The following is a 115,343-nucleotide window of genomic DNA, read 5'->3' as shown; positions in this document are numbered from 1 at the left end:
TTGTCGGACGTCGCCCGCGTCTGGCATGCCAGCGTATAGCCAGCCTCGACTTCCCAGGGCTCCAGCGAAAAGTTCATGGCCATTTCGGACGAGCCTTCCACCACCTTGCAGCGGCAGGTGCAGCACATCCCGTTGGCGCACGACCAGGGCAATTCGTGGCCCGCCTTGTGTGCCGCATCCAGCACGCTCTGCTCCGGATCGGTGATCGCGAAGCGCTTGCGCACGCCATCATGAACAACCTCGACCGCAACGCCCTTTTCCGCTGCTTCGCGTGCGGCAGCAGAGGCTGGCCGCGCTTTCGGCGTCTCGCCGTCAAGCGTGAACCGCTCGAAGCGGATGCGCCCTTCCGGCATGCCGAGGTTCTTCAGCGTTTCAGCCACAGCGTCGATCATGGCGCCGGGCCCACACAGGAAAGCGAGGTCATGGCCGGCCGGATCGATCATGCCGCGCGAAGCGAACAGGCGGATGCGCTCACCGTCGATGCGCCCGTTGAGCGCCTCCACATCCTGGCTTTCGCGCGACAGGACATGGATCAGCGAGAACCGGCCCATGTAGCGGTCCTTGAGGTCTTCCACCTCTTCCAGGAACATGATCGATCCTGTCTCGCGATTGCCGTAGACCAGTGTGACCCGGCTTCCCGGCTCATGGCCGAGCACCGCCTTGGCGATGGACAGCATGGGCGTGATGCCGGAACCGGCCGCCACCAGCAGATAGTCGTGGTCGCCACCGATTTCCGGCGTGAACCGGCCTTCCGGCTCCATCACGCGGATGACATCACCGGCCGAAAGCTTTTCGGTCACGAAGCTGGAAAAGCGTCCGTCCTCGACACGGCGAATGCCGACGCGCAATTGCGCCTCGTCCGGCCCTGAGCAGATCGAATAGGACCGGCGCAATTCCTCGCCGTCGATGTCGGCTGACAGCGTCAGGTATTGCCCCGGCTTGAAGCCGAAACGCTCTTTCAGGTCGGCGGGAATGTCGAAGGCGATGGAAACGGCATCAGGGGTATCCCGGTCGATGCGCGCGACGGTCAGATCGTGAAAACGGGACATGCTCGCCTCCTCACAGGCATTTGAAATAGTCGAACGGTTCGCGGCAGGCCCGGCAGCGCCAATGCGCCTTGCAGGGCGTCGAACCGAATTCCGAGAGCCTTTCGGTGTCGGTGGATCCGCATTTCGGACATGCCACCTCTTCCTCGCCAAACAGCGCACGGATCGAGTTGGACGCTTTCTTGGGCGGCGCGATGCCATAGGCCCGCAGCTTCTCTCGCCCCTCGTCGCTGATCCAGTCGGTGGTCCAGGCCGGATGCAGCACGCGCTCGATGCGGACATCGAAGCCGGCATCGCGCAAGGCCGCTTCCACCGCCATCTCGATGGCAAGCGTCGCCGGACAGCCGGAATAGGTCGGCGTGACCTTCGCCACGGCAATCCCGTCACTGTCAAGTTCGACGGATCGCAGGATACCGAGATCGGCGACCGTCACGCAGGGCACTTCCGGGTCCGGAACCGAAGCCGCTGCCGCCCAGGCGCGCGCAGCCTCCCCGCTGTGCGCCGTGGTCACCATGCTGCGCCCGGATAGGTGCGCTGCATGTATTGCAGTTCCGCCAGCAGATGGCCCATTTCCTCGCCATGCAGGCCGGCGCGCCCGCCACGCGGGCCTTCGTCGCTCTCCGGCAGGGCCAGGCCCGCGGCCGCGAAGATCGGACCGATCGTCTGTTCGAAAGCGGTCCGCAGCGAAGACGGGTCCGGCGCCACGCCGGCCTCGGCCATCTCTTGCGTCACCGCATCGGACTGGAACAGCTCGCCCGTGTAGCGATGCAGGGCGTCCACGGCAGCCGCCATGCGCCTGGCGCTTTCCTCCGTGCCGTCGCCAAGGCGGATCACCCATTCGCCGGCATGGCGGATGTGGTAGGCCACTTCCTTGATCGCCTTTGCGGCAATGGCGCGGATGGTTTCGTCGCTGGAGGTCAGGCACTGGGTCCAGTAGGCCTCCATGAAGGCGGCGAAATAGAGCTGGCGCAGCATCGTGTGGGCAAAATCGCCGTTCGGGCGCTCCACCATCAGGCAGTTGGAATAGTCACGTTCAAGTCGCGTATAGGCCAGATCGTCTTCGCTGCGGCCATGGCCTTCCAGTTCCGCCGCATACTGATAGAGCGAGCGCGCCTGGCCGATGAGATCGAGCGCCATGTTCGGCATGGCAAGATCCTCCTCCAGCATCGGCGCATGGCCGCACCATTCCGAAACGCGGTGGCCCAGGATCAGGTGATCGTCGGCCAGACGCAGCACCAGCGTCAGCCGGGCATCGTTCTTCTCTGTCATGTCTGTTTTCCTCCGCTGGACCGTGACGGTCGTGCCGGTCACATGTGGCCCACGTCTTCGGGAATCTCGTAGAAGGTCGGGTGGCGATAGATTTTCGATGCCGTCGGCTCGAAATTCTCCTCCTTCTGCGCCGGGTCGGAGGCGGTGATCGCGCTGGACGGCACGACCCAGATCGAGGTGCCCTCGCCGCGCCGGGTGTAGACATCGCGCGCCGCCTGGAGCGCAAGTTCGGCGTCCGCGGCATGCAGCGAACCGCAATGCTTGTGAGACAGGCCGTTGCGCGGCCGGATGAAGACTTCCCAAAGCGGGGTTTCGTTCTTGCTCATCGTGTGTCCTCCAGACCTCATTCCGCCGCGATCTTCGCGGCCTGCGCGCGGGCGCGGCGCTTTTCGGCATGGGCCAGCGCGGCTTCGCGTACCCAGGCGCCGTCTTCCCAGGCCTTGCGCCGGGCCGCGATGCGGTCGCGGTTCATCGGGCCGTTGCCCTTCACCACGCGCCAGAACTCGTCCCAGTCGATCTTGCCGAAATCGTAGCCGCCCTTGCCGTCATTCTTTTCCGGGTTCCACCTGAGATCCGGATCGGGGAATTTCAGGCCGATGAACTCGCCTTGAGGGACGGTGGCATCGACGAATTTCTGCCGCAGCTCATCATTGGAAAAGCGCTTGATCTTCCATTTCATCGACTGGTCGCCATGCTGGCTGTCGCCGTCATGCGGACCGAACATCATGAGCGACGGCCACCACCAGCGGTTCAGCGCATCCTGCGCCATCTCCTTCTGCTCATCCGTGCCGCGCATCAGCGTCATCATGATCTCGTAGCCCTGGCGCTGATGGAAGCTTTCTTCCTTGCAAACCCGGATCATCGCGCGGGCATAGGGACCGTAGGAGCAGCGGCAAAGCGGAATCTGGTTCATGATCGCCGCGCCATCCACAAGCCAGCCGATCGCGCCGATATCGGCCCATGTCAGCGTCGGATAGTTGAAGATCGAAGAATATTTGGCCTTGCCGGAGAGAAGCTCCTCGGTCATCTGCTCACGGCTGACGCCCAGCGTTTCAGCCGCCGAATAGAGATAGAGGCCGTGGCCGCCTTCGTCCTGCACCTTGGCCAGAAGCGCGGCCTTGCGCTTGAGGCTTGGCGCCCGGGTGATCCAGTTGCCTTCCGGCAGCATGCCAACGATCTCGGAATGGGCGTGCTGGCCGATCTGGCGGACCAGCGTGCGGCGATATCCTTCCGGCATCGCATCGTTCGGCTCGATCTTCTCTTCCGCGTCGATACGTGCCTGGAATGCGGCCAGAAAGGCTTCGTCTTCTTCCGTTGCCGTATTCGCGCCGATAAGCCCTTGGCTGTACATGGCATTTCCTCCAGACTTGGCTGCCTGTTGTCTCCTCAGGAATTATATGTAACAAAAAATCGCGTCCATTTCAATTCGCCGTAACATAAAATCGGCACGGGAGGGAAAATGAGCCTGCTCACCACGAGGGAAACCGACGAAGCACTGGAAAAGATGTTCGCCCCGTTCATCCGCCGCATGGGCCTCAGGACCCTTGCGGTGGAAGAGCGTGGTGCCACCTTCCTGCTGCCGGGTGACATGGATTTCGTGCATGGCGGCGGCGTGGTCTGCGGTCAGGCGATCGCCTCGGCGGCCGACACCTGCGCCATCCTGGCGCTGACGGCGGTCAATGGCCGCTTCCGCATGGTCACCACGGTGGACCTGACGACCCATTTCATTCGCCCGCTGAAGCCGGTCGATGCCCATGTGCGCATTGCCATCGAATCCAATGGCAAACGCATGGCCTACCTGCGCGCGGAAATCGCGCCGGCCGGTTCCGACAAGCTGGCCGCCACCGCGACCGGCGCGTTCATGTATCTCGACTGACACCCGAAAGAAGGCAAGAACTTTTGATTGCCAAACGCTTGCGGCGTGTTTTCAAACCGGGCCCGCAAGTCCCTTTATCAATCTATCATTTCGGAAATGGGAGGCTGGATCCCGAACCGTTGGGCAAAGGAGACCGGATCGCGCTGCGGCGCAAGGCCTTGATCGTCGAGCCAGGCCTCGCTGGCAGGCACCAGAGGCGCATAAACCCGCCGCGCCACCAGGCGTGCCGGTTCGCCGGGCCAACCGTCCGGCAGGAGCACGCCGGGCAAGCCCGGGTCACGCAAGACGAGCCGCCGCCAGTCGTGAATCAGCAATGTCCGCGCGGCCATGGCATCCAGCGGCGCAAGCCGGTCCCCCGCGGCAAGCCGCTCTGCCAGCTGCGACCACAACGCCATGAAAGTACGATAGCGCCCGGCAAGATCCTCCAGCCCCCAGAACCCCGCAAATGTTTCCGGCAGGTCGGACCCCTTTCCCCGCACCGTCAGCCTGCCCTCCGCCAATGCCTTGTCGTTCAGTGGTCCCGGCTTGAGGAAAGCCTGCTGGCCGATCCGGACGAAGCCCTCGCCGACAAGAGCCTCGGCATCCGCCGCGGCAATGGGCGCCGGTGCGATGATGACGGTCCAGACACCATCCCATGCCGGCAGCCCCTCGGCATAAATACGCCGCGTCGCCTCGTCGAAGGCATGCCGGCCGGCCGTGGCAAGCTGGTAGAAACTCAGGCGCCCCTCACGTTCACGCGTCACCCAGCCATCGGCCGCCAGACGTGACATGGCCGTTCGTACAGCGCCGGATTCGATGCCCAGCCGCTCCATGACCGCCTGGATGTCCGAAAGCGCAGCCCGCCCGCCACGCGGCACCACCGCGTCCCCCAGGAAGGTGATGACCAGCGACCAGACCCGCAGCCGCGGCTCCGCATGAAACGCGCTGACACGCCGGTCGAATTCATCTGCGATCGCCGCCTTGATATCCATGGACCGCTTTTGCCACGGTCATGGCCGCTTGCAAAGCCTCAGGCAAGATCACGCACACCTGCGACCAGGATCCGCGTGGCCAGCCGCGCATAATCCTGGCGCGTGAAGGCGCGCCCGTCACGAAACCACATATAGGCCCAGTTGAGCATGCCGAACAGCGTCATCGTCACCGGCTTGAGCAGGTCGCCGCCTTCGAAGGCCTGCGGACTCACCGCCCGTATCGCGTCGGAGAAGATACGGACGAGGTGACGCTCCATGGCCTTGAGTTCCGCCTGTTGGGCATCAGGAAGAAAGCCCATGGTTTCAAGCTGCACCTTGTGCTTGGAATCTGCGTCGCGATAGCATTCGAGCAAGGCGGCAACGAGTACCTCAAGCCTCTTTTCGGGCGCAAGGTCCGGTTGGTCGGCCTCTTCCACCGCGTCGATCAGCTCCGCCAGGTGATTGGCGATGATATCGTAGAGCATCGCCTCCTTGGACGAATAATAGTGATAGAGCAGCGCCTTGGAGACCCCGCAGCGCCGCGCCACCTCGGCCATGGATGTGCGGTCATAGCCGTCTTCAGCGAAGACCTGCGAAGCCGTGCGCGAGATCGCCTCGCGTTTGTCATCGTGGTCCTTCGCACGCGTCCGGGCCATGCCTCAGCCGCCCTTGGGCCGGTTGTCCACCACACGCACCGCCTTGCCCTGGCTGCGCGCCACGCCTTCCGGCTCCGTCACGTTGACCCGTGCAGTCACCCCGATGACAGACTTGATGTGATGGGCGAGTTCCTTTGCCGATCCAGCCCGTGCCTCGTCGGCCGCCTGGGCAGGAACACACTCCACATGCACCGTCATCGAATCCATCCGCCCTTCCCGCGTCAGTTCGATCTGGAAATGCGGCGCCAGCCCGCTCACCTTGAGGATCTGCTCCTCGATCTGGGTCGGGAACACATTGACCCCGCGCAGGATGATCATGTCGTCCGACCGGCCGGTGATCTTCTCCATGCGCCGCATCGAGCGCGCCGTGCCCGGCAGCAGGCGTGTCAGGTCGCGCGTCCGGTAGCGGATGATGGGGAAGGCTTCCTTGGACAGAGACGTGAAGACCAGTTCGCCCTTCTCGCCGTCCGGCAGCACCTCGCCGGTCGCCGGGTCGATGATCTCGGGATAGAAATGGTCTTCCCAGATATGCAAACCGTCCTTGGTTTCCACGCATTCATTGGCCACGCCCGGTCCCATCACTTCCGACAGGCCGTAAATGTCCACCGCATGCATGTCGAAGGCCTGTTCGATCTCCTCGCGCATGGCGTTCGTCCACGGCTCCGCGCCGAAGATCCCGACCTGGAGCGGGCTCTTGCGAGGGTCCAGCCCGATGGCGCGATAGTGGTCGAGAATGGAGAGCATGTAGGACGGCGTGACCATGATGGTGGAGGCGCCGAAATCCTCGATCAGCGTCACCTGGCGCTCGGTCATGCCGCCCGACACCGGCACCACCGTGCAGCCGAGTCGTTCGGCGCCATAATGTGCGCCAAGTCCGCCGGTGAACAGGCCATAGCCATAGGCGACATGAACGACATCACCAGGCCGCGTGCCGGAAGCGCGGAGCGAGCGGGCCACCATGTCGGACCAGGTTTCGATGTCCTTTTTCGTGTACCCCACAACGGTCGGCTTGCCGGTCGTCCCGGAGGACGCGTGGACGCGCACCACCTTTTCGCGCGGGACGGCGAACATGCCGAACGGGTAATTGTCGCGAAGGTCCGTCTTGACCGTGAACGGAAACTTCGCAAGGTCCGACAATTGCTTCAGGTCGTGCGGATGGACGCCCGCCTTGTCGAATGCATCCGTGTAGAACGGGACATTTTCATAAGCATGGGCAAGCGACCACTTGAGACGCTGCAACTGCAGTGCCTGAATTTCATCGCGCGACGCGATCTCGATGGGGTCCAGATCCTCCTTGCGGGGCGTCAGATCCTTCATGTTGTCCTCCGGTTGGCCCTGCCGGCCTCATTCCTCGAAATGCTGTCCCTTGATCACGCGGCTGTTGCCGCGGAATTCGGCGATGACGCGCCCGTCCTGGTTGGTCACCGTCACGTCGTAAATGCCTGAACGGCCGAACCGAGTCAGTTCCTTGCAACGCGCGGTCAGCCGGTCGCCAAGCATGCCGGGCGCGACAAAGGTGATCGTGTTCGACTGCGCCACGACAATCTGGTTGTGGGAATTGCAGGCAAAGGCAAAGGCGCTGTCGGCCAGCGTGAAGATATAGCCGCCATGGCATATGTCGTGCCCGTTCGTGTGGTGCTTTTCCACCGTCATCGATGTGACCGCCGTTCCCGGCCCCACCGCGTCAAGGCTCATTCCGAGCCACTTGGACGCATCGTCATTGGCCCACATGGCCTCCGCGCTCTTGCGCGCGATCTCCTCTGGCGACAAAGCCATCGCACACGCTCCTCCCCTTGGCGCCGGCCTCTCCGACCCGGCATGGTTGAGACTTGCATAAACCGACCGGACGGTCAATAATACTTCCGAACCGGAGCGTCGTGTTTCGGCGGGAGGAATTTTGGTTGACAGGCCGGGTACCTGCGTGCGCGCGCCTGTGCATTGGCGAAGCGTGCCGCGCAAGACCAAGGCGGCGGCCAGCCAGGGCTGTTCTTCTTCCTGCTGCACTGGCGAACCGCCACAGCATGCCGACGACAGGCCAACACGAACCTTGAGGAAAAACGCCCCATGTCAGTCATGAAGCTCCATTCCTATGCCGCCGGGCAGTGGATCGCCCCGGCGGGCCGCATCAGCCAGTTGAAAAGCGCGGTGACCGGTGAAGTCGTGGCCGAACTGGGCGCCGGCGACGTGTCGATGGCGGCGATGGCAAACTACGCGCGCGAGGTTGGCGGACCGGCCCTGCGCGCCATGACGTTTCACGAGCGCGCCGCCATGCTCAAGCGTCTGGCGCAGCACCTGTCCGGCCGCAAGGACGAACTTTACGAACTTTCCTACGACACCGGCACCACCAAGATGGATGCCATGATCGACATCGACGGCGGCATCGGAACGCTTTTTGTCTATTCCTCGAAGGGCCGGCGTGAACTGCCCGACGATGTGCTTCTTGTCGATGGCGGCATCGAACAGTTCGGCAAGGCCGGCAGTTTCCTGGGCACCCATGTCTGCACCTCGCTGCAGGGCGTGGCTGTCCACATCAACGCCTTCAACTTCCCCGTCTGGGGCATGCTGGAAAAGCTCTCGCCCACATTGCTCGCTGGTGTGCCGGCCATCGTCAAGCCTGCATCCGCCACCGCGTGGCTGGCCGAGGCGGCTTTCCGCATGATGATCGAAAGCGGCATCCTGCCCGATGGCGCGGTGCAGTTCGTCGCCGGGTCCACGGGCGACCTGCTGGACCGGCTCACCTGCCAGGATGTCGTCTCCTTTACCGGGTCCGCGGCCACTGCGCAGTTGCTGCGCACCAACCCGCTCATCACCCGCAATTCCGTGCGCTTCATCGCCGAGCAGGATTCGCTCAACGCCACCATCCTCGGCCCCGACGCCGCGCCGGACACGCCGGAATTCGACACCTTCGTGCGCGAGGTCATCCGCGAGATGACCGCCAAGGCCGGCCAGAAATGCACCGCCATGCGCCGCATTCTCGTGCCGCAGGATCTCATGGAAACGGCCATCGGCACCATCACGGCAAAGCTCGAAAAGACCCTCGTCGGCAACCCCCGCGCCGAGGGCGTGCGCATGGGCGCACTTGCCAGCCTGGCCCAGCGGCAGGACGTCCTCGACAAGGCAGCCGTGATCGCCACGGAGGCGCGCCGCGTCTACGGCGATCCTGACACCTTCGTCCCCCACGATGCCGACCATGTGCAGGGTGCCTTCGTGCCGCCCATGCTGTTTGCCTGCGACGACCCGGACAGTGCATCGGCGGTGCATGGCACCGAAGCCTTCGGGCCGGTTTCCACCGTCATGCCCTATCGTGATCTGGATCATGCGCTGGCCATTGCCAATCGCGGCGAAGGCTCGCTTGTCGCCTCCGTCTTCACCCATGACCCGGCTGTCGCCCGCCAGGCCGTTCTGTCTTCGGGCGCCTATCATGGCCGGCTCTATTTCGCCGACCGTGACACCGGCAAGGAGGCCACCGGCCATGGCGCGCCCATGCCGCATCTCGTCCACGGAGGACCGGGCCGTGCCGGCGGTGGCGAGGAAATGGGCGGCATTCGCGGCGTCATGCATTACATGCAGCGCACTGCCGTTCAGGGCAGCCCGGACATCCTTTCCGGCATCACGCGGACCTTCATCAAGGGCGCGACCGCGAACGAAAAGGAAACCCATCCCTTCCGCATGCGTTTCGGCGATCTTGAAATCGGCCACCGCCTGAAGACGAAGGCGCGCACGGTCACGCTGGAGGATATCGAGCATTTCGCCGAATTCACCGGTGACACCTTCTATGCCCACATGGACGAGGAAGCCGCCGCCGCCAACCCGTTCTTCCCCGGGCGCGTGGCGCATGGCTACCTTATCCTGTCCTTTGCCGCCGGCCTGTTCGTCGATCCGGCGCCGGGGCCGGTTCTCGCCAATTACGGCCTCGACAACCTGCGCTTCATGAAGCCCGTTTCGCCTGGCGACAGCCTCTCCGTTTCCCTGACAGCGAAATCGAAGACCCGCCGCAACGACGAATATGGCGAAGTGCGCTGGGATGTGGAAGTCACCAATCAGGACAGCGAAACCGTTGCCACCTACGAACTTCTGACCATGAATGCCATGTGAAGCCGAACGGGCGCGGTCAGGCCGGCCGCGCCCGCCAGGTGGCTGTCAGCGCCAGGCATACAAGGCAGATCGCCAGCAAGGATGCCGCCCATGAGATCATGCTGCCACCATTGAAGAGGACCAGTGCCGAAACAATGGTCGAGGAACCGATCATGCTGGCAAACCCGTAAAGCGCGGTGGCAAAACCTGCCACCTCGCCATGCGGGTCCAGCACCATGGCCGCGGCGTTTGAATAAACGACCAGATAGCTGGTGGCATAAAGGATCAGCAGACCGGTGATCAGCACCGGCGTCATGATGCCGCTCAGGGCTGCGGCCAGGATCAGCCCTGAGGCAGCGACCAGGACGAGGTTTCCGGCGACTGCCGCCCTTGCCACGCCGAACTGGCGGATCACATGGCGGTTACCCACCTGGCCGATCACGATACCGATGCCGTGAAACGCGAAATAGGAGGCAAAGGCCAACCCGGTCAGCCCAAAACTCGTCTCGTAGATGCGCGGGGCCGAGGCGATGATCAGCAGCATCGACGTCATGGAGGCGATCGACACCCAGATGAAGCGGCGCGATTGCGGATGCCTGAGCAGGCGGAGGGTGTTGCGCCAGTAGCTTGCCGGCGAAAGCGCCTGTGCCTGCCGCGTCTTCAGTGTTTCCGGTACGCCCGTCATCATGGCGATGAGCAGCAGCGACCAGGCGACCAGCGCCGCGAAAATGGCCCGCCAGCCGAACAGCGCTGCCAGCCCTGAACCGATGAAGGGCGCTATGATCGGCCCGAGCGCGAAGAACATGGTCGCCAGTGCGAGGTTGCGCGCCAGTTCCTCGCCCGAATAAAGGTCGCGAATGAAGGCACGCGACATGACGATGGCCGCGGATGCGCCAAACCCTTGAAGCGCCCGCCCCGCAAGCAATGTCACGATATCGGGTGCGAAGACGCAGATCATGCTTCCGGCAAAGTAGAAGGCCAGCCCGCCACCCAGCATGGCCTTGCGGCCGAACCGGTCTGAGGCCGGGCCCCACAGCAATTGCCCGAAAGCGCTGGCGAACATGTAGATCGTCACCGTCCATTGCACCATGGCATAGGGTTCATCGAGCGCGCGCACCATTGCCGGAATGGCCGGGAGGGAAATATCGATCGAAAAGGCGCCGATAGACATCAGCAAGCCGCAATAAAGGGCAACGTAGCGGCCGAGGGCTTGACTCATGGCATGTCCGGCTTTTTCGAGAACGGATGAAGCGAAGGGCAATTCGCTATAGTTCATAATGGAAAAGCGGACAACGCCCCGTCCGCCCCTTCGCCAGGAACAGGCCTTCACGTGCCCGCCTGTTCCCGAAAGGCTTTCGGAGACATGCCCGTCGCCCGCGCGAAGACACGGCTGAAATAGGCCGGGTCAGCGTAACCCAGCTCATAGGCAATGGTTGCCACGGGCAGGTTGGTGAAAACGAGATTGCGCCGCGCCTCGCGCACCAGACGCGCCTCGATCGCCTTGGAAACCGGTTCACCGGTGGCGTCGCGCAGCACGCGGCTCAAATGCTGTGGCGTCACGTTCAACGCCGCCGCATAGTCTGCGACGGCCCAGTGATCCGTGAAATGGCTTTCCAGCAAGACATCGAAGCGGCGCAGCAGGCGCTCCGATGGTCCGCCATCGCCATCATGGCCCGTCAGCACGGCCGTGTCACCGGCACCGGTAATGTGACGGGCGACAAGCGTGAGCAATTGCAGCCCGAGCGCCCGCAGCATCTGCGCCCGTCCATAGGCCCGCCCGGCATGTTCGCTGAACAGCGCCTCCATGACCGCCTGCTCCGCCGGTCCGGCTTTGCCCGCATGGCTGTGCGTCAGCGCCGCGCTGACGCCTTCGGAAGGGATCAGCAATTCGTCCAGCATCTCCGCCGCGAAGGTCACGACCCAGCCTTCGGTGCCCGGCAGAAAGGAAAATCCGTGGACATCGCCAACAGCCACATTGATCAGCATCATCGGCTGAAGCGCGATGCTGCGTCCTTCGATGCGGGCCGCTCCGCCCCCTTCGGCAATCAGCAGCACCTGGTGCAATCGTGCATGGCGGTGGGGTGCAAACTCCCAGTCATTGAGCCGCGAACGCGACGAGATCGTCTCGCAATGCACCACATCGGGCAGATCGCCGGCTTCGCCGAACAGGTTGAAATTCAGGATGCGCTGATGATCACGATCGCCGGTCATGTTCGATTTGTACAAGTGATTGCCGGGCCGGTCCATTCAAGATTGGCGGCCGCACGCTAGGTTCGGGGAAACATGAATGGAGGAAACGGCATGGACATTCCGTCACGAACCAGTGTCTGCATCATCGGCGGCGGCCCGTCCGGCCTGCTGCTGTCGCAATTGTTGCACAAGCGCGGCATCGACAACATCGTGCTGGAGAAGCACAGCCGCGATCATGTGCTGTCACGCATCCGCGCCGGCGTTCTGGAACATGGCTTCACCGAATTGATGCGCGAGGCCGGCGTCAGCGAACGCATGGATGCCGAAGGCGAAATCCATGACGGTTTCTTTATCGCCCATGACGGGCGGATGGACCGTGTCGACCTCAAGCGGTTTTCCGGCCAGTCCGTCATGGTCTATGGCCAGACGGAAGTGACGCGCGATCTCTATGACGCCCGCGACGCGATGGGTGGGATCGTCATCCATGAAGCCGCAGATGTGCAACCGCATGACATTGCGACCGGTTCCCCCTGGGTCACCTGGCGCAAGGGCGATGAGATCCAGCGGATCGACTGCGATTTCATTGTCGGCGCCGACGGTTTCCATGGGGTGTCGCGCAAATCTATCCCCAAGGATGTGCTGCGCGAATACGAGAAGGTCTATCCGTTCGGCTGGCTCGGTGTGCTGTCGCGCACGAAACCCGTCAACGAGGAACTGATCTACGCCAATCATGAACGCGGCTTCGCGCTCTGCTCGCTGCGTTCGCAGGTTCTCTCACGCTACTATATCCAGGTGCCCCTGACCGACAGTGTCGAGGATTGGTCCGACGAGGCCTTCTGGGAGGAATTGCGCAAGCGCCTGCCGGAGGATGTGGCGGCAAGACTGGAAACCGGCCCGTCAATCGAGAAGTCGGTCGCGCCGCTGCGCTCCTTCGTGGCCGAGCCGATGCGCTATGGCAACCTGTTCCTTGCCGGCGATTCCGCCCATATCGTGCCGCCCACCGGCGCGCGCGGCCTGAACACGGCAGCCTCCGACATCCAGTATCTCTATCATGGCCTTGTCGATCACTACCTGAAAGGCGACAGCACCGGGCTGGAAGACTATTCGGCCAAGGCGCTGGCCCGCGTCTGGAAAACCCAGCGCTTCTCATGGTGGCTGACGTCCTTGCTGCACCGTTTCCCCGACACCACCGACTATGACCGGAACCTTCAGCGCACCGAACTGGAATATCTCTTCTCCTCCGATGCCGCCCAGACGGTCGTCGCGGAAAACTATGTCGGCCTGCCCTACTGAGGACGACCCGCGGGAGTGAAGCGAAATCAAAAAGGGGGCGGCCCGCAAGCCGCCCCCTTCCTGCATGCATGTTTCCGGCGCCCAGGGTCAGTTCAGCGCCTTGTCGGTGATGTCATGCGTCCATGCACCTTCCGGCTTCTTGGCGATGACCGGATCGGAGCCGCCGCTCATCAGCGCATCGACCGTCCGCTCGTAGTCGGCCGGATCGAGCGCGCCGTTGGAGCCGGCCGTCAGCTTGGCGATCTCGCGCATCATGCGCTTCTGGTGCTTCTCCGTCTGCGCGCCGGTGGCGTCGTTTTCCAGCACGATCTCGGCTGCTTCATCCGGGTTTTCCTCGGCCCATTTCCAGCCCTTCATGGACGCGCGCACGAAACGGGCCAGCTTGTCGACCATTTCCGGGTCCTTCAGGCTGTCCTCCAGCACCCAGATGCCGTCTTCCAGCGTGGACACCCCTTCGTCCTCATACTTGAACACGACGAGTTCTTCCGGCGTCAGGCCGGCATCGATCACCTGCCAGTATTCGTTGTAGGTCATCGTGGAGATGCAGTCGGCCTGCTTCTGCAGCAGCGGATCGACATTGAAGCCCTGCTTGAGAACGGTCACGCCGTCCGGGCTGCCGTCGGTCTTGTAGCCAAGCTTGTTCATCCAGTTCAGGAACGGATATTCGTTCCCGCCGAACCAGACGCCCAGCGTCTTGCCCTTGAAGTCCTCCGGCGAGGAAATGCCGGAATCCTTGCGGCAGGTCAGCATCATGCCGGAGCTCTTGAACGGCTGCGCGATGTTGACGAGCGGAATGCCCTTCTCGCGCGTGGCCAGCGCGGACGGCATCCAGTCGAGCACGATATCGGCGCCGCCGCCCGCGATCACCTGGGGCGGAGCCACGTCCGGTCCGCCGGGCTTGATCTCCACATCGAGGTTTTCCTCATCGTAGAAGCCCTTGTCCTTGGCCACGTAATAGCCGGCGAACTGGGCCTGTGTGACCCATTTGAGCTGCAGCGTCAGCTTGTCCGCCGCAAGGGCCGAAAAGGATGTCAGCGCCAGCGCCGACGCCATGAATGCAGTTGCAAGTGATTTTTTCATTTTTGTTCCCCTGGGTTGCTACGCCCGCCCACCACGGACGGACGGGTGCCAGAACGTGACGGCGCGTTCGATGAGCGCCACCACGCCATAGAAGACAGAACCCGCCAAGGCGGCGACGGCGATTTCTGCCCATACCATGTCGACATTCATGCGCCCGATCTCGGCGGAGATGCGGAAGCCCATGCCGACAATCGGCGTGCCGAAGAATTCGGCCACGATTGCCCCGATCAGTGCAAGCGTGGAATTGATCTTCAGCGCATTGAAGATGAAGGGACTGGCCGCCGGCAGACGCAGCTTGACCAGCGTCTGCCAGTAATTGGCGGCATAGGTGCGCATCAGGTCCTTTTCCATGGAATTGGCGGCCGCCAGACCCTGCACGGTATTCACCAGCATGGGAAAGAAGGTCATCACGACCACGACCGCCGCCTTGGACTGCCAGTCGAAGCCGAACCACATGACCATGATCGGCGCGATGCCGATGACCGGAAGCGCCGACACGAAATTCCCGATGGGCAGCAGGCCGCGCTTCAGGAACGGTGAACGGTCGATCAGGATCGCCACGACGAAGCCCGCTCCGCATCCCATGATGTAGCCTGGAATGACAGACTTGATGACCGTCTGGCGGAAATCCGCCCACAGGATCGGCACGGAACCCGCTATTCGATCCCAGATCGCCGATGGCGTGGGCAGCAGCACCGACGGCACGTTGAAGCCGCGCACGATCCCTTCCCAGATCACCAGCAGGGTGATGCCGAAAAGCAGCGGCACGACCAGGCCGATGCCGCGGCGCGCCAGCATTCCGTCCGGCTGAAGGCGGACAAGCCATTCGTTGAGCGCCCAGGCACCAAGCCAGAAGACGAGCGCGAAAATGATCCAGCCGGTATCCATCACGCCTGCCCCATCCGCTTGAGCACCATCGTGTGTGCCAGCCCGACCAGCGCCACCAGGCATGCCGCCAGCCCTGCCGCCATGAACAGCGCCGACCAGATCTGGATCGTCTGCCCGTAATAGGAGCCGGCGAGCAGGCGCGCCCCGAGCCCGGCAACGGCGCCGGTCGGCAATTCGCCGACGATGGCGCCGACGAGGCTGATGGCCACCGCCACCTTCATCGACGTGAACAGATAGGGCATGGAGGATGGCCAGCGCAATTTCCAGAAGGTTTGCGCCGCCGACGCATTCCACGTTCGCATCAGGTCAAGCTGCATGGCATCCGGCGAGCGAAGCCCCTTCACCATGCCGACGACGACCGGAAAGAAGGAAAGGTAGGTGGAGATCAGCGCCTTGGGCAGCAGGCCCGACAGGCCGATATTGTAGAGAACGACGATGATCATCGGCGCAATGGCAAGGATCGGGATCGTCTGCGAGGCAATGATCCAAGGCATGAGCGACTTGTCGGCCGCCGTGTTATGCACGATGAACACGGCCAGCGCGATGCCGAGCACCGTGCCGATGGCAAAGCCCGCCAGCGTCGCCGAAAGCGTGACCCAGGCGTGGTAGACGAGGCTGCGCTTGGACGTGATCTTCTTGCCGACCGTCGTATCCCAGAGCTCGACCACCACCTGGTGCGGTGCCGGCAGCACCGGACGCTCCTGCGCCATGGTCTGCGTGACGAGTTGCGAAAATGACAGCGTCTGCCCCGCCCGTTCGGCCCGGTCATGTTCCTGCGGCGCGTTCATGAACACGGCAGCCACATACCAGATCGCCACGATGATGAGCACGACAATGGTGACCGGCAGTGCGGTGCCTTCCCAGGCACGACCCAGAACAGAGGGGCCGTTTCGTGTCTGCGTGGCAGCGGTCATGGCCGCACCCGCGAATTGGCTGCAACCTCAGTCATAGCTATGCCCCGCACGCAGGCCTTCGCGCACCCGATGCGCGATTTCCAGGAATTCCGGTGTCTCGCGAATGTCGAGCGGGCGCTCCTTCGGCAGCGTCGACTCGATCACGTCCGTCACCCGGCCAGGACGCGGGCTCATGACCACGATCTTGGTGGACAGGTAGACGGCTTCGGGAATGGAATGGGTCACGAAACAGATCGTCTTGTCCGTGCGGTCCCACAGCTTCAGAAGCTGTTCGTTCAGGTGGTCGCGCACGATCTCGTCCAGCGCGCCGAACGGTTCGTCCATCAGCAGCAGATCCGCATCGAAGGCCAGTGCCCTCGCGATCGAGGCGCGCTGCTGCATGCCGCCGGACAATTGCCAGGGATATTTCTTGCCGAAGCCGGAAAGGTCCACCAGTTCCAGCACACGGGCGATGCGCTCACCCTGCTCTGCGCGTGAAATTCCCATGATCTCCAGCGGCAGCGCAATGTTCTTTTCGATCGTCCGCCACGGATAGAGGGATGCGGCCTGGAACACGTAGCCATAGGCGCGCGCGCGCCGCGCTTCCTCCGGCGTCATGCCGTTGACCGAGATCGTCCCGCCCGTCGGCTGTTCGAGATCGGCGATCACCCGCAGGAACGTCGTCTTGCCACAGCCCGAAGGACCGATGAAGGAGACGAACTCACCCTTTCCGATGTCGAGATTCACGTCGGACAGGGCGTGAACCGGTCCGTCATTGGTTTCGAACGTCAGCGAGAGGTTCTGGGCGGAGATGACTCCGCCCGCCTTTATGATTGCGTGCTGCAAGTTACACCCCGCTCGCAGGAATGCCGCTGCGCTCCACCTTGCGTGGCGCGACCAGTTCCTTCCAGGTTGAAAGCGCCGTGTTCACCGCCATGTTCGGCTCACGTCCGACAAACTGGCCATGGCCTGGCCTGGCGTGAACCTCGCCATTGTCCACCGCGATTTCTCCGCGCGTCAGCACGTATTTCGGCAGGCCCTTCACCTTGATGCCCTCGAAGACGTTGTAATCGATGGCCGATTGCTGCGTGTCGGCGGCAATCGTCTTCTCCGCCTCCGGATCCCAGACGATGATGTCGGCATCGGCGCCTTCCACGATGGCACCCTTGCGCGGATACATGTTGAGGATCTTGGCGATATTTGTCGAGGTCACGGCCACGAACTCGTTCATGGTCAGCCGGCCTGTATTCACGCCACGCGTCCACAGCACCGGCAGACGGTCTTCCAGCCCGCCGGTCCCGTTCGGAATCTTGGTGAAATCCCCCACGCCGTAGCGCTTCTGTTCCGTGGTGAAGGCGCAATGGTCCGTCGCCACCACCTGCAGCGATCCGGCAGCAAGGCCGGCCCACAACGAATCCTGGTGCTGCTTGTTGCGGAAGGGCGGGCTCATCACGCGGCGCGCGGCGTGGTCCCAGTCCTTGTCGAAATACTCGCTTTCATCGAGCACCAGGTGCTGGATCAGCGGCTCGCCGAAAACGCGCATGCCCTTCTGGCGGGCCCGTCGGATGGCCTCGTGCGCCTGTTCGCAAGACGTATGCACGACATAGAGCGGCACGCCGGCCATGTCGGCAATCATGATGGCGCGATTCGTCGCCTCGCCCTCCACTTCCGGCGGGCGCGAATAGGCATGCGCTTCCGGCCCGTCATTGCCTTCCGCCATCAGCCGCTGCTGCAGCGAGGCGACGACATCGCCGTTCTCGGCATGGACGAGCGGCAACGCACCCAGTTCCGCGCAGCGCTGGAACGAGGCATACATCTCGTCGTCATTGACCATCAGCGCGCCCTTGTAGGCCATGAAATGCTTGAACGACGTGATGCCGCGCTCCACCACTTCCGGCATTTCGTTGAACACCTGCTCGCCCCACCAGGTGATCGCCATGTGATAGGAATAGTCGCAGCAGGCGCGCGTCGACTTGTTCGACCAGCGGTCGATGGCCGTCAGCAGCGATTCGCCGGGGTTCGGCAGGCAGAAGTCCACCACCATCGTGGTGCCGCCGGACACCGCGGCGCGTGTGCCGCTCTCGAAATCGTCGGTCGAATAGGTGCCCATGAAGGGCATTTCCAGATGCGTGTGCGGATCGATGCCGCCCGGCATCACGTAGCAGCCCGTCGCGTCGATCTCGTGATCGCCGTGCAGGTCATGCCCGATGGCGACGATCTTGTCGTGCTTGACGAGCACGTCCGCCTTCCAGGTGCGGTCGGCTGTGACAATGGTTCCGTTCTTGATGACCTTGCTCATGGTCCGTTCCCCTTATGGTTATACTTGGTCCGGCTCACTCGGCGTAAGAGGGTTCTTCCTCGTCCAGAATGTGCTTCATCTCCTCGAAATGGGCGAACTCGGCCTCCCGGTAGACCTCCCATTCCGCTGCTGTCGCCTCCGCCAGGTCGTCATCCATGACGGCCAGCGGCCGGCCCGTCTGATAGGCGAGCACGAGCTGGCGCGCCGCCCCTTCCAGATGGTACATGGCATCGACGGCGTCCGCGACCGTGGGGGCGACGGTCGTCACGCCATGATTGCCCATCAGCACCTGCCGGTGATTGCCGATGGCCGCGGCGATCCGCTCGCCCTCGGCTTCCTGCGTCGCAATGCCGCCGAAGTCGAGGTCGTAGGCGATCCGCCGGAAGAAACGCGCCGTCACCTGGTCTACCGGGTAGATCACCGGATCCTCCAGGCAGGCCAGTGTGGTGGCGTAAGGCGGGTGCAGGTGCAGCGCCACGCGTGCTTGCGGCAGCCGCCGGTGAATGGCCGAATGGATCGACCAGGCGGACGGGTCCGGCGCATCCGCCCGTTTCATCGTTTCCGGGTCGTCGGCATCCACCAGCAGCAGGTCCGATGCCTTCACCCGCGAGAAATGCCGCCAGCGCGGATTGACCAGGAATTGCTTCCCGTCTGCAGAAACGGCGGCGGAAAAATGGTTGGCGACGCCCTCGTGCCAGTCATTGCGCGCCGCCAGCCTGAGTGCAGCGGCCAGGTCGATGCGCAGTTGCGCCTCGTCTGTCGTGGCCACCGCTTTGTTCTGGGTGAAGGTCAAGGAAGCCTCACTCGACGATCTGCGCGGTTTCGACCACCGCATGGAACAGCACGTCGGCCCCGGCCCGCGCCCAGTCCTTGGAAATCTCCTCCGCCTCGTTGTGCGAAAGCCCGTCCACGCAGGGGCACATCACCATCGCCGTTGGCGCCACCCGGTTGATCCAGCAGGCGTCGTGCCCGGCCCCGGAAATGATGTTGCGATGCGAGTAACCCAGCCGCTCCGCGGCATCGCGGATGGCCTTCACGCAGCCCTCGTCGAATTCGACCGGATCAAACCCGCCGACCTTCTCGAACTCCACCTGCAGGCCCATTTCATCGCAGATTTCCTTTGCCCCGATCTTCAGGCGCTGTTCCATGTCCTGGATCACGGCAAGGTCGGGCGAGCGGAAGTCCACGGTGAAGATGGCCTTGCCCGGAATCACATTGCGGCTGTTGGGATGAACCTCGATATGACCGGCCGCGCCAACAGCATGAGGTGCATGGGAAAGCGCGATCTCGTCGACGAGCTGAAGAATGCGCGCCATGCCAAGACCGGCATTGCGGCGCATCGGCATCGGTGTCGAACCGGTATGCGCCTCCTTGCCGGTCACCGTCACCTGGGTCCAGGAAAGCCCCTGCCCGTGGGTGACGACGCCGATGTCCTTGCCTTCGGCTTCCAGGATCGGGCCCTGCTCGATATGCAGTTCAAAGAAGGCGTGCATCTTGCGCGCGCCCACCTGTTCCTCACCCTTCCAGCCGATGCGCACCAGTTCGTCGCCGAAGCGCCGGCCATCGGCATCGGTCCTGTCATAGGCCCAATCCTGCCCGTGGACACCGGCAAACACGCCCGAAGCGAGCATGGCGGGCGCGAAACGCGTTCCCTCCTCGTTTGTCCAGTTGGTGACAACGATGGGATGTTTCGTCTTGATGCCCAGGTCGTTCAGCGTACGGACGACTTCCAGGCCGCCCAGCACGCCGAGCACGCCGTCGTATTTTCCGCCCGTCGGCTGCGTGTCCAGGTGCGAGCCGACATAGACCGGCAGCGCGTCCGCGTCCTCGCCGGGTCGCATGGCGAACATGTTGCCCATTTCGTCCACGCCCATGGTGCAGCCGGCAGCTTCACACCATGCCTGGAAGAGACGGCGGCCTTCGCCATCGGCATCGGTCAGCGTCTGGCGGTTGTTGCCGCCAGCCACGCCCGGGCCGATCTTGGCCATCTCCATCAGCGAATCCCACAGCCTGTCGGCATTGATTCGCAAGTTTTCCCCCGGTGCTGCCATTCCTGTTCCCCTTCTGGTTCTTGTTTGGAGCGGCATGCGGCGGGTCTGCCCCGATTGGATCGATCAGTTTCAATCCACTTCGTTCAGCACCTCGCGCACATGGTCGATGAGTTCGTCGATCTGGCCCTTCGTGATGATCAGCGGCGGCGACAGGGCGATGATGTCGCCGGTGGTGCGGATCAGCGCACCCTTTTCGAACGCCTTGACGAAGGCCGAGAAGGCCCGGCGCGTCGGCTCGCCGGCAATCGGCTCCAGCTCGATGGCGCCGACAAGGCCGATATTGCGAATGTCGATGACATGCGGCGCATCCTTCAGCGAATGCAGCGCGTCTTCCCAATGCTGCGCCAGTTCCGCACCGCGTTCCAGCAGGCCCTCTTCCTTGTAGGTATCCAGTGTGGCGATGGCGGCGGCCGAGGCGATCGGGTTGCCCGAATAGGTATAGCCGTGGAAGAACTCGATCAGGTGCTCCGGCCCGGTCATGAACGTGTCATGGATTTCCTTGGTCACGAAGACCGCGCCCATCGGGATCACGCCGTTGGTCAGCCCCTTGGCGGTCACCATGATATCGGGCTTCACGCCGAAATAGTCCGCGCCGAACGGCGTGCCGAGCCGGCCGTACCCGGTGATGACCTCGTCAAAGATCAGCAGGATGCCGTGCTTGGTGCAGATGTCGCGCAGGCGCTGCAGGTAACCCTTCGGCGGAATGAGAACGCCCGTCGAACCGGCCACCGGCTCGACGATGACCGCCGCGATGGTCGAGGCGTCGTGCAACGTCACGATGCGCTCCAGCTCGTCCGCCAGGTCCCCGCCATGCTCGGGCTCGCCGCGGGTGAACGCGTTCTTGCCCGGCTGGTGGGTGTGCGGCATGTGGTCGACGCCGGTCAGCAGCGTACCGAACATCTTGCGGTTGGCCACGATGCCGCCCACCGAAATGCCACCGAAATTGACGCCGTGATAGCCGCGCTCGCGGCCGATCAGGCGGAACCGCGATCCGTTGCCCTTGGCCCTGTGATAGGCAATCGCCACTTTCAGCGCCGTATCGACAGATTCGGAACCCGAATTGGTGAACAGCACATGCGCCATGTTGTCCGGCGCTATGTCGATGAGCCGGTTGGCCAGTTCGAACGCCTTGGGATGGCCCATCTGGAAGGCCGGCGCATAGTCAAGTTCGCCCGCCTGCTCGCGAATCGCCTCGGTGATCTTCGGACGGCAATGGCCGGCATTCACGCACCACAGACCCGCCGTCCCGTCGAGGATCTTGCGGCCATCGGATGCGGTGTAATGCATGTCCTGCGCGCCGACCAGCATGCGCGGCGCCTTCTTGAACTGGCGATTGGCCGTGAACGGCATCCAGAACGCGCTCAGATCGTTCGGCGCCACGGCAAGACGGTTGGACATGCGGCTTTCTCCCGGTTGTTGATCCGGCACTGTTTGACCACGGCACAAGCTGTGATACATATTTTTTGACCGGTTGGACAAATCGTAGCATTGCCAATGCGAGGGTCAAGGGAAATTGCTGGAGAAGGACAACCGTGACCGTATTTAAGCTGGCGCTCCCCGGCCAGATGCACAAGAACCGGACTGTTCCGCCATGGCGATGACGGAAAACCGGCCCCAGACGCGAATCCAGCGCGAAAAGCGCGAGATCATTCTCGAAGCGGCCCTCGATGTCTTTTCATCGCACGGATTTCGCGGCGCGACAATCGACCAGATCGCGGAAGCGGCGGGCATGTCCAAGCCCAACCTGCTTTATTACTTCAAGACCAAGGAAGCCATTTTCGAGACGCTGATCCATGGGCTTCTCGACATGTGGCTCGATCCGCTCAAGGAAATGGACGAGGCCGGCGATGCCATTGTCGAACTGCGCTCCTATATCCGCCGCAAGATCGAGATGGCGCGCGACTTCCCCCGCGAGAGCCGCCTCTTCGCCAATGAGATCCTCCAGGGCGCGCCACGCATCATGGCCATGCTCGAAGGTGAACTGAAGCCGCTGGTCGATGAAAAGGCCAAGGTGCTGAAAAGCTGGATGCGCGCGGGAAAGCTGAAACAGGCCGACCCCTACCACCTGATCTTCGCCATCTGGGCCACCACCCAGCACTACGCGGACTTCGATACGCAGGTCTGCACCGTGCTCGGTCCCGACCGTGGCGGGGACGGCCGCTACGAGGATGCTGCCCGCTTCCTTGAACAGCTCTTCCTCGACGGCCTCAAGCCCGCGAACTAGCCGCCCGGGCTTTTGTCAGGCCCGGCACTGGATATGCGCGGGCAAAAGGTTCAGGCTTGTCCTCCCTGACAGTGACAGTCGATCCAAGCGAGGGAGGAGACCATGGCAAAACTCGTTGTCATCTACCGCACACCCAAGGACAAGGCTGCATTCGATGCCCATTATGCTGCCACCCATGTTCCGCTGGCCCAGGCCATACCCGGCGTCAAGCGCTTCGATGTGTCCACCGGTCCGGTGACCGGCCCGAAGGGCGAGACAGATGTTCACCTCGTCGCCACGCTGTATTTCGGCTCACTGGCGGATCTCAAGGCCGGCCTTGCTTCGCCCGAAGGCAAGGCGGCCGCTGCCGATCTGGCGAATTTCGCCGATGGCGGGGCGGAACTGCTGATGTTCGAATCGCGCTCCATCGGCTGAGACGGTCGGTCCGCCTGCCTCACATGTCCGGCGAAAGCGCCAGGACGACCAGCCCGAGCAGCGTGACCAGCGCGCCGGCCATCACGACCGGCGCCGCCCAGCCATGCCCGATCATGCCCTCCAGCAGGATGATGAAGGCGGGCGTGAGGTAGCCGTAGGCATAGACCTTGGCGGCGGGAAGGCGCAGCGAGGCGAATTGCAGCAGGAAAAGCGTGAACGCCGTTGTCACGATGCCGAGATAGCCCACCGCAATCCAGACGATTGCCGGCAGCGCCGTCCAGTCGGTTTCGCCGATCCCGGTCCAGCCATAGAGCGAAACGAGAAGCGCGGTCGCCGTCACCGACCACAGGGTCGAGACCGCAACGGGTTCACCCCTGGAGAACTTGCGGATCAAGGGTGCATAGGCGGCGTGGCAGATGACGCCGAAAAGGTAGATCAGCTCGCCTCGCCCGATCTCGAAGCGCAGCATGGCGTTCAGATCGCCGCGGAAGATTACCCAAACCGCACCGGCCGCCGCGACCAGCAGACTGGCAAGCACGATGGGGCGCGGCACCTGCCGCAACAGGACGTAGCCGAAAATGGCGGAGAAAAACGGATTGAGCGTGAAAACCGCGCCGATGGACACGGGCCTGGCGATGCCGAGCGCGATGAACATCGTGACGAAATAGACGCCCATCAGGCCGCCGAGCAGGACGAAGCGCCATGGTTGCTGCGGCCAGCGCAGCCCGTGGCGCACCGTCAGCGCAACGACCAGCGCCATCACCGCAGCCCCCAGAACGAATCGGATTGCCGTGATGGGCGCCGCACCGATATGCGGCGCTGTCAGCGCTCCGAAGGAAAAGGAGCCGGCGATCAGCGCCGCGAACAGCATCATGGCCAGATGGCCCAGCCACTTCTGCCGCCCGATGGCATGGCCGTGTCCGCTCAACGGGGTTCCCCTTTCCTTGCGCGCCGGGACCGGCCGTCAACCGCATGCCGGGCCACAGCCGGCCCGGCCCGCTCGGGGGAGGAACCGAGAGCGCTATTCGGCGGCCTGCCGGACTGCCGGATTGTTGGGATGCGTGGTCCAGTTTCCATACTCGCCTTCGACCACCTTGCCCGTACGCTTGTCCAGCGCCCCGGCTTGCAACGGCACCATGGTGATGCAGTTATCCACCGGGCAGACGTCGACGCAAAGGTTGCAGCCCACGCATTCCTCTTCCAGCACCTCGAAATGGCGCTTGCCGTCCACCATGTGCGTGATCGCCTGGTGCGAGGTGTCCTCGCAGGCAATGTGGCAGCGCCCGCACTGGATGCAGGCATCCTGGTCGATGCGCGCCTTGGTGACATAGTTGAGGTTGAGATACTGCCAGTCGGTGACGTTGCCGACAGCCCGGCCGATGACGCTGTCGAGATCGGCATGGCCCTTCTCGTCCATCCAGTTTTCGAGGCCGGCGATCATCTCCTGCACCACCTTGAACCCGTAGGTCATCGCCGCCGTGCAGACCTGCACCGTGCCGCAGCCGAGTGCCAGGAATTCGGCCGCGTCGCGCCAGGTGGTCACGCCGCCAATGCCGGAAATGGGCAGGCCCGCCGTGGCCGGATTGCGCGCGATCTCGGCCACCATGTTCAGCGCGATCGGCTTGACCGCCGGCCCGCAATAGCCGCCATGGGTTCCCTTGCCGTCAATGGTCGGCTCGGGCGCGAAACTGTCAAGATCGACCGAGGTGATCGAGTTGATGGTGTTGATGAGGCTGACGGCATCCGCGCCGCCGCGCCTGGCCGCCTCCGCCGGATAGATGATGTTGGTGATGTTGGGTGTCAGCTTCACGATGACCGGCATCCGCGTGTTCTGCTTGCACCAGCGGGTCACCATCTCGATATATTCCGGCACCTGGCCCACGGCGGAGCCCATGCCGCGCTCGGCCATGCCGTGCGGACAACCGAAATTCAGCTCTATGCCATCCGCGCCGGTTTCCTCCACCAGCGGCAGGATGGCCTTCCAGGCGTTCTCCTCGCAGGGGACCATGAGCGAAACGATCAGCGCCCGGTCCGGATAGTCGCGCTTGACCGCCTTGATCTCGCGAAGGTTCACCTCCAGCGGCCGGTCGGTGATCAGTTCGATATTGTTGAGGCCCAGCAGGCGCCTGTCAGCACCCCAGATCGCACCGTAGCGCGGCCCGTTGACATTGACGACCGGCGGTCCCGCCTCGCCGAGGGTCTTCCAGACGACGCCGCCCCAGCCGGCCTCGAAGGCACGGCGCACATTGTATTCCTTGTCGGTTGGCGGCGCCGAGGCCAGCCAGAACGGATTGGGCGACCTGATGCCGAGAAAGTTGGAAGCAAGATTGGCCATGGGTTCTCTCCTCCCTGTCAGGCGATCAGCGCTTGATGAATGGATTCGGCGGCATCGCGGCCCTGCGCCACGGCCGTGACGGTCAGGTCGTCGCCGCTATTGGTGCAGTCGCCTCCTGCCCAGACGGCCGGAAGCGACGTGCGCCCCTCCGCGTCCACGGCAATGCGCCCGCCCTCCAGCGTGATGGACGGGGACGAGCCGTTCAGGCTCGACGGCTCGAAGGTCTGGCCGATCGCCTTGAACACCTGGTCGCAGGCAATCGCCACCGTCTCGCCATCGCGTTCGAACTCGACAGCAACCACCCGGCCGCCGTCCGAAACGATACGCTTCGGCTGCATGCCGAAACGCAGCACCACGCCCTTGGTCTGCGCCAGTTCCTGCTCGAAACCCGACGCCTTCATGCGCGCCTGCGGCCCGCGATAGGCCACCGTCACCTCTTCCGCCCCCAGGCCCCTGGCCTGGACGGCCGCGTCGATGGCCGTCATGCCACCGCCGATGACGACGACACGCCGCCCCACCGGAATGCCGGCCAGATCGCCGGCCTGGCGCAACCCGGCAATCCATTCCACCGCATCGTCGGAGCCCTCGGCCTGCGCATCCGCATTGCCCAGCGAATTCACCCCTGCCAGCCCCATGCCGAGGAACACCGCGTCATACCGGTCCAGCAGGTCGCCGAGATGAACGTCCCGGCCCAATGCCTTGCCATTGTGGATCGCGATGCCGCCAATCGCGGTCACGTAATTCACCTCGGCCTCGGCAAAACGATCGGTCGCCTTGTAGGCGGCAATACCGTATTCGTTCAGGCCGCCTGCCTTTGGCCTCGCCTCGAAAACCTCCACCGCATGGCCCTTCATGGCCAGCCGGTGGGCGCATGCCAGCCCCGCCGGACCTGCGCCGACAACAGCAACCGTTTTCCCGGTGGCAGGCGCCCGGCCATAGAACTGCTTGCCCTGGCGCATCGCCGTATCGGTGGCGAAGCGCTGCAGCTCGCCAATGCGCACCGGCTTGCCCTCGGCCACCTCGCGCACGCAAACCTCCTCGCACAGCGTCTCCGTCGGGCAGACCCGGGCACACATGCCGCCCAGGATGTTCTGGTCGAAAATGGTCTTTGCCGCCCCCAGCGGATTGCCCGTCTGGATCTGCCGGATGAACATCGGAATGTCGATGGCGGTCGGGCAGGCATTCATGCACGGCGCGTCGTGACAGAAATAGCAGCGATCCGCCTCCACGCGTGCTTCATGTGCATCCAGCGGCGGATGCAGGTCGGAAAAGTTGCGGACATAATCCTCGGGCGTAAGCCGGCCCGCGGCAATGCCCTCCTTCAAGGAGTTTCCAGCCATGTTCAGTTCCCCATTTCTGCTTCTTTTGAGGAAAGGCTAGCACAGAAAATTTTTTTATCAATCGGTCAAAACACGAATGACGCGCATATTGATGCCGTCATCCCCGCGACAGCACCGCGGCCCGCTACTTTTAGAATAAAGTAATATTTACAAAGGCTTGTCTTAAAAGCCGGAATCAGAACCGCATCCATTTCAGGCAATGGATGAGGTTGTCCCATGCGGAGCCGTGGAACGGGCGCCTGGAAAGGCCGGCTCATCCTTCGGGCCGGAAGCCGCGTCTGCGGGCATCCTCGAACTGCGCCCCGGCGAGCGTGTGCAGACGTGCCGCGGCCCTGTCCCGCCCCATGGCTTCCTTCAGCCGCGCATTGGCATGCTGGATGGCCGCCTGAACGAACAGCCGCTCCGCGCCATTGGGCGCAAGTGCGTGCCAGACCGGCTCCCAGACCTCATGCGCCTCCCAGAAATAACCGCGCCGCAACAGCAGGAAGCCTGCCGTCCAGGCTTCGCTGGACCGCCAGTCAGGGCTTGTCAGCGTGCGCCCTGCCCTGTCCGAGATGTCGAAGATGACGCCACTTTCGGGCCGCGGCGTCAGGCCGGGCCGGTAGGGATGCTGCGGCAACCTCTCGGCAAGATGAATTTCGAGCCGGGCACGCATGCCCGGCTCCAATGCCTGTTCGGCGATGGCCAGCGCATCTTCCAGCGCCGTCATGCTCAGGCGCGCAGCCGGAACCGCTGGATCTTTCCGGTCGCGGTTTTCGGCAGGTCATCGACCACCTCAACCCAGCGCGGATATTTCCACTTTCCGATCCTGGCCTTGACGTGTTCCTTGAGCTGCTCGCGGAACGCATCATCGTCTTCGCCGCCTTCCTTCAACACCACGAAGGCTTTCGGTTTCTCCAGTCCATCCTCGTCGCGCTCGGCGACCACCGCAGCCTCCAGCACCGCCGGATGGGTCACCAGCGCCTGCTCCACCTCGAAGGGCGACAGCCAGATGCCCGATACCTTGAACATGTCGTCGGTGCGCCCGCAATAGACGAGCCGGCCGTCCTCGCGCAGTTCATACTTGTCGCCGGTGCGCGTCCATGCACCCTCGAAGGTGGACCGGCTCTTGTCGCGCTGGTTCCAGTAGCCGTCGGCTGCCGACGGTCCGTTCACCAGCAATTCGCCCACCTCGCCGGGCGCGACATCGCGGTTGTTCTCATCCACCAGCCGCAATTCGTAGCCCGGTACCGCCGTGCCGGATGTACCGTAGACCACGTCACCCAGCCGGTTGGAAAGGAAGATGTGCAGCATCTCGGTCGATCCGACACCGTCGAGGATCGGTGTTCCGGTGATTGCCTCCCAGCGCTTGCCGACTTCTTCAGGCAGGGCCTCCCCGGCCGAGATGGAATGACGCAGCCGGTCGAAACCAGCCGGCCGCCCGCCTTTCATGGCTGCGACAAGCGCGGCATAAAGCGTCGGCACACCGCAGAAGATGGTTGGCCGGTGCCGTTCGAAAATGTCCAGCACGCTGTCCGGTGTCGGCCGGCCGGCCAGGATCACCGTGGTCGCACCCACCGACATGGGAAAGGTCATGGCATTGCCGAGCCCGTAGGCAAAGAAGAACTTCGCCGCCGAGAACACCACGTCATCCTCGCGAATGCCCAGCACCTGCGCACCATAGGTATCGGCGGTTGCCCGCAGGCTGCCATGGACATGGCGCACGCCCTTCGGCCTGCCCGTGGAGCCGGACGAATAGAGCCAGAAGGCGCATTCGTCGCTGCCGGCCTCGATCATTGCCACCGGCTCGCTCGAAGCCAGTTCGCTGGCGAAATGCAGCGTGCCTTCCGGCGCGTTGTCGCCGATGAAGACGATTCTCTCGATATGGGGCTGGTTCTTCACCACCGGCTCGACCACCGGCCACAACGCCTGCGAAACGAAGAGCACGCGGGCCCGGCTGTCGCGCAGGATGGCATCATAGACATCGCCGCCAAGCAGCGTGTTGATGGCAATCGGCACGACGCCGCATTTGAGCGAGCCCCAGAAGATGATCGGGAATTCGACCATGTCGAGGACAATCATGGCGGCGCGGTCTTCCCGCCGGATGCCATGGCGCCGGTAGAGCGACGCCATGCGGTCGCTCGCCTCGGCCAGTCCGCCATAGGTCAGCACCCTACCGTCCGGCTGCGACTCCACAAAGGCGGGCTTGTCGGCCCGCGTCGCCAGATGCCTGTCAACAAAATACCACGCCGCATTGGCGTTGGCCTCGGCCTCGCTCATGTGTCCCTCCCCGAAAAAGGGAGCCTGCGGAACAAGACGAACCGCAGCATCCCCGTGCTTGTTGCACCGCCGCCATTGTTCCTCCAGACGGCCGATTTGTGCATTATTATGCACAATCCCTCGATCCCGGCAAGCCGTTCTCGCAAAGCCCGGCGATTTTTTTCGCCAGCAGCCGGCAAGCGCGGACAGCATGGGCGGCGCGGGAACCGGCCGGTCGCACACCATGGCGGCATTTCGCTGCACTTATCCGCCGTTTTCGGGTTGATCGAGATCAAGGCGGTGGACCGCTGGGGTTTGTAATCGTAACTTGAGAGCCTATGTTCTGATCGGTAACGGGAATGCGCGCTGCTTCCTCGCCGGATCGGGACGGTCTTGCAAAACGGCACCACGCGCGATACTCTCCGCCTGAACAGGATGTGCAAGATAATGCAGACTACGGACCGGACATCGATGATCAGGAGCCAGAATGCCAAAGCGGGCGCGCATGGGCCTTTGTGCTGGGCCTCCCGCCTTCGCGACCGCATGCGCGCTTCGGGCCTGCGCCCGACGCGCCAGCGCATGCATCTGGCCACGCTCCTCTTCACCCGCGGCGACCGACATGTGACGGCGGAAGAAATTCACGCCGAGGCGCAGCAGGAAAGCATCGCCGTGTCTCTGGCCACGGTCTACAACACGCTGCACCAGTTTACCGAAGCAGGCCTTCTGCGCGTTCTCGCCATCGAGACGAACAAGACCTATTTCGACACCAACACATCAGATCACCATCACTTCTTCGTCGAAGGCCGGGGGCAGGTTCTCGATATTCCGGATCAGGGTCCGGAAGGCGCGCTGCGGGTTGCAAATCTGCCCGAGCCGCCAGAGGGCATGGAAATCGCCCATGTCGATGTGGTCGTGCGCCTACGGCCGAAATCCCGCGCCTGAGCGCCAATTTCCCTTGTCCTGCATGAGCCCGCCCCCAGGAACCGGCTGGCACATGATCATGCCGGAACGTTCGGCCATGGCACCATGCTGGCATTCATCGCACAGGAGCGCGCCATGAAGATTGCCATGACAGGCTTTGCCATGCGCCAATGGCAGGAAGACGCCGGCGCCAGGCGCATGATCGGCCTTCCGCCCGATCAACTCGTCGCATCGTGCCATGCCGCGCTATCTGCCGGCGCCCGCCTCGTGGATGGCTATGCCCCTTTCTGCAAGCATCTTTTCCTCGAAAATTCCTCCCCCACGCGGTGTTCCTTCGCCCCGGTCACGGATGAAAACCGCCATTGTCTGCGGTCGGGATACAAGGCGCGCCGGGAGGGCGAACTGGCGGTTCTGGAACGCTGGTTCGAGGGTGTGGAAGCGCCCTTGGCCAGATGGCTGGACGTCATTCTCTACAGCAAGGCCCAACTCGACGCCGAGGCCGCCGATGGTCCCGATGCGGAAATCGTGCCCGATTGCGACTGGGGTATCGTCTCGGTCATTGGCACGCTGGAACCGGTTGAGCCGCCCATGCCGCCGATCACCCAGATGCGCAACAGCCTTGGTCGCGCGGAGGGGGGCTCCGGCGTCGCCATTGACCGCGAGTCCTACGTCCGCGCGGTGGATTTCTGGGAGCGCCACGCCTCTATCCGCTGACCGGGCCCGCGACTACTGGACGAAGAGATCCACGCTGGCCGCCCGCCCCGCCGCATCGATCACCGTCAGGCGCTGATGGCCCTTGCCGTCCGGCTGCCATTGGCGCATGCGCCGGCGCGAGGCGCCATCCAGCGGCGCGCCATTGGCCAGCCAGCGAAACGGCGCCCGCCCCCCTTGCAGCTTGAGGATGAGAGGCTGCATGGCATCGCTGCCGGCCAGTTCGACACGCGCACCCGCTGGCGGATAGACGATCACCGGAGCCGGCTCCGGCGCTTCCCTTGTCTCGCTCGGCGCCCGGTGCGTGAAGCGCTTCAGCGCTTGCGGCAGATCGCCATGCGCCAGTTCAACGGCACCGCGCGGCCGCGCCGGCAGGGGCGCATGACCCAGTCCCGCCCGCACCCAGCCGTCGAACAGGATCGGCGCCGCGGCCTTTGCGCCGCTCATCCCCGGCACGGCGGCATTGTCCGGCCGGCCGGTCCACACGGCCAGCACATGCCGCCCGTCAAACCCCACTGCCCAGGCATCGCGATAGCCGTAGGACGTGCCGGTCTTGTAGGCGATTCCGGTTTGCGCGGCCCCGGCAGGCGGCGAGACCCCGGACAGGATTTCGCCCACCTGCCATGCCGCTGCCGGTTCCAGGACACGTATGCGCCGCGGCCGCTCCGGGGGGCCGTGATGCAGCCGCGCCCTTGTACCTTCACCCGTGTTGGCCAAGGCAGTATAGGCCTCGGCCAGCCCGGTCAGCGTCACGCCCGCACCGCCAAGACCGATGGCAAGGCCGGGGGCACCGGCTTGCGGCAGAACGAGGCTGGCACCGGCCCTTCGCAGCCGCGATGCCAGCCGCTGCGGCCCCACAGCATCCAGCAGGCGCACCGCCGGGACGTTGAGCGACCATTGCAGGGCTTCTCGCACGGAAACATCACCCTTGTAGCCCATGTCGAAATTGGCAGGACGATAGCCGCCGAAGTCGGCTGGCCGGTCGGAGATGATGGTTTCGGGCGCCACCAGGCCCTGCTCGAAAGCGAGCCCGTAGATGAACGGCTTGAGCGCGGAGCCTGGCGAACGGGGCACATCCGCCATGTCCACCCAGCCGGAGCGGCGCTCATCGAGATAGCCTGCGGAACCCACGCGGGCCAGCATGTCACCCGTTGCCGCATCGAGGAGCACCATCGCCACGGAGACACCCGGCGGCAGCCGTTCGGCCCCTTCGCGCGCCACCGTTTCAAGGGCACCCTGACGCAGGCCGTCCAGCGTCAGCCGCACGGATGCCTCCTTGGCGTCATGCACTGCAAGCAGGCGCATCGCCAGATGCGGACTCAGCGATGGCATGGCCCTGCGCCGATGCGGCACATCGAAGCTGGAAGCCCGTGCGATTTCCGTTTCGGGAACAAGCCCGGCCTCGGCCATGCGCCACAGCACCCGGTCCCGCGCCGCCCGCGCTGCATCCGCTGCACGATCGGGCCTCCGCACTTCCGGCGATTGCGGCAAGGCCACCAGCAGCGCCGCCTCCGAAAGGCGCAATTTACCCGGTTCCTTGCCGAACCAGGCCAGCGTTGCAGCCCGAATGCCTTCCAGATTGCCGCCATAGGGCGCTATGGTCAGGTAGCGTTCCAGGATTTCCCGCTTGGAAAGCCGCCGCTCGATCTGGATCGCACGCAGCATCTGCCGGAGCTTTGCCGTCATCGACCGTTCGGCGCGCGGCTCCAGAAGCCGGGCAAGCTGCATGGTGATGGTCGATCCACCGGAGACGATCCGCCCCTGCATGGCCAATTGCCAGCCGGCCCGGACAATTGCCAGCGGATCGACGCCGGCATGACTGAAGAACCGCTTGTCCTCGAAGGCGACGAGCATGGCCAGGAAATCGTCGTCCACGCCATCCAGCGAGACCGGAAAGCGCCAGCGCCCCTCTTCCGTTGCCTGCGCGAACAGCAGCGCGCCATGCCGGTCAAGGACCTGCGCCGAATAAGCCGGGGCTTCGAGCGGCGGCGGAAGGGCCTCGTCCAGGGCGGAAACCCCAGCAGCTGCAAAGAACAGCCCCGCCAGTCCGCCGGCCATCCATTTGAGGAAGGAAAGCGCCCGCATCAGCGCAACTCCCTGACCTCCACGAAACCCGCCGCCGTGCGCGCAGAGAATTGCGGGCGGTACATGTCTTCCACCTGCGCAGCCGGGTGAATGTAGGTGCCCGGCGTCACTGCCCGCACCACATAGGCCAGTTGCAGCGCCCGGCTGTCACCGGCCGACCGGTCGAATGCCGCCACGAACCGGTCGTCAAGGAATTCCAGATGGGCCGGACTGACATCGCCCAGCCAATCGAAATTCTTCAGTTGCGCACTGCCGGCCAGCGCCGGATTGTCGATCTCGAAACCGCCCGGCAGCAGGTCTGTCACCACGATGCGCGATGGCCAGGTGTTGAGTTCGGCGATCTGCAGCACCACGACAAGGCGCTGGTTCTGCTCCACCTGTTGCAGGCTCGCCGGCCTGCCATCCAGCGTGAAGTAACTGCGCGCAATGGTGAAACCGTTACCGCCCGCCGGCAGCGGATCGATCGGCGCGGCCACGGAGGTGACGAGTGCGGTCACCGGTTCGCCACCGAAATTCTTCACCGAAACAGGTGCGTCGAGCAGATCGACGCCGGAGCGGCGAAGGGTGAACGGGCCCGAATGATCCATGCCGTTCACGCTCAGCTTCATGGCCGCATCCTGTCCGGCAAGCGCGCGTGCCGCCAGAAGCAGCCACGCCTCCTCCTGGGTGGAGGTATGCGGCCGCCGTTGCTTCTGTCCGGTCACGAAACGGGTCATCGCCGCCATGCCGCCGGGCTGCGGCCGGCTCTCGGCTGCAAGAGCGAGAATTGCAGCGCCATCGCGCAGCTTTGAACCATAATCCTGGCGCGCCAGCACTGCGTGATCCGCCTGCGCTTCAGCCAGATCCAGCGCCGCCTTGAACAAGCGGGCCGAGCGCTCGCCATCGCCGTAGAGCGAAAGCCCTGCCGCCAGTTGCGCCCGTGCCATCGGGCTGTCGAAGGCATCGAGCTTTGTATCGGCATAATAGCGCAGGTCGCCGGCCGAGGCCTTGCGGTGTCGTGCCAGCACATAGAGCGCATAGGCGATCTCGCGGCCGCGCCCGCTCACATCGTTCACATAGGCGAGATTGTTTTCCAGGTTGCCGACGGCGAGATCCATGGCGGTCTGCGGCACGTCGAAACCCTTTTCACGTGCCCGTGTCAGGAAATCGCTGACATAGGCATCGAGCCAGAGATCGCCTGCGCCCGGCGACCACAGGCCGAACGACCCGCTTGCGGACTGGAAAGCCAGCACCCGCGCAATCGCCTCCTCGATGCGCCTGTCGATGGCCGGATCGCTTGCCTCGCCCTCCAGTTCCGACAGGTAGAGCAGCGGCAAGGCCCGGCTTGTCGTCTGTTCCGCGCAGTCATGGGGATAGCGGTCGAGGCTCATGAGCAGGCCGGGCACGTCAAAGGCAGCCAGCCGCGTCACCGAGACCGAAACCGTGGCATCACGAATGACGCTGTCGGCCAGCAATTGCCGGTCAACGGCAAGCCCCCCGCCATTGGCAAGCAGTTCGATCTCGCGCCGCACGGTGACCGGAAGCGCACCGGGACGAACCGGGAAGGAAACGTCATGCCGGATGCGCGTGCCCTCATCGTGGGTCAGTGTCAGCGCCACTTCCGCGTCCCCCGGCGCTCCGGCGGCGACCGGCAGCCGCAGCACGCTCCGCCCGCCTTTCCGTAACGCGATGCGCGCCGGCAATTCGCCCGCGAGCCGCAACGGACCCCGGGTTTCCACCGAAAGGACATAGTCTCCCGCCGGACCATCCGTGTTGGTGATATCGAAGCGCAATTCGGAACGGTCGCCGGTTGCCATGAAACGCGGTGCGCCGGCAATCACCACGACCGGTTCGCGCACGGTCACGTCGCGTGATGCAGAGCCGGTCGCCGTCGCGCTCCAGGCCGTGGCCATCACGCGCACAGTTCCGTTGAATTGCGGCATGTCGAAGCGCACGGCCGCCTTGCCCTCGGCGTCCAGTTGCACCGGCCCGGAAAAGAAGGCAACGAGCCTGCCCTTTGGCGGACTGCCCCTGGATTGCATGCCGGGCCCGTCGCCGCCGGTTCGCACACGCCCCAGCGCGCCTTGCGAGCCGTCGATCAGGCGGCCGTAGACATCGCGGATTTCAAGGCCCATCCGCCGCTGGCCGAAATACCAGGCCTCCGGCCGGGGCGGCTCGTAGCCGGTCAGGTTAAGGATGCCGACATCGACCGCCGCGATGGTCGCGTAGACGGTTTCGCCGGACCTGGCACCGGTGACCGACAATGGCACCTCGAATGGCTGGCCCGGAACGGTCTGCGGCGGGGTGTCGACAGTCAGCGAAAGCGTCCGGTCGCTGGCATCCACGGCGAGCCATTTCACGCCGATGGCGCGCGCCGGCATCCGGCTTTCGCCCGCCGAGCCCGGCCGGTAGAGCGTCGCCGTGACATAGGCGCCCGCTCCCCAATCGGCGCCCACGGGGAAGGTGATTTCGCCGCCGCTGGCCGGAATGCTGGCATGCTGCGTGGCAAGGACGCGATCGGCTCCGACGGTAACCAGCAGTTCACCGGCGAAACGCGGCGACACCTTCAGCCTTGCAATGTCACCGGGCCGGTAATGCGCCTTGTCCAACGCGATTTCCAGCCCGTCCGGTGTATCGAGGGAAGAGGTTTCCACATACCACCCGGCCTGGAAGTCATGGCTTGTGATCGCATCCGCGCCTTCCACTTCCAGCCGGTAGCGCCCCCAATCCACGGGCATGGCAACGGAAGCCGGCATGTCTGCCCCGACATCGACCGTGCCGCTGGCGGCCAGCGAGGTGAAATCCGCCGCCTCGTAGCGCCACTCGTTGCCGTCGCGATACCATTGATAGTTGCGGGTCACGCGCAAGAGCCGCCAGTCAAGGCCTTGTGCCGCCACCCTTGCCCCATCGGGATCGACCGCGATGATGGAGAAGGAAACCGTCGAGCCCTCCGGCGCCTGGTCTCCGGCAAAGCCGGGCTTGATGCCGATCATCGTGCCCTGCGGCCGGACTGGCATGGTCAGGCTGCGCTCCACCGCGCGCCCTGCCCCCTCGCGCAGGCGCACCGTTACCACCGCCTCGAGCGGCCGGGTGGTCGACGGCAAGGTGCCGGGATCGATGCCGATCTCCGCGCGCCCCTGCCCGTCCAGCACCGGCAGGTCTTGCAGTGGAACCGTGGTGCGCCCGTCCTCGTCATCCTCCGCAAGGCCGAAGACATATCCCTCATGCCCCGGACGGCTGGCCACCGGGCTGATCTGCACCTCGCCTTCCATGGAAAGCCCCGCCGCCGGCGCGCCATACAGGAACCGGCCGTTCACCGTCACCGCCCCGCCCTGTTCCGGGTCCAGCACCGGCCCTGACGAAGCGGCCAGATCGAATTCGATCCGGTCGGGAACGAAATCCTCCACCAGGAAGGTCTGCTCGGCCAGTGCCTCTCGCTCGGGATCGGCATGGATGCGCACCGTCCAGGCGCCACGCATGGCGTTGTCCGGCAGGTCGAGAGCCACGACATGGCCGCCCGCCTTCGGCGCAGACGAAACCAGCCGCCGCTCCTCCTTGCCGTCCGGGCGCCGGAAGACGAAGGTCAGCGGCAGATCCTCCACGGCAACGGCCGCGCCGTCGCGCGCCAGCGCGGTGACGTGAACCGTATCGCCGGCCCGGTAGATGCCGCGTTCGGAAAACGCGTAGACATCGATGGCGCCAGGCGCGGGCCTGCCCTCGACGCCGCGGTCCGACAGGTCGAACCCCGCGCGGTTGAGATCGAGAAACACGAAACCGGACCCGTCAGCCTCCGCCAGCAGCAGGGCTGGCGCCAGGCCACCCGTGGCCCGCACAAGGCCGGCATCGAAGCGCGCTTGGCCGGAGTCATCGGTCACCGCCTCGCCCAGGACCTCGTTGTTGCGCGCCAGGAGACGCACGCTCGCGCCGGCAATCGGCGCGGCGCTGTCCAGCGATCGGGCATGGACATGCATCCCGTCGAGGCCGGTCCGGGCCGACAGGCCGATATCGGATACCGTGAACCATTGCGTGGCGCGGTTTTCCCAATCATCGCTACGCGCGCCTTGCGCCGTCGCCACCAGCGCATAGACGCCGGGCGCGCGCGACGGCAGGACCGTTTCCAGCGGCAGCGCGGTGGTGACCTCTTCGTTCAGGCCTCCGGGCGTGTCCATGGAACCGGACCAGACAAGTTCGCCCTGCCGGTCGCGAATGTCCTGCGCCTGGTAGCCGGACAGGCCCTGCAGGAAGCGGCCGTCTTCCAGCAACCGTGACAGGGCCCGCGCACCGATCCGGTACAGTTCCAGATCCACCGCCCCGGCATTCACCGTCACGACCGGGATCGCCTGCCGCCCCTTGGCCGGCAGCACGAAATCCTCGCCGGTGAAGCGCGCGAAAGGCTGACGGTCGCGCACATAGATGGCAATGTCGACCGGCGTCTCAAGCACTTCGCCGACTGCCGACGGCAACCCGTCGCGCAAGGTCAGTGCATAGCGTTCGCCATGCCTGAGGCCATTGACGCAAATCTCGCGCCCTTGCGCCTCGAAGGATGGCGGCTCGCCGCCATTGAGCCGCACATAGGGCGCGTAGTCATGGCCTTTCACCAGATTTTCCGACACCTGCACGCAGGCACGCGGATTGGCCGTATCGGCATCCACGGTGTTGTCGATCACGCGAAATCCCTTGCGCGCTCTCAGATCGGCGAAATCGGCCCGCACCTGATCGTTTTCCTGCAGCGCCAGCGATGCCTTGTAGGCTTCCAGCGCGGGGCGGAACTGGCTGCGCAGCTCCAAAGCCTTGGCCAGTTCATCCAGTGCGCCGGCCCGGTTCGCCGTGGTGCGCGATGTCTCATAGGCATTGAAGGCGGCCGACGTTGCATATTGCTGCAACTGGTAACGTTCCGCGCCACGTTCGGGTGTCATCACGCGGATGCCGCGCGCCAGATCGCGCCAGAAGGCCGAGTCGTCCGGCCGCAGCGCAACGGCACCGGAAAGCAGCGCCACCCCCTGGCGTGCATCGCCGCCAGCCAGCGCCGCACGGCCTTCTTCGGCCATCGCATGGGCCGAACGGCCGGCGAACCGGCTTTCATTGCCCGCCAGGCGGGCCCGGTATTTCCCTGCTTCGACCGGCATGGAATCGGGGATGAAGGCAAGCGGCGGCGCCGCGCCCAGATCCTCGCGCGCCTCCACCACGACACGCCCGGCAATGGCACCCGCAAAGCTGTTGAGGGCGCCATGATCGCTCTTCAGGAAACACCAGCCTGCGCGCACATTGTAGGTAAAGGCCCGGCACGCCCGGTCGCCAAGGCATATGGCTTTGCACTGCTCCAGGGTCACGTCTTTCTCGGTGCGCAGGTCGAATCCGAAATAATCCGCGTTTTCAACGACCTCGATGCGCCGCACGTCGGCACCCGCAGCGGGCATCGCGCCTGCCAGCACCACCAGGGCTGCCAGAATGATCCGTGAAAACGGGCGAGGAATGGACAGCATGGAAACCTCCCGCTGTGGTTGACGCCCCTGACTGCCGCGAATGTTTCATCCACCGGCCTGGAAAGTCAACGGGCAAGGTGGGCGAGAGACTGCCTCGCTGTCAGTCCGGCAGGAAACCGTTTTCGCGGATCGCCTCGACAACCGCCTCCATGCTGCCATCGACCGAACTGCCGGACGTATCGACCATGGCTTCCGCCTTGGCATAAAGCGCTTCGCGGCTGGTCAGGATGGACTTCAGTTCATCCATCGCCGCCGGATTGCCGGCCATGGGCCGTTCGTCGCCCTGGCCGCGCACGCGCGCCATGTGTTCCTCCGGCGCCGCCTTCAGCCAGATCGTGTGGCAATGACGCAGCAGGTAATTGTAGGTATCGGGCTCGGACACGATGCCGCCGGCCACCGCCAGCACAAGCTGCTCGTGGGTCGCCACGAGATTGACCAGCGCCTGCTTTTCCAGCCTGCGATAGCCTTCCTGTCCGTAAAGGGCGATCACCTCGTCCACCGGCATGCCGGCCACTTCCTCGATCACCTGGTTGAGTTCGACGAAGGCGACACCGAGTTTTTCCGCCGTCATGCGCCCGAGCGTGGATTTACCCGCCCCGCGCAGGCCGATCAGCGCCACGCGGCCGGCCCGCCGCGTACCCGTGTCATTGGGATCGAGGATTTCCATGACCCGCGCCCGCTGGTCGCGCGTCGCCTGGCGGAACAGGCGCATCAGCGTGATCGCATCGGATGTCCAGGGATCGTCGCGCCCGACCAGCCATTCCACCTCGAAGTCCAGCGAATTGGCGATCTTTCGCAAGAGCGCGATCGAGACATTGCCGTCGCCACCCTCCAGTTGCGCCAGGTAGCGCTGCGATACGCCCGACAATTCGGAAAGCTGGCGCCGCGAAATGCCCTTGCGGTTGCGCGCCATCCGCACACGCTCGCCAACCATGGCAATGAATTCCGCGATCGCGCCATCCTCCCCTTGCGGACCCATGCCGTCGCTTGCCCGTTTCAACATCGCCGGCCCCGGTGCATTACTTTCCCATCCGGTGCAGAATAATGCACGGGCCGGGCGACAGCAAGCTGCGTTATAATGCCCAAGAGCGCGATTCCGCTCCGCAAATCAGGCGCTGATGGCCAGATGGGCGATTTTCTCCCGAACGGAAGCGGGCGCCTTGATCTTTGAGAGATGCGTTTTGGCATCGACGAAGACCTCCACGAATTCGCCCTCGAAACAGAGCGTTTCGTCCTGGAAGCCCTGGACGGAAAACCGGACAGAACTCTCGCCGAGGCGCAACAGGCGCACCTGGCATTCCAATGCATGGCGCGGCGTCACCGGAGACCGGAAATCGACAGACAGGTGGACGAAAGGCGTGCCGATCCCGCTGTCGATGTTCATGCGGAACCAGTCCTCGCCCACATTTGCTTCCCACCAGGCATCGATGGCCTCCAGCGCGAAATAGGGAATGCGTCCGGTATAGGCGATCCGCGCCGGGTCGCAATCGGCCCAGCCGACGCGGATCGCATGGGTGAAGACCTTGGCGTCTTCAATAGGTCTCGACATGGTAGCGTCCCTGTTCGCGCATGGCATCCCGCAGGGAAATCCACTCCACCCCGGTGCTTTCCGCAATATTGGTAAGCGCTTTTTCCACACCCTCTTCCATGCCGCGCAGGCCGCAAATGTAGATATGGGTATTCGGGTCGCCGAGCAATTCGCCGATCTCCTCGGCTTCCACGTTCAGCCGGTCCTGCACATATTCCTTCGGCGCGCCAGGAATGCGGGAGAAGACGAGGTGCTTGTTCAGCACGCGATTGGGAACCTTGTTCAACGGCCCGAAATAAGGCAGGCAATCGGGCGAGCGCGCGCCGAAAAACAGCGTCATCGTGCCACCATGGGCGCCGACCGTGCGCTGGCGGCGCATGGTGAAGGCGCGGAACGGCGCCGAGCCGGTGCCCGTGCAGATCATCAGCAACCGCGCCTGCGGATCTTCCGGCATGAGGAAGGTCGAGCCGAACGGCCCGGTCACATCCACCTCGTCACCGATCTTCAGGTCGCAGACATGGTTGGAGCACACGCCCCTGTCTTCCCGCTTCACCGTCAGCGAGACGTTGTTGTAATTGGGCCGCTCGCCATCGCGCGGGCTCGACACCGAATAAAGGCGCGGCAGGTGCGGCTTGCCATTGGCATCCGTGCCTGGCGCGATGATGCCGATCGACTGGCCTTCCAGCACCGGCATCGGCTGGTTGCCGAAATCCAGGATGATGTGGCGCACATCGCTGTCGGCGCCTTCCGCCGTGAGGCGGTAATTGCCGGTCACACGCGCCTTGGCCGGCTTTGAAAGCGTGTAGAGATTGACCGTCGGCTTGGCGGCGGTGTCCGGCGCGCGCGAACGCCCGCCCGCCCCGGCATGGGCCTCGGCCAGGAGCTTGGCCATTTCGTCATCGAGCGCCTCGATGGACGTGCCGCTTTCCGCGCTCCCTTCGCCGGCTGCGATCTCTTCCTGCGCAGGCAGTTCTTCCCAGGAGAACTGTTCCTCCAGCGTGTAGGGGGTCGTCACGACCCGCCATTCATCGATCGAACCGGTGGGGCAGACGGGAATGCAGTCCATGCAGAAATTGCACTTGTCGAAATCCACCACGACATTCAGGTCGTCATGGGTGATGGCCTGGATCGGGCAGGTGTTTTCACACGTATAGCAGCGAATGCAGATCTCCGGATCGATGAGATGCTGCTTGAGCGGCTTGGTCATGGTTCATCCCTCGGTCGCGGCGCTTGGGCGCCGTCGTTGTTCTGGCGGGTTATGCGGCCGTGAGGGGCATGGCATGGCAGCCATGCCCCCGTCCTGTCCGGTACCGCGCGCCGTGCGCTGTCCGTCAGGCCATGTGCAGCTTGACGTATTCGAAGTCGCCTGGCTTGTTGTCGATACCCACTTTCGGCGGAGCGATCCAGCCGGCGAACTTGCCCGGCTCGAAAACCGGCTTCATCAGCGACTGGATGAAATCGCCATCGGCCTTCGACGGCAGCCATTCATCGCGGCGGCTGTCCCACTCCTCGCGGCTGATGACCAGGCCTTCCGGCGTGATCGGCGCCCCGGAGAAGGTGCCGATATGGCGGTGGAATGCCTCGTGCGGCAGGTTGAGCTCGAAGTCCACATTGTGCTTGCGGATGATCTGGTTCCAGCGACGCACACCGCCGCGCGCATCCTCCGTATAGTCGTCGCGCAGGCGCATGTTGATCGCCGAAATCGCGTTGACGTCCTTCACCAGGATCTGCTTGCCGTCGAACTCGGCCACCGGATAGGTCGCGTTCTTGAGCTGGTGATCGTCCTCCAGCTTGTTTTCGCGATAACGGCCCTTCAGGCCCCAGTTGAACGAATTGGCCGCGTTGGTCGAGATTTCCGAGCCGAACAGGTCCAGTGACAGCGTGTAGTGCAGGTTCAGCTTCTTCTGGATCGTCGGAAGGTCGATGACGCCGAGCGCGCGGATCTTGTCGGTGTCGAACGGATCGGTGATGCCGTGCTCGTTCATCACCTCGCAGGTGCGCTGGATCGTGCGGCCGACACCGGTCTCGCCCACGAACATGTGGTGCGCTTCCTCCGTCAGCATGAAGCGGCAGGTGCGGCTCAGCGGATCGAAGCCCGACTGGGCCAGCGATTCAAGCTGCATCTTGCCGTCACGGTCGGTGAAATAGGTGAACATGAAGAAGGACAGCCAGTCCGGCGTTTCCTCGTTGAACGCACCAAGCATGCGCGGTGCCTCGTCAGAACCGGACTGACGGCGCAGCAGGTCGTCGGCTTCCTCGCGGCCGTCGGCGCCGAAATATTTGTGCAGCAGGTAGACCATCGCCCAGAGGTGGCGTCCTTCCTCGACGTTGACCTGGAAAAGGTTGCGCATGTCGTAGAGCGACGGGGCGGTCTTGCCCAGGAAGCGCTGCTGCTCCACCGATGCCGGCTCCGTATCGCCCTGGATGACGATCAGGCGGCGCAGAAGCGCGCGATACTCGCCCGGCACTTCCTGCCAGGCCGGTTCGCCGTAATGCTCGCCGCACGGAATGATGCGGTTTTCCACCTGCGGCGCAAGAAGCACGCCCCAGCGGTATTCCGGCATCTTCACGTAGTCGAACTTGGCCCACCCCTGCGGATCGACCGACACGGCGGTACGCAGGTAGACCAGGCTCTTCTGGAAGTTTTCCGGGATCAGGTCGTTCCACCAGTTGATATAGCCCGGATGCCACTTTTCCAGCGCCTTGAGCACGCGCCGGTCGCTGGAAAGGCCCACATTGTTGGGGATCAGCGTGTCATAGGACACATTCATCATGTCTGCCATCGTTCACTCCCGTTCGATATTGACGTCGAGGTTCCCGGTCGAGGGGAAGTCCGGGCACGCGTCCGCGCCCGGCAAAATCCGTTGCGGTCGCGTCACACGCGCCGCATGTCGTAATTGCCGCGCTGGCCGGTGCCGTAGCGCTGCAACGCGCCTTCCGGGCCGACGGCATTCGGACGCTGGAACACCCAGTTCTGCCAGGCGGTCAGACGCCCGAAGATGCGCGTTTCCATCGTTTCCGGACCGGCGAAGCGCAGGTTCGCTTCCATCGCGGTCATTGCATCGGGCGAGAAGGAAGCGCGCTCTTCGAGGAAGATGCGGACCTCGTCCTCCCAGTCGATATCGTCGAAGGCAAAGGTGACGAGGCCGAGATCGGATGCCTCTTCCGCCTCCAGCGCTTCGCCCATACGGGCCTTGGCGCCATCCACCCGCTCCGGCTCGCCCAGGAAGCGGGTCTGCAGGCGTGTCAGGTCGTTCGACATCGGATAGGGGCCGAAATTGGCCTCCGTCAGCCGGATCGTGGCGACCGGGCGGTTGTCGCCCTCGAACTCGCCCTCGCCCATGTAGGACCGGTCGACGGCAAAGAGGATCTCGGCCAGCGTTCCGGCAAAGCAGGAGCCCGGCTCGACCAGCGCCACCAGCGAACGCGAGGTGAGATCGAGACGCTTGAGCACGCGCTTCCAGTACAGCGCGATCTCGCGGGCGAACCAGTCGGAACCGGCATTGTCCAGCACGGTCTTCTCGTGCGCGACGACTTTCTCCGGGTCGCCCTGGGTGCGGATCACCAGAACGCCGACTTCCAGTTCGTTCAGGCGCAGGTGCAGGATCGCGTCGTCCAGTTCGCGCGCGCAGCGCAGCATCCAGCCATCCGCACCGGCCGCATGAAGTGCTGCCGCATCGGCCGGAGCATCGTCCTGCGGGCCGGAAATGGTCAGCGTCGCAAGCCGCTTGTCGCGGTCGATGGCAACCTCGACCGTGGTGTAGGACAACGAACCATCCTCATGAATGGTCCGGTCAAGCGGCGTCAGCTTGACGCCCCTGGCATCGGACGGACGGTCGGACTGCGCGGCGAACGCCCTCGCCCGCTCGGCCACCGCCTCGTCAAATTTCGAATTGGCGACCACCTCGTCCACGAGCCGCCAGTCCCTGGCCTTCTTGCCGCGCACTCCCTCCTCGATGGAGCAGAACACATCGGCCAGGTCGCGGCGCACCTTGCGCTTGTCGGTCACGCGGGTGAGACCGCCCGTGCCCGGCAGCACGGCCAGCAGCGGCACTTCCGGCAGCGCGACGGACGAGGAGCCGTCATCGGTGAGGATGATGTGGTCGCAGGCCAGCGCCAGTTCATAGCCGCCGCCCGCGCAGGCGCCCTTGACCGCGGCGATATAGTACTGGCCGCTTTCGGCGCCCGCCGCCTCGAACGTGTTGCGCGTCTCGTTGGTGAACTTGCAGAAATTCACCTTGTGCGCATGGGCGGCGCCACCCAGCATGCGGATGTTGGCGCCGGCACAGAAAACGCGGTCCTTGCCCGACTGCATCACCACCGCCTTCACTTCCGGATGCTCGAAGCGCAACCGCTGCACGGCGTCGGCCAGTTCGATATCGACGCCCAGGTCATAGGAATTGAGCTTGAGCTGGTAACCCTCGAACAGGGTGGCATCCTCGTTGACGTCCATGATCAGGCGGGCGACATCGCCGTCAATGTCGATGCGCCAATGCTTGTATTGGTCCGGGTTGGTCTGGAAATCGATGATCTTGCTCATCGCGGCATCCCTCCGCTGTTCTGATTGAGGGCGAACATAGTGCACTTTACTGCATAAATCCAGTGCTGAATCGAAAAATCATCATTGCGGAGCATTTCTGTTTAAAATCATGGCCTTGAACGATAATCGGGAAAAACAGTGATATGCAATATATTGCATTTTTTTTCCGTATGAACGGCTGCATCGCTCTTTCGGGACATTCCCGTTCCCGCCCGCACAGTCCCGGCAAAGTTTGCCTATGTTATAATGATGAACCATGATTTATGGTCGCGGCCGAGAAAGGACGACAGCATGAATCAGGAAGCGATTCGTGCGGATGCGGAACAGAAAGAGGTCGCCGAAGCTGTTCCCCCGCTCGACACGATCATTGGCTACAAGTTGCGCCGCGCCCAGCTTGCCGTCTTTCAGGACTTCGCCGAGAGCTTTTCCAGACTGAAGTTGCGCCCGGCCGAGTTCTCTGCCCTGGCGCTGATCGCCCGCCAGCCCGGCAGCAAGCAATCGGAAATCGCCGAGGCGCTCGGCGTCAAGCCGGCCAACCTGGTCGCGCTGATGGACGGTCTGGAGAAGCGCGGGCTGGCCGAACGGCGCAAGACCGATACCGACCGCAGATCCTATTCCCTTTACCTGACGCCGAAGGGCGAGCGCTTTGTCCAGACCATGGCGGGTGTCTGGCGCGACCATGAAAACCGCATGATCGAGAAGCTTGGCGGCACGGAGGAAAGCCGCCGCTTCATTGCCATGCTTGAGAGGGTTGCCGGCTGACCGCGCCTGACGTTCCGGTTCAGCCTGCCTCGGCTTCGGCCTCTGCCAGTTCCCGCTCCAGCCGTGCCTGTTGCGCTGCCTTGGGCGTGGAGAAGCGGGCCAGAAGAAGGTAGGCGACCGGCGTCACGAACAGCGTGGCGAGTGTCGCAAGCCCGAGCCCCCCGACAATCACCCAGCCAAGCGCGATACGCGCCTCGGCGCCGGCCCCCGACGCCAGGACAAGCGGCAGGCCGCCCAGCACGGTCGAGATCATCGTCATCATCACCGGACGCAAACGGCGCACCGCCGCCTGGCGTGCCGCATCGGCGACGCTGACGCCCCGGTCACGCAGCTGATTGGCGAATTCGACGATCAGGATGCCGTTCTTGGCCATGATCCCGACCAGCAGCACCAGTCCGACCTGCGAATAGACGTTCAGGCTCGTTCCGGTCAGCGCCATGGCGAAAACGGCGCATGCCAGACCGAGCGGCACCGTCAGGATGATGATGAAGGCCGAGACAAAGCTCTCGAACTGCGCCGAAAGCACCAGCAGGACCACAACGATGGCGAAGGCGAAGACCAGGCCGATGGAACTGTTGGTCTCGTCGAGCGTGGCGGCCTCGGCCAGCGGCACCAGGCGCGCGCCCGGCGGAAGCAGAGGCGTGGCGATCTCCGTGAAGCGCGTCATGGCATCGGCCAGCGCGAAGTCCGGTGACAGGCTGGCGGTGATGGAAACGGCGCGCAGCTTCTGTTCGCGGTCGAGCGAAGGCGCCACGGGACGCTCTTCCAGCGTCGAGATGGTCGAGATCGGCACTGTTCGCCCGTCAGAAGTCTGGATGAAGATATTCTCCAGATCCGTGGGATCGTTGACCGGGTTCGATGTCGACAAGAGCTTGATGTCGATGGCGCGGTCATTGAGGAAGACCGAGCCGATGGCGCGCCCGTCGAGCATGGACTGGATGACGGCGGCCAGGCCGGAAATGTCGACGCCGAGGTCCGATGCGCGCTCCCGGTCCACCTGGATGGACAATTGCGGCTGCGTCGTCTCGTAGGATAGCCGGATGCGCCCGAAACGCGGTTCCTGCTCCAGTTGCTGCATCACCTTGTCGGCGGCCGTGGCCAGTTCATCGTAATTGTCACCCGCAATCGCCACCTGCAGACCATTGCCCGCCCCGCGAATGCCCAGCGAATTGGGCTGGATGGCGAAGGCGCGTACGCCGACAACCTGGCCGGCCAGCCGGTTCAATTCTGCCACGATCTCCTGCTGCGAACGATCCCGCTCCTCCCAGGGAGCCAGCGTCAGGACCAGAAACCCGCTGTTGGCCTGGCCGCGCCGCCCGGCGATGGAGAAGATATTGGTCACTTCGCCCGTCGCCTTGTAGGGCTCGGCCAACGCTTCCAGCTTGCGCACCTGGCTGGCGGTGTAGTCGAGGCTCACGCCCTGCGGCGCCGACACGATGAAAATCACGATGGACCGGTCTTCCGGCGGTGTCAGTTCCTGGCGCAGGGTCGTGAACGTAGCGACCGCAGCGCCCGCAACGATGACGGCGGCAACGATAACCACGAGCGGGACCTTCAGGCAAAGTTCCAGAAGACCCGCATACAGCCGCGTCAACATTCCGCCGAAGCGTCCGATGAGGCTGGGTTTCACGCGATCGTCGCTGGCGCGCGGCTGGCCGGTGAGAAATCGTGACGCCAGCATCGGGCAGAGCGACAACGCCACGACGGACGACAGCATGACCGAGAGCGCCAGCGTGAAGCCGAATTCCCGGAACAGGCCGCCGGCCTTGCCAGGCAGGAACGAGATCGGGATGAAGACGGCGGCAAGCGTGGCCGTGGTGGTGATGACGGCGAAGAACACCTCGCGCGTGCCGATCACGGCCGCCGCGCGCGCGGTCATGCCCTCGTTGCGCCGCGTGACGATGTTCTCCAGCACGACAATGGCATCATCGACCACCATGCCGGTCGCCAGCACCAGCGCGAGCAGGGTCAGGATGTTGACCGAGAACCCAGCAAGCCAGATGCCAGCGACAGCGCCGATCAGCGCAACGGGAATGGTCAGCGCAGGCACCAGCGTTGCGCGCACGTTCAGCAGGAACAGGAAGATCACGGCAATGACGATGGTAATCGCCAGGGCAAGCGAATAGACCACCTCGTTGATGGCGCCGGAAATGAAGGTCGCGTCGTCGGAGGTAACCTTCACCGTCACCCCGTCGGGCAGGATGGTTCGGATTTCGTCCACCGCCTTGCGAACGCCCTGCGAGATTTCCAGCGTGTTCGAACCGGCCTGGCGGATGATGCCAAGGCCCACGCCGTTCGCCCCGTTCGCGCGCAGGGCGCTGTCGCCGGGATTGGGTCCGAGCGAAACGCTGGCCACGTCGCCGATGCGGACACGATCCTTGATGACGATGGCTTCGAACTCTTCCTTCGAAGCCACCGTCGCCGTGGCCCGTACGACGAGATCCTGGCTGGAAGAGGTCAGCGAACCGGCCGGGGCATCGAAGGCCGCCGTGGAAAGCGCGCGGGCAAGGTCGGCGACGGTCAGGCCGCGGCTGGCAAGCCGGGTCTGATCGACATCGATGCGGAAGATCTCGTCCCTGTCGCCATAGACCTGCACGTCCGCCACGCCCGGCACCGCCGTCAGCCGCTCGACGATGTCGTCCTCGACCAGCAGGGTGAGTTGCTGCACCGTAAGGCGCTCGGAGGTCACCGCGATGCGCATCACCGCCTGGGCATTGCCGTCCGCCTTGACGATGATCGGGTCGTCGGCATCGTCCGGAAGGTCGCGCGAAATGCGGTTGATGGCATCGCGCAGGTCGGAGGCGGCGATGTCGAGATCGGTCTCCTCGGTGAATTCGACGGTCACGCTTGACCGTCCGAAGGAGGAGGAGGAGGAAATGGAGCGCACGCCGGGCACGCGGCCGGCCGCCCCCTCGATGCGTGCGGTCAGTTCACGGTCGATGGTCTCCGGCGCGGCCCCCGAAAAATCGGTACGCACCGTGATCACCGGGCTGTCCGTTTCCGGCAGTTCGCGGATTTCCGCACCATAGAGCGCGGCCAGACCGGCGACCACGATCAGCAGGTTGACGACAATGGCCAGCACCGGCCGGCGCACGAACAGCGCGGCGATATCCCTGGCATTGCCCCGGTTCGCACCGTCAGCTTGCATCGGACACCTGCGGCCGCTTTTCGCCTTCCCTGAACGTCTCGCCCTGGATTCGGATGGCCGACCCCGGGCGCAGGGACTGCAACCCTTCGGTCACGACGATTTCGCCCTCTTTCAGCGGCCCGTCGACAAGCACGCTGTCGCTGTTGCGCTGGATGATGGACACCATCACCCGCTCCACCTTGCCGTCTGTGACGCGCCAGACATGGGCGCCCGCGGAACTCCATTGGATCGCAAGGGGATCGACCGCCGGCCAGGTTTCGCCCGGCAGGCGCATTTCCACGCGGAACGACATGCCGGGGCGCAGGCGATCCTCGGGATTCTCGATCTGGGCGCGCACCTGCATCGTCCGGCTGGCGCGGTCGATACGCCCGCCAATCGCCTGGACTTCACCCTCGAACGTCTCGCCGGGCAGCGACACTGCATGCGCGCTGAGCGGCTGCCCCACCGTGATGATGGGCGCGAAACGCTCCGGCAGCCAGAAATCGACGAGGATCGACGACCTGTCGTCGAGCGTGGCGATTTCGGTCTGCGTGGTCACGTAATCGCCCTTCTCGACGGGAACGAGACCGGCCCGCCCGGAAATCGGCGCGACGATGCTGCGCTTTTCCAGATCGACCTTCGCTTCGCGCAGGGCGAGTTCGGCCGTCGCGACCGCATTGCGTGAATCGTCCAGTTGCGTCTGGGATGCCGTCCTGCTTTCGAAAAGACGCTCCACCCTCCGCAGCGCATCGCGCGCCGTCTTCAGCGCCAGCGTGGCCCTGTCGCGGGCGATTTCCTCGCTGCCGGAGTCGAGCCGGGCAATCACGGTGCCCGCATCCACCCTCTCGCCCGGGCGCACATTGATCTCGGTCAGCACACCGGATGCCAGCGGCACGACCGTGACCGAGCGCAGCGCCTCGCCGTCGCCAATGGCGGTGATCCGGTCATTGATGCGCGCCGTCGTGACAGGCTGCACGGAAACGAGCGCCTCGCGCCCGCCAAACCCGCCGGGTCCGCCACCGCCGCCCTGGCGCCCGCCGCCGGCCTGGCCGGCCGGATCAGCCCCCGTCAGCAGTGCGATCGTTGCCGGGTCGAGTCCGAGCCGCGCAATCTGCTCGCCCGCGCCGGGAACGAGCCGGGCATAGCCAAGCCCGGCTATCGCCAGCAATGCGACGGTAAGGAGAACCTGTTTCCAGAATGCCATGTGCGCTTCCCGCTCGGCCGGCCGGTCCGGCGCGCCGCCCCAAGCCCATACACCCGCTTATTTGGGCCGCATTCAGGCATCTGGCAAGTTAATTCCCTGTCACCCTGCCACAACCGCGAATGACCACTGTGTTCACCGCCCGTGCGCGCGAAGGAAAGCCGCGGCGGCCAGCCGGGCGACGAGAACGGTGTCGTCGGCCGGTACGATCACCCTGTCTGGCGCAAATCCGCTTGCCGCGATGATGGCATCCATGTCCTCGGCTCCGTGCAGGCCCTGTCCGGCGAACAGGCTGACGATGGCGCCCCTGTGGTCGAGCGCGCGAACCGCCTGCTCCACGAAAGGCTGTTCCTCCAGAAAGGCGCATTGCACGGCGACGCCAAGGGCGCAGGCCAGCCTGCTGGCAAAGGCTTCCGCGGCGCAGCGGGATCTGTCGTCCCTGGTCGAGCCATGGGCGGCCACGAGAACCCGGTCCGGCGCGCCGCCGTCAAGCCCGTCAAGCCGCGCCGCGCACGCTTGCGCAAAGCCGGGATCGGCACCAAGCACCGGCAGGACAGTTGCTTTCACGCCCGCCGCCGCAAGCCGGGCCGGCAGCCTTTCCCGCACGAAGAAGCCTTCACTCATGAAGACAGGATAAACGGAAACAGGGCTTTCGCAGGCACCGGCCACGGCACCTTCCAGCGAAGGCTCGCCTGAAAGCACGCCGCAGCGCACCGCCGCCTCTCCACGAAGCAGGCGCGCAACCTCGCGGCAGATTGCGCGAAGGCGCGCATTGCCGGTTGCTCCGCCACGTTCGCCATGGGCCGCGAGCAGAAACAGCGGCATACCGGCATCCAGGCCGCCGGCGCCGCAACAGGGGCATGTATCGTTCATGGGCGGCAATGGATCAGGTCGCGCCCGCGGCCGCAAGCCCCGGCGCCGGATGCCATTTTGCGGCTCACGCGAACGTCAGGTGCACCTTGACGGAGCGCGTCCGGTCGCCCGCCGCCTCGAAGGCCTCCAGCGCCTGTTCCAGCGGATAGCTGCCGGTGATGATCGGCTTGACGTCGATGGCGCCGCTGTCAATCAGGCGAACCGCCTCGGCGAATTCCGGATGGAAGCGATGCGTGCCCTTCAAGGCGATTTCCTTCGACACGATCAGGTTGAGCGGAATGGCGATGTCGCCCGTCACGCCCACCTGCACGATGGTACCCTTGGGCCTGACCGTCGTGATGGCCGTGCGCAATGCGGCCGGGGCGGCGGAGCATTCGAATGCCACGTCGAAATGGCCCTTGTCAGCCGTGAAGGTTTCCATCGTCGCGCCATCGCGGGCCACGTTGACGGTCTGCGTCGCCCCCATGCGCGCGGCAACCGCAAGCGTCGCGTCCTGCAGGTCGGTGACAACCACTTCCACGGCACCGCGCTGGCGCGCAACGGCAGCACACAGCGCGCCGATGGGTCCGGACCCCGTCACCAGCACGCGCGCGCCCTGCAGGTCGCCGGCCTGGTTGGCGGCATGAACGCAGACCGCCAGCGGTTCCGAACAGGCGGCTTCGGCAATGGACGTGCCCTCGCTCACCGTCTCGCATTGCACCGCTTCTGCGATGATCCGGTCGCGGAAGCCGCCCTGTTCATGGGGAAAGCGCATGGCCGAGCCATAGAAGCGCATGTTCAGGCAATGATTGTACTGTCCGACATCGCAATAGCGGCAGTTCCCGCACGGCCGGCTCGGATTCAGTGCAACCCGGTCGCCCGGCTGCACATTGGTGACGCCCTCGCCCACGGCCTGCACGGTGCCGGCGACCTCGTGGCCAAGTATGATCGGCTCCTTGACCCGGATCGGGCCGAACCCGCCATCGTGATAATAGTGAAGGTCGGAACCGCAAATACCACCGGCGCCAATCGCCACCAGCACCTCGCCGGGGCCCGGTTCGCCCACCGTGTCGGTCTCGATGCGGATATCGTGCTTGTCGAAGAGGCGGCAGACGCGTGTTTGCATGGACATGATCCTAATCCATCAGGACGGAGGGAAGCCAGGTGGCAATTGCCGGGACGTAGGAGACCAGCAGCAATACCAGAATATTGGTGAGAAGAAACGGCGCAATGGCCTTGACCACCGGCGTCAGCGGCAGGCGGGCGATGTTGGCGCAGATGAACAGGCACACACCCACCGGCGGCGTGGTCAGCCCGATCATCAGGTTGAGCACGGCGAAGGTGGCGAAATGGAGCGGATCGACGCCCACGCCCTGCGCCAGCGTCAGCAGCGGCACGAACAGGATGATGAGCGCGGCGATCGTTTCCATGAACATGCCGACGAACAGCAGCAGGATGTTGATGAGCAGGATCACGACGAACTTATTGTCGGTGATTTCCAGAACGGAAGATGCGATCGCCTGCGGGATCCGTTCGGCCACGAGAATCCAGCCGAAAACATTGGCGAAGCCGACCAGCGCCAGGATGGCAGCGGAGGAGACCGCGCTGTCGATGATGATCTTCGGCACCGCCTTCAGCGGCAGTTCACGATAGACGAAGCATCCGACGACAAGGGCATAGACGCTGGCGACAACCGCTGTCTCGGTGGGCGTGGCCAGCCCGCTCATCAGCCCGCCGATGATCAGCACGGTCATGAAGATCGCCCAGAACGCCCCCGTGAAGGAGCGCGCCAATTCGCCCACGCCTTGCCAGGGCTGGCGCGGAAAGCCCTTGCGCACGGCAATGATGTAGGTCGTCACCATCATGGCAAGGCCCATCAGCACGCCAGGCACGGCTCCGGCCAGGAACATCTTGCCCACGGAAATGCCGGACAGCGCGCCGACGATGATCATCGGCACCGAGGGCGGGATGATCGGCCCGACTGTCGATGACGCGGCCGTGACGGCGGCAGAGAAATCAGCCGGATAGCCGGCCTTTTTCATGCCGGGTATCATCATGCCGCCGATGGACGCCGCATCGGCGACTGCCGTGCCGGAAATGCCGCCGAACAGCATGGAACCGGCCACGTTGGTCAGGCCCAGCCCGCCACGCGCCCAGCCGACAAGGGCGTTGGCGAAGCGGATGATGCGTTCCGTGATGCCGCCCGAATTCATCAGGTTACCGGCCAGGATGAAACCCGGAATGCAAAGCAGCACGAACACATCCATGCCCGCATACATTTTCTGCGGCATGACAACAAGCGGTATGCCCGCCGACAGCAGATAGGCCGCCGAGGCAAGCCCCAGCGTGACCGCGACGGGAATGCCGATGACGAGACCGGCAACGAAGACGCCGATGAGAAGGGCAAGGCTCATGCGTTTTCACCGGTCACGCGAGGCGCATGGCCATCCGCCCCGCCAAGAAGCATTTCTCCGGCGCGCGCCAATGCGAAAACGGCCAGTGACACCAGCAGCACCAGCATCGTGGCATGCATGAAATCCATCCGCCAGCCGAGCGCCGGCGAGGTCTGCATCACGCCGATGGATGTGTATTTCCAGGCCGGTGCGATGAGCGCCAGGCAAAGCGCCGCCGTGGCCAGTGCGGAAAACAGCCGCAGCCGCGCCGGCCATGCGCCGGGCAGCGACTCGCAAACGAGATCGACATTGACGAGGTCGCCATTGCGAAACGACAGGCCGACACCGAAGGCGGCGAGATAAAGCAGGGCAAAGCGCGTCAGTTCCTCCGTCCAGACCGGGGAACTGCCGATGAAACGGCCGGCGATCTGGATCAGCACCGCGATCATCAGCACCGCGAAGGCGATGCCGGTCGCAAGGCGGCTGAACCGGACGAGAAGGGAAACGAAGCGCTGCATGGACGGCCCCGGTCAGGGAGTGTCAAGGGTGGCGCCGGACGCGAACGCCCGGCGCCATGTCGGAAAGAAAGCCTATCAGTTGGAGAACAGGCCTTCCACGATCGGCTTGATCTCGTCGTTGACGTTCTTCAGCACCGCATCCTTGGCCTTGGCCTGAAATGCCGGACCGTCGACCTCGACAAAGGTCATGCCCTTGCTTTCCAGATAGGCGCGGTCATCGGCCAGCGACGCGTTGAACAGTTCGCGCTCATAGGCCTGGGCGATCTTCGCCGCTTCCATCACCGCCGCCTGGTCTTCGGCCGACAGCTTGCTCCAGGTGCTCTCGGCGATCGTCAGGTAGATCCAGGAGCGCACGTGTTCGGTCATGTTCACATGCGACTGCACTTCGTTGAAATTGGCCGAACGGATCAGCGCCAGCGGGTTTTCCTGGGCTTCGATCGTGCCGTTCTGCAGCGAGGTGAAGACCTCCGAGAAAGCCATCGGGCCGGGATTGGCACCAAGCGCGCTCCACACATCCACGAACAGCGGCACATTGGGCACGCGCATCTTCAGGCCATTGAGTTCGTCGGGCGACGTGATCGGACGGTTGGAGGTGAGATTGCGCGGGCCGCGCGCGAAATAGGCGATCGGGCGGATCTGCACCTTGTCGATGATCTGCTGCTTGATCTTGTCGCCGATCTCGCCGGAGGCCACCTCGTCCATGTGCTCGATCGACTTGTAGGCATAGGGCACGGCCAGCAGCGCCGCCATCGGCGCCCAGTTCTGCAGGCTCTCGCCGGTGATCGTCATGTCGACCGTGCCGAGCTGCATGCCGTTGATCAGGTCGATTTCCTTGCCCAGCGATTCATTGGGAAACACTTCGACTTCGATACGGCCATCGGTGAGACGGGAAAGCTCCTCGCCAAACTTCACCGACGCCAGGTGCCAGGGGTTCTGCTCATTGGCCAGATGGCCGAGCTTGAGCGTCATGTCCGCCGCGAATGCAGAACCGGCAAGCAGGCCGGCGGTCATCGTGGCGAGAATGGTTTTTCCAAGTGCTTTCAGCATGGTCTCCTCCTTTGCTGACAGGGAGTTTCAGGAAACGGTTGCGGATCAGGTCGGGTCCGCGTCTTCGAAGAATTCGGGCCGGCTGCCGGCAATTGCCGGCAGATCGTTCAGGATTTCGCGCAGATGCGCGCGCATGGCCCGTTCCGCGGCATCCGGGTTCTGTCCCGAAATGCCGTCAACGATGGCAGTGTGCTGTTCCACCAGCTTGTCCATTGGAAAGCGCTGCGCCGAGAGATGGCGCACGCGGTCCATCTGCGCCTTCACGCCCTCGACCACATTCCACGCATAGGCCTTGCCCGCGCCACTGGCCAGGGCGCGGTGAAACCGCTCGTCGAGATCGATGAATTGCAGCCATTCGCCGGATGCCGCCGCCCTGGCCTGCACGGCGAGAAGTCCGCGCAACTCTTCCTCAAGCCCGGACACCGGGGATTGCGCCAGAAGCCGCACGATATCCGCCTCGATCGCTTCGCGCACGAAGCGCGCATCCATCACGGCGCTTGCGGCAATCTTGCGCACGAATGTGCCGCGCTGCGGACGCACCTCCAGCAAGCCTTCTTCGGCCAGCTTGATGAAGGCCTCACGCACGGGCTGGCGGCTGACGTCGTAGCCGCTGGCGATTTCGGACTCGGAGATGCGAATGCCCGGCTCCAGGTCGCCCCGGATGATCCGCTCGCGCAGCAGCCGGTAGACCTGGGGCCCGACGGCGGCTCCCGTGTCCAGAAGGCGTTGCGGCGATTGCTGGATGGTCATTGCGATCATCTCCTCCTGATCGAACGGCTATACCATACTTCCATACTAGTCAACAGCGTGACGGACTGCTAAGGAGATCGCAGCAGGAATGCGGCGGATCGCAGGCCGGCGGCAACGAGGAGGACGGAATGAAGCAGACGTGGCGTTGGTTCGGGCCAAGGGATCTCGTGTCGGTGGACGACATGCTTCAGGCCGGGGTGCAAGGTGTGGTCACGGCGCTTCATCACGTTCCCACCGGCGACGTCTGGACGCCGGAAGAAATTGCCCGCCGCAAGCGGGAAATCGCCTACATGGCCGATGGCGCGCCCTCCGGCCTGGCCTGGGACGTGGCCGAAAGCCTGCCGGTCTCCGAGGACATCAAGAAGCAGCAGGGTGACTGGCGCGAACACATTGCCAATTACAAGACCAGCCTGCATCACCTCGCCGCTGCCGGCGTTCAGACGGTCTGCTACAATTTCATGCCCGTTCTCGACTGGACGCGCACCGATCTGAACTGGCGCCTGCCTACGGGCGCCACCTGCATGCGCTTCGACTATGCCGATTTCGCTGCTTTCGACATCCACATTCTCAGGCGGGCAAACGCGGCTGCCGACTTCCCCGGGGACGTGGTGGAAGACGCCGCCCGCCGTTTTGCCGGAATGAGCGAGGACGCGCAGCAGGCGCTGGCCCGCAATGTCGTTTTCGGGCTGCCCGGCGCGGCTGAGCATTTCACCCTGGATGACGTGCGCCGCCATATCGCCGAATATGACGCGATCTCGCCGGAGCGCCTGCGCGCCCATTTCATCGACTTCCTGTCCGAAGTCGCGCCCGTGGCCGAGGGTCTCGGCCTGCGCCTGTGCTGCCACCCCGACGATCCGCCCTTCGACCTGCTCGGCCTGCCGCGCGTCATGTCCACCGAAGCAGATTACAAGGCGATCATGGATGCCGTCGATATTCCCGCCAACGGCATCACGCTGTGCACGGGCTCGCTGGGCGCGCGGCCGGACAACGACCTGCCGGGCATGATGCACCGCCTGGGCGACCGGGTGCATTTCCTGCATCTGCGCAATGTCAAGCGCGACACGGATGCCCTGCGCGGCTCCTTCTTCGAGGCAGAGCATCTGGGTGGCGACACGGACATGGTGGCCGTGCTGGCCGCCGCATTGGCCGAGGAAGCACGGCGCAAGGCACAGGGCCGCGCTGACTGGTCCATTCCCATGCGCCCCGACCACGGCCAGGACATTCTCGACGACCTGAAGCGCAAGGCCCAGCCCGGCTATCCGGCCATCGGGCGTCTCAAGGGCCTTGCCGAACTGCGCGGCATCATCGCCACGCTCTCCCATCCAGGCGCAGGCCGCGCGGCATGAGCGGAGCCAGACGCCTGACGGGCCTTGCCGATGTCACGGGCCAAGCCACCCTTCCCGGCTACGATCCCGCCGGCCATGGCTGCGGCATCGTGCATCTTGGCGCCGGCGCGTTCCATCGCGCCCATCAGGCTGTTTATACCGATGACGCGCTGGCCAGCTCTGGCGGCGGCTGGCGCATCACCGGTGTCAGCTTGCGCGGCACGGATGTCGCCGATGCGCTGAACCCGCAAAACGGCCTCTACACGCTGATCGAACGCAGCGCGGAAGGCACGTCCGCCCGCGTCATTGCCAGCATCGGCCATATCATCGCCGCCGCCCGCGACCGTGCCGCGCCGCTTGCCGCCATCGCCGATGCAACCACACGCATCGTCTCGCTGAGCGTGACGGAAAAGGCCTACGGAATCGACCGCGCCGCCATGGATGCCGATCCGGCGCATCCCGCTGTCGCCGCCGATCTGGCCAATCCACACGCCCCGCAAGGTGTGCTCGGCCTCATCGTTGAAAGCCTTCGCCGGCGCCGCGATGCCGGCATCGCGCCTTTTACCGTGCTGTGTTGCGACAACCTGCCGGACAATGGCGGACTGCTGGCCGCCGGAGTCACAGGGCTTGCCCGTCGTATCGACCCGGCGCTGGCGGACTGGATCGCCGCGAACGTTGCCTTCCCCTCCTCCATGGTCGACCGCATCACGCCGGCTGCCACCGATGAGACCCGCGCGGAGGCCGCCCGCCAGACTGGTTGCGAGGACCATGGCGCCATCGAGACCGAAGCTTTCACCCAATGGGTGATCGAGGACCGCTTCCCGGCAGGCCGCCCCGACTGGGAAGCCGGCGGCGCCCTGTTCGTCGATGATGTGAAGCCCTACGAGCAAATGAAGCTGCGCATGCTGAACGGCGCCCATTCCATGCTCGCCTATGCCGGCTTCCTGTCGGGCCACCCGTTCGTGCGCGATGTCATGGGCAATCGGGCGCTGGCCAGCCTCGTGGACCGCCACATGCGCGCCGCCGCCATGACGTTGCCGCCGCTGGCCGGCATGGATCTCGACCGCTACCGGGCGGACCTGCTGGCCCGTTTCGCCAATCCGGCCATCGCACACCAGACCTTCCAGATCGCCATGGATGGCACCGAAAAACTGCCGCAGCGCATCCTCGCGCCAGCAGTCGAGACGCGGGCGGCTGGCGGCGACATCCGCCCCTTCGCCTTCGCCGTGGCCGCATGGATGCGCTATTGCCTGGGCCGAACCGAGAACGGCGATGCCTACGCCCTGCGCGATCCGCGCGAGGCGGAAATCAGGGCAGTCCTGGCGGACGAGACCGCGCCGGAGGGTATCGCCCGAGCGCTGCACGCGCTGCCAGGCCTGTTTCCGCCCGCGTTGGCAGGAGAACCGGCCTGGATGTCTGCGGTTTGCGCCACGCTCGCCCTGATGCTGCGCAAGAGCATGGGCGCAGCCATCGAATGCGAAACCGCCAGCCGCGACTGAAACGAACCCGACCGGGAGGATGAACCGTGACCGACCGCCGTTTTGACCGCAAGGATCTGCTTGCCCTTGCCCTTGCCCTGCTTGTCCGGGGCGGCATGGCCCGCGACAAGGCCGAAGTGGTGGCCGAACTGCTGGTGCGCACCGACGAGCTCGGCGTCACCACCCATGGCATCTCCATGGTGCCCTATTACCTTCCGGAACTGGAAAGCGGCGCCATGCGAAGCGAGGGTATCCACGACGTGGTCCGCGACAGCGGCGTGACGCAGGTCTGGGATGGCCGTTACCTGCCCGGCCATTGGCTGATGAGGCAGGCACTGGAAAGCGCCATGCCCCGCGCGCGCAGCCATGGCATGACCTCCATCGCCATCCGCCGAAGCCACCATATCGGCTGTCTCTCCACCCTGACACGCATGGCGGCGGATGAAGGCCTCGTCTGCATGATCATGACCTCCGATCCGTCCGGCCGCTGGGTCGCCCCCTATGGCGGCGCAGACCCGGTGCTGACACCCAACCCCTGGGCAATCGGCTATCCCGGCGGCGACCACCCCGTGCTGATCGACACCTGCGCCTCCATCACCACCGTCTCGAAGGTGCGCGAGCATATCAACACCGGCACGCCCTTCGACCACCCCTGGGTGCTGGATGGTGAAGGCCGGCCGACGACCGACGCGAATGTCGTGAACCGGACGCCGAAGGGCACCATCCTGCCCGTCGGCGGTATCGACCACGGCCACAAGGGATTTGCCATGGCGCTGATGGTGGAAATGTTCACCCAGGCGCTGGCCGGCCATGGCCGTGCCGAGCATCCCACCCGATGGGGCGCCAATGTCTTCCTCCAGATCATGGATCCGGAGGCCTTCGCCGGTGCAGGTGCCTTCGTGACGCAGGTGGAAACGCTGAACGATGCCTGCCGCGCGAGCCGGCCCGCGCAGGGTTTCACGCAGGTGCGCATTCCCGGTGACCGGGCTGCGGCAAGCCTGGCCGAAACGGCGGGCAATGGCGTGCGCGTACCCGATGAAGTGTGGAATCGCGTTTGCGCAAGCGCCCACGCGTTGCAGGTCGGCCTGCCCGCTCCGCTTTGACGCTGGCCGGCAGAAGCGGGGAAACCGCGCCGGGAGCGTCAGAGGTGCCCGCCGGGGCTGCCCGCGTAGGCCGGCCGGCCACCATCGCGGCTTGCGGCAAGTTCCTTTTCGCGCTGACCTCCGCTTCGAATGATGATACCGGTAGGGTTGTCGTTGCCATTGCCCGGCCTCCGGGCACTTTGGAACAGAAATTCCGCAGGGGCCGATCTTGGCCGCCTCCGTCGTCATGACGGTGCCGCCGGTCATCCTCGTCCTCGCCTTCCAACGCAAGATCGAGGCCGGCCTGATTGCCGGCGGAGTGAAAGGCTGATGACCCAATCGTTCGGCTTCGCAGACACCATGAACCCCGCCGCAAGGACGCGTGACGCCGCACCCGCGGCCGCCATCGACAAGGACTGGTGGCGCGGCGCGGTGATCTACCAGATCTATCCGCGTTCGTTTCAGGACAGCAATGCCGATGGCATCGGCGACCTGACCGGCATCCGCCAGCGTCTCGGCCACATCGCCGAACTGGGTGCCGACGCCATCTGGATCTCGCCCTTCTTCGCCTCGCCGATGAAGGATTTCGGCTACGACGTGTCCGACTACAAGGCCGTCGATCCGATGTTCGGAACCATCGAGGATTTCCGCGCCCTTGTCGCCGATGCCCATGGGCTCGGTCTCAAGGTCATGATCGACATGGTGCTTTCGCACACGTCCGACCGCCACCCGTGGTTTGCCGAAAGCCGGTCCAGCCGCGACAACGCCAAGTCCGACTGGTATGTCTGGGCCGATGCCAAACCCGATGGAACGCCGCCCAACAACTGGCTTTCCATCTTCGGCGGCAGCGCGTGGCAATGGGACACGACCCGGTGCCAGTACTACATGCACAACTTCCTCGACAGCCAGCCCGACCTCAATTTCCACAACAGCGACGTGCAGGATGCCCTTCTGGACGCCACCCGGTTCTGGCTCGATCTGGGTGTGGACGGTTTCCGCCTCGACACGATCAATTTCTATTTCCATTCGCAGGGGCTGCAAGACAATCCGGCGCTCGAACCCCACGAGCGCGACGACGCCATCGCACCCTCGGTCAATCCCTACAATTTCCAGGATCATCTCTACGACAAGAGCCAGCCGGAAAACCTGGCCTTCCTTGAGCGTTTCCGCGCCCTGCTGGATGAATATCCCGCAGCGACCGCCGTTGGCGAAGTGGGCGATGCCCAGCGCGGGCTGGAAATCATGGCCGCCTATACCGCCGGCACGAAGCGCGTCCACATGTGCTACTCATTCGAGTTTCTTTCGGGAACGATGCCCTCGGCCGGGCGCTTTGGCAGGGTGATCGACCGATTCTTCAGTGCCGCGCCGGACGGCTGGCCCTGCTGGGCCTTCTCCAATCACGATGTCGAGCGGCATGCCACCCGCTGGACCGGCGATCTGCATGAGCCCATGCGCCTCAACCGTCTGAAACTGCTGGCCGGCGTGCTGCTGACCCTGCGTGGTTCCGTCTGCCTTTACCAGGGCGAGGAACTGGGCTTGCCCGAGGCAGAGCTTTCCTTCGAGGATTTGCAGGACCCCTATGGCATCCGCTTCTGGCCGGAATTCAAGGGCCGTGACGGCTGCCGCACGCCCATGGTCTGGGAGGGGCGTTTCGCCAATGGCGGTTTCTCCTCATCCGACCGGCCATGGCTGCCCGTTCCCATGCCGCATCTCGCCCTCGCCGTTTCGGAACAGACGGGGCAGCCCGGCACACTTCTGGAATTCTATCGTGCCCTGCTGTGCTTCCGCCGCGCCCATCCGGCCCTGGCCAAGGGCGGTTTCGAGGTCGTCGATCTCGGACCGGACATCCTCGCCTTCCGGCGCGACCTGGGCGAAGAGCATATTCTGTGCGCCTTCAATTTCGCCTCGCAAGCAACCAGCGCGACCCTGCCGGCGGGCCTCACAGCCACGGCGCTGGACGGCCACGGCTTCGGCGGCATGCTGAGCGGCAGCGTGCTTTCGCTTCCCGGCAATGATGGCTGGATCGGCGCGATCACTGCCTGAACGGCCGGGCGGCGCCGGATGGGGCCACCGGATCAGACCGCCCCACGCAGGGCAGCGGGCAGCGGCGTTTCGCTGGGAGAGAAGCCGGGCGGACGCGCCGCCCGGCCCCGAATGTCTCAACGATCCCCGCCCGGATCATCGAAATTGAACTTGTAGGCGCCATAGAGAAGCACCGCGACAAAACCCGCGCCAAACGTGACGACGATCAATTCAAGCAGGGCCATACCGGACCATCCTTTCGCCGGCTCAGGCCGGAACCTTTCCCTTCAACCGCGCCTCGACACCCTCGATACGCTCGCGAATCCGGAGGCGCAGCTTTTTCAGCGCCTGGATGCGCAGGCTGTCAGGCATGGGCCGTGTCTGTTCCTGCTGGATCTTGGCTTCCAGGATGGAGTGACGCGACCACAGGGCATTGAGGTGATTCCACATGTCTGAACCTCCAGATGATTACCGACACGGACAAGGTGGGAATCCCTGCTTGATAGTTCCAATTCATTATCTATATCCAAGTGATAGGATCAGACTATCAAAACGGTGTCATGCGCTTCCGCCCGACAGCAAGGCAGCTGGAATATCTCGTCGCCCTGGCCGACCTTCGCCATTTCGGGCGGGCGGCACGCCGCTGCGCGGTCTCCCAGCCCACGCTTTCGGTCCAGTTGCGCCAGATCGAGCAGAGACTGGGCGCACCCCTTTTCGAGCGCGATGCCGGTCCTGTGGCACTCACCCCGGCGGGCGAGAAGGCCGTAGCGCTCGCGCGTGAAATCCTGGCCGCCATGGATGCCATGGCAGCGGCCGTGACCGGCGGGGAGACCAGCCTTGGCGGCCGCCTGAGACTGGGCGCTGCCCCGACCTTCGCCCCCTATTTCCTGCCGCGCCTGTTGCCGGTGCTGCATGGACGCTATCCGGATCTCGAAATCTTCATCCGCGAGGAGCAGCCCGCACGGCTGGAGGAGTCGATCACGGAAGGGGAAACCGACTGCGCCATGGGTCCGGATCCGCATCAGGCCGACCGGCTGGTCTTTGTCCGGCTGATGGAGGAGGAACTGTTTCTGGGACTGCCGGCGGACCACCCGCTCGCTTCCCGGCCGGAAATACCGGTGGCCCGGCTGGCGGGAGAACGCATGATGACGCTCGGGCGCGGCCATCGTCTCAACGAGAATGTGCGCGCCCTGGCGCTTCAGGCCGGCGCGCTGCTACGCGAGGACTATGAAGGCACCAGCCTCGATGCCCTGCGCCAGATGGTCTCCATCGGCATGGGCCTGACGCTTTTTCCCGCCCACTATGCGGCCTCGGAATTCCGGCGCCAGGACAGCGTTGTCCTGCGCCCCCTGGCGGGTCCGAAACTCACCCGCACCATCGGCCTGTTCTGGCGGCGGGGCAGCGTACGCGAAAGCCATTACCGTATCCTGGCGGACATCTGCATGGAGGTGGCGGCCGCCGCGCAGGCAAGCGCTCGCCCGGACCCGTGAAAGCCGGTCAGAAGGCTTGCGCAGCCGCCACGGCGCGTTTCCACGCGGCATATTTCTGCTCGCGCGCCGCCTCATCCATGGCTGGCGAAAAACGCCGCTCCAGCGCCCAGGTTTGCGCAAACGCATCGCGCGCCGGATAGACGCCGGCCCGTTGGCCGGCGAGCCAGGCCGCGCCCAGCGCCGTGGTTTCCAGCACTGCCGGTCTATCCACCGGTGCGCCGAGGATATCGGCCAGGAACTGCATTGCCCAGTCCGAGGCGCTCATGCCGCCATCGACGCGCAGGACCGCCTCGCCGGACGCCGTTTCCCAGTCCGCGCGCATGGCCTCCAGCAGGTCGCGTGTCTGATAGCCGACGCTTTCCAGCGCCGCGCGGGCGAATTCTTCCGGCCCGGTATTGCGCGTGATGCCGAAAACCGCGCCGCGGCACTCCGCGTTCCAGTAGGGTGCGCCAAGTCCGGTGAAGGCGGGCACCAGGACCACCGTCTGCGTCGAATCGGCCTTTTCGGCCAGCGGATGCGTCTCGGTGGCGTGACGAATGATCTTCAGTCCGTCGCGCAGCCATTGCACGACCGCGCCGGCAATGAAGATGGAGCCTTCCAGCGCATAGGTCGCCTTGCCGTCAAGCTGATAGGCCACCGTGGTCAGCAGCCGGTTGTTGGAGCGCACCGGCATGTCGCCGGTATTGAGCAGGGCGAAACATCCGGTTCCATAGGTCGATTTCATCATGCCGGGCGAAAAGCAGGCTTGCCCGATCGTCGCGGCCTGCTGGTCACCGGCAACGCCGAGAACAGGGATTTCACGGCCGAAAAGGTCGGCGCGGGTCATGCCGAAATCGGCCGCGCAATCGCGCACCTGAGGCAGCATGGCCATCGGCACACCGAACAGGGCGCAGAGATCTTCGCTCCAGGCACCGCGCGAGATGTCATAAAGCATGGTGCGCGCGGCATTGGTCGCGTCGGTCACATGGGCCTTGCCGCCGGTCAGCTTCCAGATGAGCCAGGTGTCGACCGTGCCGAACAGAAGGTCGCCGGCTTCGGCCCGCGCCCGCGCGCCCTCCACATTGTCCAGCAGCCATTTCAGTTTCGTGGCGGAGAAATAGGGGTCGAGCAGCAGGCCGGTCAGCGCCGTTATGGTAGCCTCATGGCCTTCGGCCTTCATGTCCTGACAAATCTGCGCCGTGCGCCGGTCCTGCCAGACGATGGCGTTGTGGATCGGCTCGCCCGTGTGACGGTCCCAGACAAGCGTCGTCTCGCGCTGGTTGGTGATGCCGATGGCGGCGATGTCCTCGGCCCGGATTCCGGCCCGCTCGATGGCGCCGCGGCAGGTCGCCGCCGTTGTCGTCCAGATGTCGCCGGGATCATGTTCCACCCAGCCCGAGCGGGGAAAGATCTGCGGGAATTCCTCCTGCGCGGTCGCGACAGGCTTGAGCGCGGCGTCGAACAGGATCGCCCGGCTCGATGTCGTGCCCTGGTCGATGGCAAGGATATGGGTCATGGATCGGAGCCCCCGAAAGAAGATTGAAGCGCGATCTTGGCGGACATTGCCCCGGCCGGCAAGCAATTGCCCGGCAAGGGGACGGCCGGGCGCAATCCGCCCGGCCGTCGTGTCATTGTGGACGTTACTGCCAGGACTTGATCAGCTCGTCATAGGAAACCGTCTTCGGCTCCTCGTCCTCGTTCTCGAGCTTGGCCTTCGGCGCACCCGGCTGGCTCAGCCAGTATTCCGGATCACGCTCCTCGTTCATCTTCGGGCCAAGGTCGCCCTGGACGCCGGCACGTTCCAGACGCTCCAGCACCCGCTCCTGGGCTGCGCAGAGCGCATCGAGCGCCTCCTGCGGGGTCTTGGCGCCGGACATGGCGTCGCCGATGTTCTGCCACCAGAGCTGCGCCAGCTTCGGATAATCCGGCACGTTGGTGCCCGTCGGCGACCACTGCACACGGGCCGGCGAACGGTAGAACTCGACGAGGCCGCCGAGCTTCGGCGCACGCTCGGTGAACGAATCGTGCTGGATGGTCGATTCGCGGATGAAGGTCAGGCCGACATGGCTCTTCTTCACGTCCACGGTCTTGGAGGTGACGAACTGGGCATAGAGCCAGGCCGCCTTGGCGCGATCCACCGGGGTCGACTTCATCAGCGTCCAGGAACCGGCATCCTGATAGCCGATCTTGGTGCCTTCCGACCAGTAGACGCCATGCGGGCTGGGGGCCATGCGCCACTTCGGCGTGCCATCCTCGTTCATCACCGGCAGGCCGTCCTTGACCATGTCGGCGGTGAAGGCAGTGTACCAGAACATCTGCTGGGCAACCTCGCCCTGCGCCGGGATCGGGCCAGCCTCGGAGAAGGTCATGCCAGCGGCTGCCGGCGGCGAGTATTTTTCGAGCCATTCGATGGCCTTGGTCACGGCATAGACGGCCGCCGGCGAATTGGTTGCACCGCCACGCGCCACGCAGGAGCCGACCGGCTGCGAATTTTCATTCACGCGAATGCCCCACTCGTCGACCGGCAGGCCGTTCGGCTCGCCCTTGTCGCCCATGCCGGCCATCGACATCCAGGCATCGGTATAGCGCCAGCCAAGCGACGGGTCCTTCTTGCCGTAGTCCATGTTGCCATAGACCTTGGACGGGCCGCCCGCATAGGACATGTCACGCCCGGTGAAGAATTCGGCGATGTCCTCATAGGCCGACCAGTTCACAGGCACGCCGAGATCGTAGCCGTACTTCTCCTTGAAGTCGGCGCGCGTCTTCTCGTCGTTGAACCAGTCGTAACGGAACCAGTAGAGGTTGGCGAACTGCTGGTCGGGGAGCTGGTAGAGCTTTCCATCCGGCCCGGTGGTGAAGCTTGTGCCGATGAAATCGTCCAGGTCGATGCCCGGATTGGTGACATCCTGGCCCTCGCCGGCCATCCAGTCGGTCAGGTTGCGCGCCTGCTGGTAGCGCCAATGCGTACCGATCAGGTCGGAATCGTTGATATAGGCATCATAGATGTTCTCGCCCGACTGCATCTGCGTCTGCAGCTTTTCCACCACGTCGCCTTCGCCGATCAGGTCATGCGTGATCTTGATGCCGGTGATCGCGGTGAAGGCCGGGGCCAGAACCTTGGATTCGTATTCATGCGTGGTGATCGTCTCGGAGACGACCTTGATCTCCATGCCCTGGAACGGCTTGGCGGCATCGACGAACCACTGCATTTCCGCTTCCTGGTCGGCGCGCGAAAGGGTGGAAAGATCGCCGATCTCGGTATCGAGAAATTCCTTCGCTTCGTCCATGCCCGCAAAGGCCGGGCCCGTCATCAGGCCGGCAAGCAGCGCAAGCGCGGTTGTCGTTTTCAGATTGAGCTTCATTTGATCCTCCCGAGGTTAAGAAGCTTGGGCATTCGTCGCTGCCCGGCATGTGTGCCATGCCGGACAACGGGTGTCGGGCCGGTCACACCCAGCGGAAAACCGCCGCGGCATAGACCAGGCAGACGATCAGCGCGCCCCATTGGGGCTGGCTGAGAAGTCCGAGCCAGGCCAGATTGATGAAGGCCGAGCCCAGAAGGGTGATGAAGAGGCGGTCGCCGCGCGTCGTCTCGATCTTCAGGATGCCGGTGCGAGGCGTTTCCGGATAACGGATCGCCAGGATCGAGAAGGTGATGAGCAACGATGCGATGACGGCGAAGAAGATCGCGGTCGGAACGGTCCAGGCCATCCAGTCCATGGTTTTGTCTCCTCCCGTGGCCGGTCAGACGCGCCCCAGGGCAAAGCCCTTGGCGATGTAGTTGCGAACAAACCAGATGACGAGCGCACCCGGCACGATGGTCAGGATGCCGGCTGCCGCCAGCACGCCCCAGTCCAGCCCCGAAGCCGAGACCGTGCGTGTCATGGTCGCCGCGATCGGCTTCGCGTTGACCGAGGTCAGCGTGCGGCTGAGCAGCAGTTCAACCCACGAGAACATGAAGCAGAAGAAGGCGGTGACCCCGATGCCGGATGCGATCAGCGGCATGAAGATGCGCGTGAAGAAGCGGCCGAAGGAATAACCGTCGATATAGGCGGTCTCGTCGATTTCCTTCGGCACGCCGCGCATGAAGCCTTCCAGGATCCAGACCGCCAGCGGCACGTTGAACAGGCAATGCGCCAGCGCCACCGCGATATGCGTGTCGAAAAGGCCGACCGACGAATAGAGCTGGAAGAAGGGCAGCGCGAACACCGCCGGCGGCGCCATGCGGTTGGTCAGCAGCCAGAAGAACAGGTGCTTGTCGCCCATGAAGGAATAGCGCGAGAAGGCATAGGCCGCCGGCAGCGCCACCGTGATCGAGATGACCGTGTTGATGACCACGTAGATCAGCGAATTGACATAGCCCATGTACCAGGACGAATCCGTCAGGATCGTCATGTAGTTGGCGAACGTGATGTCTTGCGGCCAGAGTGAGAAGGTGGACAGGATCTCCTGGTTCGTTTTCAGGCTCATGTTGAGAAGCCAGTAGATCGGCAGCATCAGAAACACGATATACGCTGTCATGACCAGCGCCGACGTGTTGATCCTGGGCAGGGACCGCGTGCGCGGCGCCGCACCTGTCATCGTCGCGTCGCTCATTGCACGCTCCCCCTTTTGTCCAGATTGGTCATGACCGTGTAGAACACCCAGCAGATCAGCAGGATCACCAGGAAGTACATGATCGAGAAGGCTGCCGCCGGACCCAGATCGAACTGGCCAAGCGCCATCTTGACGAGGTCGATCGACAGGAAGGTCGTGGCATTGCCCGGCCCGCCGCCGGTCACGACGAACGGCTCGGTATAGATCATGAAACTGTCCATGAAGCGCAGCAGGATGGCGATCATCAGCACGCCCTGCATCTTCGGCAGTTCGATGTAGCGGAACACGCTCCAGCGGCTTGCCTGGTCGATCTTGGCGGCCTGGTAATAGGCGTCGGGGATCGATTGCAGGCCGGCATAGGCCAGTAGCGCCACCAGCGAGGTCCAGTGCCAGACATCCATGACGACGACGGTGATCCAGGCGGCGAAGACGTCCTGCGTGTAGTTGTAGGGAATGCCGAGTTGCGCCAGCGTGTGGCCAAGCAGGCCGATATCGACGCGGCCGAAGATCTGCCAGATGGTGCCGACCACGTTCCACGGGATGAGCAGCGGCAGCGCCATCAGAACGAGGCAGACCGAAGCCCAGAAGCCGCGCTTGGGCATGTGCAGGGCCACGAAAATACCCAAGGGCACCTCGATGGCCAGGATGATGCCCGAGAACATGAGCTGCCGGCCGAGCGCATCCCACATGCGCTCCGAATGCAGCATCTCGTCGAACCATTCCAATCCGGCCCAGAAGAACTGGTTGTTGCCGAACGTGTCCTGGACCGAATAGTTGACCACGGTCATCAGCGGGATGACGGCGGAAAAGGCGACCAGTACCAGCACGGGCAGGACGAGGAACCAGGCTTTCTGGTTGACGGTCTTTTCCATCAGGCGGCCTCCCCCTTCACGCGCCAGTCATCGGCATACACGTTGACCTTGTCGGGCTGGAAGACGACACGCGTCATGTCCGCGCCGATCGCCTCGTCCTCACGGGCGATGATGTTGATGTCGCTGCCGAAAAATTCCGCCCGCACGATTCGGTGGCGGCCGACATCCTCCACCCGGCGGATGCGCACCGGCAGGCCGTCGCTGGCCGACAGCCGGGCATGTTCGGGGCGCACGCCGATCACCACCTCACCGGACAACGGACCGTAGCCGCGGGCAAGCGGCACGGCCGCGCCATTGACATGCGCCATGCGCCCTTCCACCCGCGCCGGAATGATGTTCATGCCCGGAGATCCGATGAAGAAGCCGACAAACGTGTGTTCGGGCGTCTCGAAAAGCTCTTCCGGCGTGCCGATCTGCACGACGCGCCCGTCATACATCACCACGACCTTGTCGGCGAAGGTCAGCGCCTCCGTCTGGTCATGCGTCACGTAGATCATCGTATGACCGAATTGCCGGTGCAGGCTCTTGAGCTGCGTGCGCAATTCCCATTTCATGTGCGGATCGATGACCGTCAGCGGCTCGTCGAACAGCAGCGCGTTGACGTCCTCGCGCACCATGCCGCGCCCCAGGCTGATCTTCTGCTTGGCATCGGCGGTCAGCCCGCGTGCCTTGCGGTCCAGTTCGGCTTCCATGCCGATCATCTGCGCGATCTCCTGAACGCGCGCGGCAATGGTGGCCGGGTCCGCGCCCCGGTTCTTCAGCGGAAAGGCGAGGTTCTGGCGCACCGTCATCGTGTCGTAGACGACCGGGAACTGGAACACCTGCGCGATGTTGCGGGCCGCTGTCGGCGCATGCGTCACATCCTGTCCGTCGAACAGGATCCGCCCCTGGCTGGGCGTCAGCAGGCCGGAAATGATGTTGAGCAGCGTGGTCTTGCCGCAGCCCGACGAGCCGAGCAGCGCATAGGCCTCACCGTCGGTCCAGACATGGTTCATCGCCTTCAGCGCCCAATCGTCCTCGCCCTGCGGGTTTGGAAGATAGGAATGCGCCAGGTTTTCAAGCGTGATCTGTGCCATTGCGCCCTCCCCTCACGCGGCAACCGCATAGGCCGCGGGAACGACGAGCTGGCCGTCCTCGGCAAAGATGTAGACGTGCGCCGGGTCGAGCCAGACATCGAGCGGCGCGCCGATGGCCAGATCGTGGACGCCATGGATCAGGCCCACCCAACGTTGCCCGTGATGGTCGAGATGGACGAAGGTCTCCGACCCGGTGATCTCGGTGATCGCCAGCGTGGCAGTGAACTTCATGGCCTCGGCCGTATGATGCTTCACCTCCAGGTGATTGGGCCGGAAACCGGCCACATAGCGACCGTCGGAAAGCTCCGTCAGCTTGCCGGCCGCCGGCACGGATTGGCCGTCGCCGAAAAGCAGCCGGTTTCCGGTCTTGGAGATCGGCAGGAAGTTCATCGGCGGATCGGAAAAGACCCGCGCCGTGGTCGCATCCACCGGCTTGCGGTAGACCTCCGGCGTGCGGCCGAACTGCGTGACGCGGCCTTCCCACAGCGTGGCCGTGTTGCCGCCCAGAAGCAACGCCTCTTCCGGTTCCGTCGTCGCATAGACGAAGATGGACCCGGCTTCCTCGAAGATTTTCGGAATCTCGACGCGCAATTCCTCGCGCAGCTTGTAGTCGAGATTGGCCAAGGGTTCGTCGAGCAGCACGAGCCCGGCATTCTTCACCAGCGCGCGGGCAAGCGCGCAGCGCTGCTGCTGCCCGCCGGACAGTTCCAGCGGCTTGCGCGCCAGCATCGGCGTGAGCTTCATCATGTCGGCGGTCTTGCGAACCGCCGCGTCGATCTCGCCGCCACTCTTGCCCATCAGCCGCAACGGACTGGCGATGTTGTCATAGACAGACATTGACGGGTAATTGATGAATTGCTGGTAGACCATGGCGACGGCGCGGTCCTGCACCCGCATGCCGGTGACATCCGCGCCGTTCCAGAGGATGCGCCCCGTCGACGGCCGGTCCAGCCCTGCCATCAGCCGCATCAGCGACGTCTTGCCCGAAAGCGTCGGGCCAAGCAGCACGTTCATCGTGCCGTTCTGCAATTCGAGGGTCGTGGGATGGATATGCGTCTGGCGCCCCACCTGTTTCGAGACCCTGTCGAGTACCAGTGTCATTCAGCCTGCTCCTCCCGCGCCTATTCCGCCGCCGCCGAGGCGCCGGCTTCCCGCCGCGCCTCCATCCAGCGGTCCAGCGCCTCGATGTCGTCTGCTGCCATGCGAAGGCCAAGCTTGCTGCGCCGCCAGACGATGTCCTCTGCCGTCCGCGCGAATTCCCGGTCCATCAGCCAGGCCGCCTCGCGCTCGCTCAAGCCTGCCCCGAAAGCGGCACCCAGGTCATCCTGCGTCTTCGCGTCCCCCAGCACGGCAAAGGCTTCCGTGCCATAGGCCCGGACCAGGCGCGTTACCTGCTCGGCAGCAAGGAACGGATAGGCCTGCGCCAGCTTGTCGGTCAGCGCGTTCACGCCGTCGACAGGGAAGTCGCCGCCAGGCAGCGGAACGCCTGCCGTCCAGGCACCGGACAGCCCGGAAAAATAGGGGGCGATGCGCTCCATCGCGCTTTCGGCCAGCCGGCGGTAGGTGGTGATCTTGCCGCCGAAGATGTTGAGAATGGGCGCGCCGGCCTCGTCATCCACCTTCAGCGTATAGTCGCGCGTTGCCGCCGTTGCCGAGGACGCGCCGTCGTCATAAAGCGGACGAACGCCGGAATAGGCCCAGACGATGTCGTCGATTGTCACCGGTGTCCGGAAATATTCGGAAGCGAACGCGCACAGATAGTCGCGCTCCTCCGGCGTGCAGACAGGTTTCACCGACGGATCGTCGTGCTCCTTGTCAGTCGTGCCGATCAGAGTGAAATCCCGCTCATAGGGAATGGCGAAGATGATGCGCCCGTCACGCCCCTGGAAAAAATAGCACTTGTCGTGGTCATAGAGCTTGCGCGTGACGATATGGCTGCCGCGCACCAGCCGCACGCCTTCAGACGAGTTCAGCCGGGTTTTCGTGGCGATGATGTCGCCGACCCAGGGCCCGCCGGCATTGACGAGCATGCGCGCGCGCACCTGTCGCCGCTCGCCGCTCATCTGATCCTCGAGCGTGACCGTCCACCCCGCCTTGTCCCGGTCCGCGGCAATCACCTTCGTACGCACCAGGATTTGCGCGCCGCGCGCCTGCGCATCGCGTGCATTGAGCACGACCAGGCGGGAATCCTCCACCCAGCAATCGGAATATTCGAAGGCCTTGTGAAATTCCTCCTTCAACGGCGCGCCTTCGGGCGCGCCATCGAGGTCCAGGGTGCTGGTTCCCGGCAGGATCTTGCGCCCGCCCAGGTGATCGTACATGAACAGGCCGAGCCGGATCATCCACGCCGGACGGCGCCCCTTCATCCAGGGCATCACCGTGTTCAGCAGCCGCGACGCCGGCGTCTCGGAATCAAAACGCATGCCCGCGTGATAGGGCAGCACGAAGCGCATCGGCCAGGATATGTGCGGCATGGCCCGCAACAGGACCTCCCGCTCGATCAGCGCCTCGCGAACCAGCCTGACCTCGAAATATTCAAGGTAGCGCAACCCGCCATGGAACAGCTTCGTGGAAGCCGAGGATGTGGCCCAGGCCAGATCATTCATTTCCGCCAGAGCGACCGACAACCCTCGCCCGGCCGCATCCCGTGCAATCCCGCAACCATTGATCCCGCCGCCGATGACAAGGAGATCGAATGCCGAATGATGTTCCGGCCCCTTGGACAATGGATCCTCCCGGTGATGTCCTCCAAGGCCCGTTAAGTAACACATGCAAACAGAAATGAAAACATATCGCTTTCAAAAATGTTCGTTTACACCGCAAACCGGAAAACAAACGGGATTTCAAACGGTTCATGGATCTTTACGAAACTCTTTCGCACTCGCAATATCCAGAAAGCGCCGAAAACCCGCGCTCTTTCCCGCGGTTTAATGGTCTGTTTGACAAAATGCGCGCAATATCGAACATTCCGGAAGCCGAAGCGGGCAGGACCGCCTGGCGCAGGAAGGAGCCGGCATGTCACAGAGTTTCCGCCAGACCGAGATCCTGGAGATCGCGCGCCGCGACGGCCGCGTGACCGTGGAAGGCCTGGCCGACCATTTTCACGTCACGCAGCAAACCATTCGCCGCGACCTGAGCGAACTGGCCGATGCCGGGCGGCTGGAGCGGGTTCACGGCGGGGCAATGCTGCCCTCGGGCACGACGAATATCGGCTACGAGGACCGGCGCGGCCTCAACGAGGCGGAAAAGGCGCGCATGGCAAAGGCCTGCGCCGCGCGCATTCCGGAGGACATCTCCGTCTTCATCAACATCGGCACCAGCACGGAGGCCGTCGCCCGCCAATTGGTCCACCACCGCAACCTTCTGGTGGTGACCAACAATATCAACGTGGCCAACATCCTTGCCACCAACCCCGATTGCCAGGTGATCGTGACCGGCGGCACGCTGCGCCGTTCCGACGGCGGCCTTGTCGGCGATCTTGCCACGCAGACGATCATGCAGTTCAAGTTCGATCTCGCCGTGGTCGGCTGTTCCGCCATCGACCAGGATGGCGACATGCTGGATTTCGACATCCAGGAGGTCAATGTCTCCAAGTCGATCCTGCGCCAGGCCCGAAAGGCCTTCCTGGTGGCCGATCATTCCAAGTTCCAGCGCACCGCGCCCGCGCGCATTGCCTCGCTGGCGGCCATCGACACCTTCTTCACCGACCGCCCGCTGTCGCCCGCGCTCGCCAGGCAATGCGAGGATTGGACCACGCAAGTCGTTGTCGCCGCACAGCCCTGAAGAAAGGCCGGTGGCCGGGGCGCGGCAGGAACCCGCCCCGGCCATCATCGTCACGTCTCAGGCGAACTCGATCCCGTCATCGATCATCGGCAGCCGCATGACGCGCTTGCCGGTCGCCGCGAAGATCGCATTGGCGATGGCCGGTCCCGCCGGCGGCAGTCCCGGCTCGCCAATTCCCGTCGGCGCCTCGTTCGAGGGCACGATATGCACCTCGATCTTCGGCATGTCGCTGATCCTGAGCGGCTCGTAGTCGGGGAAGTTCGACTGGTCCACCACGCCATCTGTCAGCGTGATCTTGTTGCGCATCACATGGCCGATGCCGTAGCCGATGGCGCCTTCGACCTGCGCGCGGATGACATCCGGATTGACCGCAACGCCGACATCGACGGCCGCCACGATCCGCTCCAGCTTCACCTTGCCATCGGTCACGGAAACCTCCGCGACTTCCGCCACATAGGAATCGAACGACTTGTGCACGGCCACGCCCCTGCCCCAGTTCTCCGGCAGCTCGCTGCCCCAGCGCGCCTTGTCCGCCACCAGCCGCAACACGCCCAGATGGCGCGGCGCATTGGCCAGCAATTCCTCGCGCAAGGCAACCGGATCGCGCCCGGCAGCCTCCGCCAGCATGTCGATGGCCACTTCCATCGCATAGCCCGAATGGCTGTGCCCCACCGAGCGCCACCAAAGCACCGGCATCGGCGTTTCCATGTTGCGCACATCCACCCGGAGATTGGGAATGGCATAGGCGGTGTCCGACGCCCCCTCGACCGAGAAGTGATCGACACCATTGTGCACGACCGCCGGCTCCATCGGCGTTCCGGTGAAGATCGACTTGTTGGCCAGGCTCGAATGCCAGGCCACCACCTTTCCGTCCTTGTCGATCCCGGCGCGGATGCGGTGCTTGGTCATCGGCCGGTAATAGCCGCCGCGGATGTCGTCCTCGCGTGTCCAGACCAGCTTGACCGGCTTGCCATTGCCCAGGGCCGCGGCAACCATGGTCGCTTCAGCCTGGTAATCGGCATTGAAATTGGCGCGTCGCCCGAACGAGCCACCGGCATAGACGGTATGGATCGCCGTGTTTTCGGCGCCCACGCCCGAAATCGCACCGACAGCGCCCTGCGTCACGGTCTGGAACTGGTTTCCGTCCCACAGCGTCGCCTTGCCATCCGCGATCTGAACGACGCAGTTCTGCGGCTCCATCGGCGCATGGGCGAGGAAAGGAAAGTGGAATTCCGCCTCGATGGTCTTGTCGGCCGCGGCCAGCGTGCCGGCGGCATCGCCGTCATTGCGCGCCACCAGGCCTTCCCCGTCGAGCGCCTTGGCATAGTCCGCTTCCATCGCATCGGACGAGCGGGTTTCGGCCTTTGAGAAATCCCATTCGACGTTGAGCGCCTCGCGGCCCTTGATCGCCGCCCAGGTATGCGCCGCATAGACGGCAACACCGGTTGGCACCTGGCGGACATCCACGACACCGGGCACCTTGCGGGCTTCCGTGTCATCGACCGATTTGACAGTGCCGCCGAATTTCGGCGGATGCAGCACGACGGCATAAACCGTGCCCTCCGGCACGACGTCGATGGCGAATGTCGCCGTGCCGTTCGTCTTGGCCGGCGTATCCTTGCGCGGCAGATGGTCCTTGCCGATCAGCACGAACTGGTCGGGCGACTTCAGCCTGGCATCCGGCTTGGCATCGGAAGGCACCTTGCCCACCAGGTCGCCGAACGCGGCGGTCTTGTTGCCATGCGTGAGGATGCCCTGCGAAACGGCGATCTCGCCGGCCGGCACATCCCATTCCCTTGCAGCCGCCTGGATCAGCAGCGATTTTGCCGCCGCGCCCGCTTCGCGATATTGCATGAAGGAATTGGCGATGGCCGTGGACCCGCCCGTGCCCTGGATGCCAAAGGCGCTGTTGGCATAGCGGCTGGCATCGGCGGGAGCGAATTCGGTGACCACTTTCGCCCAGTCGGCATCCAGTTCTTCCGCCACCAGCGTGGCGAGCCCGGTGGTCGTGCCCTGCCCCATTTCAAAATGCTTCAGGATGACGGTCACGGTTCCGTCCGGCGCAATGCGTACGAAGGGGTTTGGCATGAGGCCGGCGTCCGAAGCTGCAGCCCACAGGCCGCTTGTGTCCAGACCCACGACGAGCGCGGCGGATAGGGCCGCCGTACCCTTCAGGAAATTGCGGCGATTGGCATTGATGGTCATGGCTCAGCCCTCCATCCGGTTGGCGGCTTCATGGATGGCGGCGCGAATACGCACATAGGTGGCGCAGCGGCAGACATTGCCGCTCATGCCTGCGTCGATGTCGGCATCCGTCGGCTTGGCGTTTTCGCTCAACAGCCCGACGGCCTGCATGATCTGCCCGGACTGGCAATAGCCGCATTGCACCACGTCGAGATCGCGCCACGCGCCCTGCACTGCCTCCGCGACAGGGCCGGACAGCCCCTCGATCGTCGTGATCGGCTTGCCGGCCACATCGCCGACAAAGGTCTGGCAGGAGCGCACCGGCACGCCGTCCACGTGAACCGTGCAGGCACCGCAGGATGCCACGCCGCAGCCGAATTTCGTGCCGGTCAGCCGTGCCATGTCGCGAATGGCCCAGAGCAGCGGCATGTCCTGCGGCGCGTCGACGCTTATCGTCTTGCCGTTGATGTTCAGGTCGATTGTCATGGATTTTCCTCCCTCGGATCAGCCATCTGCCGCCACTGGCGGGCGGTTTGCGCGTGTGGACACACGCCGCATCGCATAGCTGTGCGGTCAGCATAACCCGTGCCGGCCCTGCGGCCAACCGCCGCACCCGGGAGAGGAAGAACATAATGCCGGAACACTGTGTGCAAGGCCGGCAGGCAGCCGGGTCGCAGGCAGGAAAAAAGGCCGGACGCAACGCCCGGCCTTCCCGTTTGGTATCTCGCGACGGCGCCGGCCCATTGGCGGCAGCCGGTTACAGAGATCAGAGCGCCTGCAGGTTCGCAGCCGCGTTCTTGCCCGAACGGGCGTCACGGACGACTTCGAAGCTGACCTTCTGGCCTTCCGAGATCGTGGTCATGCCGGAGCGCTCGACGGCGGAGATGTGAACGAACACATCCTGCTTGCCATCGTCCGGCGTGATGAAGCCAAAACCCTTGGTGGTGTTGAAGAACTTGACGGTTCCGACGGTCATGACGATTTCCTTTCAATCAGTCATAGGGATGTGGTTTGCCGCGCACCGTGCGCGTCAACCGGGTAGATCGATTTGAAAGAGGAAAATCGCAGCGGGCGCGTGAGGCGCCGGTAGACAAAGTTCAACAAGCAGATCGATGAATTGTGAGTAGCCCATAAACATGGCTGAAACAAGGCGTCAGGCAAAGATCGCATTCGTCTGCGATCTTCCGCCTGCCAACGGCTTGCCGGCCGGAAAGGTCAGCGCCCGCCCGGACGCGCCTTGCGCTTCGGCCCCGGCAGCAGCCCTTCGCGCTGCGCCAGCTTGCGCGCGGCCTTGCGATTGCGGCGAATGGCCTCGCCCTTTTCGCGTGCGCGCTTTTCGGAAGGCTTTTCGTAGGAACGGCGCGCCTTCATCTCGCGGAAGACACCTTCGCGCTGCATCTTCTTCTTCAGGACCCGCAGCGCCTGGTCGACATTGTTGTCTCGAACGATTACCTGCATTTTTTCTCCTGTTCTCATGTGCCTTTGCTTGCACATCCGCAACCGCGAACGCACACCGATGACGCCTGCAAGCTGGCCCTGTGGACCGGATTGACCGCAGCGACCCCCGTGGGGTTGCATGTCAGGCAGCATGCCTGACGAGCGGCTCGGCCCTGGCGAATGAGGTTCCAAACACGAAGCTGGAATACAAGAAGCGCTTCCAAGGATAGCGAAGCGCCGATCCATGCCGGAGTGGCCGAAAAGACGATGGTGCTTACATAGCCCAATGATCCCCGGCAAACAAGTCGCGCTGCGGGATTAGTGCCGGAAACTTCAACTCTGAATGGGAGAGCGGTGGAGGCTTACCGTGCCCTGGACAAGGAAATCGCCATCGTGCAGTGCAAACCGTCCTTGCCGAGGCAATGGGTGACCTTGCCGCCCAACTGGCTTTCAATGGTCATGTGCAGCAAGCGGGTGCCGAAACCGGAACCCTGGCTTGCGCCGGTGACCGCGCGCCGGTCGCTCTTCTCCAGCCATTCGATGTCCAGGACCGAACCGTCGCGCACAGTTCTTCCGGGAAACAAGGCCGGAGAAACCGCTCCTGCGCCTTGTCCCGGATGCAGGCCTTTCCCAGGAGTCGATGGCCATGCATCCGGCCGGCCGGCCGGCGCTGACAGCGGTAGCCGCACCCTTCGTCGGCCCGGTGATCCTTGGCCTGGCCCTGCTGAACGCGTTTCCGGTCTCGGCTCACGGGCGAGATCGTGCCGCGCCAGCCGGACTCATGGCCTGTCAGAGCAATGCCTCTAGGAGCGCGCGCGTGTTCTCGGCGGTCATCTCGATCGGATTGCCGCCCGTCGACGGGTCTTTCAAGGCGTCGGCGACGAGGCGGTCGATGTCCGGGTTCTTAACCCCCAGGTCTGTCAGCGTCTTCGGGATGGCGAAGCTGTCGTTGAAGGCATCGACGAAAGCGCGGAAGCCATCGAACCCGCCCTCGATGCCCAGATAGGCCGCCGCCGCGTCAAAACGGTCGCGGATAGCATCGGCGTTGAACCGGAGCACGGCAGGCATGCAGACCGCATTGGTGGTGCCGTGATGCGTGTGATGGTGGGCGCCGACGGGATGCGAAAGCGCGTGGATCGCACCGAGTCCCTTCTGGAATGCCGTCGCGCCCATGGCCGCCGCGCTCATCATGTGCGCGCGGGCCTCGATGTCGGTGCCATCGGCATAGGCGCGCGGCAGGTATTCCTTGACCAGGCGCATGCCCTCCAGCGCGATGCCCTGGCTCATCGGGTGATAATGCGGGCTGGAATAGGCTTCCACGCAATGGGCGAAGGCATCGAGTCCCGTGCCGGCGGTGATGGGTTTCGGCATGCCGACAGTCAGTTCCGGGTCGCAGATCACCACAGAAGGCAGCATCTTCGGGTGGAAGATGATCTTCTTTTCCCGGGTGGCGGAATTGGTGATGACCGAGGCGCGGCCCACTTCCGATCCGGTTCCCGCCGTTGTCGGCACGGCGACAATCGGATGGATGCCGGCAGGATCGGCGCGCGTCCACCAGTCGCCGATATCCTCGAAATCCCAGAGCGGCCGCGTCTGGCCGGCCATGAAGGCGAGCGTCTTGGCCAGATCGAGACCAGACCCGCCGCCGAAGGCGATGACCCCGTCATGGCCGCCTTCCCGATAGACCTTGAGTCCGGCTTCCACATTGGTGTCATTCGGATTGGGGTCCACCTCGGCGAAGATCGCCCGCGCCATGCCCGCCTCTTCCACCAGGTCGAGCGTGCGCTTGGTAATCTCCATGTTGGCGAGACCCCGGTCGGTGACGAGCAGCGGCCGGGAGATGCCGGCCGCGCGGCATGCATCTACGATCTCGGATATGCGCCCGGCGCCGAAGCGGATCGCGGTAGGATAGGACCAGTTTGCAGTCGGACCCATGTCAGGATTTCCTCAAGTGATAGGATTTCGGTCGTGTGAGGGCCTGGTAGGCAAGCATGGAAAGGCCGGCACCGCGGCCAGTGTCCTTGCAGCCTGTCCAGCACAGCGCCGGATCGAGATAGTCGCAGCGGTTCATGAAGACGGTTCCGGTTTCCAGCCGGTCGCCGATGGCCTCGGCCGCGCCCGCGTCGTGCGTCCAGATCGAGGCTGTGAGCCCGAAGCGGCTGTCATTCATCAGGGCGACGGCCTCGTCATCGCCCGAAACCGGCATGATGCCGACAACCGGCCCGAAGGTCTCGTCCCGCATCACCCGCATGTCATGGGTGACATTGGTGAGCACCTGCGGCGTGACATAGGTGTTCTCGCCATTGTCGGCGTTCATGCGGTCCACATGGGCGACCGCCCCCATGGCCACCGCCTCTGCCACCTGCGCGCGCACTTCGCGGGCAAAGCGGATGTTGGCCATGGGGCCGAGCGTCGTTTCCGGATCGAGCGGATTGCCGAGCTTCTGCCCGCGCGCCCAGGCCACGGCCTTGCTCACGAAATCCTCATACAGGCTTTCATGCACATAGATGCGCTCGATGCCGCAGCAGCATTGCCCGGAATTGAAGATAGCCCCGTCCATCAGCGTATCCACCGCGGCATCCACATCCGCGTCGGCGCGCACATAGCCGGGATCCTTGCCGCCCAGTTCCGTGGAAACCGGAATGAAGGTGCCCGCCGCGGCCCGTTCCATGGCCTGCCCGCCGGCCACCGAGCCGGTGAAATTCACGAAATCGACATGCCGGCCGGAAATCAGCGCGGCGGTCGTGTCGTGATCGATGATGATAGTCTGGAACACGTCGGCGGGAACACCGGCCTCATGGAAGGCTTCGGCCAGCCTCTCACCAACCTGAAGCGTCTGCGCGGCATGCTTCAGGATGATGGTATTGCCCGCGATCAGCGCCGGCGCGATGGTATTGATCGCGGTCATGTAGGGGTAGTTCCACGGTGCGACGACAAGGGCCACCCCCCAGGGAACGCGCTTGATCTGGCGGCGGAAAGCAGCGCTGTCCTCGATCACCACCGGCGCAAGATGCTCGCCGGCAATGTCGGCCATGTAGGTCACCCGTTCGATGAAACCGCCGAACTCGCCGCCATAGCGCACCGGCCGTCCCATCTGGTGAGCAAGCTCCACGGCCATGCGCGCGGTTGTCTCGCCCACGATGGCGCCTGCCTTGCGAACGAGGGCTATGCGCTCCTCCAGCGGCCGGGCTGCCCAGGCCGGTTGCGCCGCGCGCGAGCGCGCAGCCGCCGCCAACGCCTCCTCGCGCCCCATCACATCGCGTGTCAGGTAGACCGATCCGTCGATCGGCGAAATCAGTTCAACGCGGCTCATCTTGCTTCAGGCCCTTTCAAATCCCCTGGCAATTTCCCAATCCGTCACCACGGCGTCGAAGGCTTCCTGTTCGACTTCCGCGGCACGGCAATAGTGGTCCACGACCTGGTCGCCCATCGTCCTGCGCAGCATGGCCGAGCCCCGCAGGGCTTCCGTCGCATCGCGCAGCGTGTGCGGAATCGAGGGCACATGCTCCATGGCGTAGACATCGCCGGTCACCGGTCCGTCAAGGGAAAGCCCTTCCTCGATGCCCGAGAGGCCGGCGGCAAGCTGGGCGGCGCAGGCAAGGTAGGGATTGATGTCGGAGCCGGGAATACGGCATTCGATGCGCACACCCTTCGTGCCGTCGCCGACGAGCCGGTAGCCCGCCGTGCGGTTGTCGATGCTCCAGGCGATCTTTGTCGGCGCGAAGGTGCCCGGCAGGAACCGCTTGTAGCTGTTGATATAGGGCGCCAGGAAGACCGTCATCTCGGCAGAATATTTCAGCAATCCCGCCACATAGGCCTTCATGGTCGCGGACATGGACAGTTCCGCGTCCGGATCATGGAAGGCAGGCCCGTCCGGGCCCGCCAGCGACTGGTGGATATGCGCCGCGCTGCCGACGCGGTTGTGGTGCCACTTGGAGACGAAGGTGGCCGAATGCCCCTTCTGCATGGCGATTTCCTTCACCGCCTGCTTGGCGATCGTGTGGTGGTCGGCGGCAAGCAGGGCATCGGCATAGCGGATGTTGAGTTCTTCCTGACCGGCCTCGGCCTCGCCCTTGGAATTCTCGACCGGAACGCCGGCGGCCACCAGCATGTTGCGCACCGGGCGCATCACGTGCTCGTCCTTGGTGGAAAGCTGGATGGCATAATCGGCATTGTAGCCGGCAAGCGGCGCGAGATCGCGGAAGCCGGACTTGCGGACCTCGTCGAAGCTCTTCTCGAACAGGAAGAACTCCAGTTCGGTCGCCATCATGGGCGTGAAGCCCATGCGCGCCGCGCGCTCGACCTGTGTCTTGAGGATCTGGCGGGGCGAATGGGGCACCGGTTCATGGGTGTGGTGGTCGATCAGGTCGCAGATCACCATGGCGGTGCCTTCGAGCCATGGCAGCGGCCGCAGGGTCGCCAGATCCGGCTTCATGACGTAGTCGCCATAGCCCTTTTCCCACGAGGTCGAGGCATAGCCGTCCGGCGTGGCCATTTCGATATCGGTCGCCAGAAGGTAGTTGCAGCAATGGGTTTCCTCATGGCCGCTCTCGATGAAGTTCGAGACATGAAAGCGCTTGCCCATGAGGCGGCCCTGCATGTCGACCATGCAGACCAGAACGGTGTCGATCGAACCGTCCGACGCCCGATTCTTCAGTTCCTCGAAACTCAACGTTCCTGCCATGCAGATGTCTCCCCCGATTGAAAAAGGACCGGGCGCAAGACGCGCCCGGGCCGGTGATCAGATCCGGTGTCAGGTGTAGCGATAGGGACGGCCGGCCTTCTGCATGTCGGAATTGTACTTGCGGAAGATCTCGACGATCTTCGCCTTGGTTTCCGATTCCGCGGCGATCTCGTCCCAGAACTTGACGGCGGCCTCTTCCACCGTCGCCCATTCGGCATCCGGGATCGAGGTCAGCTGCATCTTGGTCCCGTTGACGCGCAGGTTTGCCTCGCCACCCCAGTACCACCACTGGCGATAGTAGTGGCTCTGTTCCATGCACACCATCAGCAGCGCCTTCAGGTCTTCCGGCAGTTCGTTCCAGCGCTCCATGTTGGCGAAGAAATGGCCGATCCAGGCGCCCGAGATGTTGTTGGTCAGGAAGTAGTTGGTCACGTCCGCCCAGCCGACGGTGTAGTCCTCCGTGATGCCCGACCAGGCGATGCCGTCCAGTTCGCCGGTCTGCACGGCCACCTCGATGTCCTCCCAGGGCAAGGTGACGGGCACCACGCCGAACTGCGCCAGGAAGCGGCCGGCCGTGGGGAAGGTGAAGACCCGCTTGCCCTTGAGATCCGCAAGCGAATTGATCGGATCCTTGGTGGCGAAGTGGCACGGATCCCAGGAACCTGCCGAGATGTGCTTGACGCCGACTTTGGCATATTCGGCGTCCCAGATTTCCTTCAGGCCATACTGGTTGAACAGCACGGGCACATCGAGCGAGTAGCGCGATCCGAAGGGGAAATAGCCGCCGAACACGGTGACTTCCGTCGGCGAGGCCATGGAATCGTCGTCCGACTGCACCGCGTCGATGGTTCCGCGCTGCATCGCCTGGAACAGTTCGCCCGTCGGCACGAGCTGGTCGGCGGTGAACAGTTCGATCTGCATCCGGTCGCCGGCGATCTTGTTGAAGGTGTCGATTGCCGGCTTGACGACGTGCTCGGCAAGCGCCGGGCCGGCATAGGTCTGCATGCGCCATTTGATGGTCGATTGCGCAAGCGACGGCGTTGCGAGTGCCGCGGCCGGTGCCGCAATCGCCGCGCCTTTGATGAACGAACGTCTCGTGGTCATGATGGTTTCTCCTTTTCATTCACTCGACAGTTACAGTTGCGCTTCTTGGCGGCGTTTAACTTGCGTAGACGAGATGCGGCAGCCACAGGGCGATCCGCGGGAAGATCATGATCAGGGCCAGCGCGGCCGCCATCACGGCGACGAACGGCACGATGGAGCGGTAGATGTCGCGCAGGTTGATCTCCGGCGGCGCCATGGCCCGCATCAGGAACAGGTTGTATCCGAAGGGCGGGGTCATGTAGGCGATCTGGGTGGTGATGGTATACAGTACGCCGTACCAGACGAGATCGAAGCCCAGCACACCGACCAGCGGAATGTAAAGCGGCGCGACGATCACCAGCATGGCCGTGTCGTCGAGGAACGTCCCCATCAGGATGAAACTCAACTGCATCAGGATGAGGATCATCCAGGGCGACAGGCCGAGCTTCTCGGTGAACAGGCTCTCGATGGCCTTGACCGCGCCCAGCCCGTCGAACACCGCGCCGAAGGCAAGCGCGGCCAGGATGATCCACATGAACATGCAGGTGATGCCGAGCGTATTGCGGACAGAGGTCTCGAACACCCGCCAGGTCATGCGCCCCTTGAGAACGGCGGCGGCAAAGGCGACGATGGCGCCGATCGCGGAGCTTTCCACCAGTGAGGTCCAGCCAGAGACGAAGGGGATCATCATCGCGAAGAAAATCGCCAGCGGCAGCAGGCCAGCCAGCAGCAGGCGGTATTTCTCCCGCTTCGGAATGTCGCGGTCCGCCGCCGGAAGCACCGGGCCGAGCTTCGGGTTCAGCCGGCAGCGGATCGCGATGTAGAGGACGAACATGCCAGCCATCATCAGGCCGGGGATCATGCCGGCGAGCCATAGCTGGCCGACCGGCTGGCGCGCGATCATGGCATAGAGAACCAGCACCACGGAGGGCGGCACGAGAATGCCGAGCGACGAGCCGGCCTGGATCACGCCGGTCACCATGCGCTTGTCATAGCCGCGCCGCAGCAATTCCGGCAGGGCGATGGTGGCGCCGATGGCCATGCCAGCGACCGAAAGCCCGTTCATCGCCGAGATCAGCACCATCAGGCCGATCGTGCCGATGGCAAGGCCACCGCGCAAGCCGCCCATCCACACATGGAACATGCGATAGAGGTCGTCGGCGATGCGGCTCTCCGACAGGATATAGCCCATGAAGACGAACATCGGCACGGTCAGCAGCGGATACCAGCGCATCAGCTTGATCGACTGCGAGAACGCAATGTCGAACCCGCCCCTGTCGCCCCACAGTGCCAGCGCGGCGATCACCGCCACGAAGCCGATGGCCCCGAACACGCGCTGGCCGGTGAACAGCAGCACCATCATTGAGGCGAACATGAAAAGCGCGATCATCTCGTAGGACATCATCAGGCCTCTTCGCCGCGCAGGACGAGAATGTCCTTGGCCAGTTCGGACAGCGCCTGCAGCAGCATGAGCAGCAGGCCGGCGCACATGACGGCCTTGATGGGCCAGAGATAGGGCCGCCAGATGGTGCGGCTGCGTTCCAGCGTTCCGATGTCCTCGCTACCGGTGAACAGTCCGGCAAAGAAGCTGAACGGATCGCTGCCGAAATAGCCCAGCGAATAGGCCGTGGAGCTGATCCCGCCCCACAGCATGACCGCAAGGTAGGTGAGGAGGCACAGCACGGTGACCATGTCGACGGCGGCTTTGCGCTTCGCCGACCAGTTCTCGTAGAAGAGGTCCATGCGCACATGCGACCCCATCTGCACGGCATAGGGTCCGCCCAGGAAGAAATAGGCGATCATGGCGAACTGCGCGACTTCCAGCGTCCACAGCGAGGGCTGGTCGCCGAACTTGGAAATCGTCGACCACATCAGCACGGCCATCATCACGAAGATGCCATACATGACGACCCGCCCGACCCGGTGGTTGATGGCATCCGCGAAGGAAATGGTTCGCAGGAAGTTCATGCGCGCAGGTCTCCGGTCTTGCCGCCATCCAGCAGGGCGCGTGCGTGTTCGATCCAGCCGGCCAGCGTCCGGGCCATTGCCTCGCATTGCTCCGGCGTGGCGGCGAGATCGTTGCGCACCTCGATCATGACATTGGGATAGCCGTTCGCCAGCCCGTGTTCGCGCAGGGTATGGGTGACGCCATCGGCAGGCCCGTAGGGCTCGTTGCGCCGGATGTCGTATCCTGAAGCGATAGCGAGAACCGCGTCGGCAAGGCGTGGGTCCTGATCGTGAAGGATGCCGATCTCCACCGCGCGCCGTTCGCCGAAATAGACCGGCGTGAATGTGTGGATGGTGACGAGGACCGGCGCCGGCGTCCGCGACTGGAGCGTCCGTTGCAGCAGGGACCTGAACGGCAGGTAGAACTCCCGCGCGCGCGCTGCCCGCTCGAATTCCCGCAATCCCCTGTTCCCCGGAATTTCAAAGCGCTCGCTTTTCTCCGGAATGGCATCGGCCGCCTCGGGCGGCCGGTTGCAGTCATAGACCAGTCTCGAAAATCTGCTTCGTACGAGGACGGCGTCAAGAATGCCTGCCATGGATCGCGCGATCGCGTCCGCGCCCGGATCCCACGCCACATGGCTGGTGACCGTCTCGTCGGAAACGCCAAGCCGCCCGAAGCGCGGCGGAATGGCATTGCTGGCATGTTCGCAGACGAGAACCACCGCGCTGGAACCGCCGGGGTTCACCACTTCCGCAACTGCGTCCGTATCGTCTTCGACTGACACCACCCTGCGGCCCCCCATTCAGGCCTGAAGTGTTCATCAACGCCCGGTTCGGTGTCAATCGTCTGCTGAAAATTTTTCTTCAGACCCGGACATGGTGTATGATATTTGAGCACCGTGACGAAAAAGGCCGCACCAGCGGCCGCAGGCAAGGCGGGAGACCCGGATTTGGGAGCCAGGACCATCCAGGAACTGCTGAAGGAACGGGCGCAGGCGCTCACCAGTTCGGAATTGCAACTGAGCCATGTCATCCTGAAGAACTACCCGGTTTCCGGGCTTGGCACGATCACCGCCCTCGCCCAGACGGCCGGCGTCTCCACCCCGACCGTGGCGCGGCTGGTCCAGAAGCTCGGCTTTCAGGGCTATCCCCAGTTTCAGCAGGCGTTGCGCGAGGAACTGGACCAGAAGATTTCGAGCCCGCTGACAAAGCGGCAAAACTGGGTGGATGACGCGCCCGATGCGCATATCGTGAACCGCTTCACCAAGGCCGTGATCGACAATATCGGAGAATCCCTGGCCGGGATCGACATGAAGGACTTCGACGAGGCATGCAGGCTGCTTTCCGACCGGAAACGCAAGGTCTTCATCGTTGGCGGACGCATTACCCGCACCATGGCCGACTATTTCTTCCTGCATTTGCAGGTACTGCGCGAAAGGGTGACACTGATCACCTCGAATTCCAACGCCTGGCCGCACTACCTGCTTGATCTGGAGGAAGGCGATGTCGTGGTGATCTTCGACATACGCCGCTACGAGAATTCGACACTGCGCCTTGCCGAGGCAGCGGCGGAACGCAAGGCCCGGATCGTCCTGCTGACCGACCAGTGGTCGTCGCCGATCGCCCAGATCGCCGGCATCACATTCAGCAATCACATCGCGGTTCCCTCCTCCTGGGATTCCGGCGTGGTGATCATGCTGTTGTGTGAAATCATCCTGGCCGATGTTCAGGAAAGGGGGTGGCCGGAAGCCAGGCAGCGGCTGGAAGCGCTTGAAGAGATGTTCGACCGCACGCGCCTGTTCCGGAAATGAACCTTCCGGCTGTCACGTTTTCCCGATATCATGCCTTTTGCGTTTCACGCCTTCTCAAGGCTGGACATGGCCTGCGGGATGACCAGCGCGATTTTGGCGAAGACCACGATCAGCACCTGTCGCACAATGCGTCGTGGTTTCCGAACCGACAGGAACATTCAGGGTGGCAATCGGTTCCCTAGACGCCTTTGCCTGAACCCCGGAGGGAAAAGTGGCCGCGCAAGGCGGATCGAGATTGGTCATTTACGCCGCCCTGACCGGCAACGCCCTGATCGCTGCGACAAAGTTTGCCGCAGCGTTTTTTACCGGCAGTTCAGCCATGCTGAGCGAAGGGGTCCATTCGGTTGTCGATACCGGCAATCAACTCCTGATGCTGCATGGATTGCGGAAATCCGCGCAGCCGCCGGATGAAGCCCACCCTCTGGGATACGGCCGGGAGGTCTATTTCTGGAGCTTCATCGTAGCGCTTCTGGTTTTCGCTGTCGGGGCGGGCGTCTCGTTCTATGAAGGCATCGTTCATATCAGCCACCCGGTTCCGGCCGAAAATATCGGTGTGAACTACATCGTCATAGGCCTGTCGATGATCTTCGAAGGCGTGGCCTGGTTCTTTGCCTTGCGGCATTTCCGGCGGGAAAAAGGCCGGCACGGCTATATAGCTGCTGTCCGGCGCAGCAAGGATCCAACGGTCTTTACAGTCCTTTTTGAAGATTCCGCAGCCCTTCTCGGGCTTTTGATCGCATTCACGGCGATCTCGGCAGCCCATCTTCTCGAGATGCCCGTCCTGGATGGGGTCGGCTCCATCGGCATCGGCATGGTTCTGGCCGCAACTGCCATCTTTCTTGCCATCGAGAGCAAGGGGCTTCTCATCGGCGAGCAGGCATTGCCGTCCGTCAGACGTCGCATACGCGAAATCGCAGATGCGGATCGTGACGTCGTGGGCGTGGTTGAAGTGCTGACTGTCCAACTCGGACCAGAGGATATCGTGGCCGCCATCGATGTGGAGTTCGCCGATAACCTGGCTACGCCGGAACTCGAAACCTGCGTTGCGCGGATCGAAGCGAGTATTCGCGAGCATGTCCCGGACGTTTCCTCGGTCTTCGTCCGGCCAAGGTCACCGAAAACAGGGACGGCGGGAACGTCCTGACCCCATCCGGAAGCTCGAACAGCAATCGTGCGAATGGCGGTAGCAGCCATCGTGGCATTCTTCATGCCCTTGTCTGGCAGCGCCAAGCAACAGGAAAGAGAGCCGGAACCTGCCTCGTTTTTCGCCGTTGAACGGCTGAAGTCGAGAAAGAACGGGACGTTTTCTCATGGCAATACGATCACGCGCATCACTTGTCGGCCTGCTCGTGTCTTTCCTCGCAGTGTCTGGCTGCAACTATCCCATGGATGCCGAAGGCACCACGCGTACTGTCGTTGAAACAGGAATACTGCGTTCAGGTCTGGTTGCCGGTTCGGATCAGGGTGCGGGCGCGCGCCACGCCATCGAGGCGCTGGCCCGGGATATCGAAGCCCAACCATCGCTCACGAAAGGAACTGCGGAAAACCTGATGCGGAAGCTCGAGCATGGCGAACTCGATATCGTCGTCGGGGATTTTGCCGGCAATTCACCATGGTCAAAGCGCGTGATCCTGACCTCGTCGCCCATGGCCGGGGATCCACGCAAGGACATGCCGGTCCTTCGCGGCGCACTGCGACAAGGGGAAAACCGCTGGTACATGTTCGTTGAAAGATCATTCGCAAGTGCCCGCTCATGAGCCGGACTCCTGAAAAGATACGCCCTGACCTCGAATATGCGATCAGGCTGGAATGGTGGACGATAGGCTGGCAATTGTCGATCATCGGGATCATGGCGGTTGTGCTCGGATCGAGCCAGGCCATGAAATCGGCATGGGTGGAGGATACGCTCGGGCTCGTCCCCGCCATCGTCTTCCTCGTATCGGTCCATTACGAGCGCAAGCAGCCGACGAAATACTTCCCCTTCGGGTTTGACCGCGTCAACAGCCTGGCGTTCCTCATCTCGGCTACGGCGCTGGTTGGCATGGGCCTCTATCTCGTCTACGACTCCGGCTCGAAACTGTTCGCCGCAGAGCATCCGACAATCGGGCCGGTCGAAATTCTCGGCACCCCGATATGGCTCGGCTGGTTGATGATCGCGGTTCTCGTCTATTCCGTCATTCCGCCCATCATCATCGGGCGGATCAAGCAGCCGGTTGCCAGAAAGCTCTCGGACAAGGTGCTGTATACCGACGCGCTCATGCAGAAGGCGGACTGGATGACCGGCATGGCCGCGGTGGTCGGGATAGCCGGTGTCGGCTTTGGCCTGTGGTGGGCGGATTCAGCGGCTGCCCTGCTCATCGCGCTGGACATCGTACATGATGGATACAATGCGCTGAAAATCGCGACCGCCGAACTCCTCGATGGCGAACCCCGGATGCTGGGTAAAGCCGGAATTGATCCCGAAGCCGTGCAACTGCATGCCCGCCTGCATGAACGGTTTCCCGGAGCCGATGTCCGGCTTCGTGAAGCCGGACGCTATATCTTTGCCGAAATAGAAGGCGCACCGCCGCCCGCCAGCGAAGTCGATCTGGAGAAATTGTGGCCCGGCGACCCTGATCGATCCTGGCGCCTTGCATTCGTTTCGTTCAGTCGCTGAGGAGGAAACGGTGGACTATTCCGTGTCGTTGCTCGCTGCTTGCGTACTCGCCTTCGCCCTGACGGGTATCGCCGTATTCGGTCACTACAAGATCCTTGGCGTTACGACACGGGCACTGCAACGGCGACCGGAAGACAGTTTTGCACGGGTCATTCTTGGCATGGGCGGCGTTCTCCTGGCTCACCTGACCACGGTCCTTCTCTACGCGCTGGTCTACTGGATTGCCGGTCCGGCCCTCGGCGGCATTCATGGCAAGACCGAAGGTACCGCGCTCGATGCCTTCTACCTGTCCCTGATGAGTTTCACGACGCTCGGCGTCGGCGATGTCTACCCGCATGGCGGGTTGCGAATCCTTTCAGGCATCGAGGCATTGAACGGCTTCGTGCTGATCGGCTGGTCAGCTTCGTTCACCTACGTCGTGATGAAGAATTCCTGGTCGAAGTCGCAGACGTGAGTCCGACAACCGCAGCCCCCGCGTCACACCACCCAGACGCCGTCATCGAGATTGGCGATGTTGTTGGAGATGTTCTCCTGGCTCTGGGTGAAGGCGATCAGGATGTCCTCGCGGCTCAGGCCCGCCTCCATGCCGCCGACCCAGAAGTCATAGCCTTCCTGGTCGGGCAGGCGGAACAGCACATTCTGATACATCGCGTCGATATATTCGAAATTGGTCGGATTGGCGCCGTAGAGGCCCTGGAACTCGTCCGACCCGATGAACTCCGAGGCCACATATTGCTGCTTGCCAAGCTCGGTGAAGCCTTGATTGTCGAGCGCGTCGAGCACGCCGATCCAGAACCGCACCCCGCCCTCGTCGGGCGTGCGGCCGAACGAGGCCTGGTAGATGCGGTAGCCGAAGCCCAGGTTGTCCGAGCCGATGTCATAGACATAGTCGCCGTCCAGCAGGTCGATGCGCTCGATGGAAATCAGCGTGTCAGTGGAGCCGTCCGGCTTGTTCACGGTAACGGTTCCGTCAACCAAAAGGTCCTGCGTGATTTCGGACCTGTTCAGGGTGTAGACTGCCCTATCGGTGCCGGGCCCTCCGTCGAGCGTGTCGTTGCCCGCGCTCCAGTTGAGCCGGTCATCTTCTTCCAGCGCGAACATTTCGTCATCATTGGGTGTACCGATGAGATTGTCCGGTTCGGGCGTGCCCATGATCAGGCCGACACTGACCACATCGATGTTGAACGTCTCCTGATAGGCCGGGCCGGTGGCATCACTGGCCTGGATGGTGACCAGGTAGTTGCTCTGCGTGTTGTATTCGATGTCGGCATTCGCGCTCACCTTCAACTGGTTGCCGTCGATGATGAAATTGCCATCGGCGCCGGAGACGATCGCGAAGCTGACATTGGGCTCGACCACGTTTTCCAATGCCTCAAGGTGGCGACCACCGAGCCAGCGGCGGCATCCTCGCACCGACCCGCCAGCGACCATTTCGATATCCGAAACCGGCATGTTCGTCACCTGAATGACGAAGTCTTCCTCGTAGGCTGGGCCGGTGGCATCGGTGGCGGCGATGCGCACCGTGTGGCTGGTCGCCGCCTCGTAGTCGATCACAGCGCCGGGCGCAGTTTCAGCGTGTTGCCATCGAGCACGAAAGGCCGTTCGCGTCGTCCATGAGCGTGAAGGTGGCGGACGGTTCGACCGGGTTTTCGGAAGCCTCGAACGTGGCGACCACGGTGCCGCCGGCGGCGTTTTCCTCCACCGTGCCGCCCGAGGCGAGCGCGATATCCGAAACCGGCATGTTGGCGACCTGGATGGTGAAGTCTTCCTCGTAGGCCGGGCCGGTGGCGTCGCTGGCGGCGATGCGCACGGTGTGGCTGGTCGCGGTCTCGTAGTCGATGACAGCGCCCGGTGCGACTTTCAGCGTATTGCCATCGAGCAGGAACAGGCTGTTCGCATCATCGACGAGGGCGAAGGTTGCGGCGGCTCCACCAAGTGCGGAGAACGCGGCGACAGTTTCACCTGCAGACGCATTCTCCGCGATCTGGCCGCCACTTGAGAGCTGGATATCGATATTGGCTCCCTCACCGATGTTAACCGTCACGGCTTGGCTCGCCCGGCCTCCATAAATGGATTCAACCTCGTAGATAAACGCATCTGCGCCTTCAAAGCCCGCTTCTGGTGTGTAGATGAACGAGCCGTCTTGGTTGAGGTCTAACGTTCCATGTTCTGGCGCTAAGGCGACGGTCAGAGAAACGATATCGCCGGCTGAAATCCCGTCATTCGCTAGCAGACCACTTTGTGCGTCTACGTCGAGTGTCTGGTCCATTGCTACTGAATAACTGTCAGCCTGAAGGTCTGGCGTAGCGGCCTGCAACGCGAAGACATCGTTTGTTTGCTGGAGGCTTTGCTGATTCACCCCGACCAGCGTCAACCGGCTTTCAGCATCCTCCGGGTCGAAGCGAACGACCAGATCATTGCCGATTTGCTCGGTGGTAATGTCCGCCAGGCTCATCGCGTCACCGAGATAGAACAGTTGGTCAATGCCGAGTTCAAAATCCTCGATACGATCTTCACCGAACCCGAATGAAAAAGCGAAGACATCTTCGCCTTGGCCACCAATCAGGATGTCATCGCCGCGATGGCCGGCAAGCACGTCATTGCCGCCCTCACCAGAAAGTGTGTCGTCACCATCTCCACCACGAAGCTCATTGTCGGCGCTATCTCCGGTGATCTCATCGTCACCAGAACCACCGGTAACATTCTCGATGCCAACAAGCGTATCGTTGTCGATTTCCGGGCCTGATGCCGTACCGAGCGTGAGGTTAACCGTGACACCCAAAGAGGTACTGGAATAGATGACGGTATCCGTGCCCTCTCCACCGTCATAGAAGTCGTTTCCAGCGCCCGAACCACCGATCAAGGTATCATTGCCACCCTCTCCGTAGACATGGTCATCACCGCCATTCCCGGATATGGAATCGTTGCCCTCGCCGCCATAGATCGTATCGTCATCCTCACTGCCGCCGATAATGTCGGTCGTTCCGGAGGAAAATTTCGTGATCGTGGATTGAGTTACTCCAGCAGATGCCGCGCTCTCTATCAAGTTGCTGTTTGCAACTAGGCTGGCAGCGTACTCCATATTGTCATCTACAAGGATTTCGATATCAAAAAGCGTTTTCGTCCAGCCGGTTAAAAGCCCAAACAACCGGCTTGACGTCACTTCCAACAGGTTTCCCTGCAACTTTCCAACAAGATCATCGCCAAATCGACCGAAGAAAAAGACCTTGTCAGTCCCTTCCGCACCATCAATGAGATCATCGCCACGTCCGGGAACGATCTCATCGTTGTCGGCGCCGGCGAGAAAGATTTCGCTATCAAAGCCCAGGAGCGACGAGATGACTTCGCTATCGTGAACAAGCCTATCTTCACCCGCGCCACCAAGAACGATGTTGACGTATTCAGGCATAGGTTTGCCAACAGTCGCGATCAATGCATCGATGCGGTCGCTGAAGGCAATGAGTTTCCTAGCAGTGTTAATATAGATTTCTGAATCGTGTTCTTTACCAAAGCCTTCAGACCATCCCGAACCTTCCAGAGCGATCCGGTACTTTGGACCTGCAGCGTGGTCGTAGTCGGTAAATGCGAGATTCGGAAGGTTTAGTCCCTCAAGCACACGATCTCGGACATTCGTTGGCAGCAAGTCAAAGCCCAAAGGGCTCCTATCGCCAAACAGAAACGGAACATGGAAAACTAGGTCTTGGCTGTGACCTATCGTGGTAATTCGCTCGTCATCATGATTAATTGCGGCTCCGGGTGAGGCAATCGCATAGCCTTTGAAACGATCCCCACCATGATCCGCCATGAAATACTGGACCATCGCGGCACCTAGGCTGTGACCGGTTATGATCACGTCCGCATCAGGGTTGCTCGATAGCCATTCATCAACCTTTTCTATAAGCGGCGCAAACTTATCATAATGGGTCTGAAAATCGGGGTAGTTCGAGAAATCGCCTGGTTTTTCGTCAGTGCCGCGGAAATCAATGACGAGCGTATCTCTATCTTGATACTGACCAAAGTAGATGTGCGCTACAGCTGTATTCAAAAGGCCATCTGCCTCGTAAATGCCATCTATGAAATGATACTTTACTCCGTCCTGCTCTCCGAAAGGGTCAAGGCCGAGTTCGATGGAATGAAGTGGCCACCAGTTCCATAGTGCGCCAGCGTCATTCGTATCAACATAAGCATACGCCGCCAGTCTTGCGGCATCTATTAATACGTCTCCATCTTCAAACACATCAGCCACCGGCAGACCGCCAGTGAAATCGGCGAACTCGATATCGAAAAGGTTGAGCGTTTCGTTCCCATTGTTCAGATCAACGATGACGGTAGGCCCACCGTCCGTTTTGGGATCACTAATTTTGTAATCACTTGGTTTTCCGTTGATGTTGACGACGTCTCTATCGTCAGCTCTGACCGCTGTTTCGCCTCCAAAAAAGTTTGAAAATCCGCCACTTGTGGCGTGAGCAGTCTTAAATGCCGCATTGAATGTGTCGTTGAAAGGATCGTTGTAACGTTCTGCCCATGAGACGACCTGGCCGGTCACATAAGCCAGTGCGTCATCGATCTTCGGCGTAAATCCGAATAGATCGTTGTTCCCTGCAGACGCGAAAAACTTATCACTCCCTCCACCGCCGAATGCAATATCATCTCCTTCACCCGGGTCGATATCGTCAGACTCCGAGTCTGTGTTTACACTATCTCCGCCAAAAATAAGGTCGTGGCCAGCTCCACCTATGAGGGTTGATACAGAAAATGGTGACGACACGATTAAGTCGTTTCCATCTCCACCATCCAGAGTTTCCCTCCAATTCGAAAAAGGTACAGACGTCGAATCTGGTATGTCATCGAATATGGAACGCAACCCAAACCTTGACGATACATCATAATAACCAGACGCGTATTCTCCTGCAATATTCGTCCTTATATTATCAAATTGAAAGTTATCTGAAATAGATTTGGCGAAACCTAATACGACATCATCGAAATCACTCCCCGTAATATTTTCTACCAGTTCTGAACCATAAACCTTTGAATTGTTTTGCGAAAATATATAACTATTGATTGCATCAAAAAATACGTCACCGACATAAACAATATCTATAAATGTACGTTCATTATTTTCCTTCAAAACAATTTGCAAGGATTCGCCGTATTCGTCCGCTATAATATAAACAAATTCCGAATTCTTAATCTCCAAAATATCGGGTATATTCGACGCACTTGTATTTATTGATTGCAACCACGTCAACGCCGCCCCCCATATCAATATTTGTTTTTTCATCAATATTTAAAACAAAAAGGATATCGTCTCCATCCGCGAAATTAATCGATTCGATATCTGTCAACTTCAAACTATCAAAAGAATCTATATTGTAAGCTACCGTATTGTCATATCCGGTAAAATAAAGCTCGTCTATTTGTTCACTAAATTGAATATTAGATGTAATAAAAGGAACTTCATAATCAACTGGATTGAATTGCGAAAAAATATCGTCTACAGAAATATAAATCGGTAAAAATTGTAATTCTATATCTTGGTATTCCATACCAAAATATGCATTCTCGACAAGAAAGTTGGACAATGTAATTGAAAGGTCGGAAATGAAATCGGCAACATCATTCTGATAGCTGGCAATGCTACTACTTATGCTAGATTCCAACGAATCCCATGATAAAAATACCGTTCCTCCTTGTGGAAGATATGCCTCGATCGTGGGTACGTCCATGTGCTCAAGCCAGTCCAAATTTGTATTAATATTTAGACTGAAAAATAAAGAGTTCAAATAGGCATCATTAAAGAATACATTTCTTGTAAAATCGTCCAATAATTCGTTAGGAAAACTCGCTATCGTTCTCATGTATTCGAAATCATAAGAGACTGGGGGCTCACTGCCTGAACCTTGTACAAAATATGTTGTTTTAGAAAAAAATTGTTCTGTTTTAAAAAATTTTAGTTCCGAATACCAGTGCATAACAACACCGGAAATCGGTATGAACCACTCTTCACCATTAAGAATTCCTTCGATGGAAGTATCAGAGTATATGTTGTTTATTGGTCCATCGTGGAAAATAACCTTACCCATTGGACGGCTCCCTCCAGATAATTTTCGCAAGTCTATTGCAAGGGGAAAGAAACTCAAAATCAGCCTAGTTCACACTGCCAATATTTCCCAATAAAGGGAACTAGAGCGATTTTCGGGCGTTATGAATCGCTAGGAATTCCCAAATCAGTTTGCTTCTGATTCATGCGTCCTGCCGGGTGCAGGATGTCGGCATGGATGGGACAGCCGCTTTCAATGGACTTGCGTGCGCGCTTGATCGCCGCGATTGATGACGGGATGAGTTGCCGCGCTGCTGCGGCCCGATTTGGCGTTGCGCCTTCGACGGCGATTCGATGGCATGCACAACGTCGCGATGTCGGCCACTTCGAACCGAAAGCCCAGGACGGCGACATGCGCTCGCATCGCGTCGAGAAGCGCGCGGCCGGTATTCTCGCTCTCTGGGACGCAAGACAGGACATCACCCTTGAGGAACTGCGCGCCGAACTTGCAAAGATCGGCCTTGCGGTCTCGATTGCGGGCCTGCACCGCGTCTTCAAGCGTCACGGCATGACGCGGAAAAAAAGACCGGCCACGCCATCGAACAGGATCGCCCGGACATCCTGAGGCAGCGCCGGAACTGGTTTGGCGGGCAGCTCGATCTCGACCCGGCGCGCCTTGTCTTTATCGACGAGACCTGGACGGCCACCAACATGGCCCGGACCCATGGCCGCTGCCGCAGCAAGGGCGAGCGTCTGCGGATGGGTTTCCCGCACGGCCATCGCAAGACCACGACACTCGTTGCCGGACTGCGCCTGTCGGGCATGGTGGCACCGATGGTGCTTGACGGGCCAATCAATGGCGACTGGTTCGAGGCATACACGACCTCGGTGCTCGTGCCAGAATTCAAGCCTGGCGACATTGTCGTGATGGACAATCTGTCCGGCCACAAGCGGGTGGCAATCCGCGAGAAGATCGAGGCGGCGCGCGCCACGCTTCGGTTTCTTCCTCCCTACAGCCCGGACGTCAACCCCATCGAGAAAGCGTTCTCGCGCCTCAAAGCGATGCTCCGCAAAGTCGGCGAACGCACGGTCTCCGGCCTCTGGTGCCTCATCGGAAAACTGGTCGACATCTTCCAGCCGAACGAATGCGCAAACTACTTCAAATCGTGCGGACATGACCCAGAATGATCGAAAACTGCTCTATAAAGCATTGAAAATAAAGCAATAAATATATATAGCTAATTGAAATTCCACGATGAACTGCTCGACCATCGTATTGACTCAAAGCGGGCTCGTTGGCCCATCCGGTGACCTTCGCAGGTCTTTCATCCCTGCTCTCCCTCTCGGGGACGCCGCCCTCGGTTCAGCTTTCCGGCTTCACCGCTCGCAAACGAACTCTACCTCACTTCATGCTTCGACCTAAATGCCATCGCGCAGCATGGCGTGCATGTGTCAACGGCGGAACACAATTCGATCTCAGGCACGACTAGCAGTCGAACTTCTGTTGTTCGGCATTGTGTTGCTTGATTCAAATCATTGCGCATGCAAGCGGCGGTAAATACGAAAGCTCGTTTTCCTCACTTGGGGGTCGGATCTCATGCGCGTCACCACTGCGCTACCCTTTATGGCGATCTGCCTTGTGGTCGCATTTCCCGTTCATGTGCGCGCCGACGCCAAAATCGTCGAAACAGGACAGACCTATTCCTCGATAAATGCAGCTATTTCCGCCGCACCGGAAGGTTCTACAATTGAGGTATCCGGCGGTGGCTATAATGAGGCGCTTGTCATCACCAAGAGCGTCAAGCTCCTCGGTCAGGATAATGGCACTGGAAAACCAGTAATCGATGCCGGAAGCGCTTCAACAGCAGTTGAGATCAAGGCTGACGGGGTGGTTGTCGATGGCTTCGATATAACCGCATCCCAGTCCCGTTCGTTACGTTACGGCATCTTCTCCGCCTATTCGGAGGAAGCCTGCATCGTGGTACGCGCGTCCGGCGCTGTGATCAGCAACAACAGGATTTCTGGTTGCCACTATGGCGTGTACATGCACGGTGTCGAGAGCGGTGCTATCGAACTAAACAAGATCGAGGCGAATCGGTTCGGCGGTATCTTTGTTTTGAACAGCCGCAATGTCGGCATCCGTGAAAACAGGGTCCACGCAAACGGCTATAGTGGAATTGGAATTGGCACGGTCGTGTTTCCGCCCGGCATGATGCAAGCTATACGGCCTCTGGCTGGCGATTTGATCATCACCAGCGAGACGCGTCCGATAGAGGCTGTCAGGTCATCCGACATAGAAGTTGCTGGAAATGATGTAAGCGACCACGGCCATTCCGGTATCGTTGCGGGGTCTTCACGCCGCATATTCATTCTGTCGAACAAGGCCTATGCAAATGGCGGCCAGGCGGTGCCGAACTGCAATCCGCAAGTCACGCTCGGTTCGTCGCCGGACATTCGCGGCTACGGAATAGGACTGATCTGCGATACGCACGAAAGCGAAGTCAGAGACAATATGGCTGAAAACAACGACAGCCTCGGTATCCTTCTTGATACAGCTTATTCAAACCGAGTCACGTCAAACATTGTTTCCGGTAATGGCACCGGGATCGGCCTTTTCGGTTCAACCGACAACACACTGAGCGCAAATAACGTCATTCAAAATTCCGCCTTTGGCATTCGGCTGGAACGGGGATTGCCCTATGTGAACCCATCGGTCGGCAATATGGTGATCGGAAATGACCTCGACGCAAATAAGGTCAACGCTTTCGACACGTCAGGCACCGATACGGCCCCTGCGAGCGTTCAGGGAGTGGCCAAGGGCGGGCCAGTGGATCCGGAAAAATTACTGTCGCCAAACCGTTGGGATGACGGCGCACGCGGCAATCACCATTCTGATTTCGATGAAGCGGCTGAGGGTTTCGTGGACACTGATGGTGACGGGATAAGCGAGGCGCCGCACCCAATTCCCGGCGGTCAAGCGGTCGATCATTTCCCGCTCGAGGCTTGGCTTTAGGCAAATTCTGTAGGGAACGCTTTCATGCGCATATTCCCTGCAATTCTCACCACTATCCAGTGGCTCGCGCTACGTGTGTTGGTTTCGATACCGCTTGTCATCATGCTCGTGGTTGCGGGCAGCGCTCAAGTGGACGATCTGCCGCGATTCAGATCGAACGGCGATCTGATCGCCGGATGGTATTGGTTGCGCGATTGCGGGCACAACCAATACGCCGAATATACTTTCGCGAATCCTCCGACGCAGGGCGACATCCTTCTCGACATCGACGCGCTTGCGACCGACCGCGTCAATGGCGGGCCGAAGGTAAATGCGGTTTTCGACTTGCTGGTCGGCTTCCCGGGCGCGCGCAACATGGGCGGTGTCTTTCACCGGATCCGCGTCACCCTTCCCAACGTCTCGCTGCCTGGCGACCCGGTAGGTTACAATGCGAGCGGCCAGATCCAGTTGGGACGTAAAATCCTCGACAGGATGATTCCGGCGAGCGGCGAGCTATTCATCCGCATCGTAAGGCCTGAAAATCCCGGTCCGCACGTAGCCTTCCGCCGCGACAGCATCCGGATACATAATAAGAGCGCCCTTGCGGAGGGCGAGGCCAGCGGCGAAGCCCAACAGGACGATGGTGCGGTGACTGAGATGCACCCCGAACTCGGCGATTGGGGTGACGAAGGACAATGCTTTCTCGACCGACCATGCATTGGCGATGAAGCTACGGATTTCCATTCGAACGGATTGCCTGGAGCCGGGGACTGGTACTGGATGCGCCCGCCCGAAGCAGGACAATACGCCGAATATCGCTTCGACAAGCCGCCAGCGACCGGTGACCTGATTTTTGATATTGCGGTGCTGGCCCAGAACCGGCCGGACATGCTCGCGAAGGACACCGTCCATACCAACCTGACGCTGACTGCTATCGGCAGCAGGAGCCCGGGCAGCGTGATCGGTCCGATTGCCATCGCGATACCCAGCCTCGGGTTGGGCCCCGATGAAGAGGTCTGGAAGGCTCGGGCACTCGTCCGCCTGTCGCGCCAGCAAGTCGATATAACGCTATTGCAAGGCGGCGGGCTGTTGCTGCGCTCCGAACGGATCGACGAATTCGAGCCGGATATGGCTTTCTCGGCCAACAGCGTGCTGCTTTACCGTGCGCAAGACATCTCGCGCTAGGCGCCGCTCACCAGCGGCAAGAAATGGTCCTTTCAATACCAATCACGAAATGTCCGTTTCTGGCACAAACTGCCGTGTCGCATATCGAACGTCGCCCGCATGCAGGATCGGTCGCTTTGGCGCAATGCTGACCTACGTGATTGATAGTCCCCTTCAGATGTTCCGGCGGAATCGGTCATCGGTGCTCGCTCGTTTATAAGTACACGCCCTAGTAGCCACAAGGCGGCACACGAATTCAATCTTCCTGCTAAACCACCCAAACGCCATTATCGAGATTGGGGTAGTTGTTTTCCCGATTCTCGACGCTTTCGGAGAAGGCTATCAAGATATCTTCCTCGGTAAGGCCCTGGTCCATTCCGCCAACCCAGAAATCGTATCCCCCCTGGTCCGGCAGGCGATAGAGGACGTTCTGGTACATCGCGTCGATATAGTCGTAATGGGATGGATCGGAGCCGTAGAGCGCCTGGAATTCCAGCGATTCATTGAATTCCCGTGCCACATATTGCTGCTTGGCATATTCGCTGTAGCCCCACGAATCGAGGGTATCCAGCACGCCAACCCAGAAGCGCAATCCGCCTTCGTCCGGTGTCCGGCCAAACGCAGCCTGATAGATCCGATAGCCAAAGCCGAGATTGTCCGAGCCAATGTCATAGACATAATCGCCATCGATCAGGTCGATGCGCTCAATGGAAATCAGCGTGTTTAAGCCGTACCCTTCTCCGCCCCAAAGAAGTACGGTCTCCGCCCCATCCCATACGACCGAAACCTGATTGCGCGTCAAACCAGGAAGGTCCATGGTCGCATCTTGAAGAGTCGCCGCAGCGGCCATTGTTTGACTGGCAAGGCCTGCAAAGCCAAACATGACGGGATCAGACGGGTTCGTCGCTGCGTCGAGATCGGGCAGTCCAATCAGGTTCCCTTCGTTGAAGTGCGCCGTATCGATCCCCGCGCCGCCATCAAGCAGGTCGTTGCCAAATCCGCCTGAAAGCGTGTCGTTTCCGTCGCCACCACTCAGATCATCATCACCGGGTGTGCCCGCCAAGCGATTGTTCAATGCGTTTCCGATGCCCGTGAAACCGGACACGGCCGGACCAAACACACCCGCAAGGTTTTCCATGTTCGGACCCAACGTGAACGCCGGCAGCATGGAGAAAACGGTATCGGTCCCGCCACCGGTAAATTCAGTCACGACATCATTCAAATGGTCGACGATATAGCTGTCATCGCCATTGTTGCCGGACATGCTGTCCCGGCCAGCGCCACCATCGATGAGGTTGTTTCCAGACCCGCCAATCAGCGTATCATCCCCGTCACCGCCGGACAGGTTCTCGTTCAGGCTACTCAGAAGCCGGTTGATCAGGTCCGCAAACGGGGTTCCAAGGAATGTCGATGAGATACCGATCCGGCCAGGATCGTCATTGATGATGCGGCCTTCCGAGCGCGGCTGGTCTATGACGTAGTCATCAGAAGTGGCAGAAAGCATTACGACGAGGTTTTCATCGAACTCCGCTGTCGAATCGCCATTGACGAACAAGCTAACCGTCTTGGAGCTCTCGCCGTCTGCAAAGTCGAGCGTTCCTGACACGCCGGCATAGTCGTTGTCGGCTTCGGTTGCTCGCAGGTCCGCGGTTGCATAGCCGACCGAAATGGGTGCCGTGCTTCCGGACCTCACCACATTGAACAAGAGCTCTGTCGTACCCGTATCGCCCTCTTGTACAGTGACTGCCGCCTCTTCAAAGCCGACAAATCCGAGGGGAGGCTGATCGTCGTTTCCTATCAGCACAATGCCTTCGGAATTCGAGATGCTGATGTCGATTGAAGGGTCCGACAAGACAATCGAGAAGCTTTCATCGTTCTCGAACCGTGTATCTCCATTGATCGTGACAGGGATTGTCATGAACTGATCGTCCGGCCCGAAATACAGCAATCCGCTCACGGGATCATAGTCTCCATCGTCCGCGCCGGCTGTGCCGTCGCGGCTGGAATATGCAATGGAAAATGATGAGTTGCCACCAATCCGGGAGACGACAATGTCAACGGTTCGGGTTTGGTCATCGCCTTCGGTGATCGAGAAGTCGGAGACCGATACGGATTCCCCAATCATGTCGAACAGTTGAACCGCAACCTGGTTCTCTACAGACAACAGAGTCGGCAAGGACACCGACGTTCCCCACGCAACAGCAAGGTCACCTGCATCATTGGCGGCCACCGAAGGGGTCCAGAGATGAATGGTGTCCGCTGACAGATCGGCTGCAAACCTGGGGCTGACCGAATTGCCTGCGCTGTCGAAGAGCTGCAGTGACAAGGTGGTGGTGAAGTCGATCGGACGGTAGTCCTCCAGCCACGCGGCGACAAACCCTCCGCCTGTCGCGCCGGAGGCATCCTGATCCAGTTCTCCAAGATTTCCGATGAAGGGCCGCCCCGTCGGGATCGATTCGCTTGAAATTTCAAACCCGTTTGCGGAAACATTTCCTCCACTGTCGACAACTACTCCATCGACGTCGATCCGATGACCAATTGCTCTACGAAAGGAGAAACCATTTGTGGTCCTCGAAAGTGTAAGCAGTTCGGTCCACGTGACGCCTATGCTTCCGTCTTCCAGGGGCGTAACGACAGGACTGAGTATTTGCGACCACATCGTCTCTGCCATGTCGGCCCGCGGGTCGCTTGCTGTCACCATGATCGAAATGTCGTCGCCTTGCTGAGTTCCGTTCGCATCAAATCTGCGCAAGTTGATTTCCGACACCCCCGAGGAAGACCCGGGCACAACCCATGCCCCGAGGAACGATCCGTCCGCCGTCGCCTTCAGGTCCCGGATCAACCCATACGACACGCCGTCTTTCAATACGAACTCAGAACCAATCGCAGCTCCGGCGGGATCGACAACGCGTGCCAGGTTCTTGTTCTCGACAGAAGGGATTTGTTGGGTCCAGGCAATGATGACAGTGCCGTCGGCCAATTCCGTGGGGATTGGCGATATCAGGTCAGGAAGCCGGGAAACCAGAGCCCGCGACGTTCCCAAGGGCTCATTGACAGTGAATTGAGAGCCTGTCTTGGAACCATCTTGAGAGAAAAATTGGGCCTGAATACCGCTGTCTGCACCGCCGACATTCGACCAGCACACGACAAACCCTCCGCCGGAAAGCGCCAACACGGACGGGTCTATGTTCATCCCGCCGATTGTTGCATTTACGAGGAACGGACTGCCAGACGCCTCTCCGTCGGCATCGATGATCTGGCCGCGAATCTCGCGCTGTCCCTTCTGGTCGATGTCCTCCCAGACGACGACAAATGACCCGTCCGCCAAGGCGGCAATCTCGGGCTTCTGGCCATTTCCGGACAAGATGACCGGAGGTTTCGCCTTTACGAATTCGTCGGGCAGTATGACGCCTGCCGCTTCCGGCCGATCAATCGTCACTCCATTTGTGGGATTGCTCAATGTGAGGAAAAAGGTCTCTGCCAGCTCGTCATCCGTGTCGCCGTTGACCGAAACCAGGATTGTCTTCTCCGTTTCTCCTTCCATGAACTCCAATACGCCGCTGGTCGCGATGTAATCGTCATCGACGACAAGCGCCGTTCCGTCGGATGTGGCGTAGTCGACCGAGAATGCCCTGGTTCCGCCGATACGCGATACGATGAACGTCATATCCGTCGTGCCATGCTCGCCCTCGCTTGCCGAAGCATCGCCGATGCTCACATGAACCGGGAATTGATCGTCATTCACAACTGTCGCGACGCCGGTCTCCCTGGCTATCGCCACGATTGGCGAAGACGATGACAGAGTTACAGAGAATGTCTCGTCCGTTTCCGGGACAGTGTCTCCGTTTATCGTGATCGAAATCGTTTTCGACATCTCTCCGGCCAGGAAATCCAGCGTGCCGGACATCGGAACGAAATCGCCGTCTCCAGATGTCGCCGTTCCTTCGGACGTGGTGTAATCGATCGAGAACGCCGCGTCCCCCCTTGTTCGAGTGACAAGGAAGTCTGCGGTTCGTGTCCCGGAATTGCCTTCCAATGTCGAAACATCGGAAATGGAAACCAGACCGGCGGGCGGCGTGTCGTCATCAAGTATCGTGCCGATACCGACCCCGTCCGCGATGACCGCATTCGCCGTTGCGCCGGAGAGCAGGACCGAGAAGATTTCATCCATCTCGATTGCGGTGTCTGAAGCTATCGTTACCGATATGGTCCTGCTGTTTTCCCCGCTCCCGAAGTCCAATGTTCCCATTGCGGCGGCATAGTCATCATTCGCTGTCGTTGCAGTTCCATCGGCGGTGGCGTAGTTCACAGAGAAAGGGTCCTGGCCACCAGTTCGCAGGACGGTAAATGTTGCGATGACAGCGCCACTGTTCCCTTCAACGATCGAGACATCGTCTATGGAAATCGATCCAGGCGCAGAGATATCGTCGTTCAGGATCGTTCCGGTTGCCGTGGATCGGTCCAGGAGTGCGCCATTGGTCGGATTGGAAAGGTTGACCAGAAATGTTTCGTCGGGTTCGACCGTCGTATCGCCACTGATTGTGATGCTGATCGTTTCCGAAGGTCTCCATCGGTAAAACTGATCGTCCCGCTGGCGGCCACATAGTCTCCGCTCGCGGCCGTGGCTGTTTCGTCCGCGGTGGAAAAGTCAATCGTAAACGGCGCAGTACCGCCACTGCGCGATACCGTGAAATCGAGTGTTTTCGTTCCGTCGTCGCCCTCGCTCACGGAGATGTCTGCGATGGATACCGAACCTGCGATGGCAACGTCGTCATTCAGGATTGTACCCGTTGCCACGCTCTTCCCGAGAACGATCCCGTTTGTTGGATTGGACAAGACAACCATGAATGCTTCATCCGGCTCAACGGTAGTATCGCCGTTGATCGTTACGGAGACTGACCGCAAGTTGTCTCCGACGCCGAAATCAAGTGTGCCCGATGCGGCTATATAATCATTGTCCGCCACCGATGCAGCGCCGTCGGCAGTCGCGAAATCAACCGAAAACGCACCGGCACTTCCGGTCCGGACCACGTCGAACGTGGCAATTCTGGTTCCGCTGTCTCCCTCAGCGATCGACAGGTCAGAAATGGAGACCGAGCCACCGAGTGTGAACAGCCGCGCCTTGATATCCCAGGCATCGGTTGTCGGGCTGCCATCGGCAAAAGCAACAACGAAACCGGCATCGCCCGCTGGTGCGACAGTTGGGTAATTCTGTCCACCGGCCGTTTCATTGTTGACCAGAAACTCTGTGCCGCTCTTGGCCCCGTTCCCGTCAAAGACCTGTGCCTTGATCGCCCATCCGTCAGCATCGCCCAGGGTGCCGCTTTCATCCTCCCAAACCACGACAAAACCGCCGCCCGGCAAGGCGGCAACCTGTGGCAACCACTGGATGTTCGCCTGGTTGGTATTGACGAGGAACTCCGAGCCGACAGGATTTCCATTCGCTCCATAAACCTGTCCGAACACATCGAAATAGGTGCCACCAAGCGGCCCTCGTTGTTCGGTATGAATGACGACGAAACCACCGTCTGCAAGGCCGGCCGCGTCCACATCCCCCGGATTGCCGCTGAGATTGGACGCGATGGCGAACTGACCTCCAACCTTGTTGCCCGATCCGTCAAATAGCTGACCGTAGACCGGGATATCTGCCGCCAACGGATCGGTTTCCAGCCACGTAGCCAGGAATCCGCCCCCCGCAAGTGCGGCCACGTCTGGTGCGTACTGGCTTCCCCCGGTTGCCGTATTGACGAGATACTCGGAATTGACCTTCGTGCCATCCGAAGCAAAGACCTGGGCCTTGATGCTCGAACCGTCCGCGTCGCCAAGCGTACCGCTTCGATCTTCCCAGGCAATGACGAAACCGCCATTTTCCAATGCCGCGACAGAAGGGCGCGACTGCGTGCTCGCTGTCTGCGTGTTGACTTGGAACTCAGCGCCTATCCGCGATCCGGTGTTGTCGAAGGTCTGGGCCTTTATGCTTCCGTTCGGGTCTCCGGCCGAAGGCCCCCCATCTTCCCACGCAATCACGAAGCCGCCATCTGGCAATCCGGCAATGCTTGAAAAGAACTGGTTTCCGGTTGTTTGCGTGTTCACGGAGATCTCGGATCCGACCGGCGTGCCGGCAGCATCGTAAACCTGCGCCTTGACCGACCATCCATCCGGATCACCACTCGAATCGGACCAGGTCACAACGAACCCGCCATTCGACAGGAATGCCGTTCGCGGGTAGTTCTGATCATCAGTCGTCTTTGTATTGACGAGAAATTCAGGTCCGTTCGGCGAAGTGGACATGCCCGTATTCTCCGTGATGATCGCCTGCCCGACAGGGCATTTCACGTAGAATTCCATGAAGCGCTCAACAATGACATTGACGGCCATCAAGCTTGCCGGGAGAGCAGTCGCTCTTGCCGCCAGACAATATCAGGGCAGATTCCTCGGCAATGTCTTCCAGGGATGTTGTCTGCGGTGGAGGCAAGCCCGGTGTTGCAGCTCTTCATGAGACCATCAATGATGACCTGCTTGGTTTTCCGGAAGGCTGGATTGTTGCACGGGCGCCGGGGTTCGTTTTCCAAGTCAGCAGGAAATTCTGCGTCTCGATGCCTTCCCTGTTTCCCCGGAATTCAAGGTGGCTTCTATTGCTCATCCATCGCTATCGGTCATCGGTGATTTCGTAACCGGTTACAGGAGCGGTCTCGATATAGCCCGGGTGATACATGTCCATATAAATTCTGTCGCTTTCGCCCGCACCACGACAACGCACCGAATAGACATCAACGATATTGCCATACCCGCCATAGCCGACACTGCCCTGCCGGTTGAAATCCGGCACTGTGCCGTCCGGACATCTCAGCCGGCCAAGATATGCTTTCTGACCAGCGGGACCATCTGTACGAACCGGAAAATCCCTGCTCCCCAGACGGTTCTCAATGTCTTCCGACTCCGGTTGATCGGCGGCCGGTTCCTCATCCGCCTGCGGTCCTGCCTCATCAACGGTTGCAGCTGCCATTTCCCGCAGATCGATTGCCAGGCGCGCTGCGGTTTCCGTTGTGCAAGCGCCATAGGCGATGTCGGGTTCGTTATCGCTTCGCAACTGACGGATAAGGCCGCATTTGGCGTTCCTGTACTCGAAGAACGCTTCCTGCATCGAGACCAGCTGCTGGTTCTGGTCGTCAGTCAGTACGCTGCGCATGCTGTCGAGACTGGTGTGAAGGATTTGCAACCAGACCGCTTCTTCCGTGCCGATGCAAACCACGGACCGGAACTCGTCAATGGCCCAATCGCTGTCCATGCAAGGATTGGCGACGATGCCGATACAGGCATAGGAGCTCTCGGCGTCATCGACACCGTTGTCGATTTCGCCGAGGCAGGCCTGGATCACTTCATCGGCAAGCTGCTGGCACTGTCTGCCGGCAACCATCTCAGACATCTGACGGGTGAAATCGTCGGCATCTACAGTGCCGGCGGCAGCTTCGCTAGCCGGTCCTTCAAAGCAGGCCCTGATCCTGTCGGCGGCTTCACCGGCTGTAGCGCTGACCGGAAAAGCACAGACCATGAGCAGAAAGGCAAACGAAACACCAGCCCGGCACCAGGCGCCACGAAACGACACGTTTGAATTCCTTGCCATCATGCCAGCCTCCATCAGCCAGTCAGTCTGCCTGTACCACGGCGGTTCGCCGCCGGATTGGTTTTCCGATTTCCGCCGAACAAACTACGGCGAAGACATCAAACCGTCAGACCTGCCCTTCTTGCGCCCCCAATACTCGTCCTTCTGCCTGCCTTCAGCGCCAGCGTTGATTGTTGCCTCCATGGCAAACCGGCCAGGCGATGACGTTTCGCCCCTCCCCGTTGATACCACTGCGCTCACTTTCATTGATGTCAAGACACCACGGGCGGCCGCCGATCAGTGTCTTGAGCAAAGCTCCCTCGCGAAACCACCGCTGGTTTTCTCCGCCATGGCAGACAGGCCAGGCGATCACATTGCGCCCCTGCCCCTTGTCTCCGGAAGGTTCCGCCATGTTGACATCGAGACACCACGTGATGCCGTTCACATCCGCCTTCAGCGCGCCTTCCTCCAACCGCCAAAGCTGGTTCCGTTCTCCATGGCAATCAGGCCATGCAATCACGTTGCGTCCGCGCCCCTCCACACCACGGTGGTCACCCATATCGATATCGAGGCAAGAAGCTGCAAATGCATCGCCGGCAAGCAGCGTGGCAGCGAGAGCCATAGCGCCAAGTCGTTTCATTGATTCAAACCACTTCATTTCGAAGGCTGAACAAGAAAAGCATTATTTCACTGATCGACGTCATACGACTTGAGCCAAGTCAATTTCGGCGCGGCACGGCATTTCTTCTGATTTTCTACAACAAATCATCCTCTCATTGCTGCACGTTTGAATAGGATCAAAAGAACATCGAATCCTGGCCCCTTCCCTCCGACACTTGCCCGCGCGAGCGCGTTCTCCCGATCTTGAAGCGGCCAGATTTCTTGTTGTTTTCCAGCTTTATGCGGGAGGGGCCGGGCATTGCTCGCTGTGCTACGCTGCGCGGAATCGGTCTCCTGGCGCCGACATTTTTCTGAAACTGTGTCAACCGGCACCTCCCCACGGAGACAGCCTTCGGTTGACTGGCGTGGGATCCGGTTTTCCCATAGCCCGCCTTGCCTGAACAGCCAGCCCGATTGACACCGATCATTTTCAGCCCGCCCGTTTCATTGCTTTCTGGTACCAGGAAACGCTTGCCGGAGGTGCCGGGATGGATGTGTTGCTGTCGCGCGAACTGCTTCGACGCATCGTGGCGCTGGTCTTCATCTGCGCCGGCCTTGCCATCCTGCCGCTGCGAGGCGCAGGCACCGCGTCCGCATTGGTCGCGCTCGGCGTCGCGATACACGCATTCGTGCCGCGAGCGGCACGGCCGGCGCAAGCGCGCGTTTACGACAGGATTCCGTCCGTGCATGGGCCTGACATCCTTGGCTATCTGCTGACGGGGTTCTTTTTCGCCCTGCCCTTCTGGGCGCGGATGGGCGAGGAATATCTGTGGGTGGATTTCGGGCTCCTGGTTCACCCGTCCGCCTTGCTGACCTGGCCCCTGGCACTGATCTCCATCTCGATCCTGTGGTTCAGCGCGCACTACGCCGCCTTCTGGATGCTCGTCGAGGCGGACGGCCTGCAGATCAACCGGCTCGAGGGGTATCGCACCATCCCTTTCACCGATATCGCAAGGGTTTCGCCCTTCCGGCGGGGCCTGCCGAAATGGATCCGCCGGCTGACGCCGGCCCTGGTTGCCGCCGGGAAGTTCGGTCCGGCCGGTGCCATCCTGCTTGCCCGCGACACGGTCGGCATCACACTCACGCTGCGCGACGGCAGCCAGATCCCCATCGCCAGCGAAGCCTTCGAAAAACCGATGCGCAGCCTGCTCAAGGCGCTGGGCAAAAACGGCATCGCGATCACGCCAGACAATCCGGACAAGGGAGGATGACGGCGATGTCCGTGCTCCAGACGCCAGCGGCCCGATGGCCTGCGCTCCTGCTGATGACCCTTTTCACGGCAGTGATGATCCTGCCGGCGACACGCAGTCTCGCGAATGACTGGACGCCCTACGATTTCGGCGAAGTGCGCATTGAAGCGCCGGCGGACTGGCAGGTCACCTATCAGGAGGAAGGCCAGCAGATTCACCTGAAGAGCCCCGACGGCAACTACACGCTTCTCGGCTTCTGGTGGTTCCCGGACGAGCCTCTGCTCGGCTACGACGATATCGTTGCGCATGAGGAAATCATGGTCGCCGGCCGCCGGGCATTGGTGATAACATCCGACTTCCCGCAACTGGGGGTCTACGGCCTGGCCTTTCTCGATCCGCGCCGGGACGGCCACCAGTTCGTCATGAACCTCGAATTCCAGGACAAGGACTTCGCTGCGGCAGCGAACCTGCTGGACCGACTTCTGGCCGGGATACGCTACGGACGGGTCAAGGGCGGCGCCAGCCGCACCTTCGGTTCGGGGGAAAGCGAAACACCGGACGACAACGGAGAAGAGGTCGCGGACGAGGTGGCTCAACAACCGGAAACCGTGCCGGTAGGCGATGTCCTGATCGCCGAGATCGGCAATGTCTACGCGGTCGTCAACGGGCCGGAGAAGCCGGTGGTGTTCACCATGCAGGAACCGGTCTTCATCGGGTCCATCCAGACCTATCACTGGAATCACGGGCGCGGGCGCTCCCCCGGCACCATCGCCCTGCGGGGCGCGGATGCAACCCATGGCCCCTGGCAAGCCACCGGCAGGCCGGGCCAAGGGGGCGTGCCGGACGCCTACTGGATCGTTGAACCCGGCATCATCCTGCCGGCCGGCCGTTACGAACTGGTCGATTCCGACCCGCAGACCTGGGCGACGAACAACGCCAGCGGCAACAAGGGGTTCGTACGGATCGAGTACCGCAAGACCGAAACCTACAGGCCCTCGGGCAACGATACCGCGGGAGGCGGAACACCGGAAACTGCACAAGCGTCGACGCCCGTCGAACCGCCTGCATCCGCTGCGGACCCCGGCGATCCCGTCCTTTTCGACGGCCTGCCGGACGAGCGCTGGTTGCCTGTCTCGGAGGCTGGCGGCGATTACGATGCCTTCGCCTCGAATGCCGGCGGCTTGCTGACTGTGGACGTTCCGTCTGGTCATGGCTGGGCCAAGACAGGCATCCGCTCTTCCGCACCGCTGGTGCGACTGAGCGGCAACGCAACTGCCCGCACGGTCCGCTTCGAGATCGATACGGACAGGACCAACGCCTTCGTGCTGGCGCTCGCCGCCGCGGACGGAAGCGACGAGTGGCCGGCGCACGACATCCGTTTTGCCTGGGGGCAAGCGAGCGAGGAGGAAGAAGCCCATGCAACGCTCTTCCTGCGCAGGAGCGTGGTGCGGCGGATCATGACCGGGCCACGGGCGCCCGAAAGCGTGACACTGCGGATCGAACCTTCGGGTGCGGTCGCGGCAATCCTCCCGGACGGAACCATGCTCGAGGCCACCCTGCCCGGCGGACCGGCACCCGGCGGCTACCACGTCCACGCCATCGCCCACGCCATGGCGAAGGACCAGCCGGCACGTTTCGCGCTCCGGCGCATCGAAGCCGCCGATCGTCCGGCCAGAGCGCCCGCCTTGATTGCCTGGCCGGACGAACGCGCCGAGATCGTACTGTTCGACGGATCGTTGGGAACGGATTGGGTCGGGCACAGTGCAGCCGGCGGCGATTTCAATCGCGACGCCCGGCTGGACGGCGACATGCTGCTCGTTGATGTCAAGGAAGGCTCCATCTGGGGCAACGCAGGCATTCTCAGTCCGGAGGCGCTGGTCTGGCTGGACGATCTTCGCGAAGACGGCGAAGTGACCGTGGTTTTTGACATCGACCCGGCGCGAACCGACGGATTTGCCCTGGCACTGGCCCATCCCGGCTATGGCGGGGTCGGTGGCAACGGGCCGGGAAATCCGAACGTGACTTTCGCCTGGCACAAACCGAAGGACAGCGCAGGCGCCCTTGCCGACATCCATTTCAATCCGCATCGCGACGGTGATTTCGACCGGCAGGAGGTCTCCGCGACCCCGCCTTCGCAGGTACGGTTTTCCATCCGCGCGGGCGAAGTGACAGTATCGGCGGAGGGCATGGCACCGGTCACGCGGCCTTACGATGCCGCGCGCGACGGCGCGGGCCTGCGCGTCTATGCCTATACCATGGTGCCGGAAAAGGATGCGCCGGCACGGTTGGCGCTGGACCGGATCGTCATGACCCGGAAGCCGGGTCCGGCCGCCGCAACGCCGGAACCGGCGCCCGGCGTCGCCCCCCTTCCGGTGACATTGGCCTTCGACGGCTCGGCCTCGCCAGCGTGGGAGCCCATCGGTGTGGCGGGCGGGGATTTCGATGCCTTCGCCCGATACGAGGGCGGAGCCCTGGTCGTGGACGTGCCGGCGGGTCATTCCTGGGGCAAGACCGGGCTTCTCTCGGTGGAACCGCTGCTCAAGCTCGATCCCAGGATCCGGCAGACGCCTGCACGCATCGAACTGCAGCTCGACCCTTCACGCCCCCAGAACCTGAACGTCGCCCTTTCCACCCGCAAGATCGCCGACATGTGGCAGGATCATCGCGGTTGGTATTCGTTCACCCATATTCCGGAACGGCAGGTCTGGGTCATGGGGTTCCGCCATTCGCCCTATCAGGGCTGGTCGCGCGAGGTCGATGCGGAATGGGTGGCGGAGAAATGGAACGGCAAGGTCCGTATCGACATCGGCGAGGGTTGGACGGCCATGGAGCTTCCCGGCGGCCCGAGACTGTATGGCAGCATGGGCGTCGGCCCCTATTACCATCTCTATGCGGTGGTTCAGGCGCATCCGCCCGGCGAGCAGAAGCCCGCATCGCTGGTGCTGCGGTCGGTCACCACCGGCATGGTGACGCCGGCCGGGATGACAGCCGCCGACCGCTGGTCCCTGCTCGACGACGCGGCGTTCGAACCCGCCAGGTTCCTGGATACGCTGTTTGATGACCTGGAAACGGAGTGACGCGCCATGATGATCCGCCACGCTTTCCTGCCCGGCCTGCTGCTGGCCCTGACGATGATCGTGCCGCAGGGCCAGCTCCGTGCGCAGTCGGAACCGCCTGGGAAGACGCAACACATCAGCGAGGAAGAGATTTCCCGCCGCCAGGCCCACGTGCTGGGCAGGCTGAAGCGCCTCAACCACGAGAAGCTTCTCATGACGCTGAAAAACCTCGACATCGACCGGCCGGACGGATTTCTTGGCTGCCTGTGCGGCACCTACAGCATCGCCGGGAGCGGGATTCGCTATCAGCCGGAACCTGCAGGCGACTGCCAGAACACCATGCCCTGCAAGGGCGGCAACTGGGGCTGCGTTTCCCACGATCTGCCGACGGACCCGGCCGCATGGGAGAAGTGCGCAGCCTCGAGCGCGATCACCTTGCCACCCGACCTGGAAGGAAAGCAGGAAACCATCGCCCTTCCGGCGCTGATCGAGCGGAAATTGCGCTTTCGCACAGCCTATCGGCCCTGCCCTGAAGCGGATTTCTTTTACGACGGCGAAACGCTGTACAATTTCTACACCGGAAAACCTTCGCTGGCTCAGGACCGCGCCAGCCTGATCTCGGACTTCAAGGCAATGGCTGTTCAGTGGGAACTGGAAACCGGAAAGGAGACCACGCTCGGCTCCAGCCCTATTGACGCCCCCTTCATTGCCCAATCGTTTGACAGCGGAGCCCTGCCGACAGGTCAGGAGGCCGCCCTGCACCAATGCGCCCGCGACATGGCAGCCACAAAGAAGGCGCGTCTCACGCCGGCGGAATTCTTCTTTTGTGCGCTCAAGGTGTCCGACGGCAACATCGACAAGGCGCTGATCACGGCCCATGCCGGCCTCTACCGGGACCCGAAGCAGACGAATGCACGGCTGATTGCGGATTATCTGGAACCGATCCGCAAGGCGGAAGCCTATTCGGACCAGCGCACCATCAAGGTCTGGAACGCGCAGAAGGGCGTTTACCAGGAGGTTTCGGCCAAGGAGACCGCCAGCTATGACCAGCAAGGGGCATGGTATCACCTGTTTGGCATGATGGCGTTGGAAATGGCCGACCGGCAGAGCCTTGTTCCATTCATCGCCGTTCAGAAGGCCGTCGAGAAATACAAGCCGACGCATGCCACCGCTCTGGCTGGCGGCTTTCCTGAATCGCCCGATTGCGGCGCGCTTTCCAACTACGCGGTCGCGCTGGAGAACCAGGTGCGCAGCAACATGCGCCGAGCGCCCGATCCGGACAAGCAATGCGTCAACTACAATGGCTGCGCGGCCGGGCGTGCCCTGCATGAATGGCATGTCCAGCGCTATCCCCCCAAGGTTCCCGGTACGATCGAACCGGCCATCAAGCCGATCGTGCGGCCTGAGCGGTGAACGCGGCCGAAGAGCACCCGGCAGTCACGTGGATCGCGGACGTCCCTCTGCTGACCAACCCGATAATGTTGCGCGCCGCGGCCGTGGTATTCTTGCTCGCTTACGTGCTGATCGCACTCATCGGGATCGGGGTATCGATTGTCGACGGCCATCCGGAGCGCTTGTTGCCGTTCATGGCCGCCATGCTGACCGGGTTCGGCGTGGTCACAATCCTGATGACCCTCGTCACTCTGTTCGTGTTCGGTAACCGGATGCGCTGCCGGTTCATCATTGATGACGCCGGCATTTCCACTATCGTCGTGGACCGGCGCGCATCGATCGCGGGTTCACTGGCCATTTTCGCCGGAGCAGCCGACAACAATGCGGCATTGGCAAGCGCCGGACTTTCCGTTGCCGCAGGGCGCAGGGAATTGACGCCCTGGAAAAGGATCAGCGGCGCCATATGTGATCCGGTACGATGTGAAATCCGGCTGACACCAGCCGGATGGTGGCCAGTGGGCAGAATCCATTGCACCGAGGAAAGCTATACTGCCGCCGCCGCAGCCATTCGTGCCTTCCTTATCAACGAGCGAAAAAACACTTGATTGCCGTCTGGACCCGTAACCAACAAGAAAGCCGCCTTTCGGCGGCGTTTGTGTTGGTTGCGGGGGCAGGATTTGAACCTGCGACCTTCAGGTTATGAGCCTGACGAGCTACCGGGCTGCTCCACCCCGCGCCATTACGTGTCGAGAAGATTCTGATTTCCATGCGTTTAGCAGACCTGGCGGCGACCTACTCTCCCGCGTCTTGAGACGAAGTACCATCGGCGCTGGGGCGTTTCACGGCCGAGTTCGGAATGGGATCGGGTGCTTTCCACCCCGCCATGACCACCAGGTCGGCGAAGCGCATGAATGAGAAGCTGGTGCGTCATTTCGCCGAAGGCGACAATGACGGGACGCGTAAGCATCCTTGCGAAGCAAGGTGCGTGCGGCGGCGCCTGGTTTTTCTCCATTTATTCCTTCTGCCATGACGGGTTCGAAAGCAGCAGCTTTCGCAAGCCCGAGGGGCGCCGCGCCACGTTTGGCGCGCCCCGTCCGGAGGACAGCAGGCCCGAGGGCCTGCGGTACGTCCGTGAGGACAGAAGAGAAGCGATGGTCATTGGCAAATGAGAACGATCAAGCCGATCGGGCTATTAGTACCGGTAAGCTTCACACATTGCTGCGCTTCCACACCCGGCCTATCAACGTGGTCGTCTTCCACGGCCCTGATAGGGACCACTCGTTTTCAGGTGGGTTTCCCGCTTAGATGCCTTCAGCGGTTATCCCGTCCGCATATAGCTACCCTGCTATGCCGCTGGCGCGACAACAGGTCCACCAGAGATGCGTCCATCCCGGTCCTCTCGTACTAGGGACAGATCCTGTCAATAGTCCTGCACCCACGGCAGATAGGGACCGAACTGTCTCACGACGTTCTGAACCCAACTCACGTACCGCTTTAAATGGCGAACAGCCATACCCTTGGGACCTGCTCCAGCCCCAGGATGCGATGAGTCGACATCGAGGTGCCAAACAACCCCGTCGATATGGACTCTTGGGGGTCATCAGCCTGTTATCCCCGGCGTACCTTTTATCCGTTGAGCGATGGCCCTTCCACGCGGGACCACCGGATCACTATGACCGACTTTCGTCTCTGCTCGACTTGTCAGTCTCGCAGTCAGGCAGGCTTATGCCATTGCACTCGACGACCGATTTCCGACCGGTCTGAGCCCACCATCGCGCGCCTCCGTTACGCTTTAGGAGGCGACCGCCCCAGTCAAACTACCCACCATACACTGTCCCGGACCCGGATGACGGGCCGCGGTTAGACATTCATGACGATAAGGGTGGTATTTCAAGGATGGCTCCACGCCAGCTGGCGCCGGCGCTTCAAAGCCTACCACCTATCCTACACATGCCGACACGAATGCCAGTGTAAAGCTATAGTAAAGGTGCACGGGGTCTTTCCGTCTAACCGCAGGAACCCCGCATCTTCACGGGGAATTCAATTTCACTGAGTCTGCGTTGGAGACAGCGGGGAAGTCGTTACGCCATTCGTGCAGGTCGGAACTTACCCGACAAGGAATTTCGCTACCTTAGGACCGTTATAGTTACGGCCGCCGTTTACCGGGGCTTCGATTCAGAGCTTGCACCCCTCCTCTTAACCTTCCGGCACCGGGCAGGCGTCAGACCCTATACGTCGTCTTGCGACTTCGCAGAGCCCTGTGTTTTTGATAAACAGTCGCTACCCCCTGGTCTGTGCCACCCTCCTGCGGTTGCCCGCAAAAGGGTCACGCTTATTCCGAAGTTACGCGTGCAATTTGCCGAGTTCCTTCAACGCAGTTCTCTCAAGCGCCTTGGTATTCTCTACCAGTCCACCTGTGTCGGTTTCGGGTACGGTCTATACGGAGGAGCTATTTCCTGGGACCGCTTCACCGCCCACCCAATCCAATAAGGGCATACAACACACGCGATCCGTCACAATCCTCCAGGCCCACGAATATTAACGTGGTTCCCATCGACTACGCCTTTCGGCCTCGCCTTAGGGGCCGGCTAACCCTGCTCAGATTAACTTTAAGCAGGAACCCTTGGACTTTCGGCGAGGGAGTCTCTCACTCCCTTTATCGTTACTCATGTCAGCATTCGCACTTGTGATACCTCCACGGGTCCTCACGGATCCCGCTTCATCAGCT

The 115,343-nt window shown here is 62.4% G+C and carries 93 protein-coding genes, 1 tRNA gene and 2 rRNA genes (2 of these 96 only partly in view); 26 read left to right on the top strand and 70 right to left on the bottom strand.

Translation table 11 applies throughout. The features are described from left to right. The 5 genes in view from paaE to paaA are tightly spaced (at most 38 nt apart) and all read right to left on the bottom strand, a layout consistent with a single transcriptional unit that may run on beyond the window. Positions 1-1,049: the 5' portion of a 1,2-phenylacetyl-CoA epoxidase subunit PaaE gene (gene paaE, locus R3D65_RS10685; RefSeq protein ID WP_371275205.1), read on the bottom strand. It extends 28 nt beyond the left edge of the window; only the first 1,049 of its 1,077 coding nucleotides appear in the window; the start codon lies at positions 1,047-1,049; its stop codon lies off the left edge, out of view. A 10-nt stretch (positions 1,050-1,059) separates the two neighbouring features. Then, positions 1,060-1,560, bottom strand: coding sequence for a 1,2-phenylacetyl-CoA epoxidase subunit PaaD (gene paaD / locus R3D65_RS10680; protein ID WP_371275204.1), 501 nt, complete (start codon positions 1,558-1,560; stop codon positions 1,060-1,062). After that, positions 1,554-2,315, bottom strand: coding sequence for a 1,2-phenylacetyl-CoA epoxidase subunit PaaC (paaC, locus tag R3D65_RS10675; protein WP_371275203.1), 762 nt, complete (start codon positions 2,313-2,315; stop codon positions 1,554-1,556). Before paaC ends, paaD begins: the two co-directional genes overlap by 7 nt. Positions 2,316-2,353: 38 nt before the next feature. Next, positions 2,354-2,641: a 1,2-phenylacetyl-CoA epoxidase subunit PaaB gene (gene paaB / locus R3D65_RS10670; RefSeq protein WP_371275202.1), complete on the bottom strand. Its 288-nt coding sequence runs from the start codon at positions 2,639-2,641 to the stop codon at positions 2,354-2,356. A gap of 17 nt (positions 2,642-2,658) precedes the next feature. Next, positions 2,659-3,666, bottom strand: a complete 1,008-nt coding sequence (paaA, locus tag R3D65_RS10665) for a 1,2-phenylacetyl-CoA epoxidase subunit PaaA (RefSeq protein WP_371275201.1) — start codon at positions 3,664-3,666, stop codon at positions 2,659-2,661. 108 nt (positions 3,667-3,774) lie between these two features. Here paaA and R3D65_RS10660 point away from each other — a divergent pair, with 108 nt between their 5' ends. Then, on the top strand, positions 3,775-4,191 hold the full coding sequence (locus R3D65_RS10660; protein ID WP_371275200.1) for a PaaI family thioesterase: 417 nt from the start codon (positions 3,775-3,777) through the stop codon (positions 4,189-4,191). A 77-nt stretch (positions 4,192-4,268) separates the two neighbouring features. On the opposite strand, the gene R3D65_RS10655 is transcribed toward R3D65_RS10660, so the two are convergent. From R3D65_RS10655 to paaI, 4 genes are read right to left on the bottom strand one after another with little or no spacing between them, the layout of a single operon-like run. After that, complete coding sequence (locus R3D65_RS10655; RefSeq protein WP_371275199.1) at positions 4,269-5,162, bottom strand: PaaX family transcriptional regulator C-terminal domain-containing protein; 894 nt, start codon at positions 5,160-5,162, stop codon at positions 4,269-4,271. A 38-nt stretch (positions 5,163-5,200) separates the two neighbouring features. Next, positions 5,201-5,797: a TetR/AcrR family transcriptional regulator gene (locus R3D65_RS10650; RefSeq protein WP_371275198.1), complete on the bottom strand. Its 597-nt coding sequence runs from the start codon at positions 5,795-5,797 to the stop codon at positions 5,201-5,203. A gap of 3 nt (positions 5,798-5,800) precedes the next feature. Next, positions 5,801-7,114 carry a phenylacetate--CoA ligase PaaK gene (gene paaK / locus R3D65_RS10645; protein ID WP_371275197.1) on the bottom strand — a complete coding sequence of 438 codons (1,314 nt, stop codon included), beginning with the start codon at positions 7,112-7,114 and terminating at the stop codon, positions 5,801-5,803. 27 nt (positions 7,115-7,141) lie between these two features. Then, complete coding sequence (gene paaI, locus R3D65_RS10640) at positions 7,142-7,573, bottom strand: hydroxyphenylacetyl-CoA thioesterase PaaI (RefSeq protein WP_371275196.1); 432 nt, start codon at positions 7,571-7,573, stop codon at positions 7,142-7,144. Between the two features lie 288 nt (positions 7,574-7,861). Between paaI and paaZ the strand changes: the two genes are divergently transcribed. Next, a complete protein-coding gene (gene paaZ / locus R3D65_RS10635) occupies positions 7,862-9,892 on the top strand; it encodes a phenylacetic acid degradation bifunctional protein PaaZ (protein WP_371275195.1) in 2,031 nt (676 codons plus the stop codon). A 16-nt stretch (positions 9,893-9,908) separates the two neighbouring features. Here paaZ and R3D65_RS10630 read toward each other — a convergent pair whose 3' ends face one another. Together R3D65_RS10630 and R3D65_RS10625 are read right to left on the bottom strand one after the other, a co-directional pair. Continuing rightward, entirely contained in the window at positions 9,909-11,090 is a 1,182-nt protein-coding gene (locus R3D65_RS10630; protein WP_371275194.1) for a multidrug effflux MFS transporter, read from the bottom strand. 107 nt (positions 11,091-11,197) lie between these two features. Then, positions 11,198-12,082, bottom strand: coding sequence for a helix-turn-helix domain-containing protein (locus R3D65_RS10625; RefSeq protein WP_371275193.1), 885 nt, complete (start codon positions 12,080-12,082; stop codon positions 11,198-11,200). Between the two features lie 90 nt (positions 12,083-12,172). Here R3D65_RS10625 and pobA point away from each other — a divergent pair, with 90 nt between their 5' ends. Next, the gene (gene pobA / locus R3D65_RS10620; protein WP_371275192.1) at positions 12,173-13,354 is read left to right on the top strand and encodes a 4-hydroxybenzoate 3-monooxygenase; all 1,182 of its coding nucleotides are present in this window, start codon (positions 12,173-12,175) and stop codon (positions 13,352-13,354) included. Between the two features lie 87 nt (positions 13,355-13,441). Here the strand turns inward: pobA and R3D65_RS10615 are convergent, their stop codons facing one another. The 8 genes from R3D65_RS10615 to R3D65_RS10580 form a co-directional block, all read right to left on the bottom strand. After that, complete coding sequence (locus R3D65_RS10615) at positions 13,442-14,434, bottom strand: ABC transporter substrate-binding protein (RefSeq protein ID WP_371275191.1); 993 nt, start codon at positions 14,432-14,434, stop codon at positions 13,442-13,444. Between the two features lie 18 nt (positions 14,435-14,452). Then, a complete protein-coding gene (locus tag R3D65_RS10610; RefSeq protein ID WP_371275565.1) occupies positions 14,453-15,322 on the bottom strand; it encodes an ABC transporter permease in 870 nt (289 codons plus the stop codon). Next, positions 15,322-16,236 carry an ABC transporter permease gene (locus R3D65_RS10605; RefSeq protein WP_371275190.1) on the bottom strand — a complete coding sequence of 305 codons (915 nt, stop codon included), beginning with the start codon at positions 16,234-16,236 and terminating at the stop codon, positions 15,322-15,324. Before R3D65_RS10605 ends, R3D65_RS10610 begins: the two co-directional genes overlap by 1 nt. Before the next feature lie 27 nt (positions 16,237-16,263). Beyond that, positions 16,264-17,061 (bottom strand): ABC transporter ATP-binding protein, encoded by a 798-nt coding sequence (locus R3D65_RS10600; protein WP_371275189.1) that lies wholly within the window; start codon positions 17,059-17,061, stop codon positions 16,264-16,266. Position 17,062: 1 nt separating this feature from the next. Beyond that, the gene (hydA, locus tag R3D65_RS10595; protein WP_371275188.1) at positions 17,063-18,514 is read right to left on the bottom strand and encodes a dihydropyrimidinase; all 1,452 of its coding nucleotides are present in this window, start codon (positions 18,512-18,514) and stop codon (positions 17,063-17,065) included. Positions 18,515-18,548: 34 nt separating this feature from the next. Then, a complete protein-coding gene (locus R3D65_RS10590; protein ID WP_371275187.1) occupies positions 18,549-19,307 on the bottom strand; it encodes a class II aldolase/adducin family protein in 759 nt (252 codons plus the stop codon). A 7-nt stretch (positions 19,308-19,314) separates the two neighbouring features. After that, the gene (locus R3D65_RS10585; RefSeq protein ID WP_371275186.1) at positions 19,315-20,565 is read right to left on the bottom strand and encodes a Zn-dependent hydrolase; all 1,251 of its coding nucleotides are present in this window, start codon (positions 20,563-20,565) and stop codon (positions 19,315-19,317) included. A 69-nt stretch (positions 20,566-20,634) separates the two neighbouring features. After that, on the bottom strand, positions 20,635-21,963 hold the full coding sequence (locus R3D65_RS10580; RefSeq protein ID WP_371275185.1) for an aspartate aminotransferase family protein: 1,329 nt from the start codon (positions 21,961-21,963) through the stop codon (positions 20,635-20,637). A gap of 193 nt (positions 21,964-22,156) precedes the next feature. Between R3D65_RS10580 and R3D65_RS10575 the strand changes: the two genes are divergently transcribed. Both R3D65_RS10575 and R3D65_RS10570 read left to right on the top strand, forming a co-directional pair. Further along, positions 22,157-22,789, top strand: a complete 633-nt coding sequence (locus R3D65_RS10575; RefSeq protein ID WP_371275184.1) for a TetR family transcriptional regulator C-terminal domain-containing protein — start codon at positions 22,157-22,159, stop codon at positions 22,787-22,789. A 102-nt stretch (positions 22,790-22,891) separates the two neighbouring features. Then, complete coding sequence (locus R3D65_RS10570) at positions 22,892-23,203, top strand: EthD family reductase (RefSeq protein WP_371275183.1); 312 nt, start codon at positions 22,892-22,894, stop codon at positions 23,201-23,203. Positions 23,204-23,222: 19 nt separating this feature from the next. On the opposite strand, the gene R3D65_RS10565 is transcribed toward R3D65_RS10570, so the two are convergent. The 5 genes from R3D65_RS10565 to R3D65_RS10545 form a co-directional block, all read right to left on the bottom strand. Continuing rightward, positions 23,223-24,131 (bottom strand): DMT family transporter, encoded by a 909-nt coding sequence (locus R3D65_RS10565; RefSeq protein ID WP_371275182.1) that lies wholly within the window; start codon positions 24,129-24,131, stop codon positions 23,223-23,225. A 93-nt stretch (positions 24,132-24,224) separates the two neighbouring features. Continuing rightward, positions 24,225-25,538 (bottom strand): NAD-dependent dihydropyrimidine dehydrogenase subunit PreA, encoded by a 1,314-nt coding sequence (gene preA, locus R3D65_RS10560; RefSeq protein WP_371275181.1) that lies wholly within the window; start codon positions 25,536-25,538, stop codon positions 24,225-24,227. 17 nt (positions 25,539-25,555) lie between these two features. Next, the gene (locus R3D65_RS10555) at positions 25,556-26,878 is read right to left on the bottom strand and encodes an NAD(P)-dependent oxidoreductase (RefSeq protein WP_371275180.1); all 1,323 of its coding nucleotides are present in this window, start codon (positions 26,876-26,878) and stop codon (positions 25,556-25,558) included. Between the two features lie 253 nt (positions 26,879-27,131). After that, positions 27,132-27,587 carry a DUF309 domain-containing protein gene (locus R3D65_RS10550; RefSeq protein WP_371275179.1) on the bottom strand — a complete coding sequence of 152 codons (456 nt, stop codon included), beginning with the start codon at positions 27,585-27,587 and terminating at the stop codon, positions 27,132-27,134. A 2-nt stretch (positions 27,588-27,589) separates the two neighbouring features. Continuing rightward, on the bottom strand, positions 27,590-29,137 hold the full coding sequence (locus R3D65_RS10545) for a benzoate-CoA ligase family protein (protein WP_371275178.1): 1,548 nt from the start codon (positions 29,135-29,137) through the stop codon (positions 27,590-27,592). 450 nt (positions 29,138-29,587) lie between these two features. Here R3D65_RS10545 and irrA point away from each other — a divergent pair, with 450 nt between their 5' ends. Then, the gene (gene irrA, locus R3D65_RS10540; protein ID WP_371275177.1) at positions 29,588-30,058 is read left to right on the top strand and encodes an iron response transcriptional regulator IrrA; all 471 of its coding nucleotides are present in this window, start codon (positions 29,588-29,590) and stop codon (positions 30,056-30,058) included. 84 nt (positions 30,059-30,142) lie between these two features. Next, positions 30,143-30,751: a DUF3228 family protein gene (locus tag R3D65_RS10535; RefSeq protein WP_371275176.1), complete on the top strand. Its 609-nt coding sequence runs from the start codon at positions 30,143-30,145 to the stop codon at positions 30,749-30,751. Positions 30,752-30,763: 12 nt separating this feature from the next. Here R3D65_RS10535 and pbpC read toward each other — a convergent pair whose 3' ends face one another. The 7 genes from pbpC to boxC all read right to left on the bottom strand — a co-directional run bounded on the left by pbpC (position 30,764) and on the right by boxC (position 44,363). After that, positions 30,764-32,833: a penicillin-binding protein 1C gene (pbpC, locus tag R3D65_RS10530; protein ID WP_371275175.1), complete on the bottom strand. Its 2,070-nt coding sequence runs from the start codon at positions 32,831-32,833 to the stop codon at positions 30,764-30,766. Continuing rightward, entirely contained in the window at positions 32,833-38,295 is a 5,463-nt protein-coding gene (locus R3D65_RS10525) for an MG2 domain-containing protein (protein ID WP_371275174.1), read from the bottom strand. The genes pbpC and R3D65_RS10525 overlap by 1 nt, the downstream gene beginning before the upstream one ends. A 100-nt stretch (positions 38,296-38,395) precedes the next feature. Continuing rightward, positions 38,396-39,274 (bottom strand): helix-turn-helix transcriptional regulator, encoded by an 879-nt coding sequence (locus R3D65_RS10520; RefSeq protein WP_371275173.1) that lies wholly within the window; start codon positions 39,272-39,274, stop codon positions 38,396-38,398. Positions 39,275-39,403: 129 nt separating this feature from the next. After that, entirely contained in the window at positions 39,404-39,844 is a 441-nt protein-coding gene (locus tag R3D65_RS10515) for an acyl-CoA thioesterase (protein ID WP_371275172.1), read from the bottom strand. Further along, positions 39,828-41,030: a benzoyl-CoA 2,3-epoxidase subunit BoxA gene (boxA, locus tag R3D65_RS10510; protein ID WP_371275171.1), complete on the bottom strand. Its 1,203-nt coding sequence runs from the start codon at positions 41,028-41,030 to the stop codon at positions 39,828-39,830. Before boxA ends, R3D65_RS10515 begins: the two co-directional genes overlap by 17 nt. A 124-nt stretch (positions 41,031-41,154) precedes the next feature. Then, the gene (gene boxB, locus R3D65_RS10505) at positions 41,155-42,594 is read right to left on the bottom strand and encodes a benzoyl-CoA 2,3-epoxidase subunit BoxB (RefSeq protein WP_371275564.1); all 1,440 of its coding nucleotides are present in this window, start codon (positions 42,592-42,594) and stop codon (positions 41,155-41,157) included. A 104-nt stretch (positions 42,595-42,698) separates the two neighbouring features. After that, the gene (gene boxC / locus R3D65_RS10500) at positions 42,699-44,363 is read right to left on the bottom strand and encodes a 2,3-epoxybenzoyl-CoA dihydrolase (protein ID WP_371275170.1); all 1,665 of its coding nucleotides are present in this window, start codon (positions 44,361-44,363) and stop codon (positions 42,699-42,701) included. A 291-nt stretch (positions 44,364-44,654) separates the two neighbouring features. Here boxC and R3D65_RS10495 point away from each other — a divergent pair, with 291 nt between their 5' ends. Then, positions 44,655-45,125 carry a MarR family winged helix-turn-helix transcriptional regulator gene (locus R3D65_RS10495; protein ID WP_371275169.1) on the top strand — a complete coding sequence of 157 codons (471 nt, stop codon included), beginning with the start codon at positions 44,655-44,657 and terminating at the stop codon, positions 45,123-45,125. 19 nt (positions 45,126-45,144) lie between these two features. Here R3D65_RS10495 and R3D65_RS10490 read toward each other — a convergent pair whose 3' ends face one another. The 8 genes from R3D65_RS10490 to R3D65_RS10455 form a co-directional block, all read right to left on the bottom strand. After that, complete coding sequence (locus tag R3D65_RS10490) at positions 45,145-48,273, bottom strand: efflux RND transporter permease subunit (RefSeq protein ID WP_371275168.1); 3,129 nt, start codon at positions 48,271-48,273, stop codon at positions 45,145-45,147. After that, positions 48,263-49,456, bottom strand: a complete 1,194-nt coding sequence (locus R3D65_RS10485) for an efflux RND transporter periplasmic adaptor subunit (protein WP_371275167.1) — start codon at positions 49,454-49,456, stop codon at positions 48,263-48,265. The genes R3D65_RS10490 and R3D65_RS10485 overlap by 11 nt, the downstream gene beginning before the upstream one ends. A gap of 132 nt (positions 49,457-49,588) precedes the next feature. Further along, on the bottom strand, positions 49,589-50,278 hold the full coding sequence (locus tag R3D65_RS10480) for a sirohydrochlorin chelatase (RefSeq protein WP_371275166.1): 690 nt from the start codon (positions 50,276-50,278) through the stop codon (positions 49,589-49,591). Positions 50,279-50,390: 112 nt separating this feature from the next. Next, positions 50,391-51,431 (bottom strand): L-idonate 5-dehydrogenase, encoded by a 1,041-nt coding sequence (locus tag R3D65_RS10475; RefSeq protein ID WP_371275563.1) that lies wholly within the window; start codon positions 51,429-51,431, stop codon positions 50,391-50,393. 10 nt (positions 51,432-51,441) lie between these two features. Then, on the bottom strand, positions 51,442-52,719 hold the full coding sequence (locus tag R3D65_RS10470) for a TRAP transporter large permease (protein WP_371275165.1): 1,278 nt from the start codon (positions 52,717-52,719) through the stop codon (positions 51,442-51,444). Further along, the gene (locus R3D65_RS10465; RefSeq protein WP_371275164.1) at positions 52,716-53,216 is read right to left on the bottom strand and encodes a TRAP transporter small permease; all 501 of its coding nucleotides are present in this window, start codon (positions 53,214-53,216) and stop codon (positions 52,716-52,718) included. The genes R3D65_RS10470 and R3D65_RS10465 overlap by 4 nt, the downstream gene beginning before the upstream one ends. A gap of 75 nt (positions 53,217-53,291) precedes the next feature. Continuing rightward, positions 53,292-54,263, bottom strand: coding sequence for a TRAP transporter substrate-binding protein (locus tag R3D65_RS10460; protein ID WP_371275163.1), 972 nt, complete (start codon positions 54,261-54,263; stop codon positions 53,292-53,294). A gap of 45 nt (positions 54,264-54,308) precedes the next feature. Continuing rightward, positions 54,309-55,013 (bottom strand): GntR family transcriptional regulator, encoded by a 705-nt coding sequence (locus R3D65_RS10455; RefSeq protein WP_371275162.1) that lies wholly within the window; start codon positions 55,011-55,013, stop codon positions 54,309-54,311. Positions 55,014-55,141: 128 nt separating this feature from the next. Between R3D65_RS10455 and uxuA the strand changes: the two genes are divergently transcribed. The 4 genes from uxuA to R3D65_RS10435 all read left to right on the top strand — a co-directional run bounded on the left by uxuA (position 55,142) and on the right by R3D65_RS10435 (position 60,941). Beyond that, complete coding sequence (gene uxuA, locus R3D65_RS10450) at positions 55,142-56,359, top strand: mannonate dehydratase (protein ID WP_371275161.1); 1,218 nt, start codon at positions 55,142-55,144, stop codon at positions 56,357-56,359. Beyond that, positions 56,356-57,837, top strand: coding sequence for a mannitol dehydrogenase family protein (locus R3D65_RS10445; protein ID WP_371275160.1), 1,482 nt, complete (start codon positions 56,356-56,358; stop codon positions 57,835-57,837). The genes uxuA and R3D65_RS10445 overlap by 4 nt, the downstream gene beginning before the upstream one ends. A gap of 26 nt (positions 57,838-57,863) precedes the next feature. Then, positions 57,864-58,919: an Ldh family oxidoreductase gene (locus R3D65_RS10440; protein WP_371275159.1), complete on the top strand. Its 1,056-nt coding sequence runs from the start codon at positions 57,864-57,866 to the stop codon at positions 58,917-58,919. A gap of 339 nt (positions 58,920-59,258) precedes the next feature. Next, positions 59,259-60,941 carry an alpha-glucosidase family protein gene (locus tag R3D65_RS10435; RefSeq protein WP_371275562.1) on the top strand — a complete coding sequence of 561 codons (1,683 nt, stop codon included), beginning with the start codon at positions 59,259-59,261 and terminating at the stop codon, positions 60,939-60,941. A 246-nt stretch (positions 60,942-61,187) separates the two neighbouring features. Here the strand turns inward: R3D65_RS10435 and R3D65_RS10430 are convergent, their stop codons facing one another. Then, on the bottom strand, positions 61,188-61,370 hold the full coding sequence (locus R3D65_RS10430) for a YdcH family protein (protein ID WP_371275158.1): 183 nt from the start codon (positions 61,368-61,370) through the stop codon (positions 61,188-61,190). 110 nt (positions 61,371-61,480) lie between these two features. Here R3D65_RS10430 and R3D65_RS10425 point away from each other — a divergent pair, with 110 nt between their 5' ends. Next, the gene (locus R3D65_RS10425; RefSeq protein WP_371275157.1) at positions 61,481-62,410 is read left to right on the top strand and encodes a hydrogen peroxide-inducible genes activator; all 930 of its coding nucleotides are present in this window, start codon (positions 61,481-61,483) and stop codon (positions 62,408-62,410) included. Positions 62,411-62,417: 7 nt separating this feature from the next. Here R3D65_RS10425 and glpK read toward each other — a convergent pair whose 3' ends face one another. From glpK to glpD, 8 genes are all read right to left on the bottom strand, one after another. Continuing rightward, entirely contained in the window at positions 62,418-63,905 is a 1,488-nt protein-coding gene (gene glpK, locus R3D65_RS10420; RefSeq protein WP_371275156.1) for a glycerol kinase GlpK, read from the bottom strand. Between the two features lie 124 nt (positions 63,906-64,029). After that, a complete protein-coding gene (locus tag R3D65_RS10415; protein ID WP_371275155.1) occupies positions 64,030-65,751 on the bottom strand; it encodes an ABC transporter substrate-binding protein in 1,722 nt (573 codons plus the stop codon). Positions 65,752-65,833: 82 nt separating this feature from the next. Continuing rightward, a complete protein-coding gene (locus tag R3D65_RS10410) occupies positions 65,834-66,106 on the bottom strand; it encodes a DUF2160 domain-containing protein (protein WP_371275154.1) in 273 nt (90 codons plus the stop codon). A gap of 24 nt (positions 66,107-66,130) precedes the next feature. Beyond that, positions 66,131-66,967 (bottom strand): carbohydrate ABC transporter permease, encoded by an 837-nt coding sequence (locus tag R3D65_RS10405; RefSeq protein ID WP_371275561.1) that lies wholly within the window; start codon positions 66,965-66,967, stop codon positions 66,131-66,133. An 11-nt stretch (positions 66,968-66,978) separates the two neighbouring features. Beyond that, positions 66,979-67,854, bottom strand: a complete 876-nt coding sequence (locus tag R3D65_RS10400; RefSeq protein WP_371275153.1) for a carbohydrate ABC transporter permease — start codon at positions 67,852-67,854, stop codon at positions 66,979-66,981. Beyond that, positions 67,854-68,930, bottom strand: a complete 1,077-nt coding sequence (locus tag R3D65_RS10395) for an ABC transporter ATP-binding protein (RefSeq protein ID WP_371275152.1) — start codon at positions 68,928-68,930, stop codon at positions 67,854-67,856. Before R3D65_RS10395 ends, R3D65_RS10400 begins: the two co-directional genes overlap by 1 nt. A 12-nt stretch (positions 68,931-68,942) precedes the next feature. Then, positions 68,943-70,031 carry an ABC transporter ATP-binding protein gene (locus R3D65_RS10390; protein WP_371275151.1) on the bottom strand — a complete coding sequence of 363 codons (1,089 nt, stop codon included), beginning with the start codon at positions 70,029-70,031 and terminating at the stop codon, positions 68,943-68,945. Between the two features lie 20 nt (positions 70,032-70,051). Next, on the bottom strand, positions 70,052-71,656 hold the full coding sequence (gene glpD / locus R3D65_RS10385) for a glycerol-3-phosphate dehydrogenase (protein WP_371275150.1): 1,605 nt from the start codon (positions 71,654-71,656) through the stop codon (positions 70,052-70,054). Between the two features lie 289 nt (positions 71,657-71,945). Between glpD and R3D65_RS10380 the strand changes: the two genes are divergently transcribed. Then, a complete protein-coding gene (locus R3D65_RS10380; RefSeq protein WP_371275149.1) occupies positions 71,946-72,713 on the top strand; it encodes a DeoR/GlpR family DNA-binding transcription regulator in 768 nt (255 codons plus the stop codon). A 57-nt stretch (positions 72,714-72,770) separates the two neighbouring features. Here R3D65_RS10380 and R3D65_RS10375 read toward each other — a convergent pair whose 3' ends face one another. From R3D65_RS10375 to R3D65_RS10320, 12 genes are all read right to left on the bottom strand, one after another. Further along, positions 72,771-74,918 carry a molybdopterin cofactor-binding domain-containing protein gene (locus tag R3D65_RS10375; RefSeq protein WP_371275148.1) on the bottom strand — a complete coding sequence of 716 codons (2,148 nt, stop codon included), beginning with the start codon at positions 74,916-74,918 and terminating at the stop codon, positions 72,771-72,773. Positions 74,919-74,921: 3 nt separating this feature from the next. Beyond that, a complete protein-coding gene (locus tag R3D65_RS10370; protein ID WP_371275147.1) occupies positions 74,922-75,383 on the bottom strand; it encodes a (2Fe-2S)-binding protein in 462 nt (153 codons plus the stop codon). Between the two features lie 280 nt (positions 75,384-75,663). After that, a complete protein-coding gene (locus R3D65_RS10365) occupies positions 75,664-75,873 on the bottom strand; it encodes a cold-shock protein (protein ID WP_371275146.1) in 210 nt (69 codons plus the stop codon). A gap of 239 nt (positions 75,874-76,112) precedes the next feature. Further along, positions 76,113-76,355: a 30S ribosomal protein S21 gene (gene rpsU, locus R3D65_RS10360; protein WP_371275145.1), complete on the bottom strand. Its 243-nt coding sequence runs from the start codon at positions 76,353-76,355 to the stop codon at positions 76,113-76,115. A 341-nt stretch (positions 76,356-76,696) separates the two neighbouring features. After that, positions 76,697-76,900, bottom strand: a complete 204-nt coding sequence (locus R3D65_RS10355) for a hypothetical protein (RefSeq protein ID WP_371275144.1) — start codon at positions 76,898-76,900, stop codon at positions 76,697-76,699. A gap of 223 nt (positions 76,901-77,123) precedes the next feature. Next, on the bottom strand, positions 77,124-78,269 hold the full coding sequence (locus R3D65_RS10350; RefSeq protein WP_371275143.1) for an iron-containing alcohol dehydrogenase: 1,146 nt from the start codon (positions 78,267-78,269) through the stop codon (positions 77,124-77,126). 1 nt (position 78,270) lies between these two features. After that, on the bottom strand, positions 78,271-79,647 hold the full coding sequence (locus R3D65_RS10345; RefSeq protein ID WP_371275142.1) for an aldehyde dehydrogenase family protein: 1,377 nt from the start codon (positions 79,645-79,647) through the stop codon (positions 78,271-78,273). A 6-nt stretch (positions 79,648-79,653) separates the two neighbouring features. Then, on the bottom strand, positions 79,654-81,018 hold the full coding sequence (locus tag R3D65_RS10340; protein ID WP_371275141.1) for a glutamine synthetase family protein: 1,365 nt from the start codon (positions 81,016-81,018) through the stop codon (positions 79,654-79,656). 69 nt (positions 81,019-81,087) lie between these two features. Next, positions 81,088-82,122 (bottom strand): TRAP transporter substrate-binding protein, encoded by a 1,035-nt coding sequence (locus R3D65_RS10335; RefSeq protein ID WP_371275140.1) that lies wholly within the window; start codon positions 82,120-82,122, stop codon positions 81,088-81,090. A 55-nt stretch (positions 82,123-82,177) separates the two neighbouring features. Next, positions 82,178-83,503, bottom strand: a complete 1,326-nt coding sequence (locus R3D65_RS10330) for a TRAP transporter large permease subunit (protein ID WP_371275560.1) — start codon at positions 83,501-83,503, stop codon at positions 82,178-82,180. A 2-nt stretch (positions 83,504-83,505) separates the two neighbouring features. Then, complete coding sequence (locus R3D65_RS10325; protein ID WP_371275139.1) at positions 83,506-84,069, bottom strand: TRAP transporter small permease subunit; 564 nt, start codon at positions 84,067-84,069, stop codon at positions 83,506-83,508. Beyond that, complete coding sequence (locus tag R3D65_RS10320) at positions 84,066-84,836, bottom strand: N-formylglutamate amidohydrolase (RefSeq protein WP_371275138.1); 771 nt, start codon at positions 84,834-84,836, stop codon at positions 84,066-84,068. The genes R3D65_RS10325 and R3D65_RS10320 overlap by 4 nt, the downstream gene beginning before the upstream one ends. Positions 84,837-84,998: 162 nt before the next feature. Between R3D65_RS10320 and R3D65_RS10315 the strand changes: the two genes are divergently transcribed. The 5 genes from R3D65_RS10315 to R3D65_RS10295 all read left to right on the top strand — a co-directional run bounded on the left by R3D65_RS10315 (position 84,999) and on the right by R3D65_RS10295 (position 88,969). Then, the gene (locus tag R3D65_RS10315; RefSeq protein ID WP_371275137.1) at positions 84,999-85,859 is read left to right on the top strand and encodes a MurR/RpiR family transcriptional regulator; all 861 of its coding nucleotides are present in this window, start codon (positions 84,999-85,001) and stop codon (positions 85,857-85,859) included. Positions 85,860-86,070: 211 nt separating this feature from the next. Further along, positions 86,071-87,003, top strand: a complete 933-nt coding sequence (locus R3D65_RS10310; protein WP_371275136.1) for a cation diffusion facilitator family transporter — start codon at positions 86,071-86,073, stop codon at positions 87,001-87,003. Positions 87,004-87,244: 241 nt separating this feature from the next. Further along, a complete protein-coding gene (locus R3D65_RS10305) occupies positions 87,245-87,616 on the top strand; it encodes a hypothetical protein (RefSeq protein ID WP_371275135.1) in 372 nt (123 codons plus the stop codon). Then, a complete protein-coding gene (locus R3D65_RS10300; protein WP_371275134.1) occupies positions 87,613-88,515 on the top strand; it encodes a cation diffusion facilitator family transporter in 903 nt (300 codons plus the stop codon). Before R3D65_RS10305 ends, R3D65_RS10300 begins: the two co-directional genes overlap by 4 nt. Before the next feature lie 10 nt (positions 88,516-88,525). Next, positions 88,526-88,969, top strand: a complete 444-nt coding sequence (locus R3D65_RS10295) for an ion channel (protein WP_371275133.1) — start codon at positions 88,526-88,528, stop codon at positions 88,967-88,969. A 23-nt stretch (positions 88,970-88,992) separates the two neighbouring features. Here the strand turns inward: R3D65_RS10295 and R3D65_RS10290 are convergent, their stop codons facing one another. Genes R3D65_RS10290 through R3D65_RS10280 form a run of 3 tightly spaced genes read right to left on the bottom strand, consistent with a single transcriptional unit; the run spans position 88,993 to position 94,601 of the window. Further along, a complete protein-coding gene (locus tag R3D65_RS10290) occupies positions 88,993-90,069 on the bottom strand; it encodes a DUF4214 domain-containing protein (RefSeq protein ID WP_371275132.1) in 1,077 nt (358 codons plus the stop codon). Positions 90,070-90,085: 16 nt separating this feature from the next. After that, positions 90,086-93,799 carry an Ig-like domain-containing protein gene (locus R3D65_RS10285; protein WP_371275131.1) on the bottom strand — a complete coding sequence of 1,238 codons (3,714 nt, stop codon included), beginning with the start codon at positions 93,797-93,799 and terminating at the stop codon, positions 90,086-90,088. After that, positions 93,705-94,601, bottom strand: coding sequence for a hypothetical protein (locus R3D65_RS10280; protein ID WP_371275130.1), 897 nt, complete (start codon positions 94,599-94,601; stop codon positions 93,705-93,707). Before R3D65_RS10280 ends, R3D65_RS10285 begins: the two co-directional genes overlap by 95 nt. Positions 94,602-94,796: 195 nt before the next feature. On the opposite strand from R3D65_RS10280, the gene R3D65_RS10275 reads away from it, so the two are divergent. From R3D65_RS10275 to R3D65_RS10265, 3 genes are all read left to right on the top strand, one after another. Next, a protein-coding gene (locus R3D65_RS10275; protein WP_371275129.1) for an IS630 family transposase occupies positions 94,797-95,746 on the top strand; the annotation gives its coding sequence in 2 pieces (ribosomal slippage) (positions 94,797-95,133 and positions 95,133-95,746; 951 coding nt in all). Positions 95,747-96,155: 409 nt separating this feature from the next. After that, a complete protein-coding gene (locus tag R3D65_RS10270) occupies positions 96,156-97,571 on the top strand; it encodes a nitrous oxide reductase family maturation protein NosD (protein ID WP_371275128.1) in 1,416 nt (471 codons plus the stop codon). Positions 97,572-97,595: 24 nt separating this feature from the next. Then, on the top strand, positions 97,596-98,735 hold the full coding sequence (locus R3D65_RS10265) for a hypothetical protein (RefSeq protein ID WP_371275127.1): 1,140 nt from the start codon (positions 97,596-97,598) through the stop codon (positions 98,733-98,735). Between the two features lie 247 nt (positions 98,736-98,982). Here R3D65_RS10265 and R3D65_RS10260 read toward each other — a convergent pair whose 3' ends face one another. The 4 genes from R3D65_RS10260 to R3D65_RS10245 form a co-directional block, all read right to left on the bottom strand. Then, positions 98,983-103,215 (bottom strand): Calx-beta domain-containing protein, encoded by a 4,233-nt coding sequence (locus tag R3D65_RS10260; RefSeq protein WP_371275559.1) that lies wholly within the window; start codon positions 103,213-103,215, stop codon positions 98,983-98,985. Then, on the bottom strand, positions 103,146-105,092 hold the full coding sequence (locus R3D65_RS10255) for a Calx-beta domain-containing protein (protein WP_371275126.1): 1,947 nt from the start codon (positions 105,090-105,092) through the stop codon (positions 103,146-103,148). Before R3D65_RS10255 ends, R3D65_RS10260 begins: the two co-directional genes overlap by 70 nt. 271 nt (positions 105,093-105,363) lie before the next feature. Further along, positions 105,364-106,341, bottom strand: coding sequence for a lysozyme inhibitor LprI family protein (locus R3D65_RS10250; protein ID WP_371275125.1), 978 nt, complete (start codon positions 106,339-106,341; stop codon positions 105,364-105,366). A 151-nt stretch (positions 106,342-106,492) separates the two neighbouring features. Then, a complete protein-coding gene (locus R3D65_RS10245; protein WP_371275124.1) occupies positions 106,493-106,975 on the bottom strand; it encodes a ricin-type beta-trefoil lectin domain protein in 483 nt (160 codons plus the stop codon). 490 nt (positions 106,976-107,465) lie between these two features. On the opposite strand from R3D65_RS10245, the gene R3D65_RS10240 reads away from it, so the two are divergent. The 4 genes from R3D65_RS10240 to R3D65_RS10225 are packed head-to-tail and all read left to right on the top strand — an operon-like array spanning position 107,466 to position 113,220. Then, positions 107,466-108,188, top strand: coding sequence for a hypothetical protein (locus tag R3D65_RS10240; RefSeq protein WP_371275123.1), 723 nt, complete (start codon positions 107,466-107,468; stop codon positions 108,186-108,188). A 5-nt stretch (positions 108,189-108,193) separates the two neighbouring features. Continuing rightward, positions 108,194-111,244, top strand: a complete 3,051-nt coding sequence (locus R3D65_RS10235) for a hypothetical protein (protein WP_371275122.1) — start codon at positions 108,194-108,196, stop codon at positions 111,242-111,244. 6 nt (positions 111,245-111,250) lie between these two features. Continuing rightward, entirely contained in the window at positions 111,251-112,636 is a 1,386-nt protein-coding gene (locus R3D65_RS10230) for a hypothetical protein (RefSeq protein ID WP_371275121.1), read from the top strand. Next, positions 112,633-113,220, top strand: a complete 588-nt coding sequence (locus R3D65_RS10225) for a hypothetical protein (protein WP_371275120.1) — start codon at positions 112,633-112,635, stop codon at positions 113,218-113,220. The genes R3D65_RS10230 and R3D65_RS10225 overlap by 4 nt, the downstream gene beginning before the upstream one ends. A gap of 54 nt (positions 113,221-113,274) precedes the next feature. On the opposite strand, the gene R3D65_RS10220 is transcribed toward R3D65_RS10225, so the two are convergent. The 3 genes from R3D65_RS10220 to R3D65_RS10210 form a co-directional block, all read right to left on the bottom strand. Further along, positions 113,275-113,351 (bottom strand) — tRNA-Met (locus tag R3D65_RS10220). 43 nt (positions 113,352-113,394) lie between these two features. Continuing rightward, a 5S ribosomal RNA gene (gene rrf / locus R3D65_RS10215) occupies positions 113,395-113,510 on the bottom strand. Positions 113,511-113,786: 276 nt separating this feature from the next. Next, a 23S ribosomal RNA gene (locus R3D65_RS10210) occupies positions 113,787-115,343 on the bottom strand (it continues 1,362 nt past the right edge of the window).

The sequence above is a fragment of the Zhengella sp. genome, assembly GCF_041397485.1.
GTDB lineage: Bacteria > Pseudomonadota > Alphaproteobacteria > Rhizobiales > Rhizobiaceae > Zhengella.
This window is presented reverse-complemented; position numbering and strand designations above follow the sequence as displayed.

Excerpts from the sequence above, each read along its gene's own strand:
- paaD (WP_371275204.1), bottom strand. The coding sequence starts at position 1,560 with ATGGTGACCACGGCGCACAGCGGGGAGGCTGCGCGCGCCTGGGCGGCA.
- paaC (WP_371275203.1), bottom strand. The coding sequence starts at position 2,315 with ATGACAGAGAAGAACGATGCCCGGCTGACGCTGGTGCTGCGTCTGGCC.
- paaB (WP_371275202.1), bottom strand. The coding sequence starts at position 2,641 with ATGAGCAAGAACGAAACCCCGCTTTGGGAAGTCTTCATCCGGCCGCGC.
- paaA (WP_371275201.1), bottom strand. The coding sequence starts at position 3,666 with ATGTACAGCCAAGGGCTTATCGGCGCGAATACGGCAACGGAAGAAGAC.
- R3D65_RS10660 (WP_371275200.1), top strand. The coding sequence starts at position 3,775 with ATGAGCCTGCTCACCACGAGGGAAACCGACGAAGCACTGGAAAAGATG.
- R3D65_RS10655 (WP_371275199.1), bottom strand. The coding sequence starts at position 5,162 with ATGGATATCAAGGCGGCGATCGCAGATGAATTCGACCGGCGTGTCAGC.
- R3D65_RS10650 (WP_371275198.1), bottom strand. The coding sequence starts at position 5,797 with ATGGCCCGGACGCGTGCGAAGGACCACGATGACAAACGCGAGGCGATC.
- paaK (WP_371275197.1), bottom strand. The coding sequence starts at position 7,114 with ATGAAGGATCTGACGCCCCGCAAGGAGGATCTGGACCCCATCGAGATC.
- paaI (WP_371275196.1), bottom strand. The coding sequence starts at position 7,573 with ATGGCTTTGTCGCCAGAGGAGATCGCGCGCAAGAGCGCGGAGGCCATG.
- paaZ (WP_371275195.1), top strand. The coding sequence starts at position 7,862 with ATGTCAGTCATGAAGCTCCATTCCTATGCCGCCGGGCAGTGGATCGCC.
- R3D65_RS10630 (WP_371275194.1), bottom strand. The coding sequence starts at position 11,090 with ATGAGTCAAGCCCTCGGCCGCTACGTTGCCCTTTATTGCGGCTTGCTG.
- R3D65_RS10625 (WP_371275193.1), bottom strand. The coding sequence starts at position 12,082 with ATGACCGGCGATCGTGATCATCAGCGCATCCTGAATTTCAACCTGTTC.
- pobA (WP_371275192.1), top strand. The coding sequence starts at position 12,173 with ATGGACATTCCGTCACGAACCAGTGTCTGCATCATCGGCGGCGGCCCG.
- R3D65_RS10615 (WP_371275191.1), bottom strand. The coding sequence starts at position 14,434 with ATGAAAAAATCACTTGCAACTGCATTCATGGCGTCGGCGCTGGCGCTG.
- R3D65_RS10610 (WP_371275565.1), bottom strand. The coding sequence starts at position 15,322 with ATGGATACCGGCTGGATCATTTTCGCGCTCGTCTTCTGGCTTGGTGCC.
- R3D65_RS10605 (WP_371275190.1), bottom strand. The coding sequence starts at position 16,236 with ATGACCGCTGCCACGCAGACACGAAACGGCCCCTCTGTTCTGGGTCGT.
- hydA (WP_371275188.1), bottom strand. The coding sequence starts at position 18,514 with ATGAGCAAGGTCATCAAGAACGGAACCATTGTCACAGCCGACCGCACC.
- R3D65_RS10585 (WP_371275186.1), bottom strand. The coding sequence starts at position 20,565 with ATGGCAGCACCGGGGGAAAACTTGCGAATCAATGCCGACAGGCTGTGG.
- R3D65_RS10580 (WP_371275185.1), bottom strand. The coding sequence starts at position 21,963 with ATGTCCAACCGTCTTGCCGTGGCGCCGAACGATCTGAGCGCGTTCTGG.
- R3D65_RS10575 (WP_371275184.1), top strand. The coding sequence starts at position 22,157 with ATGGCGATGACGGAAAACCGGCCCCAGACGCGAATCCAGCGCGAAAAG.
- R3D65_RS10570 (WP_371275183.1), top strand. The coding sequence starts at position 22,892 with ATGGCAAAACTCGTTGTCATCTACCGCACACCCAAGGACAAGGCTGCA.
- preA (WP_371275181.1), bottom strand. The coding sequence starts at position 25,538 with ATGGCCAATCTTGCTTCCAACTTTCTCGGCATCAGGTCGCCCAATCCG.
- R3D65_RS10555 (WP_371275180.1), bottom strand. The coding sequence starts at position 26,878 with ATGGCTGGAAACTCCTTGAAGGAGGGCATTGCCGCGGGCCGGCTTACG.
- R3D65_RS10550 (WP_371275179.1), bottom strand. The coding sequence starts at position 27,587 with ATGACGGCGCTGGAAGATGCGCTGGCCATCGCCGAACAGGCATTGGAG.
- R3D65_RS10545 (WP_371275178.1), bottom strand. The coding sequence starts at position 29,137 with ATGAGCGAGGCCGAGGCCAACGCCAATGCGGCGTGGTATTTTGTTGAC.
- irrA (WP_371275177.1), top strand. The coding sequence starts at position 29,588 with ATGATCAGGAGCCAGAATGCCAAAGCGGGCGCGCATGGGCCTTTGTGC.
- R3D65_RS10535 (WP_371275176.1), top strand. The coding sequence starts at position 30,143 with ATGCTGGCATTCATCGCACAGGAGCGCGCCATGAAGATTGCCATGACA.
- pbpC (WP_371275175.1), bottom strand. The coding sequence starts at position 32,833 with ATGCGGGCGCTTTCCTTCCTCAAATGGATGGCCGGCGGACTGGCGGGG.
- R3D65_RS10525 (WP_371275174.1), bottom strand. The coding sequence starts at position 38,295 with ATGCTGTCCATTCCTCGCCCGTTTTCACGGATCATTCTGGCAGCCCTG.
- R3D65_RS10520 (WP_371275173.1), bottom strand. The coding sequence starts at position 39,274 with ATGGGTCCGCAAGGGGAGGATGGCGCGATCGCGGAATTCATTGCCATG.
- R3D65_RS10515 (WP_371275172.1), bottom strand. The coding sequence starts at position 39,844 with ATGTCGAGACCTATTGAAGACGCCAAGGTCTTCACCCATGCGATCCGC.
- boxA (WP_371275171.1), bottom strand. The coding sequence starts at position 41,030 with ATGACCAAGCCGCTCAAGCAGCATCTCATCGATCCGGAGATCTGCATT.
- boxB (WP_371275564.1), bottom strand. The coding sequence starts at position 42,594 with ATGAATGTGTCCTATGACACGCTGATCCCCAACAATGTGGGCCTTTCC.
- boxC (WP_371275170.1), bottom strand. The coding sequence starts at position 44,363 with ATGAGCAAGATCATCGATTTCCAGACCAACCCGGACCAATACAAGCAT.
- R3D65_RS10495 (WP_371275169.1), top strand. The coding sequence starts at position 44,655 with ATGAATCAGGAAGCGATTCGTGCGGATGCGGAACAGAAAGAGGTCGCC.
- R3D65_RS10490 (WP_371275168.1), bottom strand. The coding sequence starts at position 48,273 with ATGCAAGCTGACGGTGCGAACCGGGGCAATGCCAGGGATATCGCCGCG.
- R3D65_RS10485 (WP_371275167.1), bottom strand. The coding sequence starts at position 49,456 with ATGGCATTCTGGAAACAGGTTCTCCTTACCGTCGCATTGCTGGCGATA.
- R3D65_RS10480 (WP_371275166.1), bottom strand. The coding sequence starts at position 50,278 with ATGCCGCTGTTTCTGCTCGCGGCCCATGGCGAACGTGGCGGAGCAACC.
- R3D65_RS10475 (WP_371275563.1), bottom strand. The coding sequence starts at position 51,431 with ATGCAAACACGCGTCTGCCGCCTCTTCGACAAGCACGATATCCGCATC.
- R3D65_RS10470 (WP_371275165.1), bottom strand. The coding sequence starts at position 52,719 with ATGAGCCTTGCCCTTCTCATCGGCGTCTTCGTTGCCGGTCTCGTCATC.
- R3D65_RS10465 (WP_371275164.1), bottom strand. The coding sequence starts at position 53,216 with ATGCAGCGCTTCGTTTCCCTTCTCGTCCGGTTCAGCCGCCTTGCGACC.
- R3D65_RS10460 (WP_371275163.1), bottom strand. The coding sequence starts at position 54,263 with ATGCTGAAAGCACTTGGAAAAACCATTCTCGCCACGATGACCGCCGGC.
- R3D65_RS10455 (WP_371275162.1), bottom strand. The coding sequence starts at position 55,013 with ATGACCATCCAGCAATCGCCGCAACGCCTTCTGGACACGGGAGCCGCC.
- uxuA (WP_371275161.1), top strand. The coding sequence starts at position 55,142 with ATGAAGCAGACGTGGCGTTGGTTCGGGCCAAGGGATCTCGTGTCGGTG.
- R3D65_RS10445 (WP_371275160.1), top strand. The coding sequence starts at position 56,356 with ATGAGCGGAGCCAGACGCCTGACGGGCCTTGCCGATGTCACGGGCCAA.
- R3D65_RS10435 (WP_371275562.1), top strand. The coding sequence starts at position 59,259 with ATGAACCCCGCCGCAAGGACGCGTGACGCCGCACCCGCGGCCGCCATC.
- R3D65_RS10430 (WP_371275158.1), bottom strand. The coding sequence starts at position 61,370 with ATGTGGAATCACCTCAATGCCCTGTGGTCGCGTCACTCCATCCTGGAA.
- R3D65_RS10425 (WP_371275157.1), top strand. The coding sequence starts at position 61,481 with ATGCGCTTCCGCCCGACAGCAAGGCAGCTGGAATATCTCGTCGCCCTG.
- glpK (WP_371275156.1), bottom strand. The coding sequence starts at position 63,905 with ATGACCCATATCCTTGCCATCGACCAGGGCACGACATCGAGCCGGGCG.
- R3D65_RS10415 (WP_371275155.1), bottom strand. The coding sequence starts at position 65,751 with ATGAAGCTCAATCTGAAAACGACAACCGCGCTTGCGCTGCTTGCCGGC.
- R3D65_RS10410 (WP_371275154.1), bottom strand. The coding sequence starts at position 66,106 with ATGGACTGGATGGCCTGGACCGTTCCGACCGCGATCTTCTTCGCCGTC.
- R3D65_RS10405 (WP_371275561.1), bottom strand. The coding sequence starts at position 66,967 with ATGACAGGTGCGGCGCCGCGCACGCGGTCCCTGCCCAGGATCAACACG.
- R3D65_RS10400 (WP_371275153.1), bottom strand. The coding sequence starts at position 67,854 with ATGGAAAAGACCGTCAACCAGAAAGCCTGGTTCCTCGTCCTGCCCGTG.
- R3D65_RS10395 (WP_371275152.1), bottom strand. The coding sequence starts at position 68,930 with ATGGCACAGATCACGCTTGAAAACCTGGCGCATTCCTATCTTCCAAAC.
- R3D65_RS10390 (WP_371275151.1), bottom strand. The coding sequence starts at position 70,031 with ATGACACTGGTACTCGACAGGGTCTCGAAACAGGTGGGGCGCCAGACG.
- R3D65_RS10380 (WP_371275149.1), top strand. The coding sequence starts at position 71,946 with ATGTCACAGAGTTTCCGCCAGACCGAGATCCTGGAGATCGCGCGCCGC.
- R3D65_RS10375 (WP_371275148.1), bottom strand. The coding sequence starts at position 74,918 with ATGACCATCAATGCCAATCGCCGCAATTTCCTGAAGGGTACGGCGGCC.
- R3D65_RS10370 (WP_371275147.1), bottom strand. The coding sequence starts at position 75,383 with ATGACAATCGACCTGAACATCAACGGCAAGACGATAAGCGTCGACGCG.
- R3D65_RS10365 (WP_371275146.1), bottom strand. The coding sequence starts at position 75,873 with ATGACCGTCGGAACCGTCAAGTTCTTCAACACCACCAAGGGTTTTGGC.
- rpsU (WP_371275145.1), bottom strand. The coding sequence starts at position 76,355 with ATGCAGGTAATCGTTCGAGACAACAATGTCGACCAGGCGCTGCGGGTC.
- R3D65_RS10350 (WP_371275143.1), bottom strand. The coding sequence starts at position 78,269 with ATGGGTCCGACTGCAAACTGGTCCTATCCTACCGCGATCCGCTTCGGC.
- R3D65_RS10345 (WP_371275142.1), bottom strand. The coding sequence starts at position 79,647 with ATGAGCCGCGTTGAACTGATTTCGCCGATCGACGGATCGGTCTACCTG.
- R3D65_RS10340 (WP_371275141.1), bottom strand. The coding sequence starts at position 81,018 with ATGGCAGGAACGTTGAGTTTCGAGGAACTGAAGAATCGGGCGTCGGAC.
- R3D65_RS10335 (WP_371275140.1), bottom strand. The coding sequence starts at position 82,122 with ATGACCACGAGACGTTCGTTCATCAAAGGCGCGGCGATTGCGGCACCG.
- R3D65_RS10330 (WP_371275560.1), bottom strand. The coding sequence starts at position 83,503 with ATGTCCTACGAGATGATCGCGCTTTTCATGTTCGCCTCAATGATGGTG.
- R3D65_RS10325 (WP_371275139.1), bottom strand. The coding sequence starts at position 84,069 with ATGAACTTCCTGCGAACCATTTCCTTCGCGGATGCCATCAACCACCGG.
- R3D65_RS10305 (WP_371275135.1), top strand. The coding sequence starts at position 87,245 with ATGGATGCCGAAGGCACCACGCGTACTGTCGTTGAAACAGGAATACTG.
- R3D65_RS10300 (WP_371275134.1), top strand. The coding sequence starts at position 87,613 with ATGAGCCGGACTCCTGAAAAGATACGCCCTGACCTCGAATATGCGATC.
- R3D65_RS10285 (WP_371275131.1), bottom strand. The coding sequence starts at position 93,799 with ATGAAAAAACAAATATTGATATGGGGGGCGGCGTTGACGTGGTTGCAA.
- R3D65_RS10280 (WP_371275130.1), bottom strand. The coding sequence starts at position 94,601 with ATGGGTAAGGTTATTTTCCACGATGGACCAATAAACAACATATACTCT.
- R3D65_RS10270 (WP_371275128.1), top strand. The coding sequence starts at position 96,156 with ATGCGCGTCACCACTGCGCTACCCTTTATGGCGATCTGCCTTGTGGTC.
- R3D65_RS10265 (WP_371275127.1), top strand. The coding sequence starts at position 97,596 with ATGCGCATATTCCCTGCAATTCTCACCACTATCCAGTGGCTCGCGCTA.
- R3D65_RS10255 (WP_371275126.1), bottom strand. The coding sequence starts at position 105,092 with ATGGCCGTCAATGTCATTGTTGAGCGCTTCATGGAATTCTACGTGAAA.
- R3D65_RS10250 (WP_371275125.1), bottom strand. The coding sequence starts at position 106,341 with ATGATGGCAAGGAATTCAAACGTGTCGTTTCGTGGCGCCTGGTGCCGG.
- R3D65_RS10245 (WP_371275124.1), bottom strand. The coding sequence starts at position 106,975 with ATGAAGTGGTTTGAATCAATGAAACGACTTGGCGCTATGGCTCTCGCT.
- R3D65_RS10240 (WP_371275123.1), top strand. The coding sequence starts at position 107,466 with ATGGATGTGTTGCTGTCGCGCGAACTGCTTCGACGCATCGTGGCGCTG.
- R3D65_RS10235 (WP_371275122.1), top strand. The coding sequence starts at position 108,194 with ATGTCCGTGCTCCAGACGCCAGCGGCCCGATGGCCTGCGCTCCTGCTG.
- R3D65_RS10230 (WP_371275121.1), top strand. The coding sequence starts at position 111,251 with ATGATGATCCGCCACGCTTTCCTGCCCGGCCTGCTGCTGGCCCTGACG.